General features: G+C 63.1%; 99 protein-coding genes and 2 tRNA genes (1 of these 101 only partly in view). 43 read left to right on the top strand and 58 right to left on the bottom strand.

All coding sequences use genetic code 11. The annotated features are described in order from the left end of the window. The 7 genes in view from AC1D1F_RS12980 to AC1D1F_RS12950 are tightly spaced (at most 56 nt apart) and all read right to left on the bottom strand, a layout consistent with a single transcriptional unit that may run on beyond the window. Positions 1-65, bottom strand: the 5' portion of a protein-coding gene (locus tag AC1D1F_RS12980; protein WP_477676294.1) for a FecCD family ABC transporter permease. It extends 994 nt beyond the left edge of the window; the window shows 65 of its 1,059 coding nt (coding positions 1-65); its start codon is at positions 63-65; its stop codon lies beyond the left edge, outside the window. Further along, a complete protein-coding gene (locus AC1D1F_RS12975) occupies positions 62-472 on the bottom strand; it encodes a VOC family protein (RefSeq protein WP_477676293.1) in 411 nt (136 codons plus the stop codon). The genes AC1D1F_RS12980 and AC1D1F_RS12975 overlap by 4 nt, the downstream gene beginning before the upstream one ends. Further along, positions 469-1,401 carry a heme/hemin ABC transporter substrate-binding protein gene (locus tag AC1D1F_RS12970; RefSeq protein WP_477697111.1) on the bottom strand — a complete coding sequence of 311 codons (933 nt, stop codon included), beginning with the start codon at positions 1,399-1,401 and terminating at the stop codon, positions 469-471. The genes AC1D1F_RS12975 and AC1D1F_RS12970 overlap by 4 nt, the downstream gene beginning before the upstream one ends. 39 nt (positions 1,402-1,440) lie before the next feature. Next, positions 1,441-1,821, bottom strand: a complete 381-nt coding sequence (locus AC1D1F_RS12965; protein ID WP_477676291.1) for a VOC family protein — start codon at positions 1,819-1,821, stop codon at positions 1,441-1,443. Beyond that, a complete protein-coding gene (locus tag AC1D1F_RS12960) occupies positions 1,818-2,933 on the bottom strand; it encodes a hemin-degrading factor (protein ID WP_477676303.1) in 1,116 nt (371 codons plus the stop codon). The genes AC1D1F_RS12965 and AC1D1F_RS12960 overlap by 4 nt, the downstream gene beginning before the upstream one ends. Positions 2,934-2,953: 20 nt before the next feature. After that, positions 2,954-3,313, bottom strand: a complete 360-nt coding sequence (locus AC1D1F_RS12955) for a hypothetical protein (RefSeq protein WP_477676290.1) — start codon at positions 3,311-3,313, stop codon at positions 2,954-2,956. Between the two features lie 56 nt (positions 3,314-3,369). Then, the gene (locus tag AC1D1F_RS12950; protein WP_477697112.1) at positions 3,370-5,634 is read right to left on the bottom strand and encodes a TonB-dependent hemoglobin/transferrin/lactoferrin family receptor; all 2,265 of its coding nucleotides are present in this window, start codon (positions 5,632-5,634) and stop codon (positions 3,370-3,372) included. Positions 5,635-5,969: 335 nt separating this feature from the next. Here AC1D1F_RS12950 and ahpC point away from each other — a divergent pair, with 335 nt between their 5' ends. The 14 genes from ahpC to AC1D1F_RS12880 all read left to right on the top strand — a co-directional run bounded on the left by ahpC (position 5,970) and on the right by AC1D1F_RS12880 (position 19,963). Continuing rightward, positions 5,970-6,533: an alkyl hydroperoxide reductase subunit C gene (ahpC, locus tag AC1D1F_RS12945; protein WP_007874200.1), complete on the top strand. Its 564-nt coding sequence runs from the start codon at positions 5,970-5,972 to the stop codon at positions 6,531-6,533. A gap of 118 nt (positions 6,534-6,651) precedes the next feature. Then, entirely contained in the window at positions 6,652-8,220 is a 1,569-nt protein-coding gene (gene ahpF / locus AC1D1F_RS12940; RefSeq protein WP_477676288.1) for an alkyl hydroperoxide reductase subunit F, read from the top strand. A gap of 296 nt (positions 8,221-8,516) precedes the next feature. Beyond that, positions 8,517-10,637 (top strand): TonB-dependent siderophore receptor, encoded by a 2,121-nt coding sequence (locus AC1D1F_RS12935; RefSeq protein ID WP_477676287.1) that lies wholly within the window; start codon positions 8,517-8,519, stop codon positions 10,635-10,637. A gap of 20 nt (positions 10,638-10,657) precedes the next feature. Continuing rightward, complete coding sequence (locus AC1D1F_RS12930; RefSeq protein WP_477676286.1) at positions 10,658-11,827, top strand: PepSY-associated TM helix domain-containing protein; 1,170 nt, start codon at positions 10,658-10,660, stop codon at positions 11,825-11,827. Continuing rightward, positions 11,824-12,021, top strand: coding sequence for a hypothetical protein (locus AC1D1F_RS12925; RefSeq protein ID WP_477676285.1), 198 nt, complete (start codon positions 11,824-11,826; stop codon positions 12,019-12,021). The genes AC1D1F_RS12930 and AC1D1F_RS12925 overlap by 4 nt, the downstream gene beginning before the upstream one ends. Positions 12,022-12,210: 189 nt before the next feature. Beyond that, positions 12,211-12,984 carry a ferredoxin--NADP reductase gene (locus AC1D1F_RS12920; RefSeq protein WP_477654093.1) on the top strand — a complete coding sequence of 258 codons (774 nt, stop codon included), beginning with the start codon at positions 12,211-12,213 and terminating at the stop codon, positions 12,982-12,984. Between the two features lie 132 nt (positions 12,985-13,116). Further along, positions 13,117-13,593 (top strand): bacterioferritin, encoded by a 477-nt coding sequence (gene bfr / locus AC1D1F_RS12915; RefSeq protein WP_477700741.1) that lies wholly within the window; start codon positions 13,117-13,119, stop codon positions 13,591-13,593. 387 nt (positions 13,594-13,980) lie between these two features. Next, entirely contained in the window at positions 13,981-16,269 is a 2,289-nt protein-coding gene (locus AC1D1F_RS12910; RefSeq protein ID WP_477676283.1) for a TonB-dependent receptor, read from the top strand. Between the two features lie 90 nt (positions 16,270-16,359). Next, positions 16,360-17,067 carry a Fe2+-dependent dioxygenase gene (locus AC1D1F_RS12905; RefSeq protein WP_477676282.1) on the top strand — a complete coding sequence of 236 codons (708 nt, stop codon included), beginning with the start codon at positions 16,360-16,362 and terminating at the stop codon, positions 17,065-17,067. Positions 17,068-17,306: 239 nt separating this feature from the next. Then, positions 17,307-17,552: a (2Fe-2S)-binding protein gene (locus AC1D1F_RS12900; protein ID WP_436155071.1), complete on the top strand. Its 246-nt coding sequence runs from the start codon at positions 17,307-17,309 to the stop codon at positions 17,550-17,552. A 132-nt stretch (positions 17,553-17,684) separates the two neighbouring features. Then, on the top strand, positions 17,685-18,383 hold the full coding sequence (locus tag AC1D1F_RS12895; RefSeq protein ID WP_477676281.1) for an energy transducer TonB: 699 nt from the start codon (positions 17,685-17,687) through the stop codon (positions 18,381-18,383). A 30-nt stretch (positions 18,384-18,413) separates the two neighbouring features. Next, positions 18,414-19,127 carry a MotA/TolQ/ExbB proton channel family protein gene (locus AC1D1F_RS12890; protein WP_477676280.1) on the top strand — a complete coding sequence of 238 codons (714 nt, stop codon included), beginning with the start codon at positions 18,414-18,416 and terminating at the stop codon, positions 19,125-19,127. Between the two features lie 69 nt (positions 19,128-19,196). Further along, positions 19,197-19,607 (top strand): ExbD/TolR family protein, encoded by a 411-nt coding sequence (locus AC1D1F_RS12885; RefSeq protein ID WP_477697371.1) that lies wholly within the window; start codon positions 19,197-19,199, stop codon positions 19,605-19,607. A 143-nt stretch (positions 19,608-19,750) separates the two neighbouring features. Next, on the top strand, positions 19,751-19,963 hold the full coding sequence (locus AC1D1F_RS12880; RefSeq protein ID WP_477679082.1) for a hemin uptake protein HemP: 213 nt from the start codon (positions 19,751-19,753) through the stop codon (positions 19,961-19,963). A 210-nt stretch (positions 19,964-20,173) separates the two neighbouring features. Here AC1D1F_RS12880 and AC1D1F_RS12875 read toward each other — a convergent pair whose 3' ends face one another. After that, complete coding sequence (locus tag AC1D1F_RS12875; protein WP_477654101.1) at positions 20,174-20,581, bottom strand: GlcG/HbpS family heme-binding protein; 408 nt, start codon at positions 20,579-20,581, stop codon at positions 20,174-20,176. Positions 20,582-20,772: 191 nt separating this feature from the next. Here AC1D1F_RS12875 and AC1D1F_RS12870 point away from each other — a divergent pair, with 191 nt between their 5' ends. Beyond that, positions 20,773-21,462 carry a Bax inhibitor-1/YccA family protein gene (locus AC1D1F_RS12870; RefSeq protein WP_477679083.1) on the top strand — a complete coding sequence of 230 codons (690 nt, stop codon included), beginning with the start codon at positions 20,773-20,775 and terminating at the stop codon, positions 21,460-21,462. A gap of 44 nt (positions 21,463-21,506) precedes the next feature. On the opposite strand, the gene rlmD is transcribed toward AC1D1F_RS12870, so the two are convergent. Next, a complete protein-coding gene (gene rlmD / locus AC1D1F_RS12865) occupies positions 21,507-22,967 on the bottom strand; it encodes a 23S rRNA (uracil(1939)-C(5))-methyltransferase RlmD (protein ID WP_477697373.1) in 1,461 nt (486 codons plus the stop codon). A gap of 56 nt (positions 22,968-23,023) precedes the next feature. Here rlmD and AC1D1F_RS12860 point away from each other — a divergent pair, with 56 nt between their 5' ends. Further along, positions 23,024-23,443: a VOC family protein gene (locus AC1D1F_RS12860; protein ID WP_477678629.1), complete on the top strand. Its 420-nt coding sequence runs from the start codon at positions 23,024-23,026 to the stop codon at positions 23,441-23,443. 73 nt (positions 23,444-23,516) lie between these two features. Here AC1D1F_RS12860 and AC1D1F_RS12855 read toward each other — a convergent pair whose 3' ends face one another. The 3 genes from AC1D1F_RS12855 to surE all read right to left on the bottom strand — a co-directional run bounded on the left by AC1D1F_RS12855 (position 23,517) and on the right by surE (position 26,168). After that, positions 23,517-24,344 carry a peptidoglycan DD-metalloendopeptidase family protein gene (locus AC1D1F_RS12855; RefSeq protein WP_477678628.1) on the bottom strand — a complete coding sequence of 276 codons (828 nt, stop codon included), beginning with the start codon at positions 24,342-24,344 and terminating at the stop codon, positions 23,517-23,519. A gap of 154 nt (positions 24,345-24,498) precedes the next feature. Continuing rightward, on the bottom strand, positions 24,499-25,371 hold the full coding sequence (locus tag AC1D1F_RS12850) for a protein-L-isoaspartate(D-aspartate) O-methyltransferase (RefSeq protein WP_477678627.1): 873 nt from the start codon (positions 25,369-25,371) through the stop codon (positions 24,499-24,501). A gap of 11 nt (positions 25,372-25,382) precedes the next feature. Further along, positions 25,383-26,168: a 5'/3'-nucleotidase SurE gene (gene surE / locus AC1D1F_RS12845; RefSeq protein WP_477697353.1), complete on the bottom strand. Its 786-nt coding sequence runs from the start codon at positions 26,166-26,168 to the stop codon at positions 25,383-25,385. A gap of 158 nt (positions 26,169-26,326) precedes the next feature. Between surE and AC1D1F_RS12840 the strand changes: the two genes are divergently transcribed. Continuing rightward, a complete protein-coding gene (locus AC1D1F_RS12840) occupies positions 26,327-27,301 on the top strand; it encodes an NADPH:quinone oxidoreductase family protein (protein WP_477697352.1) in 975 nt (324 codons plus the stop codon). A gap of 44 nt (positions 27,302-27,345) precedes the next feature. Here the strand turns inward: AC1D1F_RS12840 and AC1D1F_RS12835 are convergent, their stop codons facing one another. The 7 genes from AC1D1F_RS12835 to AC1D1F_RS12805 form a co-directional block, all read right to left on the bottom strand. Further along, on the bottom strand, positions 27,346-27,831 hold the full coding sequence (locus AC1D1F_RS12835; protein WP_477697351.1) for a surface-adhesin E family protein: 486 nt from the start codon (positions 27,829-27,831) through the stop codon (positions 27,346-27,348). 221 nt (positions 27,832-28,052) lie between these two features. Next, positions 28,053-28,128 (bottom strand) — tRNA-His (locus AC1D1F_RS12830). A 37-nt stretch (positions 28,129-28,165) separates the two neighbouring features. Then, positions 28,166-30,091, bottom strand: a complete 1,926-nt coding sequence (locus AC1D1F_RS12825) for a SurA N-terminal domain-containing protein (RefSeq protein WP_477678849.1) — start codon at positions 30,089-30,091, stop codon at positions 28,166-28,168. An 83-nt stretch (positions 30,092-30,174) separates the two neighbouring features. Then, positions 30,175-30,250: transfer RNA gene (locus tag AC1D1F_RS12820), tRNA-Val, on the bottom strand. 17 nt (positions 30,251-30,267) lie between these two features. Further along, a complete protein-coding gene (locus tag AC1D1F_RS12815; RefSeq protein WP_007874140.1) occupies positions 30,268-30,540 on the bottom strand; it encodes an HU family DNA-binding protein in 273 nt (90 codons plus the stop codon). Positions 30,541-30,807: 267 nt separating this feature from the next. Continuing rightward, positions 30,808-31,914 (bottom strand): tartrate dehydrogenase, encoded by a 1,107-nt coding sequence (locus AC1D1F_RS12810; protein ID WP_477697349.1) that lies wholly within the window; start codon positions 31,912-31,914, stop codon positions 30,808-30,810. Between the two features lie 22 nt (positions 31,915-31,936). Beyond that, the gene (locus AC1D1F_RS12805) at positions 31,937-32,815 is read right to left on the bottom strand and encodes an alpha/beta fold hydrolase (protein ID WP_477679293.1); all 879 of its coding nucleotides are present in this window, start codon (positions 32,813-32,815) and stop codon (positions 31,937-31,939) included. Between the two features lie 142 nt (positions 32,816-32,957). Here AC1D1F_RS12805 and AC1D1F_RS12800 point away from each other — a divergent pair, with 142 nt between their 5' ends. Beyond that, entirely contained in the window at positions 32,958-33,938 is a 981-nt protein-coding gene (locus AC1D1F_RS12800; protein WP_477700740.1) for a LysR family transcriptional regulator, read from the top strand. Here AC1D1F_RS12800 and AC1D1F_RS12795 read toward each other — a convergent pair. The 3 genes from AC1D1F_RS12795 to uvrC form a co-directional block, all read right to left on the bottom strand. Further along, the gene (locus AC1D1F_RS12795; protein ID WP_477697326.1) at positions 33,880-34,758 is read right to left on the bottom strand and encodes a DMT family transporter; all 879 of its coding nucleotides are present in this window, start codon (positions 34,756-34,758) and stop codon (positions 33,880-33,882) included. The genes AC1D1F_RS12800 and AC1D1F_RS12795 overlap by 59 nt on opposite strands. Positions 34,759-34,828: 70 nt before the next feature. Next, positions 34,829-35,395, bottom strand: coding sequence for a CDP-diacylglycerol--glycerol-3-phosphate 3-phosphatidyltransferase (gene pgsA / locus AC1D1F_RS12790; RefSeq protein WP_477676794.1), 567 nt, complete (start codon positions 35,393-35,395; stop codon positions 34,829-34,831). Between the two features lie 127 nt (positions 35,396-35,522). Beyond that, positions 35,523-37,514, bottom strand: coding sequence for an excinuclease ABC subunit UvrC (gene uvrC, locus AC1D1F_RS12785; RefSeq protein ID WP_477697325.1), 1,992 nt, complete (start codon positions 37,512-37,514; stop codon positions 35,523-35,525). A 44-nt stretch (positions 37,515-37,558) separates the two neighbouring features. Here uvrC and earP point away from each other — a divergent pair, with 44 nt between their 5' ends. The 3 genes from earP (at position 37,559) to AC1D1F_RS12770 (ending at position 40,309) form a co-directional block, all read left to right on the top strand. Continuing rightward, complete coding sequence (earP, locus tag AC1D1F_RS12780; RefSeq protein WP_477697324.1) at positions 37,559-38,665, top strand: elongation factor P maturation arginine rhamnosyltransferase EarP; 1,107 nt, start codon at positions 37,559-37,561, stop codon at positions 38,663-38,665. Positions 38,666-38,782: 117 nt separating this feature from the next. Further along, positions 38,783-39,337: an elongation factor P gene (efp, locus tag AC1D1F_RS12775; protein WP_411883615.1), complete on the top strand. Its 555-nt coding sequence runs from the start codon at positions 38,783-38,785 to the stop codon at positions 39,335-39,337. Between the two features lie 108 nt (positions 39,338-39,445). After that, positions 39,446-40,309 (top strand): LOG family protein, encoded by an 864-nt coding sequence (locus AC1D1F_RS12770; protein WP_477654117.1) that lies wholly within the window; start codon positions 39,446-39,448, stop codon positions 40,307-40,309. On the opposite strand, the gene AC1D1F_RS12765 is transcribed toward AC1D1F_RS12770, so the two are convergent. From AC1D1F_RS12765 to AC1D1F_RS12705, 13 genes are all read right to left on the bottom strand, one after another. Beyond that, positions 40,287-41,498, bottom strand: coding sequence for an MFS transporter (locus tag AC1D1F_RS12765; RefSeq protein WP_477676796.1), 1,212 nt, complete (start codon positions 41,496-41,498; stop codon positions 40,287-40,289). The two genes, AC1D1F_RS12770 and AC1D1F_RS12765, sit on opposite strands and share 23 nt — an antisense overlap. Before the next feature lie 24 nt (positions 41,499-41,522). Beyond that, the gene (gene rmuC / locus AC1D1F_RS12760; RefSeq protein ID WP_477676806.1) at positions 41,523-42,878 is read right to left on the bottom strand and encodes a DNA recombination protein RmuC; all 1,356 of its coding nucleotides are present in this window, start codon (positions 42,876-42,878) and stop codon (positions 41,523-41,525) included. A 36-nt stretch (positions 42,879-42,914) separates the two neighbouring features. After that, the gene (locus AC1D1F_RS12755) at positions 42,915-43,901 is read right to left on the bottom strand and encodes a 2-hydroxyacid dehydrogenase (protein WP_477676797.1); all 987 of its coding nucleotides are present in this window, start codon (positions 43,899-43,901) and stop codon (positions 42,915-42,917) included. After that, positions 43,898-45,199: a citrate transporter gene (locus AC1D1F_RS12750; RefSeq protein ID WP_477676798.1), complete on the bottom strand. Its 1,302-nt coding sequence runs from the start codon at positions 45,197-45,199 to the stop codon at positions 43,898-43,900. The genes AC1D1F_RS12755 and AC1D1F_RS12750 overlap by 4 nt, the downstream gene beginning before the upstream one ends. A 37-nt stretch (positions 45,200-45,236) precedes the next feature. Further along, positions 45,237-46,433 carry a nicotinate phosphoribosyltransferase gene (gene pncB, locus AC1D1F_RS12745; RefSeq protein WP_477676799.1) on the bottom strand — a complete coding sequence of 399 codons (1,197 nt, stop codon included), beginning with the start codon at positions 46,431-46,433 and terminating at the stop codon, positions 45,237-45,239. A gap of 99 nt (positions 46,434-46,532) precedes the next feature. Continuing rightward, entirely contained in the window at positions 46,533-46,889 is a 357-nt protein-coding gene (locus tag AC1D1F_RS12740; RefSeq protein ID WP_477654122.1) for an FKBP-type peptidyl-prolyl cis-trans isomerase, read from the bottom strand. Between the two features lie 82 nt (positions 46,890-46,971). After that, positions 46,972-47,628 (bottom strand): ABC transporter ATP-binding protein, encoded by a 657-nt coding sequence (locus tag AC1D1F_RS12735; RefSeq protein ID WP_477676800.1) that lies wholly within the window; start codon positions 47,626-47,628, stop codon positions 46,972-46,974. Then, positions 47,621-48,379, bottom strand: coding sequence for an ABC transporter ATP-binding protein (locus tag AC1D1F_RS12730; RefSeq protein WP_477676801.1), 759 nt, complete (start codon positions 48,377-48,379; stop codon positions 47,621-47,623). The genes AC1D1F_RS12735 and AC1D1F_RS12730 overlap by 8 nt, the downstream gene beginning before the upstream one ends. Then, positions 48,379-50,259 (bottom strand): ABC transporter permease, encoded by a 1,881-nt coding sequence (locus tag AC1D1F_RS12725; protein WP_477676802.1) that lies wholly within the window; start codon positions 50,257-50,259, stop codon positions 48,379-48,381. Before AC1D1F_RS12725 ends, AC1D1F_RS12730 begins: the two co-directional genes overlap by 1 nt. Before the next feature lie 4 nt (positions 50,260-50,263). Further along, positions 50,264-51,010, bottom strand: coding sequence for a nitroreductase (locus tag AC1D1F_RS12720; protein WP_477676803.1), 747 nt, complete (start codon positions 51,008-51,010; stop codon positions 50,264-50,266). Then, positions 51,007-51,450: an acyl-CoA thioesterase gene (locus AC1D1F_RS12715; protein WP_477676804.1), complete on the bottom strand. Its 444-nt coding sequence runs from the start codon at positions 51,448-51,450 to the stop codon at positions 51,007-51,009. The genes AC1D1F_RS12720 and AC1D1F_RS12715 overlap by 4 nt, the downstream gene beginning before the upstream one ends. Continuing rightward, positions 51,413-52,417, bottom strand: coding sequence for an NAD(P)H-binding protein (locus AC1D1F_RS12710; protein WP_477676805.1), 1,005 nt, complete (start codon positions 52,415-52,417; stop codon positions 51,413-51,415). The genes AC1D1F_RS12715 and AC1D1F_RS12710 overlap by 38 nt, the downstream gene beginning before the upstream one ends. A gap of 86 nt (positions 52,418-52,503) precedes the next feature. Continuing rightward, positions 52,504-53,451: a histone deacetylase family protein gene (locus AC1D1F_RS12705; RefSeq protein WP_477700739.1), complete on the bottom strand. Its 948-nt coding sequence runs from the start codon at positions 53,449-53,451 to the stop codon at positions 52,504-52,506. A 278-nt stretch (positions 53,452-53,729) separates the two neighbouring features. Between AC1D1F_RS12705 and AC1D1F_RS12700 the strand changes: the two genes are divergently transcribed. Next, complete coding sequence (locus AC1D1F_RS12700) at positions 53,730-54,278, top strand: phasin family protein (RefSeq protein ID WP_477654277.1); 549 nt, start codon at positions 53,730-53,732, stop codon at positions 54,276-54,278. Positions 54,279-54,458: 180 nt separating this feature from the next. On the opposite strand, the gene AC1D1F_RS12695 is transcribed toward AC1D1F_RS12700, so the two are convergent. Further along, entirely contained in the window at positions 54,459-55,331 is an 873-nt protein-coding gene (locus AC1D1F_RS12695) for a patatin-like phospholipase family protein (protein ID WP_477697115.1), read from the bottom strand. Between the two features lie 142 nt (positions 55,332-55,473). Between AC1D1F_RS12695 and AC1D1F_RS12690 the strand changes: the two genes are divergently transcribed. Both AC1D1F_RS12690 and AC1D1F_RS12685 read left to right on the top strand, forming a co-directional pair. Then, a complete protein-coding gene (locus AC1D1F_RS12690) occupies positions 55,474-56,517 on the top strand; it encodes an extracellular solute-binding protein (RefSeq protein WP_477676853.1) in 1,044 nt (347 codons plus the stop codon). 167 nt (positions 56,518-56,684) lie between these two features. Next, complete coding sequence (locus AC1D1F_RS12685; protein WP_477676854.1) at positions 56,685-57,452, top strand: 3-hydroxyacyl-CoA dehydrogenase; 768 nt, start codon at positions 56,685-56,687, stop codon at positions 57,450-57,452. 18 nt (positions 57,453-57,470) lie between these two features. Here AC1D1F_RS12685 and AC1D1F_RS12680 read toward each other — a convergent pair whose 3' ends face one another. Continuing rightward, complete coding sequence (locus AC1D1F_RS12680) at positions 57,471-58,403, bottom strand: LysR family transcriptional regulator (protein WP_477697116.1); 933 nt, start codon at positions 58,401-58,403, stop codon at positions 57,471-57,473. Between the two features lie 119 nt (positions 58,404-58,522). On the opposite strand from AC1D1F_RS12680, the gene AC1D1F_RS12675 reads away from it, so the two are divergent. Further along, the gene (locus AC1D1F_RS12675; RefSeq protein WP_477697117.1) at positions 58,523-60,391 is read left to right on the top strand and encodes a gamma-glutamyltransferase family protein; all 1,869 of its coding nucleotides are present in this window, start codon (positions 58,523-58,525) and stop codon (positions 60,389-60,391) included. Here AC1D1F_RS12675 and AC1D1F_RS12670 read toward each other — a convergent pair. Further along, positions 60,388-61,389 (bottom strand): YihY/virulence factor BrkB family protein, encoded by a 1,002-nt coding sequence (locus AC1D1F_RS12670; RefSeq protein WP_477700738.1) that lies wholly within the window; start codon positions 61,387-61,389, stop codon positions 60,388-60,390. The two genes, AC1D1F_RS12675 and AC1D1F_RS12670, sit on opposite strands and share 4 nt — an antisense overlap. Positions 61,390-61,462: 73 nt before the next feature. On the opposite strand from AC1D1F_RS12670, the gene dnaG reads away from it, so the two are divergent. Next, entirely contained in the window at positions 61,463-63,460 is a 1,998-nt protein-coding gene (gene dnaG, locus AC1D1F_RS12665) for a DNA primase (RefSeq protein WP_477676858.1), read from the top strand. Positions 63,461-63,852: 392 nt separating this feature from the next. Further along, positions 63,853-66,333 (top strand): RNA polymerase sigma factor RpoD, encoded by a 2,481-nt coding sequence (gene rpoD / locus AC1D1F_RS12660; protein WP_477697118.1) that lies wholly within the window; start codon positions 63,853-63,855, stop codon positions 66,331-66,333. A gap of 81 nt (positions 66,334-66,414) precedes the next feature. On the opposite strand, the gene AC1D1F_RS12655 is transcribed toward rpoD, so the two are convergent. The 14 genes from AC1D1F_RS12655 to AC1D1F_RS12590 form a co-directional block, all read right to left on the bottom strand. After that, entirely contained in the window at positions 66,415-67,311 is an 897-nt protein-coding gene (locus tag AC1D1F_RS12655; RefSeq protein WP_477700737.1) for a dienelactone hydrolase family protein, read from the bottom strand. A gap of 51 nt (positions 67,312-67,362) precedes the next feature. Further along, a complete protein-coding gene (locus AC1D1F_RS12650) occupies positions 67,363-68,454 on the bottom strand; it encodes an aldose epimerase family protein (RefSeq protein ID WP_477697120.1) in 1,092 nt (363 codons plus the stop codon). Beyond that, positions 68,451-69,359 (bottom strand): TRAP transporter substrate-binding protein, encoded by a 909-nt coding sequence (locus AC1D1F_RS12645; protein ID WP_477682391.1) that lies wholly within the window; start codon positions 69,357-69,359, stop codon positions 68,451-68,453. Before AC1D1F_RS12645 ends, AC1D1F_RS12650 begins: the two co-directional genes overlap by 4 nt. A 211-nt stretch (positions 69,360-69,570) precedes the next feature. Then, entirely contained in the window at positions 69,571-70,548 is a 978-nt protein-coding gene (locus AC1D1F_RS12640; RefSeq protein WP_477677704.1) for a Bug family tripartite tricarboxylate transporter substrate binding protein, read from the bottom strand. Positions 70,549-70,636: 88 nt separating this feature from the next. After that, on the bottom strand, positions 70,637-71,527 hold the full coding sequence (gene glxR / locus AC1D1F_RS12635) for a 2-hydroxy-3-oxopropionate reductase (protein ID WP_477677703.1): 891 nt from the start codon (positions 71,525-71,527) through the stop codon (positions 70,637-70,639). A gap of 46 nt (positions 71,528-71,573) precedes the next feature. After that, positions 71,574-72,356 (bottom strand): 2-dehydro-3-deoxyglucarate aldolase, encoded by a 783-nt coding sequence (gene garL, locus AC1D1F_RS12630; protein ID WP_477677702.1) that lies wholly within the window; start codon positions 72,354-72,356, stop codon positions 71,574-71,576. A gap of 50 nt (positions 72,357-72,406) precedes the next feature. Beyond that, positions 72,407-73,396 (bottom strand): Bug family tripartite tricarboxylate transporter substrate binding protein, encoded by a 990-nt coding sequence (locus tag AC1D1F_RS12625; protein ID WP_477700736.1) that lies wholly within the window; start codon positions 73,394-73,396, stop codon positions 72,407-72,409. Between the two features lie 67 nt (positions 73,397-73,463). Beyond that, positions 73,464-74,567, bottom strand: coding sequence for a lactonase family protein (locus tag AC1D1F_RS12620; protein WP_477677700.1), 1,104 nt, complete (start codon positions 74,565-74,567; stop codon positions 73,464-73,466). 31 nt (positions 74,568-74,598) lie between these two features. Next, the gene (gene garD / locus AC1D1F_RS12615; RefSeq protein ID WP_477677699.1) at positions 74,599-76,173 is read right to left on the bottom strand and encodes a galactarate dehydratase; all 1,575 of its coding nucleotides are present in this window, start codon (positions 76,171-76,173) and stop codon (positions 74,599-74,601) included. A gap of 14 nt (positions 76,174-76,187) precedes the next feature. Further along, complete coding sequence (locus AC1D1F_RS12610; protein WP_477654146.1) at positions 76,188-77,486, bottom strand: TRAP transporter large permease; 1,299 nt, start codon at positions 77,484-77,486, stop codon at positions 76,188-76,190. An 8-nt stretch (positions 77,487-77,494) separates the two neighbouring features. Continuing rightward, entirely contained in the window at positions 77,495-77,983 is a 489-nt protein-coding gene (locus tag AC1D1F_RS12605) for a TRAP transporter small permease (RefSeq protein WP_477697424.1), read from the bottom strand. Between the two features lie 112 nt (positions 77,984-78,095). Further along, the gene (locus AC1D1F_RS12600; protein ID WP_477654148.1) at positions 78,096-79,067 is read right to left on the bottom strand and encodes a TRAP transporter substrate-binding protein; all 972 of its coding nucleotides are present in this window, start codon (positions 79,065-79,067) and stop codon (positions 78,096-78,098) included. Positions 79,068-79,113: 46 nt separating this feature from the next. Next, positions 79,114-80,004, bottom strand: a complete 891-nt coding sequence (locus tag AC1D1F_RS12595) for an SMP-30/gluconolactonase/LRE family protein (protein ID WP_477677698.1) — start codon at positions 80,002-80,004, stop codon at positions 79,114-79,116. A gap of 16 nt (positions 80,005-80,020) precedes the next feature. Then, positions 80,021-80,830 carry an NAD-dependent epimerase/dehydratase family protein gene (locus AC1D1F_RS12590; protein ID WP_477677697.1) on the bottom strand — a complete coding sequence of 270 codons (810 nt, stop codon included), beginning with the start codon at positions 80,828-80,830 and terminating at the stop codon, positions 80,021-80,023. Between the two features lie 225 nt (positions 80,831-81,055). On the opposite strand from AC1D1F_RS12590, the gene AC1D1F_RS12585 reads away from it, so the two are divergent. The 5 genes from AC1D1F_RS12585 (at position 81,056) to AC1D1F_RS12565 (ending at position 86,071) form a co-directional block, all read left to right on the top strand. Further along, entirely contained in the window at positions 81,056-81,829 is a 774-nt protein-coding gene (locus tag AC1D1F_RS12585; protein WP_477676971.1) for a FadR/GntR family transcriptional regulator, read from the top strand. 64 nt (positions 81,830-81,893) lie between these two features. Further along, entirely contained in the window at positions 81,894-83,261 is a 1,368-nt protein-coding gene (gudD, locus tag AC1D1F_RS12580) for a glucarate dehydratase (RefSeq protein WP_477697422.1), read from the top strand. A 164-nt stretch (positions 83,262-83,425) separates the two neighbouring features. Then, the gene (locus AC1D1F_RS12575) at positions 83,426-84,415 is read left to right on the top strand and encodes a sialic acid TRAP transporter substrate-binding protein SiaP (RefSeq protein WP_477676969.1); all 990 of its coding nucleotides are present in this window, start codon (positions 83,426-83,428) and stop codon (positions 84,413-84,415) included. Between the two features lie 131 nt (positions 84,416-84,546). After that, a complete protein-coding gene (locus AC1D1F_RS12570) occupies positions 84,547-85,608 on the top strand; it encodes a Gfo/Idh/MocA family protein (RefSeq protein WP_477676968.1) in 1,062 nt (353 codons plus the stop codon). Positions 85,609-85,756: 148 nt separating this feature from the next. Next, complete coding sequence (locus AC1D1F_RS12565) at positions 85,757-86,071, top strand: winged helix-turn-helix transcriptional regulator (protein ID WP_436155132.1); 315 nt, start codon at positions 85,757-85,759, stop codon at positions 86,069-86,071. A gap of 80 nt (positions 86,072-86,151) precedes the next feature. On the opposite strand, the gene AC1D1F_RS12560 is transcribed toward AC1D1F_RS12565, so the two are convergent. Next, positions 86,152-87,162 carry a Bug family tripartite tricarboxylate transporter substrate binding protein gene (locus AC1D1F_RS12560; protein ID WP_477676966.1) on the bottom strand — a complete coding sequence of 337 codons (1,011 nt, stop codon included), beginning with the start codon at positions 87,160-87,162 and terminating at the stop codon, positions 86,152-86,154. 153 nt (positions 87,163-87,315) lie between these two features. On the opposite strand from AC1D1F_RS12560, the gene AC1D1F_RS12555 reads away from it, so the two are divergent. Further along, positions 87,316-88,017: a GntR family transcriptional regulator gene (locus tag AC1D1F_RS12555; RefSeq protein ID WP_477676965.1), complete on the top strand. Its 702-nt coding sequence runs from the start codon at positions 87,316-87,318 to the stop codon at positions 88,015-88,017. Positions 88,018-88,026: 9 nt separating this feature from the next. Here AC1D1F_RS12555 and AC1D1F_RS12550 read toward each other — a convergent pair whose 3' ends face one another. Continuing rightward, a complete protein-coding gene (locus tag AC1D1F_RS12550; RefSeq protein WP_477676964.1) occupies positions 88,027-88,611 on the bottom strand; it encodes a carboxymuconolactone decarboxylase family protein in 585 nt (194 codons plus the stop codon). Between the two features lie 132 nt (positions 88,612-88,743). Here AC1D1F_RS12550 and AC1D1F_RS12545 point away from each other — a divergent pair, with 132 nt between their 5' ends. The 10 genes from AC1D1F_RS12545 to AC1D1F_RS12500 all read left to right on the top strand — a co-directional run bounded on the left by AC1D1F_RS12545 (position 88,744) and on the right by AC1D1F_RS12500 (position 100,288). Beyond that, positions 88,744-89,079: a winged helix-turn-helix transcriptional regulator gene (locus tag AC1D1F_RS12545; RefSeq protein WP_477654157.1), complete on the top strand. Its 336-nt coding sequence runs from the start codon at positions 88,744-88,746 to the stop codon at positions 89,077-89,079. Between the two features lie 124 nt (positions 89,080-89,203). Next, the gene (gene grpE / locus AC1D1F_RS12540; protein ID WP_477676962.1) at positions 89,204-89,764 is read left to right on the top strand and encodes a nucleotide exchange factor GrpE; all 561 of its coding nucleotides are present in this window, start codon (positions 89,204-89,206) and stop codon (positions 89,762-89,764) included. Between the two features lie 157 nt (positions 89,765-89,921). Beyond that, entirely contained in the window at positions 89,922-91,865 is a 1,944-nt protein-coding gene (gene dnaK / locus AC1D1F_RS12535; RefSeq protein ID WP_477697369.1) for a molecular chaperone DnaK, read from the top strand. A gap of 188 nt (positions 91,866-92,053) precedes the next feature. After that, entirely contained in the window at positions 92,054-93,199 is a 1,146-nt protein-coding gene (gene dnaJ, locus AC1D1F_RS12530) for a molecular chaperone DnaJ (protein WP_477697368.1), read from the top strand. A 169-nt stretch (positions 93,200-93,368) separates the two neighbouring features. Then, positions 93,369-94,592: a glycerophosphodiester phosphodiesterase gene (locus AC1D1F_RS12525; RefSeq protein WP_477676959.1), complete on the top strand. Its 1,224-nt coding sequence runs from the start codon at positions 93,369-93,371 to the stop codon at positions 94,590-94,592. A 199-nt stretch (positions 94,593-94,791) separates the two neighbouring features. After that, positions 94,792-95,898 (top strand): S-(hydroxymethyl)glutathione dehydrogenase/class III alcohol dehydrogenase, encoded by a 1,107-nt coding sequence (locus tag AC1D1F_RS12520; RefSeq protein ID WP_477695463.1) that lies wholly within the window; start codon positions 94,792-94,794, stop codon positions 95,896-95,898. A gap of 112 nt (positions 95,899-96,010) precedes the next feature. Further along, entirely contained in the window at positions 96,011-96,883 is an 873-nt protein-coding gene (gene fghA, locus AC1D1F_RS12515; RefSeq protein WP_477678103.1) for an S-formylglutathione hydrolase, read from the top strand. Between the two features lie 44 nt (positions 96,884-96,927). After that, positions 96,928-98,607: a phosphoethanolamine transferase gene (locus AC1D1F_RS12510; RefSeq protein WP_477678104.1), complete on the top strand. Its 1,680-nt coding sequence runs from the start codon at positions 96,928-96,930 to the stop codon at positions 98,605-98,607. A gap of 130 nt (positions 98,608-98,737) precedes the next feature. Beyond that, the gene (locus AC1D1F_RS12505) at positions 98,738-99,520 is read left to right on the top strand and encodes a transporter substrate-binding domain-containing protein (protein WP_477700735.1); all 783 of its coding nucleotides are present in this window, start codon (positions 98,738-98,740) and stop codon (positions 99,518-99,520) included. A gap of 99 nt (positions 99,521-99,619) precedes the next feature. Continuing rightward, positions 99,620-100,288, top strand: coding sequence for an amino acid ABC transporter permease (locus AC1D1F_RS12500; RefSeq protein ID WP_477678106.1), 669 nt, complete (start codon positions 99,620-99,622; stop codon positions 100,286-100,288). Between the two features lie 127 nt (positions 100,289-100,415). Here the strand turns inward: AC1D1F_RS12500 and AC1D1F_RS12495 are convergent, their stop codons facing one another. The 4 genes from AC1D1F_RS12495 to AC1D1F_RS12480 all read right to left on the bottom strand — a co-directional run bounded on the left by AC1D1F_RS12495 (position 100,416) and on the right by AC1D1F_RS12480 (position 114,005). Further along, the gene (locus AC1D1F_RS12495; protein ID WP_477678107.1) at positions 100,416-100,847 is read right to left on the bottom strand and encodes a GNAT family N-acetyltransferase; all 432 of its coding nucleotides are present in this window, start codon (positions 100,845-100,847) and stop codon (positions 100,416-100,418) included. A gap of 37 nt (positions 100,848-100,884) precedes the next feature. Then, positions 100,885-101,973 carry a PA0069 family radical SAM protein gene (locus AC1D1F_RS12490; protein WP_477700734.1) on the bottom strand — a complete coding sequence of 363 codons (1,089 nt, stop codon included), beginning with the start codon at positions 101,971-101,973 and terminating at the stop codon, positions 100,885-100,887. Between the two features lie 314 nt (positions 101,974-102,287). Further along, entirely contained in the window at positions 102,288-113,438 is an 11,151-nt protein-coding gene (locus AC1D1F_RS12485; RefSeq protein WP_477700733.1) for a calcium-binding protein, read from the bottom strand. Between the two features lie 30 nt (positions 113,439-113,468). Next, on the bottom strand, positions 113,469-114,005 hold the full coding sequence (locus AC1D1F_RS12480) for a hypothetical protein (RefSeq protein ID WP_477678649.1): 537 nt from the start codon (positions 114,003-114,005) through the stop codon (positions 113,469-113,471). Between the last annotated feature and the right edge of the window lie 475 nt (positions 114,006-114,480).

The following is a 114,480-nucleotide window of genomic DNA, read 5'->3' as shown; positions in this document are numbered from 1 at the left end:
ACGCCCGCGCCCAGCACCAGCGCCGCCGGCCAGCGCCGGTGGTCACCGTGCAGCGCGGCCTTCATGCGCGGGCCCTGCGCCTGGCGGCATGCGGGGCCGACTGCACCAGCAGCAGCCGGTTCCCTTCGCGGTCGCTGATACCCCATTCCGTGCCCCACTCCTGCTCCACCAGCGCATGCGGCGCCTGGCCGGGCGCTGATTGCAGGGCCATGTGCCACTGTTCGATGTTGTCCACCAGCAGGCGGCAGGCAAAGTGTTGCGGCGCCATGTCGGCGCGGCGCTGCCAGAGCTGCACCGTCACCGATTCGCGTGTGAGCACGGCGATGACGCCGGGCACGCTGTGCCGGACGGCAAAACCCCAGCAATCGCAGTAAAACGCCAGCGCCCGGCGCAAGTCTGCGCAGTGCAGCACGGCCGGCGTGCGGGCGCAGAGGACTTCGGTCATGGCGGCTTTCATGGGCTGGTCGTTCATGCGGCGGCTTTCAGGCCGGCCTGGTGCAGCTCGGCCACGGCCTGCGGCAGGCGCGGGCCGAAGCCGATGAGGTACAGCGCATCCAGCGCCACCAGCGCGCGGCGCTTGTAGGCCGGTGTGAGCTCCAGGCCGGGGCGCTGCCAGAATTTTTCGAGCCCGCCGCTGGCCTCCACGCCCTGCGTGGTGGTGACGATCACGTCAGGCGCGGATGTCACCAGGGCTTCGGGCGTCATGGCGCGGTAGCCGCTGAAATTGGTGCTGCCGCCGATCGTGACCAGGGCGTTGTCCAGGCCCGCGAAGGTGAACATCGCATGCGCGGCGGTTTTCTCGCCGGCCACCTGCGGCGAACCCGAATGCGTGAGGATGAACACGGCACGGGGCTTGCGGCCGGTTTTGCGGGCCACTGCGGCCAGCACTTCCGCCCATTGGGCATCGAGTTTGGCCTGCAGCGCGGCAGCCTGCGCGACCCGCGAGGTTGCGCGTCCGACGGCGGCGACCTTGCGCTGAACCTCGGCCCAGCTGTGGTCGGCCTCGACCAGTTCGACCTTGACGCCGGCGCTGCGGATCTGGTCCATCACCACGCCAGGGCCGGCTTCCGTCGTGCCGATGACGGCATCGGGCTTGAGCGACAGCAGCCCTTCCGCCGAAAGCTGGCGCATGTAGCCGACCTTCGGCGTGTGCAACGCCGCGGCCGGAAAGAGGCTGGTGGTGTCGGTGCCGACCAGTTGCTTTTCAGCGCCCAGCGCGTAGACGATTTCCGTGGTCGCGCCGCTCACCGAGACGATACGCGGCATCTTCGCCGCTACCGTCGCCTGCGCCTGCGCAGCAGTCGCAGACAGGCCGCAGACGCTGGAGACGGCGGAAACCGCCGGCAGTGAAAAATACCGCAAGGCGTCGCGCCGGCGGATTGGAGTTGGGGCTGCTGTCATGGGAAGCCTTGTGGGGAAGTGTTTTGCTCAAGGAAGTCTTCATGCGATGTTCTGCGCGATGCGCCAGAGCACGCCGGACGGGTCGCAGAGCACGAGGTCGCGCTGGCGCCAGGGCTGGTCTTGCGGCGCAACGGTGCGCACGCCGTAGCGGCCGGCCACGTCCGCCTGCTGCAGTCGCGCCCACCAGCTTTCCACATCCTGCACGATCAGGTGCATCATGAAATTGCTGGCGTGCTCGGCCAGGTAAAAGTTCTGCAGGAAGAAGGCCGTGTCACCCAGGCGCATATAGGCCAGGGTGTCGTCCGACCATGGGATCTCAAACCCCAGCTCTTCATAAAAGCGTTTGGACAGCGCGAAGTCTTTCGCAGGCACAAAGGCCTTGATCTCAACCGCGCCGAAACCGCTTGCGCCACCGCTCATGCGGCTTCCTTGAGCCTGGGCAGCCGCGCCACGATTTCGCGCCAGGCCTGCAGTTCGGGAACGCCGGGTTTGCGGGCGCCGAAGAACATCGCCATCAGTTCGCCAGCGCCGTCGAAGACCTCGACCGAGGTGACCAGGCCTTCGGTGGTGGGCTTCTCGACAATCCAGGCGCTCTTGACCATGTCTTCGCGCAGGTGCAGGTTGAAGCCGGCATCGAGCACGTTGATCCACTGCGCGGTCGGGGTGACCATGGGTTCGACGCGCTTGACCGGCCCGGTGTGGATCTGGATGCAGCCCAGGCTGCCGACAAACACCATGATGGGCGTGCCGTCCATGGAGGCTTCGTCGAGCAGCTTGCGGACGATCGTCAGGTCGGCCTTCCGGGTGAAGCGGCCCTCGACCAGGCGGAAGGCTTGCTGGCGCTCGGCGCCGGCCTTGCCGATCAGGCCGAAAAATTCGTGCGTGTCCTTCATCTCGCTCCAGTCCTGGGCCAGTGCTGCGGCGTCGATGTCCGCATCAGGCTTGGGCGCGGGCTTGGGGATGGCGGGCGTGAAAGCGTAAGCCTTGTCTGCGTCGGTGAACTGGTTGGCCACGTCCCTGAAGGCTTCGCGATCGGTCTCGGGCCGCGCAAACACCTTGTGCACGGCCACACCATGCGCGTCAAAAAACTGCAGGCTTTCCGAAGCCGGGTTCTTGGGGTCGTTGGCCGGCTCAAAAACGTAGAAGCCGGCATGCCAGCGGCTGAAGAAGATGCGCAGGTCGATTTCTTCGCCGAGCGCCAGGCCCATATGGCCCTGCGCGCTGATGTTGCGGTAGACGCCGGTTTTTTCATGCACGGTGGATTCATTGCGCGTGAGCGCCATGACCGGCCCGCACAGCTCCAGCGCCTGCAGGATCTCGACCCACGGGCCTTTGAGCGGCGTGGCCTTGAGGGCAAGCTCGTGCGCACCCGCGTGGGCGGCGACGGCCTGGCCTTCGGTGATGCCTATGCTCTCGGCCGCATCCTTGGCGCGCTTGCCGCTGCTGCGCGCGGCGGCGAATCGCTCGCGCAAGGCGGCTGGGTTCAGGGATGCAGTGCCGGCATCTGCCTGGCTTGCGGCGTCGGGCCGCATCTGGGTTTGAAGGACTGCGCTCATTGAAGGGTCTCCGGGGTTGTGTGCCAAAGCACGCGGTGGGTATCAGAATGGTCCGCAGGCAAAAGCCCCTGCTGTGGCTGCTCGGGGCCCGGCTGCAGCACCCGCACCCACAAGGGGTGCAGGTTGGCGGCAATGGCCCTGAAGTTCGGTGGCGCTGCCGGGTGGCGCGACAGCATGAAGAGGTTGGCGATGATTTTTTGGGTCAGCAAGGCGCGCTGCCCGTCGCAGCAGGCCTGTGCGTGGCCGGTCATCAGGGCCAGCGTTCCGGCCAGCAGGGCTTCCGCCGGGGGCATGCCCTGCGCATCGGCCGCAGCGGTTTCGCCATCGTTGACGCCGTGGTCGGAGAACTGGCTCATATGTTTTTCGCTTTCCTCTGTTTGTCAAAAAAGGGTTCAGGACGAAATCGGAAAAATCAGAAATCAGCGACCAGCGAGACGTTGAAATAACGACCCGGCTGGCTGTAGGCGTCGCGGAAGGAGGAGTTGGCCGCCACACCGCGGACATCCGACCAGTTCCAGTACTTCTTGTTCGTCAGGTTGATAAGGCCGGCGTTCAGGCGCAAGGTTTTGCTGAAACGCCACTGGCCGGTCAGGTCCAGCGTGGTCGCGGACGGCACGGCGAATTGCGTGGTCGCCACAGGCACCGCCGGCGGCGAGGCGGCAATGGCCTGCGCGCTGATGTCGTCGAACTTCTTGGCGGAATGGTGGCTTGCATCCAGGCGTACGTCCCAGGTCGCGGTTTCGTACTTCAGGCCGACGCTGAGCTTGGCCGGGTCTATGGTGTCCAGCGGCTTGCCGGTGTTCTTCACCGTACCGCGGGTGTAGCCGTAGGAGAACGGCGTGCTGAGCTTGCCGTCGCCGACCTTGCCCCAGTTCATGTCGCCCTTGATTTCAAAACCGCTGATGGTCGCGTTGTCGATGTTGATCGACTGGATCACGGCGGGGTTGCCCGGGTTGCCGAAGGCGCCGCTCACGATGGCGCCGTCCTGGATCAGGTCTTTGAAGCGGCCGTAAAACACGGCGGTGTCGAAACTCAGCTGCTCCAGGCGTCCGCGCACGCCGAATTCGACGTTCCGGCTTTTCTCTGGCTTGAGGTTGGGGTTGGGCACGGTGCGGTAGCCGCCGGCAAGGTTCTGGAAGAAACCGTTGACCTGGCCGGCATTGGGCGCGCGGAAACCGCTTGCATAGTTGCCGAAGAAACTCCACTGCGGCGTGGCGCGGTAGATGACGCCGACCTTGGGCGACACGGCCGAGCCCGACAGCGAGACGGCGGGCACCGGGAAGCCGGCCTGCGCCGCGTCGATCTTGAAGCTGTCCGCGCGCACGCCCGGCGTCACGCTCCAGTCGCCCAGAATGAACTCGTCCTGCACGTAAAAAGCCGTGGCGGTTTCGGTGGTGTCGGGGAAGCGTTTGAGCGGGAAGGTTTCGCCGGCGGGTGGCACCAGGCCGGTCTGCAGGTTTTCGATTTTCGCGCTGGTGTGGTCCAGGCCGTAGGTGATCTTCTGCGCCGAGTTGGCGCCCATGCGGAGGGTCTTGTCGGCCTGGACGCTGGCCTGCAGCGTACGCTCGCTGTAGGTCGTGTCACGCACGCGCTCCTGCGGCAACGCCGTACGCCGCTCATAGGTGTAATCGTTGGACTTCGCATCCTGGTAGCTGAGCACCGTCTGGATGTTGTCGGTGACCGCGGTGTCTACCTTGTACTTGGCATCCCAGGTCAGCCGGTCGCGGTCCATCTTTCCGGTCGAATAGGAGTCCAGCACCGTGGCCGAACGCGCGGTCAGCAGGTTGTAGTCGCTCTTCTTGTCGACGTGCTCGAAGGTGATGACGTGTTTTTGCGAAGAGCTCGGGTTCAGCACGACCTTGGCCAGCAGCGAGTTGGCCTTGTCCTTTTGCGGGTTGGGCTGGGTGCGGGTAAAGCCGGTGCCGCCGACATCACCACGGTTTTCCAGCTCCTTGCCGCTACTGGTGGCCACGCTCAGCTGCCAGGCCAGCATCTCATTGACGCGGCCGGCGATGGTGCCGCTGGCGGCGGTTTCATTGTTGTCGCCGCTGTAGCCGATGGATGCACGGCCGCCCAGCGACTTGCCGTCTCTCAGGTAATCGTCCGGCTCATTGGTGATGAAGTTGACCAGGCCGGCAATGCCGTCGGAACCATACAGCACCGAGGCCGGGCCCTTGACGATTTCAATGCGCTTGATGAGGTCAATGGACAGGCTGTCGCGCCCAAAAGAGTTGGGGCTGAAGGCATAGCTGCGCGGAATGCGGATGCCGTCGACCATCATCAGCACGCGGTTTCCATCGAGGCCGCGGATGTTGAAGCCGGCGTTGCCTTCGCGGCCGGTATCGCCTTGCGCCAGGCCGAAACGCGCGGGCGCCCGGCGCACCGAAACGTTGGGGATGTTTTTGGCCGCGTCGCGGATGTCCCTGATCTGCCCCTGCTCGATGTCCTCGGCGTTGATCACGTCGATGGTTTGTGGAATGTCTTCCACCAACTGCTCGTTGCGCGAACCGCTGACGACGGTTTCTTTCAGGGCGGCGACTTGCACCGCGGCGGTCATGGCCGGTGCGGCCGATACGACCGTTTGCGCCTGCGCGGCAAAGCCGGCACCACAGGCCAGAGCGGTCAACAGGGAGATTTCGCGCAGCGCGAAACGCGAGGAAGGATGGATGGAAGTCATGCAAGCCCAAAGTAAGAGGTTTGGAGGGCTTGCTGCTGCAACGGAGGAAGCTGTCGGCTTCGCGTCGCTTGTGGCTGGCTCTGGAAAAATCGAAGTATATGCGAATTGTTCTCATTCGCAACATTTGGATGCAAAATAGCCCGAGGAGTAGCGTGGCTGGTGCGTCTCGGCCTCCGTCCGTCACGCCCGGGTCACAGCGGCTGACGAGGATGAACAGGCAAATCCGGCGCGACGCCTATTCGATAAATAGCCAATAACTATCGAACAATGATGTTTTTAATAGTTATACTATCGTTTCGCAAGCATTTTTAACCAGCCTATAGGAAGCTATCCAGATGTCCCTGATCAATACCCAAGTCCAGCCCTTCAAAACCCAAGCCTTTCTCAATGGCAAGTTCATCGACGTTTCAGACGAATCGCTGAAGGGCAAATGGTCGGTCCTGATCTTCATGCCGGCTGCATTCACGTTCAACTGCCCCACGGAAGTGGAAGATGCGGCCGACAACTACGCCGAATTCCAGAAGGCCGGCGCCGAGGTCTACATCGTGACCACCGACACCCATTTCTCGCACAAGGTCTGGCACGAAACCTCCCCCGCAGTCGGCAAGGCCAAGTTCCCGCTGGTGGGCGACCCGACCCACACGCTGACCAAAGCCTTTGACGTGTTCATCCCTGAAGAAGGCCTGGCACTGCGCGGCACCTTCGTGATCAACCCCGAAGGCGTCATCAAGACCGCTGAAGTGCACTCCAACGAGATCGCACGCGACGTGAAAGAAACCCTGCGCAAGCTGAAGGCAGCCCAGTACACCGCCGCACACCCCGGCCAGGTCTGCCCTGCCAAGTGGAACGAAGGCGCCAAGACGATCGCCCCGTCCATCGACCTGGTTGGCAAGATTTAAGAACCCTGCCGTCCTCCTGACAAAGGCCCGGGGGCCCGGCACATGTGTGCCGTCCCGGGCTTTTTTGTTCCCTTTTGTTCCCTTTTGATCCCGTTTTGCCATTGAAAGTGAGTCCGCCATGCTCGACGAAGCCACCAAAGCCCAACTGAAAAGTTACCTCGAACGCGCCACGCAGCCGATTGAAATCGTTGCCTCGCTCGACGACAGCGAAGGCTCTGGCGAAATGCTGTCGCTGCTGAAGGACGTTGCCGAGGCATCGCCACTGGTCAAGCTGACCGAAAGCCGCGACGACAAGCACCGCAAGCCTTCGTTCTCCATCAATCGCCCCAGCGAAAACCACGGCCCGCGTTTTGCCGGCCTGCCCATGGGCCATGAATTCACCTCGCTGATCCTCGCGCTGCTGCAGATCGGCGGTTACCCCCCCAAGGTCGAGCAGGCCGTGCTGGACCAGATCCGCGCGCTCGACGGCGATTTCGAGTTCGAAATCTATGTCTCGCTGACCTGCCACAACTGCCCCGACGTGGTCCAGGCGCTGAACCTGATGGCGGTGCAAAACCCGCGCATCCGCGCCACCATGATTGAAGGCGGCATGTTCCAGGAAGAAGTCAAAGAACGCCAGATCATGGCCGTGCCCACCGTGTTCCTGAACGGCACCGAGTTCGGCCAGGGCCGCATGAGCCTGGAGGAAATCCTCGCCAAGATAGACACCAGCGGTGTCGAACGCGAAGCCAAAAAGATTGACGGCAAGGAAGCCTTTGACGTGTTGATCGTCGGCGGCGGCCCGGCCGGCGCCGCGGCGGCTGTGTATGCCGCTCGTAAAGGTATACGCACAGGCGTGGCCTCGGAGCGTTTCGGCGGCCAGGTGCTGGACACCATGGGCATCGAGAACTTCATTTCCATCAAGGAAACCGAAGGACCGAAATTCGCCCATGCGCTGGAAGAACACGTGCGCAACTACGACGTGGACATCATGAACCTGCAGCGCGCCAAGGCCTTGATCCCGAACAGCGGCCCGGACAAAAACCTGATCGAAGTCCAGCTCGAAAGCGGCGCTTCGCTCAAGAGCAAATCCATCGTGATCTCGACCGGCGCGCGCTGGCGCAACATCAACGTGCCCGGCGAGCACGAGTTCAAGAACAAGGGCGTGGCTTATTGCCCGCACTGCGACGGGCCGCTGTTCAAGGGCAAGCGCGTGGCGGTCATAGGCGGCGGCAATTCGGGTGTCGAGGCGGCCATCGACCTGGCCGGCATCGTCGGCCATGTGACGCTGATCGAATACGACACCGCATTGCGCGCCGACGCCGTGCTGCAGCGCAAGCTGAACAGCCTGCAGAACGTGACGGTCATCACCAACGCGCAGACCACCGAAATCACGGGTGACCAGAAAGTCAACGGCCTGGTTTACAAGGACCGCGCCGGCGGTGAGCTGAAAACCGTGGCGCTCGAAGGCGTGTTCATCCAGATCGGACTGGTGCCCAACACCGACTGGCTCAAGGGGACGGTCGAGTTGTCAAAGCACGGCGAAATCATCGTCGACGCCAAGGGCCAGACCTCGGTTCCCGGCGTGTTCGCGGCCGGCGACGTGACGACGGTGCCCTTCAAGCAGATCATCATCGCGGCCGGTGAAGGTGCGAAGGCGGCCCTCAGCGCCTTTGATTACCTGATCCGCAGCCCTATCCCCGCGTGATGCGCTGAAGCTCCAATAGCCGCCCTGACCGGGCGGCTTTTTTTTGCCCGAAAACCCGCTAGTCCGACCCAAAACCGCAGCGCCGGAAAGGGTCTTCAAATGAGAATTACTCTCATCGGATGGTATAGTTCGCAGCGTCCTTTTCCGCTAGCCAAACACGCCAGAAGCAGCGCTCGCTGCGAGCGATAGCAAGCCAACAACCGCCCACGAGGCCCCTGGATTTTCGCCACCCACGGTGGCGCATCGGGCCGCCGTGAGCACGCCGGTTTCCTGGCGATCCTCCCCGGAGTTTTGACTTGCCCATCTCGCACCTGCCGCGCGCCGGACGCGCCACACACCGCCTGGCCCCGTTCACCGCCCTCTCCCTGGCCGCCGCGCTTCAAGGCGCCTACGCCCAGACCCCGACCCCTGCCGAAACCACCTTGCGCGAAGTGCAGGTCAGCGCCGACCAGGAAAAAGAAACCGCCACCGGCCCGGTGATCGGCTACCGCGCCAAAAGAGCCTCCACGGCCACCAAGACCGATACGCTGCTGTCCGAAACGCCGCAGGCCGTCACAGTGGTCACCAGCCAGCAGATCACCGACCAGGGCGCCGCCAACCTGCAGGATGCCCTGGGCTACGCCGCCGGCGTGCGCTCCGACGCTTATGGGCTGGACTCGCGGACCGATTCGGTGCGGGTGCGCGGCGCCAACCCCGACAACTACCTTGACGGCCTGCGCGAGGCCTACGGCTACTACACCAGCCGCACCCGCGCCGATCCCTACACGCTGGAACGCCTGGAGGTGCTGCGCGGCCCCTCGGGCATGCTGTTCGGCGCGGGCACGGCCGCCGGGGTGATCAACATGGTCAGCAAAAGGCCGCAGGCCGAAGCGCAGCGCGAAGTGGGCGTGCAGTACGGCAGCCATGGCCGCAAGCAGTTCCAGGTCGACCTGACCGGACCCTTGACGCAGGACGGCGAATGGCTGTACCGGCTGGTCGCGCTCAAGCGCTCATCGGACACCCAGGTGGACTATGTGCCGGACGACCGCAGCCTGGTCGCGCCTTCGCTGACATGGCGGCCCAGCGCCGCCACCTCGCTGACCTTGCAGGCGCTCTGGCAAAAAGACAAGAGCGGCTCGACCTCGCAGTTCTTTCCGTGGGAAGGCACGCTGCTGCCCAATCCCAACGGCCGCCTGCCCACGAACCGTTTCATCGGCGAACCCGGCGACTACTACAACTCCGAGCGCAAGACTCTGGGCTGGCTGTTCGAGCACAGGTTCAACGACAGCTGGACGGTGCGCCAGAACTTCCGCGTTTCGAGCAACGAGAACGACAACCGCTACCACTATGGTGACTTCTTCACCAGCCCGGGCAGTTGGGGCTCCGATCCGGTGACCAAGCGGCGGCTGGGCCGCATCAACGACAGCTCGCTGACGCGCAACCGCATCACCGCGCTGGACAACCATGCCGAGGGCCATTTCAGCACCGGCGCGCTGCAGCACACGCTGCTGTTCGGGGCGGACTTCGCGCGCCACCGCGAGAACGTCTGGTCGGGCGCGACCGTCAGCGAGATAGACGCCTATGCACCGGTCTACGGCAACCTGCTGGTGCCGGATCGCACCGCGCTGCCGCGCACCACGCAGCGCCAGACCGGCCTGTATGTGCAGGACCAGATGAAATGGGATCACTGGATCGTCACGGCGGGCCTGCGCCATGACAAAGCCGTCGCGGGCGCCGAAGGCAGCCCCGAAGAGAAAAGCACGGCCACGACCAAACGCCTGGGCCTGATGTACGCCTTTCCTTCGGGCTGGTCGCCGTATGTGAGTTACAGCGAATCCTTCACGCCGCAGGCCGCCATCAAGGGCCGGTTGTTCAAGCCGCTGCGTGGCGAGCAGTGGGAACTGGGCCTGAAGTACGAGCCGGCGGGCCGCGCGCTGGCCTACAGCGCCGCGCTTTATGACCTGCGCGAAAAAAACCAGATCGCCTCGCCGCTGCCCGACGTCTACACCCAGGTCGGCGCCACGCGCACCAAGGGGCTGGAGCTCGAAGTCAAGGGTCCCGTCACGCCCAACCTGGAACTGGTTGCGCATTACAACTACACCGAGCTGGACAAACAGCTCGAAGGCCTGCCCAAGCACCAGGCCAGCGTTTGGGCCAAGTACCGTTTCTCCATCGGCGGCGTGAACGGCTTCTCGGCCGGCGCCGGGGTGCGCTGGATGGGCGCCTTCAATGACCAGCAGGGCGGCGGCAACGGCCCGCAGATTCCCAGCGCCGCGCTGCTGGACCTGATGTTCGCCTATGACACCGCGAACTGGCGTTACGCCGTCAACATCAACAACGCGACCGACAAGACCTACTTCAGCACCTGCCTGGCACGCGGCGACTGCTGGTATGGCGCGCGGCGCAACGTGGTGGCCAGCGCCACCTACCGCTTCTAGGCCCCTCAAGGAGAACCACGATGAACAGCCGCAAAATCAAAACCTGGACCTGGATCCATAAATGGAGCAGCCTGGTCTGTACTGCTTTCATGCTGCTGCTGTGCCTGACCGGCCTGCCGCTGATCTTTCACCATGAGATCGGCCACCTGCTGGGCACGGAAGTGGAAGCGCCCGACTTGCCCAAGGGCACGCCGCGCGCCAGCCTCGACAGCGTGATGCAGGTGGCGCAGGCGCTGCACCCGGGCAAAGTGCCCATGTTCGCCTCGCACGAGATCGACGACGACCGCTTCTGGTACGTCACGCTGGGCGACACGCCGACCTCCGAGGTCGGGAACAAAACCGTGGCCGTCGATGCGCGCACCGCGGCGGTGCTGGCCCAGCCCAAGTTCGACGAAGGCTTTATGTACATCATGTTCAAGCTGCACGTGGACCTGTTCGCCGGGCTGGCCGGCAAGCTCTTCCTGGGCTTCATGGGCTTGCTGCTGCTGGTGGCGATTGTCTCGGGCGTGGTGCTGTACGCGCCCTTCATGCGCAAGCTTGACTTCGGCGCCGTGCGGCAAAGCCGGCCGCGCGCCAAATGGCTGGACCTGCACAACCTGCTGGGCGTCGTGACGCTGGTATGGGCCTTCACCGTGGGCGCAACCGGCATGATCAACACCTGGGCCGACCTGCTGATCAAGTACTGGCAGTACGACCAGCTCAGCGCGCTGCTGGCACCCTACCAGGGACAAAAACCGCCGGCACGCCTGGCCTCGGTGCAGCAGGCGGCATCGTCGGCCACCGCGCTCGCGCCCGACATGAAGATGGCCTTCATCGCCTTTCCGGGTACGACCTTTTCCAGCCCGCACCATTACACGGTGTTCCTGCGCGGCAACGAGCCCTTCAACTCGCGCCTGCTCAAGCCGGTGCTGGTGGACGCGGGCACCAACGCGCTCACCGCCAGCCCGCCGCTGCCCTGGTACCTCACGGCGCTGCTGGTGTCGCAGCCGCTGCATTTCGGCGACTACGGCGGCATGCCCATGCAGATCCTCTGGGCGCTGCTGGACGTCGCCACCATCATCGTGCTGGGTAGCGGCCTCTATCTCTGGGTCAAGCGCCGCAACCCGGCCGCGGCTGCGAAGCCTGCCACGTCCGTGGCCGCGCGGGAATCGCATGTTCTTTCCCACAAGGCGCCAGGCGGTACGGCATGAGCGCGCCACAAACGCCCTCTTTCTGGCGCATGTGGGGCTGGCCCCTGGTGCTGGGCCTTCTCAGTGCCAGCGGCCTGCTGACGGCATTGGTGTCCGACGGTTTGGGCGACTGGTGGGCCTGGCTCGGCCTGGGCGTGCCGGTGGCCGTGATGGCCTGGTTCGCATGGGTGCCGCGCAAGCCGGCCAGGCACTGAGCGCGACGGGCGAAACCTTGGCGCCGGCGTGGTGTCGAGGTGGTCGCGCACCATCGCTTCGCGCAGGCGATAAAATACGGCGCTGCTCACGCACGATCTGAAGGCCTGGACTGAAGGGGTGCGCGGCGGGCTTTATGCCCTCTTGCATCGTTCTAATTACTTTTCGTTCTTTCCTTCTTCTTTTTTCTCATGAGCGCCTTTAACACCGAACGCATTATTTCCGTCCACCACTGGACCGATACGCTCTTCAGCTTCACCGCCACGCGCGACCCGGGCTTTCGCTTCGTCAACGGCCAGTTCACCATGATCGGCCTGCCGGTGGACGGCAAACCGCTGATGCGCGCCTACAGCGTGGCCAGCGCCAACCATGAAGACCAGCTGGAGTTTTTCAGCATCAAGGTGGCCAACGGTCCGCTGACCTCGCGGCTGCAGCACTTGCAACCCGGCGACGACATCCTGGTGGGCCGCAAGCCCACCGGCACGCTGCTGTTGCAAAACCTGCTGCCCGGCAAAACCCTGTGGCTGCTGGCCACCGGTACCGGCCTGGCGCCCTTTCTCTCGCTGATCAAGGATCCCGACACCTACGAGCGCTTTGAGCGCGTGGTGCTGGTGCACGGCTGCCGCACCAGCGCCGAGCTGGCCTACCGCGGCTTGATCGAGCACGAGTTGCACGAGCACGAGTTCCTCGGTGAGCTGGTGCGCGGGCGCTTGCTCTATTACCCGACCGTGACGCGCGAACGCTTTCGCAACGAAGGCCGCATCACCGAGCTCATGCAGTCAGGCAAGCTCTACAGCGACCTCGGCCTGCCGGCGCTCTCGGCGGACAACGATCGCCTGATGCTGTGCGGCAGCCCCGACATGCTGCGCGACATCAAGGCCATGCTGGAAGCACAGGGCCTGGAAGAAGGCAATATGCAGCACGCCGGCCACTTCGTCGTGGAACGCGCCTTCGCTGAGCGCTAGGCGTCGGTTCGCTGCAATACGAACGGTTCTCACAATCAAACGCAAGCAGACCGCGACAGCAGGGGAATGCTTGAGTTGTCGCCTGCGGCCAGTGACAATGGGCGATCCGCACAACAACGATAAGGAATTCCCATGAAAGGCGACGCACAAGTCATCGCTCATTTGCAGGCGCAGCTCAAGAATGAGCTGACGGCCATCAACCAGTACTTTTTGCACTACCGCATGTACAAGCACTGGGGCCTGGACAAGCTGGCCAAGAAGGAATACGAGGAATCCATCGGCGAAATGAAGCATGCCGACAAGCTGATGGACCGTATCTTCATGCTTGACGGCCTGCCCAACCTGCAGGACCTGGGCAAGCTGATGATCGGCGAGGACGTGCTGGAGGCCCTGAACTGCGACCTCAAAGCCGAAACCGGTGCACAGGCAACGATCAAGGACGGCATCGCCCACTGCGAAAGCGTTCGCGATTACGTCTCACGCGACCTGCTCCAGGAAATCCTGGACGACACGGAAGAGCACATCGACTTCCTGGAAACCCAGATCGAACTGGTCGCCAAGGTGGGCATTCAGAACTACCTCCAAAGCCAGATGGGCGAAGTCAGCTAATCACGCTGCAGCGGGCAAATGCCCGTCGCGCGCAAAAATGGGGCCTGCGGGCCTCATTGTCGTTTTCAGGGATCTCTGAGCGCCAGCCTGCCAGCCTTCCAGTTTGCGTTGCAGCGCAGTCCCCATCTTTCTCAAAGCCCGTGCGGCCTTAAAACACCCGCGCATTCGTTTTGGCATTTCCGCCACAAAAGCAGCCCTTCCCGCACGCGTTCTTGATCGTTTCGAAACAAGATATTACGAATCATTATCATTTGATATACACTTCGAGCGAACTTTTCGCGCCAGCCAACTCGTCTCGCCAACCGGTGATTTCGAGCCAGCCAAGCTTTTTTTCCTGAACCCGGTCCGCCTGCCGAATGGCTGGCTGGACCCTGCTTGGAGGCCATCTTGGCACACCCGTCCGCTCGCGCCGCACGAACTGCGCGCAATAAAAAAAACCGCAATGCCGGTACTAACAACAACGTCTCCCCTCTCGCTGCACCAGCGTCCGACATAGCCCTGTTGCCGCTGGGCGCGCTGATGCTGGCGGTTTCGGTGTCCGGCTGGGCGCAAAGCGTCACACCCGCTCCCGCTGCCGCAGGCACCACCGCCTCCACGCCGGCCGAAGGCAAGAGCCTGGCTCCCGTCACGGTCACGGGCACCCGCGACCGCGCGAACCAGACCTACCAGAGCGGCGTCACCAGCGTCGGCAAGATGCCCGTGCCGGCCAAAGACATCCCACAGTCGCTGACGGTGGTCAACGAAAAGCTGATTCACGACCAGGGCAAGGACAGCTTCAAGAGCGCGCTCGAAAACGTCATCGGCATCACCTTTGAAGCCGGTGAAGGCGGCCGCGTCGGTGACAACGTCCGCTTGCGTGGCTTCAGCGCCGCCGGCGACATGTATTCCGACGGCATGCGCGACATCGCCCAATACAACCGCGACCTGTTCAACGTCGAGCGCGTGGAAGTGCTGCGCGGCGCGGCGTCCATGCTGTTCGGCCGCGGCTCCACCGGCGGCATCATCAACCAGGTCAGCAAGCAGGCACGCCTGATCACCGAACACGAGGTGAATGCCACCGTCGGCACCAAGGGCTACCAGCGCTACCAGGGCGACTTCAACTTCAAGCTCGGTGATGACGCGGCCTTGCGGATCAACGCCATGGCCACCGACAGCGACGGCCGCGGCGAAAACGCCAGCGCCTCCACCCACCGCCGCGGCCTGGCGCTGGACTACCGCTTCGGCATCGGCACGGCCAACGAATTTGAGGTCAGCTACTACCACCTGCACTACAACGACAAGCCCGACTGGGGTTTTGCGTGGTTCAACAGCCGCCCCGCTCCCCTGACCGAAAAATTCTGGTACGGCCTGAACACCGACTTCCAGAACGACAAGGCCGATGCCGTCACCTTGAGCCACACCCACCGCTGGGCCGACGGCAGCAGCCTGAAAACCACGGTGCGTGATGGCTACTATTCCCGCACGCTGCGCGCCACGCAAGCCAGCTTCGCCGCCGGCACCACGCTGGCCAACCTGAACGCCAATACCCTGGTCAGCCGCGGCAACACCAGCGCCGGCAATGCCAAGGCAGGCAACGAGCACCACACCTTCCTGCAAACCGACTACCTCACCACCACCCAGTGGTTCGGACGCAAGAACAGCCTGCTGATCGGCGCCGAATACGCGGTCGAGAATTCCGATCGCCTCAGCTATCCTCTCCTGACGGGTGCCAAACCGGGCACCACGGTGGGCAACCCGATCAGCACCGGCATCGGCGGCAACTACACGCAGAGGCTGGAAACGTCCTTCAAGGCCACCACGCTGGGCCTGTACATGCAGGACACGATTGACCTCACGCCTTACTGGAAGCTGGTCGCCGGCCTGCGCGTCGACAACTTCAAGGCCGACTACGATCGTCCCACCGGTGCGCCCCCCAACAATGGAAGGCTCTCCAGGTCCGACAGCCTGTTGAGCAAACGCCTGGGCGTGATGTACCAGCCGACCGACGAGGTCAGCTACTACGCCGCCTACGGCACGTCGTTCAACACTTCGGGCGACCTGTACCAGTTCGACCCGAACTCGGCCAATACGGCGCCTGAAAGCAGCCGCAACATGGAGATCGGCGCCAAGTGGGAACTCTACGGCGGCGACCTTTCGCTGCGCGCAGCACTTGCCCGCACCGAGAAGTACAACGAGCGCAACACCGACATCGATACCAACACTAACTCCTATCTGTTGTCCGGCAAGCGCCACACCGACGCACTCGAATTCGAGGTCGCCGGCCGCATCACGCCACAGTGGGATGTCTTTGCCGGCATTGGCTTCCTGAAGGCCAGGATCGACCAATCGGGTTCCAACGCAGCGGGCCAGGCCGAAGTCGGGCAGAACCCGGGCCTGAGCCCGAGCCGCCAGGCGACCTTGTTCACCACCTACCGCATCGGCGATAAATGGCGCATCGGCGGCGGCTTCACCGGCGTCAGCACGAACAAGCCGGCCAACAGTGTCACCAGCACCAACCGCGCGCCGGGCTACGTGAAGGCCGATGCACTGCTGGAATATCGCATCAACGAAGGCAACACCGTCAAGCTCAACATCGACAATGTGTTCAACAAGGTGTACTACAACACGCTGTACCGCGGCTTTGTGGCGCCCGGCGACGCGCGCAGCGTGCGCGTGACGCTGACCAGCAAGTTCTGATTTCAAACAGAACTTTTCCAAGGTTTCAGGCACCTGGGGGATACTCCGGGTGCCTTTTTTCATTTCAGCGCTCTTTCCGGAGATTCCTCCATGCTGCTCCGCATTCACCAAGCCCTCCAGCCAGCCGAACTCGCGCAGGTCCGCCAGCTGATCCTGGGCGCCGACTGGGCCGACGGCCGCATCACCGCCGGCAGCCAGAGCGGCACCGTTAAAAACAACCTGCAGCTGCCGGAAGACCTGCCGGCCGCCCAGCAAGCCCGCCACATCGTGTCAGTGGCGCTGGCCCGCAACCCGATGTTCGTCACCGGCGCACTGCCAAAGTCGGTTTACCCGCCGCTTTTCAACCGCTATGGCGGCGATGCCAACAGTTTCGGCAACCACATCGACAACGCCGTGCGCACGCATGCCGCCACCGCGCGCCACGTGCGCACCGACATCTCCTGCACGCTGTTCCTGAGCGATCCGGCCAGTTACGACGGCGGCGAGCTGGTGGTCCAGGACACCTACGGCGAGCAACGCATCAAATTCGAGGCCGGCGACCTGGTGATGTACCCGGGCACCTCCGTGCACCGCGTGGAGCCGGTCACGCGCGGTGAAAGGCTGGCCTGCTTTTTCTGGATCGAGAGCATGGTCCGCTCCGATGCCCAGCGCCGGCTCCTGTACGAAATGGACATGGCCATCACCTCGCTGCGCCAGAAGGACCTGCAACGCGCGGCCCAAGGCGCCGCCGAGAGCCCGGAAGTGGTGCGGCTGACCGGCTGTTATCACAACCTGTTGCGGATGTGGGCTGAGGTCTAGGGTCGTCCGGGCATCCCCCTGCCCCCAAAGGGGCGTTTGTCTCGGGGTAACTGCAAAATTCATAGCGCCACAATCAAGCCTGACGTGGAAAACTACCTGTTTCAGCCTGACAGATCGGCGGCTGATTGAGGACTTGGCGGCGGCCTGGTAAGGAAATAAACTTTCCTCGATTGCAAATGCGATAGATTCGCATTTATAATCAGCACACCGATTGAATCAATCCCCAGCCAAGCCCATCCATGATTGTTTGCGTCTGCCGCCGAATCTCCGACCGCGAAATCGCCCGTCATGCCCGCGCGGGCCTGGGCTTTGACGAGATCCAGTTCGAACTCGGCGTGGCCACCCAGTGCGGCCAATGCGAAGGCTGCGCCCGTGACGTGGTGGCGCAGTGCAGCACCAGTTGCCCGACCGCCAACATCAAGCTCGCCACCCATACACAGGAAGGCAGCCCATGGCACATCTTGCAACACTCAGCTCAAGCCTGATTGCGGCGCTTCCCGCCAGCCTGATCCTGGTGATAGTTTCCACGTGGTGGATCTTCCGCCGCTGATTCTGCTCAAACACTGATTGAACTGAGCCCGCGGCACGCACGCGGCCTTTTTCCCCACCTATTCCCGATGACCGCCACCGCCTTCTCCACCGCCTTCTCCACCGCCCCGCGCCCGCCCGCGCCGCGCCAACCCCTGAGCCGAAATGCCGTGATCGCCCTGGTGGTGGTCGGCCTGCATATAGGCTTCATCTGGGCACTGCAAAGCGGCCTGCTGATGCGCGCCGCCGAAATCGTGGTGCCCGCCGAAATCCTGACGCAATTCATCGATCCGCCCGCCCCCAAGGTAGAGCCCGTACCGCCCACCCCGCCCACGCCGACCGTGCAGAAAAAGGCCGTGGCCAAGGCGCCCGTAAAACCGGCGCCCCAACCCTTGGCCATCCAGGATCCCACGCCTTCGCCGAATGCCCCGACGGGCGTGGTCACACCGCCGCTGCCGCCTGCGCCCGTGGCCGTGGCCCCAGTCGCGCCGCCCGCACCTCCCGCCGTACAGCTGCCCTCCAGCGACGCCGACTATCTGCAGAACCCGAAGCCGCCTTATCCCCCCATCAGCAGACGCCTGGGCGAACAGGGCAAGGTGCTCTTGCGCGTGCTCATCGGTGTGGACGGCCAGCCAAAGAAAGCTGAAATTCGCAAGTCAAGCGGATTTGACCGGCTCGACCAGGCGGCCATGACCGCCGCCATGCGCTGGCGTTATGTGCCAGGCAAGCGAGGCGGCGTAGCCGAAGAGATGTGGTCGGAAGTGCCCATCAATTTCGTTCTAGAGTAATTTTTTCTGAAAACCGTGGAGTATTGATTCATGAATTCCCAATTCGGCCTTGCCAACGTCTGGAGTCAGGGCGATATCGTCACCAAATCCGTGGCTTTGCTGCTGCTGGTGATGTCCCTGGCCTCGTGGATGGTCATCATCATCAAAACGCTGGACCTCATCAAATACAAGCGCATCGCGCGCGCGGCCGAAGACTTCTGGCACAGCGAGGATTTCGCGGCCGGCCTGACCAAGCTGGGCGGCGACCCCACCAACCCGTTTCGCCAGCTGGCCCTGGAAGGCCGTGAAGCCACACTGCACCACCGCAATACCAAAGCGCACCTGCATGACGCTTTGGACGTGAGCGACTGGGTCACGCGCACGCTGCGCAACACCATCGACGAATTCACCGCCAAGCTGCAATCCGGCCTGGCCATTCTGGCTTCTGTCGGTTCGACCGCCCCCTTCGTCGGCCTGTTCGGCACCGTGTGGGGCATCTACCATGCGCTGCTCTCGATAGGCGCAGCCGGCCAGGCGACCATCGACAAGGTGGCCGGCCCCATCGGCGAATCGCTGATCATGACGGCCCTCGGCCTGGCCGTGGCGATTCCCGCGGTGCTGGGCTACAACGCGCTGGTGCGCGGCAACAAGGGTGTGCTGCAAAAGCTCAACCGTTTCGCGCACGACCTGCATGCCTACTTCGTGACCGGTGCCCGCGTGAGCGCCGGCGGCCAGGCTAATGTCGTTCCGATGAAAAAGGCCTGAACACCTCCCCCCTACCCGGCCTCGCCGCCAAAAGCAGCCAGGCCCCTAATTCAGTGACCGAGAAGCACCATGGCCTTTGGAACCCAAGACGACAGCGATGACGTGATGAACGAGATCAACATGACGCCCATGGTGGACATCATGCTGGTGCTGCTCATCATCTTCATCATCACGGTCCCCGTGATGAAGCATTCCGTCAACATCGACCTGCCGCGCGCCTCCAACGAAGCGCAAAACATCAAGCCGGAGACCGTTCGCCTCAGCGTGGACGCCGAAGGCAGCTATTTCCTCAACGAAACCAAGATCACCGATGAACAGCTGGGCACCCAGCTCAAGACTGCGGCGGCCCAGAACCCGCAGCCCGAACTGCACATCCGCGGCGACAAGTCGGTGCGTTACGAACGCGTGGCGCAGGCGATGGCGGCCGCGCAGCAAGCCGGGCTGCGCAAGATCGGTTTTATCACCGAGCCAAAAAACTGATCCAGTGAATCAAGGCCTGCCAGCAGAACCACTGGGCAGGTCTTTTTCATTGACATAAAAAAACACTTCGCAGCCCAAACTCGCTTGACTTTCAAATGAGAATGGTTATCATTAACTCAACGAAGCCCAAACAGGTTTAAACCATGTCCATCGCACTGCCCCCCTCCAACACCTTGAGCCTTCCTGCCCGCGCCCCCGTGCACACAGAGACCGCTTCGGGTGGCCAGGGCGGCTCTGCAGCCACGGTCAACAGCACGGAAATCCTGCGCGGACAAAAGGCCGTCGAGATCAACCACAACGGGTCAACTTACCGCCTGCAGGCCACGCGCCTGGGTAAATTGATCTTGACCAAATAAGCTCGCGCACCACAGCGACGGCACATTTCTTTTCATCGAGAGTTTCATCGTGGGGCGATCCGGGGCTATCAAGCTCCCAAGGTCGTTTTTAGCCAGCCACCGACTCCCCGGAGTTGTTTAGCCAGGCTTTTTTTCCTGATGCTTCCCTGCTCCCCGCCAACAAAAAAGCCGACCCTTGGTCGGCTTTTTTCATGCTGCTGGCAGCAGGATCTAGAGGCCGATAGCGGCCATGCCCGCACGGGCAATCTGCGCATCTTCACTCGATTTCACACCGCTCACGCCCACGGCGCCAATGCATTGCCCGTCTTTGATGATGGGAACGCCGCCCTCCAGCATGCCTTGGAGATACGGCGCCGACAGAAAGGACATGCGCCCGCCGTTGATGACATCTTCGTAGATCTTGCTGTCGCGGCGGCCCATGGCGGCGGTATTGGCCTTGGAAGGGGCGAGATGTGAGGAGATAGGCGGCGCGCCGTCCAGGCGCTGCAGGTGCAGCAGGTGGCCGCCGTCGTCGACGATGGCAATGGTCACGGCCCAGTTGTTCTTGAGGGCTTCCGCCTCGGCGGCGGCGGCGATGGTTTTGACGTCGGCGAATTCAAGCACTGCTTTTGATTTCATGGTCTTCAGGATTTCCGGGTTTATTGGCAAAGATACCGAGCATACGCAAATTCGAGGGCGTCTTTCACGCCCATTGCCGCCAAATTAGCTTATAGAACCCTTACAAAAAGTAGGGGGTGAGGGCTGGAAAAACCGCAATGCACCCTAAAATAATCTTGCCCGCATTTGCTGGCGCCCTGGAGACGACTCTCATGACTGACAATGTTCAAACCCTCGACTATGGCGTTGCCACAAGCGTCGAGCAACGCAACAAGGTCCTGCGCAACACTTACTGGTTGCTGGCCCTGAGCCTGTTGCCCACCGTGCTGGGCGCCTGGCTTGGCGTGGCGACCGGCATCACTCGCTCGCTATCCGGCGGCTTGGGCCTGATCGTGTTCCTGGGCGGTGCATTCGGCTTTATTTTCGCCATTGAGAAGACCAAGAACTCGGCCGCCGGCGTGCCTGTGCTACTGGGCTTTACCTTCTTCATGGGCCTGATGCTCTCGCGCATGATTGCCATGGTGCTCGGCTTCAGCAACGGCGCATCGCTGGTCATGACGGCCTTTGCCGGCACGGCAGGCGTGATGTTCGTGATGGCCAGCCTGGCCACCGTCATCAAGCGCGACCTGAGCGGCATGAGCAAATGGCTGTTTGCCGGCGCCCTGGTCATCATGGTGGCGGCCGTCATCAACGTGTTTGTCGGTTCGACCATGATGATGGCGGTGATCAGCACCCTGGCCATAGCCGTGTTCAGCGCCTACCTGCTGTATGACCTGAAACAGGTGATCGACGGCGGCGAAACCAACTACATCAGCGCCACCCTGGCCATTTACCTGGACCTGTTCAACATCTTCCAGAGCCTGCTGGCCCTGCTGGGGATCTTCGGCGGCGAGAGGGACTGAGCGTCCCCGCCACTCGCAAAAAAGGAGCCCTCGGGCTCCTTTTTTTATGCCCGCTCGAATACCGCGATGGACTCCACATGCGCCGTGTGCGGAAACATGTTGACCACACCCGCCGCGGTGCAGCGCCAGGCGCCGCTTTCCACCAGCACGCCCGCGTCCCGCGCCAGGGTGGCCGGATTGCAACTCACGTAGACGATGCGCCGGGGCGGCGTCCAGCCGTTCAGCGCCAGGCTTTGCTGGTGCCCGCCGTCGTCGCAGGGAACGCCGCTCACGATCTGTTGTTGTAGGGCCGCCAGCGACTTGAACAACTCAAACGCGCCTTCGCGTGGCGGGTCCACCAGCCATTTGTCGGCGGCGCCGTCCTTGACCAGCATGGCCGGCGTCATTTCAAACAGGTTGCGCGCCACAAACCGGGTCGGGGCCAATGCCCGGCGAGCGGGTGATGCGCTCCTGTTTCTCTCAAAATTCTCTCGGGAACGGGCCACCAGCACTTCACTGCCCTCGATGCCGAGCACTTCCCGGGCACGCGTGGCCAAAGGCAGCGTGAAATTTCCCAGCCCGCAAAACCAGTCGATCACTCGCTCATTCGGCTGCACGGCCAGCAGGCGCAAGGCGCGCGAAACCAGCACCTGGTTGATCTGCGGGTTGACCTGGGTGAAATCGGTCGGCTTGAAGGGCATGGTGATGCCGAACTCGGGCAGGCCGTAGCTCAGTTCCTCGGCGGCATCGTCGAGCAGTTTCACCGTGTCCAGCCCGCCCGGCTGCAGCCACCATTGCAGGCCCGGGTGGGCCGCGGCAAAGGCGCGCAATCGCGCCAGGTCACCCTCGCTGAGGGGCTCCATGTGACGCAACACCATGGCCGTCACGTCATCGCCGCAGGCCAGTTCGATCTGCGGCAGGGTCTCTTTCGCGTCCATGGCGCCAATCAACTCGCGCAACGGCACCAGCAAGTCGCTGACATGACGGGGCAGCACATGGCATTCACTCATGTCGGCGACGTAACTGCTTTTGCGCTCATGGAAACCCACCAGCACCGTGCCCTTTTTGCGCACATAGCGCACCGACAGCCGCGCGCGATAGCGGTAGCCCCAGGCCGGCCCCTCGATGGGCCGCAGCAGGCCGTCCGTCTTGAGCTTGCCGATGTGCAGGAGGTTGTCCTCCAGCACGCGCTGCTTCACGGCCACCTGTGCGCCCACATGCAGATGCTGCATCTTGCAGCCGCCGCAGGCACCGGTGTGCATGCCGAAATGCGGGCAGGCCGGACGCACACGCTGGGACGACTCGCGGTGGATCGCCATCACCACGGCTTTTTCAAAGCTGCTTTTCTTGCGGTAGACGTTGGCCGTCACCTGCTCGAAAGGCAACGCGCCCTCGATGAACACTACTTTGCCGTCGGGCCTGTGGGCAATGCCTTGGGCCTCGATGTCAAGCGATTCGACCTCGAGCACGTCCGGCGGGTAGTCCGCGGCGGCGGCTGGCTTCGATGTGGAGCTTTCTTCTGTCATAGGCCAATTGTCTCAGGCTGAGGTACCATTTTTCGAACACTCGCAAAGGAATGACGATGGAACTTCGCATCTGCATCGACGTTGACGACATGGAGCGCGCCATCGCGTTCTATACGCAGGGGCTGGGGCTGCGCGTGGGCCGCCGCTTCAAGAGCGACTTCGTGGAAATCCTGGGTGCCGGCAGCCCTATAGACCTGCTCTTCAACGCACCGGGCACCCGGCCCATCGCCGGTGGGCCCGGCAGCGAGACCGCCCGCCACTACAGCCGCCACTGGACGCCCGTACATCTGGATTTCGTCGTGGAAGACATCGATGCCGCAGTGACGCGGCTGCAGCGGCACGGCGCAGTGCTGGAAATGCCGGTGACCGAGCGAGTCTGGGGACGCATCGCCGGGCTGGCCGATCCTTTCGGCCACGGGCTGGATCTGCTGGAATTCAAGGGCCGCGGCTACGACGAAATCCTTCAACCGCATTGAGGCAGCAAAACGGCGCGGCAAAGAAAAAGGAGCCGGGCGCTAGCCGGGCTCCTTTTGTCGTCGCTTTGGGCGTTTACTTGGCAGGCAGGTATCTGGCCGGGTCCACCGGTTTGCCCTGGCGGCGAATTTCAAAATGCAGCTTCACGCGATCCGCGTCGCTGTTGCCCATTTCCGCGATCTTCTGGCCCTTCTTGACATTCTGGTCTTCCTTCACCAGCAGCGTCTGGTTATGCGCATAAGCCGTGAGGAAGGTGTTGTTGTGCTTGAGGATGACCAGGTTGCCGTAGCCGCGCAAGCCTGCCCCCGCATACACCACACGCCCGTCGGCGGAGGCCACCACCGCATCGCCCGCCTTGCCGGAGATATCCAGGCCCTTGTTCTTGGCTTCGTCAAAGCCCGCCACCATGGCGCCTTGCGCGGGCCAGATCCAGGCGATGTCTTCCTCACCCGTCGCGGCCGGTGCCGGTGCCGGGCCGGCGCTGGCGGGCGCCGATGCAGGCTTCGCCGCGCTGGCGGCTTGCGCGGGTGCCGTGCTGGACGCTGGCGCCGAGCCCGGCGACACCGGGCGAGTCACCACCAAGGGGTTTTCGCTGGTCGGCGGCACGACGCGCAGCACCTGCCCCACTTCGATGATATTGGGGTTCTCAAGGTTGTTCCAGCGCACGATGTCGCGCCAATTCTGGCCGTTCTCCAGGCCGACGCGGATCATGGTGTCACCGGGCTTGACCGTGTAGTAACCGGGTTTGCCGGCGTTCTCAAAGCCGGGAAGCTGCTTGACGTTGCCGGGGTCCACGGCACCCGGCGCCGGGCGCGACCCGAAGGTCCCGCGGTCTTCCACCGGTGCATTGGTAGGGGATCGCGAGGCGCAGCCCGCCGCAACGAGCAGCACGGCGGCAAGCATGCAGGACAAAGCCAGCCTGCCGGGCCTGGAGCAGGTGGCAGGCAGGGCGACTGCCCTGTTCGACCGTACGGTTTGATTCATTGCTTCTTTCGTCTTCAATCTTGACTGACTTGCCTGGATCACAAGGCCCATGGGGACTTCCGGAGCCAGGCCTTTAGCTTGTTCCCGATTTTAAAGGCACAAAGTGGACGGCCTCCAGCAAGGTCTGCCGGATACCCTGGGGAGTTTTGTCCACCACCACCAACGCTTGCGCGCCACCGGTGGTCTGCATGGGCGCCACCAGCCGTCCGCCCACGGCCAGTTGGTCTATCCAGGCCGGAGGGATGGCTTCACCGCCCGCCGCGGCGATGATGGCCGCATAGGGCGCACCCTTGGCGTAGCCCATCATGCCATCCCCAAAGAGTAGGTGCACATTGGGCAGCCGCAAAGTCCGCAGGTTCTCCCTGGCTTTGTCATGCAGGCCGCGAAGCCGCTCGATGCTGTAGACCTCGGTGGCGAGATGGCTGAGCACCGCGGCCTGGTAGCCGCAGCCGGTGCCGATCTCCAGCACCCGGCCCAATTTTCCGGCGTTGCCCACCGCGCCGTGGCGCAGCAGCTCGATCATGCGGGCCACCACATTGGGTTTGGAGATGGTCTGGCCCAAGCCTATCGGCAGGCTGGTGTCTTCGTAGGCCTGGTTGACCAGCGCGGAGTCGACAAACCGGTGGCGCTCCACCAGCCCCATGGCGGACAGCACCTGAGGGTCGCTGACACCCTGCGCCGCGAGCTTGGCCACCATGCGCGCGCGCACGGCGTGCGAGTCCAGTCCCACACCTCCGGACCTCATCGGGGCAGCAGGTACGGTTTTCTTCAGGCCATTGGGACCGGCACCCACCACAGGCCGAGCACTGGAAGCGGGTAACTTTGTCGCCGACGGAACACCCGCATCAGGCTTGAGGCGCACCGGAAAAGCCGGGCGTGGCGCCACGTCGGGCGTCTTCGGGGCCTTGGCCGAAGGATTAAAAGGCGGCTTGAGGCTGGGTTTCATGCGTCAGGCCTTCAGTGCGACCCAGTCAGCCTGGCGGCTGTCTGGGCCCAGTAAGGCAGGCGCTCGTGGTCGGTCAAATCCACCTGCAGCGGCGTGATGGAGACAAACTTCTGGCTGGTGGCGTAAAAATCGGTGCCGTCGCCGGCTTCCTTCGCGGGCCCCGCGCCGCCTATCCAGTACATGGTTTCGCCGCGCGGGCTGGTCTGCATGATGACGCGCTCGGCCGCATGGCGGCGCCCCAGGCGGGCTACTTTCACGCCGCGAATCTCGTCGTCGGGCAGGTTTGGAATATTCACGTTGAGCAGCCACGGCGGTACCGTAGGCTCCGCGCCCTCGGCCACGTTTTCCAGCGAAGGGATCAGCTGCTGCACCAGTTCGGCCGCGCGCCTGGCGGCGACGTCGATGTGGGCCCAGCCTTTTTCGGTCTGCGAAAACGCGATGGCCGGGATGCCGAACAGGTAACCTTCCATGGCCGCGCCCACCGTGCCGGAGTAAATCGTGTCGTCGCCCATATTGGCGCCATTGTTGATGCCTGACACCACCAGGTCGGGCCGGTAGCCCAGCAGGCCGGTCAGTGCGATGTGGACACAGTCGGCCGGCGTGCCGTTGATGTAGCGAAAGCCGTTGGCCGCCGTCTGCACGTACATCGGCGAGTGCAAGGTCAGCGCATTGGATTTTGCGCTGTTATTGTGCTCGGGCGCCACAACCTCGACATCCGCAACGGTTTTAAGCGCTTCGTAGAGGGCGATGATGCCGGAAGCCTGGTAACCGTCGTCGTTGCAGATGAGAATTTTCATGGGGTGATTTTACGGTCACGGCCGTGACAGCCCGGACGTATTTGGGACTGGCGAGGGCGCCTGCTTTGCCTATGATGCAGTCAAGGTACCGCCCTCCTCGTTTTCCGCCTCTCTGGCGTGTCGCCGCACTCCCACCCTCACCTCACCGGAGACCTCCCATGCAAGCCTGGCTTTGTGAAAATCCCACCGGCGTAGACGCCCTGGCCTGGAAAGAGCTGCCCACGCCGCAACCCAAGGCCGGCGAAGTCCTGATTGAAATCAAGGCTGCCAGCCTGAATTTTCCCGACCTGCTGATCGTGCAGAACAAATACCAGATCAAGCCGCCCCTGCCCTTTGTGCCGGGCTCCGAATATGCCGGTGTGGTTCAGGCCGTGGGGGAAGGCGTCAAGCACCTCCAGGTGGGGCAGAACGTTGCTTGCCTCTCGGGCACAGGCGGCTTCGGCACGCACACGATCGCGCCGGCAGCCCTGTGCATGCCGTTGCCGAAAGGCTTTTCTTATGTGGACGCCGCCGCGTTCATCATGATTTACGCCACGTCCTGGCATGCGCTGATGGACCGCGCACAACTGAAGGCAGGTGAGACCGTGCTGGTGCTGGGCGCCGCGGGCGGCGTGGGCACGGCAGCGATCCAGATCGCCAAGGCCGCCGGCGCCCGCGTGATCGCGGCCGCATCGACGGATGAGAAGTGCGCACTCTGCACTTCCATCGGTGCGGATGCCACGATCAACTACAGCACGAAAAACCTGCGCGACGAAATCAAGGCACTGACCGACGGCAAGGGGCCGGACGTGATCTATGACCCGGTGGGCGGCGACTTTGCCGAGCCCGCCTTCCGCTCCATCGCCTGGCGCGGCCGCTATTTGGTCGTTGGCTTCGCCTCGGGCCCCATCCCCGCCCTGCCGCTGAACCTGACGCTGCTCAAGGGCGCCTCCATCGTGGGCGTGTTCTGGGGCGACTTTGCCAGGCGCGAGCCCAAAGCCAATGCCGCCATGATGGCCGAGTTGGCGGACTGGTACGCACAAGGCAAGATCAAGCCGGTGATAGACCGCACCATGCCCATGAGCGAACTCAAGGCCGCCTACGCCCACATGGGCTCGCGCGGCGTCAAGGGCAAGCTGGTCATGGTCAACTGACTTTCCACAGCCGCCGGCGGTGTTGAAAAACGTCGCGTCCCAGGCTAATTGCTGGTCACATTCTTGACGCTGCACGCGGCTTTGATAATGCGCGCATTGGGGTCGTCGTCCGTGTCCTTGAAGATCATCGGACGTATGTCATCACCGGCATAAGTGGTGATCCGGAAAGGCTCGCCGCGAAAATCCGGCAAGGCATAAAAAGCCGCCTTCACATAACGGGCGATTTGCTGGGTGCAGTCGATCTGCACCTCAGTCGCCACTGAGCGGAACTGAAGGCCCTCGCCGGCGGGGGCCCATTGCGTCGCGCGGTTGATGCGTACTTGAATGCGCCGCTGGTCATCCTTGATGTCGATAGCGGCCACGTTGACCTGGACATAGTGACTCGCGGAATTGGCGGGATCGCCGGTAACGGTAAGCCAGGTATCCGCCGCACGCACGCCGGCCGCCACCAGCACCGCAGCCAGGGTCATGGCCGGCAGCCGGATGAGCGTCCATCCGGCCGAGGCGAAAAGACTCAATCTCTGAAACAAGGGGTTCCTGTCGTGAAGGGGCTTTCCTCCAGGAAATTAGCGAGGGAGCCCGTGTGGATGGCCAGCAAACAGCTTGAAACAGGTGCCGGTATCTGTATCTTGCAGCACATCGAGGGCCTGCACGTTTCGAATTGTGACCCGGGCGCTCATCGAAGCAGATGGTTCGCGTGTGGCCAAAGAAAAAATCCCGCGTACCAAATGGAACGCGGGATTTCAGATACTGGGGTGGCTGATGGGGCTCGAACCCACGACAACAGGAATCACAATCCTGGACTCTACCAACTGAGCTACAGCCACCGGAGCCCTGCATTATAGCGGCAAAGCCGCCGCTGTTTTATTGGGTAACGACTTCTTCCGCGTTTGCCTTGGCTTGCGCGGGCTTGGGGACCAGTATTTCCGCCTTGAAACGGTCTTTCAAGCTGTTGTAGTACGCCAAGCTTTCAGCCGACGTCCACCACTGGGCGTACTGGTCGCGCTGCTGTTTGGCCGCGGCTTCAACCGGCGCGTCGCGTGGAACCACCTTCTCGACCTTGACGATGGCGTAGCCCTGGCTGCCGAGGTCGACACCCGCAAAAGCCGGCAAGGCACTGGCATCGGCGCGCAGCGCTGCATCGATCACCGGGATCGGCAATTTCTGCGTCTGCTCCCGGGACACAGCGACCGGCGCGGTCAAACCCGTTGCCGACGCGGGAGCAGCCTTCCAGGCCGCCAGCTTGGCCACGCCTTCTTTACGGGCCTCTTCAGCGGCGCGCTGCGCGAGCCAGCGCTGGCGCACGGTGTCCTTGACTTCGGCTAAAGGACGGGTGTGTGCCGGGGTGTATTGCACGATACGGCCCGAAGCCAGCTGGCTGGGCCCCACCTCAACGGCTTCGGTGTTGCGTTTTTTCTCGATCGCGTCCGGCGCGAACAGGGCATTGAGAAATTTCGGGTTGGCCAGCGCGCCGGCCACGCCGACCTGGGGCAGGCGTGTCACATTGCCCGCGGACTTGATCTCCAGCTTCAGGCGGTCCGCGGCCGGCTTGAGGCTTTCGGCCTGCTCGTACACCGCATTGGTGAAGACGTCAGCGGATTCAGCGAATTTTTTCTGCGCTTCCTGCTTTTTCATGGCGGCCTCGAGTTCCGGGCGCAGTTCTTCAAAGCTGCGTTGCTTGACGTCCGTCAGCTTGATGATGTGGTAACCAAACTCAGACTCGACGACATCGCCGATCTCGCCTTTCTTCATGGCAAAAGCGGCATCCGCAAAAGGCTTGACCATGGAGCCACGTGCGAAGAAATCCAGGTCGCCTCCTTTGACCGCAGAACCAGGGTCTTGCGAATTCTTGCGCGCCACGTCGGCGAAGGTATCGGGGGACTTCTTGACCAGCGCCAGCAGTTCCTGCGCTTTCGCCTTGGCTTTTTCACGGTCGGCCGCGGGGGCGGACTGGGGAGAGGCGATCAGGATGTGGCTGGCTCGCCGCTCGCCCTCAAAGCGCTGGATATTCTGCTCGTAATAGGTTTTCAGGTCGGCCGGATTGACAGAGAGGCTCTTGCCCACGCTGTCCATGTCCAGCACGACATACTCGATGCTGGCCTGTTCGGGCGCCTGGAAGAGCTTTTCATTGGCCTTGTAGAACTGCTCCAGGTCGGCGTCCGTCGGGTTCAGCCTGGCGGCGAAATCGGCGGCGTTGAATCGGGCCACCTGGATCTCGCGTTTTTCGAAGTAGGCGTTCAGCGCGATGTCGGCTGCCGAATTGGAAGCAAAACCGCTGGCGCCGACACCCACCATCACCTGCCGGTTCGCCAGGTCGGTGCGCACATTGGCCTCGAACATCTCGGGACTCAAGCCCTGGGGCGCCAGCAACTGGCGATAGCGATCCATGTCGAGCTTGCCGTCCGGGCCGCGCAAGGAAGCGATCTCGGGGCTTTGCTGCAGTTCGCGCGCCAGGCGCTCGTTGCTCGTGGTGAGCTTGAACTTGTCGGCCGCGGCGGCGATGACACGCTCGCGCACCAGGCGCTCCAGAGAGGCATAGCGCGCCTCGGGCGAATCCAGCAGCTTGGGGTCCAGGTTGGGCATGGAGTTGCGGAGCTGGTCCATTTCGCGCTGGTGTGCGCGGTCCCAATCCGTCTGCGTGATGTCCCTGCCGTCCACCTTGGCGACCTTCGCGCTAGGGTCCTTGGATTTGTTATAGCCATCAAGGCCCAACAACACAAAGGACGGGAGAATCAGCAAAAACAACAGCACCATGACGATCTTGGTGTGCTTGCGAACGAAATCAAACATCTCGAATTTCCTGTACTGCTGCTAACGGACAAACCGGGCCACCAACAAAAAAGGCGAACCTCGTTCGCCTTTTTCCTCGTGGGTGGTGGGTGCTGACGGGCTCGAACCGCCGACCTACGCCGTGTAAGGGCGCTGCTCTACCAACTGAGCTAAGCACCCCACGTCAAACGTTCTTGTCAGTTCAAAGCATCCTTGAGCGCTTTGCCCGGACGGAACTTTGGAACCTTGGCTGCCTTGATTTTAATCGCATCGCCGGTCCGTGGGTTACGGCCGGTGCGCGCAGCGCGTTTGCCCACCGCGAAAGTGCCAAAACCCACCAGAGACACGGAGCCTCCTTTTTTCAGGGTGGTTTTCACAGCGCCAATCGTGGATTCCAGTGCGCGCGTGGCGGCAGCTTTGGAAATGTCAGCATGTTTGGCAATGTGCTCGATCAGTTCAGTCTTGTTCACAAGGAGCCCCTCGTTGATAAAAAGTTAATCTGGTTGTCTCTAAAAAATATCTCCCGGGACACTGTGGTGATGGTGTCAGCGGGAGCGGCATGTGCAGGTTTTCTGCTGCTTCCAATTAGAGCCATGGACTTCTAACCTGTCAATACAGCAGCAAGTTTTTACAACGTGCGGAGGCGGATTCTAGACGCTTTTTCAACGCTTTCACGACTTAATCGTAAGCATGATGTGTAATTTTCATGCTTGACAAAACGCGGCTTTCCAACAGGTTTACACCCCCGCCAGAGCCTCGGCAACGGCTTTGCCGACATCGGCCGTACCGGCCTTTCCGCCCAGGTCCGGCGTGCGGGGCGCACCACTTGCGGGACTCAATACTTTTTCGATCGCGGCGAGGATGCCGTCGTGCGCATCCTTGTGTCCCAGAAACTCGAGCATCATTGCACCGCACCAAATCTGGCCTATGGGATTGGCGATGTTGCGTCCCGCGATGTCGGGGGCCGAACCGTGAACCGGCTCGAACAGCGAGGGAAATTTTCGCTCCGGGTTGAGGTTGGCGCTGGGTGCGATACCAATGGTTCCGGTGCAGGCTGGCCCGAGGTCGCTGAGGATGTCACCGAACAGGTTGCTGGCCACCACCACGTCGAAGAAATCCGGGCGCTGCACAAAATGCGCGGTGAGGATGTCGATGTGAAATTTATCCAGTTGGATGCCTGGATAGTTTTTCGCCATCTCGGCCACGCGCTCGTCCCAGTAAGGCATGGAAATCGAGATGCCGTTGGACTTGGTTGCACTGGTCAGGTGTTTCTTGGGCCGGGACTGCGCCAGCTCGAACGCGAATTTCAGCACGCGGTCGACACCGATGCGGGTGAACACGGATTCCTGCAATACGAACTCACGGTCGGTTCCGGGAAAAGCCTTTCCGCCTATGCTCGAATACTCGCCCTCTGTGTTTTCGCGGACGATATAGAAATCAATTTCGCCGGGCTGGCGCGGGCTGCCGTCGCGCCGCACCACGGGCGCGATGATGCCGGGCATCAGCCGCGCCGGCCGCAGGTTGATGTACTGGTCGAACTCGCGCCTGAACAGCAGCAGGGATCCCCAGAGCGACACATGGTCGGGGATCTTGTCGGGCCAGCCCACCGCGCCGAAGTAGATCGCGTCGTGCCCGCCGATCTGGTCCTTCCAGTTGTCGGGGAGCATCTTGCCGTGCTTTTCAAAGTAGTCCCAGCTCGAAAAATCGAAATGGTCGAACTGCAGGTCAATGCTGTACTTGACAGCGGCGGCCTCCAGAACGCGTATGCCCTCGGGCATGACCTCCTTGCCGATGCCGTCGCCCGCGATGACTGCGATTTTCTTTTTTCCGGTGAGCTTGTTCATGAGGGTCCTTTGGGTATGTTGATCAGGGTTTGAAAAAATCGAGTGCCTGCGCCAACAGCAATGCCGGCGCTTCTTCGGCAATGTAGTGCCCGCATGGCAGGCTCATGCCCGACACATCCTGCGCGCGCTCGCGCCAGAGATCGAGCACCTTGAAGCATTGGCCCACCGTGCCGTGCTCGCCCCACAGCACGTGCAGCGGCTGCACCAACCGCAGGCCTGCTGCGACGTCGGCGCGGTCATGGACCAGATCGATCGTGGCGGAGGCCCGGTAGTCTTCGCAAATGCTCGCAGCAGTGCCGGGGATCTGCGCGCAACGCTCGTACTCGGCCAGTGCGGCGGGCGCAAATGCGGCAAGGCCGGCATGGCGCTTGCCCATCACGCCGCGCACGTAGCGCACAGGGTCGGACTCTATCAATGCTTCCGGCAAGGGCGGAGGCTGGATCAGGAAGAACCAGTGCCAGTAAGCGCGCGCAAAGGCATCCGAGGCGGCCTCGTACATGGCAAGGGTGGGCGCGATGTCCAGCAGCATCAGGCGCTGCACCGCATCCGGATGGTCGGCCGCCAGCCGGTGTGCTACCCGCGCGCCGCGGTCATGGGCCAGCACCTGGAAGCGCGAAAATCCGCAGGCGCTCATGACGGCCATGGCGTCCTGCGCCATGGCGCGTTTTGAATAGGCCTGGTGATCCGCGTCACTCGCAACCCGGGCCGAATCCCCGTAGCCGCGCAGGTCCATCATGACCACAGTGAACACCTTGGCCAGTTCACCGGCCACCGCATGCCACATCGCATGGGTTTGCGGATGGCCGTGCAGCAGCAGCAAGGGCGCGCCGCTGCCGCCTTGTACGACGCGCAGCCTGCCGGCGGGCCCTTGTACGTCGCGTGAGGAAAATCCTTCGAACATCGATCAGCCTTGATTCTGGTGGGTGCAGTTGCGGCCTGCCCGTCTGCCCACCCCTGTGTATTTACCTGGGACTGATTTTGTAGAAGATGCCGCCATGATTCAAGCAATAATCAAGCAATCAATTATTTCCTTTAAGGCATGAATGGATCGCAGCGATCTTGAACTGGTGCTGGCCGTACGCGACGGCGGCAGCCTCACCGCAGCCGCGCTCAGCCTGGACGTGGCGCCGCCGGTGGTGACCAAACGCCTCGCCGCGCTGGAGGCCCAGCTGGGGCAACGCCTGTTCCAGCGCACCACACGGCGTGTCAGCCCCACGGCCGAAGGGGAAACCGTGTGCGAGCGCGCGCAGGTCCTGCTACAGGGTTTTATGGCGCTTGAATCGGAACTGCAGGAACGCAAGGCCGAACCCACCGGGTTGATCCGCCTGGCCGCTACCTTCGGTTTTGGGCGACTCTGGCTAGGGCCAGCGCTGGCCGCCTTCCAGGAACGTTATCCGCGCATCGAAATCCAGCTGCAACTGACCGAGCAGTTGCCCGACCTGGCACTCGAAGGTTTTGACGGCGCCATCTGGCTGTGGTCGGTGCAGGGCCGGCAGGCCGCGCAGTGGGTGTCGCGCCGGCTGGCGCGCAACCAGCGCGTGCTGGTGGCCTCGCCCCGCTATATCAAGCACCATGGCGAGCCTGCGGACCTGGAGGCGCTGCAGCATCACGCCTGCCTGATCGTGCGCGAGAACGGTAACGCCGCCGGCCAACGCTTTGACGTCTGGCAATTGCACCGGGAGCGCGACAAGACACCGGCGCGCGTGCGTGTTCACGGCCCGCTGGCCAGCAACTCGGGTGAGCTGGTGCGTGACTGGTGCCTGGAAGGCCGCGGCATCATGCTGCGCAGCCTGTGGGACATCGCGCCGCAGCTGGCTTCGGGGCAACTGGTGCGTGTGCTGCCTGCATATTCCATGCCGGACGCCGACATCCACTGGCTGGCGCCCTACCGCGCTGACCAGCCCCGGCGCATACGCCTGCTGATAGACCACCTTGTGGCGCAATTCCAGGACACGCCCTGGAAAACTACGCGGCCGCCGGCGGCTTCGCGGACCGCACCACGAGGCTCACGCCCAGCGCCGTGAGCACCGTTCCCACAATGGTGGCCGTGGTGATGGATTCACCAAACAGCGCCCAGGCCATCAGCGCCGTGGTGGGCGGCACGAGGTACAACAGGCTGGTCACCGCGGTCGCCGCACCGCGCTGGATCAGCAGGTAAAGCAGCGAACTGCCGCCCAGCGTGAGCACCAGCACCGACCAGGCCATGGCCCCCAGGAAATGGGGGGTCCAGTTGATCACCTCGGTTTCGAACAGGGCCAGCGGCAAGGTCACCACAAAGGCGGCCGCCAGCTGGATGACGTTGGCGGTGCGCACGTCAGTCGGTTTAACGAAGCGCTTCTGGTAGAGCGTACCGGCCGTGATGCTGAACAGGGAAAAGATGGTACAGGCCAGCGTCAGCGCGGTAACCTCGTGGCCCGTGCCGAATTTGCGTGACACCACCAGCAGCAGGCCACCCAGGCCAAGCACCAGGCCTGCCCATTGCCGCGCGGTGACCTTGCTTGCCGCCTGGTCGTCGCCTGATGACACCCAGGACACCCACAGCGCCGTGAGCACCGGCTGAAGGCCAACGATGAGGGCCGTCAGGCCCGAACCCATACCGGCCTTCACCGCGATCCAGACACCGCCCAGATAGGCCGCATGCATCAGCACACCCGTCACGGCCAGGTGGCCCCATTGCGCGCGGCTCCTGGGCCAGGCGGCGCGGGCCAGGACTATCCAGACCAGGAAACAGACGATGGACAGGAAAAAGCGTATCGCCAGGAAGGTCAGCGGCGGCGCGTAAGGCATGCCGTATTTGGCGACGATGAAGCCGGTGCTCCAGATCACGACGAACACAGCGGGCATGACCCGGATCAAGGCACCCGGGGAGGAAGAAGGAGAACTCAAGGACGGCAACTTCAGGAAGGCGTGGAAATTATTTGGCGCGTGCGCGGATTTCCGGGATGGCTTTTTGCAGGTAATAAATCATGGACCAGACCGTGAGAATGGCGGAGATCCAGATCAGCCAGGTGCCCCACACGTGCGTGTTGATCACGCCGAACAGCACGCCGTCGAACAACAAAAAGGGGATGGCAATCATCTGCACCGTGGTCTTGACCTTGCCGAGCATGTGCACGGCCACGCTTTTTGTCGCCCCGATCAGGGCCATCCATTCGCGCAGCGCTGAGATGGCGATTTCGCGGCCGATGATGATGAGGGCCACGAACACGTCGGCGCGCTGCAGGTGCACCAGCACCAGCAGGGAGGCGCAGACCAGGAATTTATCGGCCACCGGGTCGAGGAAGGCGCCGAAGGAGGACGTCTGGTTCAGCTTGCGTGCCAGAAAGCCGTCCAGCCAGTCGGTCGCGGCGAAGACCACGAACATCACGGTGGCGATCAGGTTGCGCTCTATGGGCGCCAGGTTCAGGTAGAACACCCCCACGATCAGCGGAATCGCAACAATGCGGGTCCAGGTCATCAGCGTGGGGATGGTCAGAAACATGACCCGATTTTGGCATGAGCTGCACCAAGCCTGCCGGGCACCGGCTTAAAGCGCACCAAAACGGTGGTTTCCGTTGCTCAAATACGTCTGGGCCGCGCCAATGCCGACCATCGGCCCAAAGAACGCCTCAATGCAAGGCGCGGTAGATTTCCTCAGCCAGGTCCTTCGAAATGCCGTCGACCGTGGCGATGTCTTCCGCACTGGCCGAGGCGATGCCGCGTATGCCGCCGAAGCGCTGCAGCAAGCTCGCGCGCCGCTTGGGGCCTATGCCCGCGATGTCTTCCAGCTTGCTGCCGCCTACCCTCACCTTGGCGCGCTTGGCCCGCATGCCGGTGATGGCAAAGCGGTGGGCCTCATCGCGAATCTGCGCAATCAGCATCAGCGCGGCCGAATCCCGCCCTAAATAGACCTTGTCGCGCCCGTCGGCGAACACCAGCTCTTCCAGGCCGACCTTGCGGCCCTCGCCTTTTTCGACGCCGGCGATCAGCCCCAGGTCCAGGCCCAGTTCCTCGAACACTTCGCGCGCCATCGATACCTGTCCCTTGCCGCCGTCGACCAGGACGAGGTCGGGCAGCTTGGCCTCGCCATTGCGCGCGGCTTCGGCCACGCGGGTGTAGCGGCGCGTCAGCACCTGGCGCATGGCGGCGTAGTCGTCACCGGGCGTGATGCCTTCGATGTTGTAGCGGCGGTATTCGCTGTTGACCATCTTGTGCTCCTGGAACACCACGCAGGAAGCCTGCGTCGATTCGCCGGCCGTGTGCGAAATGTCGAAGCACTCTATGCGCAGTGTGTCCAGGTTGTCGAGCGGCAGGTCCAGCGCCTCGGCCAGTGCGCGCGTGCGCGCCTGCTGCGAGCCCTGCTCGGCCAGCAGCCTGGCCAGTTGCAGGCCGGCGTTTTTCTGCGCCATCTCCAGCCAGATCCGGCGCTGCTCGCGCGGCTGGTGAATCGCCGTGACTTTGGTGCCGGTCTGCGCGCTCAGCGCCTCCATCAATTCCTTGTCCACCGGCTCGCTGCACACCAGGGTGGGCGGGACCGGTACGTCGATATAGTGCTGGGCGATAAAGGCCTCCAGCACCAGGGCCTCCAGCGATTTGCCGGCCAGCGAAGGCGGCGCGGGCGCGGCGCCTTCGCCGGAAGCTTCCGCCTGCGCGGCCTGCCGGGTGTCCGCATCGATCTCGGCATCGAGCGCCGCGACGTCCGTCGCGTTCTCCACATGGCTGGGGAAGTAGGCCCTGTCGCCCAGATGGCGGCCGCCGCGCACCATGGCGAGGTTGACGCAGGCCTTGCCGCCCTGCACTTTCACCGCCAGGATGTCGACGTCCTTGTCGCCGCCGATTTCCATGGACTGCTGGTGCAGCACCTTGGACAGTGCCGACATCTGGTTGCGTAGTTCGGCTGCTTGCTCGAACTCCAGCCGGTCGGCATGCACCAGCATCTTCTTTTCAAGCTCGGTCAGGATGTCCTGCGCCTGGCCCTGCAGGAAGCGCTCGGCGTTGGCGGTGTCCAGCGCGTATTGCTCGGGCGACACATGGCCCACGCAGGGTGCCGAGCAGCGCTTGATCTGGTACAGCAGGCAGGGCCGGGTGCGGTTGTTGAACACCGTGTCTTCGCAAGTGCGCAGGCGGAACACTTTTTGCAGCAGCAGGATGGTGTCTTTGACGGCCCAGGCGCTGGGGTAAGGCCCGAAGTAGCGGTGCTTTTTCTCGACCGCGCCGCGGTAGTAGGCGATGCGCGGGAACACGGCGGCCGCCGGCCCCTCGCCCTCCACGGGCGCACGCGCGCCTGTCAGCTTGAGGTAGGGATAGCTCTTGTCGTCCCGAAACAGGATGTTGAATTTCGGGTTGAGCGTTTTGATCAGGTTGTTTTCCAGCAGCAGCGCTTCCGCTTCGGAGCGCACCACCGTGGTTTCCATGCGGGCGATTTTGGTCACCATGTGGCCGATGCGCGTGCCGCCGTGGTTCTTCTGGAAGTAGTTGGAAACCCGCTTCTTCAGGTTGCGCGCCTTGCCGACGTAAAGCACGCCGCCCTCGGCATCGAAGTAGCGATACACGCCGGGCAACGCGGGCAGCGCGGTCACTTCGCTGAGCAGTTGGGGATCGAATTCGTGGGCTTTGGTCATGGGCTGAAATGGGGGCAACTGCCCGTATTGTGGACAATCCTTTCATGAATCGCCTGCAGTGGGACATTTTTTGCAAAGTCATCGACAACTTCGGGGACATCGGCGTGTGCTGGCGCCTGGCTGCCGACCTGGCTTCGCGCGGCCACACAGTGCGGCTCTGGGTCGATGACGCCTCGGCCCTGGGCTGGATGGCGCCGGCCGGGTGCGAAGGGATACGTGTGCTGCCCTGGCCGCAGGACGGCACGCCGCTGGACCTGGAAGCCGCCGGCTTTGCGCAACAGGCACCCGAGGTCCTTGTCGAAGCCTTCGGCTGTGAGATCGCACCTGAATTCGTGGCGGCAAGTGCCCGGGTGGCGGCTGAGACCGGCCGTCCACCCGTCTGGATCAACCTCGAATACCTGTCCGCCGAGGACTACGTCGAGCGCTCCCATGCCCTGCCGTCGCCGGTGCAAAACGGCCCGGCGGCGGACTGGACCAAATGGTTTTTTTACCCCGGCTTCACCGAAAATACCGGTGGGCTGCTGCGTGAACCCGGCCTGCTGGAGCGACAGGCCCGTTTTGACCGTGCCGGCTGGCTCAAAGCCCGGGGAATCGGCTGGAACGGCGAAGCGCTGGTGTCCCTGTTTTGCTACGAACCCCCGGCGCTGCAAAGCCTGCTGGCCCAACTGTCGCAACAAGGCTTGCAGGGCCGGCCCGTGCGCCTGCTCGTGGCCGCCGGGCGCGCCGCCGGCGCGGTGCGCGCCCTCGCCTTCGAGGAGAACGAGCAGCTCTCGATCTCCTACCTGCCCCTGCTGTCGCAAGCGGAGTTTGACCACCTGCTCTGGGCCTGCGACCTGAATTTTGTGCGCGGCGAAGACTCCCTGGTACGGGCGATCTGGGCTGGGAAGCCTTTCGTCTGGCAGATCTACCCCCAGCAAGACGACGTCCACCAGGCCAAGCTGCAGGCCTTTCTGCACATGCTGCAGGCGCAGCCCTCCCTGCGCGCTTTTCATGTCGCCTGGAACAGCCAGGCAGAGCCAGTGGCAGCCCCGGCGCCATTGCCTGCCGACCTGTCCGCCTGGCAGGCCACGGCGCTGGCGGGCCGCGCCCGGCTGGCGGCCCAGGACGACCTGGTGACCCAATTGCTCGGCTTTGTGGCAAAAAAACGCTAAAATCATAGGCTTTGCGGATCAATCTGAAGATCGACCCAACCTGGGCGACCCGCACAACCCGCCGCGTAACCTGCACACCGGTGCAAGCGTTTAGCGGCCTACCTCAGTGAAACTGCTATGAAAATCGCTCAAGAAATACGCGCTGGCAACGTCATCATGAACGGCAAAGACCCGATGGTGGTGCTCAAGACCGAATACAGCCGCGGTGGGCGCAATTCCGCCACCGTGCGCATGAAGCTCAAAAGCCTGGTCGCCAACTTCAACACCGAAGTCGTGTTCAAGGCCGACGACAAGATCGACCAGATCGTCCTGGACAAGAAGGACTGCACCTACTCCTACTTCGCCGACCCGCTGTACGTCTGCATGGACTCCGAGTACAACCAGTACGAAGTCGAAGCCGAAAACATGGGCGACTCGCTGAACTACCTGCAGGACGGCATGGAGCTCGAAGTCGTGTTCTACGACGGCAAGGCCATCTCGGTCGAACTGCCCACCAGCGTGCAGCGCGAAATCACCTGGACCGAACCCGCCGTCAAGGGCGATACCTCCGGCAAGGTCCTCAAGCCCGCCAAGATCGCCACCGGTTTTGAAATCGGCGTGCCCATCTTCGTGGCGCAGGGCGACGTGGTCGAAATCGACACCCGCACCGGCGAATACCGCAAGCGCGTGTAAACCGCTTCGGCACCCCGCAAAAAGGCTCCTCACGGGGCCTTTTTGCTTTTCGGGCCTGCTCACTTGCCCCGGAGAAGACACCCCTGCCCTGATCGTTGACAATGGCGCATGGAACAAAAACAAGACTTATCCGTCGGCCGCCTGGCCAACGCCTGGGCTGAACTTCAGGCTTATGCCAGCGAGGGCAACCCCCTCGAAGCGGACGCCTCTCGCCTGGCCTTTGCCGACCCGGAGTTCTTGCTGCGGCGTGAAACCCGCGGCATACGCTTTCAGCTGGAACTGCTCAAGCCGGACCTGGAGCAGCAGGCCCACGGCATTGAAAACACCGTAGTGGTTTTCGGCAGCGCCCGGTTCCGCAGCGAAGAAGACTCCGCCCTGATGGTGGCCGAGGCCGAAGCCGGCGGCGATCCCGAGGTGATAGACCGCGCGAAGAAGCTGGCGCGCAACGCCCACTACTACGAGAGCGCCCGCGCCTTCGGCAAGCTGGTGGCCCAGTACAGCGATGACAAGCCGCCGGAAACCAAGCTCTTCATCTGCACCGGCGGCGGCCCCGGCATCATGCAGGCGGCCAACCGGGGCGCGCACGAGGCCGGCGGCCTCAGCGTCGGCCTGGCCATCGTGCTGCCTATGGAAGAAGCACCCAATCCCTACGTGCCGCCCGAGCTCTCCTTCAAGTTCCACTACTTCGCGCTGCGCAAGATGCACTTCATGATGCGCGCCAAGGCGCTGGTGGTGTTTCCTGGCGGCTTCGGCACGCTGGACGAGCTGTTTGAGGTCATCACGCTGGTGCAGACGCGCAAGGCCAAGCCGGTGCCCATCATTCTTTTCGGCAGCAGCTACTGGAAGCGCCTGCTCAATACCGAGATGCTGGTGGAGGAAGGCGTGATCTCGCCGAACGACCTCAAACTGCTTCAGTACGTGGACGACCCGCAGGTCGCCTGGGGCCTGATCAAGGACTTTTACCGTCTTTGAGTTCGCCGTGCCCGCCATGGGCCGGCATGCAGTCCTTGAGCAGCCAGGCCGCGCGCGAGCCGGCGCCCACCATCATGCCGGTGGTCCAGAACACGCCGGCGATCCCGACCAGCGCCCCGGCCGTGCCGAACAGCATGGGCATCACCACGCTGGACGCATTGATCGCCATCAGCCGCAATCCCAGCGCCTCGCCGTGGCGCGCCTCCGGCGTGATCTGGTGCAGCATACTCATGACCATGGGCTGCACCATGCCCAGCGCCAGGCCCAGCAGGATGGAGCACAGGCCCATGCCGATCGCCGAATGCATCAGCGGGTAGATGCCGAACAGCACCGCCGTCGTCAGCATGGACACCGCCAGCACCTTCCACTCGCGCAAATGCGCCGCCACCAGCGGCATCACCATGCGGATCAGCGCCGCCGCCACCGCGAAGGAACCCAGGATGGTGCCAATCACCGATGCGCTGATGCCGCGCTCAAAACCCAGCACCGGCACCACAAAGGTATGGACGTCCCAGCAGGACGATAAAAACCAGTTCACCAGCATCAGGCGGCGGAAGGTGGCCTGGCGCAGCAAATCCCAGGCCCTGGGTTGCGGCCCGCCGCTGGCGGCGATCACAGGCGGCAGTTCCCGCGTCTTGCGCACCAGGAACCAGCTGGCCATCGGCAATATGGCCATCAGCAAAAACGCCGCGCGATAACCTGAGGTGCTGCCGGGCATGGCGCCTACGTGGTCGATCAGCAGGCCAGCCGAAAAGGGGCCGATGAAATTGGACACCGCCGGGCCTATGGCCAGCCAGCTGAACACCTGGCGCAACTCCAGCGCGCCGACCGCCGCGCGGCCCACGTGGCGCTGCAGAGAAATCACCGCCGCGCCGGTCGCGCCGCCCGTCAGAAGCGCCGCCAGGCACAGCACCGGGAACACCGGGAAGGCCACCGCCGCCCCGGCCCCCAGCACGGCGGCGAACACGCTGTAGCTGATGGGCTTGCGCAAGCCGTGCCGGTCGGCAAAACGGCCCGCCGGCAGCGCCAGGAAGACCTGCGTCAGGGCAAACAGCGCGAGCAGAACGCCCACAGCCGCCGGGCTGTAGCCTTCGCGCAGCGCCAGCAGGGGCGCCGCCATGCGCGTGCCAGCCATGCAGGCATGCAGGCAGATCTGCGCCAGGATCAGGCGAGCGAGTTCACGCGTCATGAGGCGGAGCTCATGCGATATGCATCAGGAATTGTCCAGGTCTTTGTCAAGAGGGTCCAATGGAAGCAGGCGGGCGGAATCGACTTCGGGCAGGGCTTCAACGTTGCGCAAGGCCTTGCCCATGACGCGGCTGCGCTGCTCGGCGCTGCTCAGCGTGTTGAGCACGGTTTCGGTTTGCGATTTGACCTTGGCCAGCACGTCGCCGAACTTGCCGAACTCGGTCTTGACCGCACCCAGCACCTGCCACACCTCGCTGGAGCGCTTTTCCAGCGCAAGCGTGCGGAAGCCCATCTGCAGCGAGTTGAGCATGGCCAGCAGCGTCGTCGGGCCGGCCAGCGTGACACGGTGGTCGCGCTGCAGGAACTCCATCAGGCCGGGGCGCCGCAGCACTTCGGCATACAAGCCTTCGGTCGGCAGGAACAGGATGGCGAAATCGGTGGTGTACGGCGGGTCTATGTATTTCTCGGCGATCGACTTGGCCTCATTGCGGATGCGCACCTCGAGCGCCTTGCCGGCGATTTCCGCGCCCAGCACATCGGCGCGCTGCTGCGCGTCCAGCAGGCGCTCATAGTCTTCATTCGGGAATTTCGCGTCTATGGGCAGCCACAGCGGTTCGCCCGAATCCGACCGGCCCGGCAGCTTGATCGCGAAGTCGACCGGGTTCTTGCCGCCGCGCCGCGTGACGACCTGGGCCGCGTACTGGTCGACGGTGAACACCTGCTCCAGCAGCGCCGACAGCTGCGCTTCGCCGAAAATTCCGCGGGTTTTCACATTGGTCAATAGGTGCTTGAGGTCGCCCACGCCCTGCGCCAAAGTCTGCATCTCGCCCAGGCCCTTGTGCACCTGCTCCAGCCGGTCGGCCACCTGCTTGAAGCTTTCGCCCAGGCGTGTTTCCAGCGTGGTCTGCAGCTTTTCGTCGACCGTCTTGCGCATCTCGTCAAGCTTGGCCGAGTTGGTCTGCTGCAATTGCGCGAGTTGTTTTTCCAGCGTCTCGCGTACTTCAACCATGCGCCTGGCGTTTGATTCGCTGACGGACTGCAGCTGCGTGGTCAGGGTGTCCGACAGCGTTTTCTGCAACAAGGTCAGCTGCTGCGCGAATGCGTCGATCTGCGTGTTCTGGGTGCGGATGGCCTCCGCGCTTTGCTGCACCAGGGTTTGCTGGAAAGTCGCGAAGGTGGTCGCCAATTCCTGGCGGCTGCTGCGTGAGTTGTCACCGATCTCGCGGCGCAGCTCGCGCTCCAGCTTGTCGTGGCCTGCCGCCATATTCGCCAGCAACTCGACGCGGCCGGTATCCGATGGTTCGGCGGGCTTGCGTAGCAGCAGCCAGACCAACAGGAGCAGGTTGGCCACTCCCAGGGCGATCATCAGCCAGGTTTCCATCATGGGTTCATTGTCCGCTTGCCGCCTTCTTCGTGCTTATTGACCGGCCAGTACCGCAGGGTTGAGCGGGGTCGGAGGCTTCTTGCCGCTGAAAAACGCGATCAGGTTGTCGGCGGCCAGGCTGGCCATGGCCAGGCGTGTGGGGATGGTGGCGCTGGCGATGTGCGGCGTCAACACCACGTTGGGCACCGTCAGCAGGTCGGGATGCACCTTGGGCTCGCCCTCAAACACGTCCAGCCCGGCGGCCGCGATGCGTTTGTCACGCAAGGCCGCGGCCAATGCGGCATCGTCCACAATGCCGCCGCGCGCAATGTTGATCAGCGTCGCGGTCGGCTTCATCATGGCCAGCTCGGCTGCCGCAATGCTGTGGTGGGAGGCCGGCGAATACGGCAGCACCAGCACCAGGTGGTCGGCCGTCTTGAGCAGTTCGTCCTTGCCGACATAACTGGCCTTGCACTCGGCCTCCAGCGCGGCATCCAGGCGCGAACGGTTGTGGTAAATCACCTTCATGCCAAAGCCATGGGCGCCGCGTTTGGCGATGCCCTGCCCTATGCGGCCCATGCCCAGGATGCCCAGGGTGGCGCCGTGGATGTCGGAACCGGCGAACATGTCGTAGCTCCATTTGGTCCATTTGCCGGCGCGCAGATAGTGTTCGCTCTCGGTGACGCGGCGGGCCGTGGCCATCAGCAGCGCGAAGCCGAAGTCGGCCGTGGTTTCGGTCAGCACGTCGGGCGCATTGGTGGCCAGCACGCCGGCCGCCGTCATCGCGTCGATGTCGAAATTGTTGTAGCCCACGGCCATGTTGGCGCAGATCTTCAGGCCCGGGCAGGCGGCCAGCACTTCCGCATCAATCTTGTCGCCGCCGGTGGTGAAGGCGCCGGCCTTGCCTTTGAGGCGCTCGGTCAGCTGGGCCTTGGACCAGGTCTCGTCACCCTGGTTGGATTCGACCTCGAAATGTTGCTCCAGGCGGGCGATGACTTCGGGGAACACGGCGCGTGCGACGAGGATTTTGGGTTTGCTCATGGTGGTTCAGGTTTGGTGGAAGACGATGCTACAGATTCAGCGGAAGAATCAACAGCCGATATAGAAGGTGAAGTGGCCGCAGCTTGCCGCACCCGGGGTGCGTCGGGATGCCAGCCCAGCACGGCCAGCAGCACGAAGAATCCGATCACGTAGCCCAGCGCCACATGCCAGCCGCCCTTGAGCCAGGCGCCGACCGACTTGGCCTCGGGGTACATATTGGACAGTGCCACGCCTGCGGAGGAGCCGAACCACAGCATGCTGCCGCCGAAGCCGACGGCATAGGCCAGGAAGCCCCAGTCGTAGCCGCCCTGGCGCAGGGCCAGCGCCGTGAGTGGAATGTTGTCGAACACCGCGCTCACAAAACCCAGGCCGAAAGCGGTTTGCCAGCTGGCGGCCGGCAAGTGCTGCACCGGCATCATGGAGGCGCACAAGACCAGCGACAACAGGAACACGCTGCCACGCGCGGCATCGGGCAGCAGGCTCCAACTGGGGCGGCGCCAGGGAGTGGTCAGCACGATCGCGGCCCACACGGCGATGCCGATCACCGGAAGCTGTTCAAGCACCACGGGATTGCGCAGGTTGAAATACACATTGGCGGCCACCGCCGACAGCAGGATGATCGCGACGATGCCCAGGCGCGCCCAATGCAGCTGCGCGCCCGGCACGGCGTCTTTCATGATGGGCTGAAAGGCGTGCTGCTGGCGCGCGGCGATCACGCCGAAGATGGCCAGCGCCACCACGGCGCCCACATAAGACTCGAACACCTGGCCCGGCGAGACGCCGCCTATCCACATCATGGTGGTGGTGGTGTCGCCCACCACGCTGCCCGAGCCCCCCGCATTGCTGGCGGCCACGATGGCGGCCAGGAAACCGATGTGGACGCGTTTGCGGTAGAGCACGGCCGCCATGGTGCCGCCTATCATGGCCGCCGCGATGTTGTCGAGAAAGCTGGAAAGCACGAAGACCAGCACCAGCATTACAAAGCCGCCCTTCCAGTCGTCGGGCAGGTAGCGCGGCAGCAGCGCTGGAATGCCGCTTTTTTCAAAGTGGTCGGACAGCAGCGCGAAGCCCAGCAGCAGCCCCAGTAGGTTGGCCAGCGTCACCCACTCGTGCGCCAGCAATTGCAGCAGGCCGCCCAGGCCGGGCACCCCGGAAAAATCGCCCAGCACAAGCTTGTAGAGCGTGATCACCGCCAGGCCCACCAGCGCCACCCTGAGCGTGTGGTGGTGCAACACCGCCACACCGAGCAGCGTCAGGCCAAACAATACGAAATCAAGGGGGACGCCTGCTATAGCCACGCGCTGGTTTTCAAATAGAAGATAAGTAAGCTATCGATTATGCAGGCGAGGTGATTTCAAAAACCTGGCGCAGATAGGCCAGATATTTTTCGTCGTCGCACATGTTCTTGGAAGGGGTGTCGGACAGCTTGGCCACCGGCTGGCCGTTGCAGCGGATCATCTTGATGACGATCTGCAGCGGCTCGTAGCCGAGGTCGTTGGTCAGGTTGGTGCCTATGCCGAAAGCCAACTGGCAGCGGCCCTTGAACTGCTGGTAGAGCTCTATGGTGCGCGGCACCGTGAGTCCGTCGCTGAAGATCAGCGTCTTGGTCTTGGGGTCGACGCGATTTTTTGTGTAATGCGCGAGCATGCGCTCGCCCCACTGGAACGGGTCCCCGCTGTCGTGGCGCGCGCCGTCGAACAGCTTGCAGAAGTACATGTCAAAGTCGCGCAGGAAAGCGCTCATGCCGTAGACATCGGACAGCGCGATGCCCAGGTCGCCCCGGTACTCCTTCGCCCAGGACTCGAACCCGAAGACCTGGCTGTCGCGCAGCCGCGGCCCCAGCGCCTGGCAGGCCTGCAGGTACTCATGCGCCATGGTGCCCAGGGGCGTCAGGCCCAGCTTCATCGCGAACAGCACGTTACTGGTGCCGGCGAGCTGGCCGTGCACTCCCGTGCCGAGGCGGGTGACCAGCGTGCGCAGCACTTCCTCGTGCCAGGCTTTGCCGAAGCGGCGGCGCGTGCCGTAGTCGGCGATCTTGAGCGCGCCCAGGCCCTCGGCCTGCAACTGGCCTATCTTGGTGTCCAGCCGCCGGCGGCCTTCGCTGACGTCGGCCTTCTTCTGCGTGTTGCGAAAGTAGACCTCGTTGATGATGGCGAGCACCGGGATCTCGAACAGGATGGTGTGCAGCCAGGGGCCCTTGATCGACACCTCGATTTCACCCGAAGGCAGCGCCGTGACGTCCACATACTTCTCATTGAGCCGGAAGATGCCGAGGAAATCAATGAAGTCGCTTTTGATGAAACGCATGGCCTTGAGGTAGGCCAGCTCGGCATCCTGGAACCGCAGGCTGCACAGGCCGCGGATTTCCTCGCGTATCTCGGTGACATAGGGCGCCAGGTCGCCTATGCCGGGTGCGCCTGCGTTGCGGCACTTGAAACGGTACTCCACCTCGGCACCCGGAAACTGGTGCAAGACCACCTGCATCATGGTGAACTTGTACAGATCCGTATCGAGCAAGCTGGTAATAATCATGGAGAACGCTTGAGGCCGCGGCGCCAAGGCGCCTTGGTGGTTAATCAGGTGAACAGGCCCGCCGCAAACCATGCATGCGGGCCTTCAATTCGCGCTAACTCAGGTGCCCAGGAAATCCACTTCAAACAGCAAGGTGGCGTTCGGCGGAATCACGCCGCCGGCGCCGCGCGCGCCGTAGCCCAGCTCGGCCGGGATGATCAGGCGGCGCGTGCCGCCCACCGACATGCCCTGCACGCCTTCGTCCCAGCCCCGTATGACCTGGCCCGCGCCCAGCGAGAACTCAAAAGGCTGGCCGCGGTCCTTGCTGGAATCGAACTTGGCGCCTTGCACGCCGTTGTTGTAGAGCCAGCCGGTGTAGTGGACCTTGACGTTCTGGCCCGCCTTGGCGATGGCGCCGGTGCCCAGCACGGTGTCTTCATACTGCAGGCCGGAGGGGGTGGTCGTGATGTTGCTCATGGGGTGGTCCTTTTGGAGGAAATGGGAGAGTTAAAAAGAGAAGAGAGAAAACAGCAAAAACGGGAAAGAAACGGGTCATTCTTCACGAACCCCTGACTTTACCCGCAACCAGCAAAACCAGCCTGTCAGCGCGGGCAGCGAGTAGCTGGTTCTGCTCGGCCACCAGCAGGCCCAGGCCCTGCTGCCGCAGCGCCAGCAGCGCATCGCGAATCGCTTCCACCAGCACGGGGGCAATGCCCTCGCAGGGTTCATCGAGCAGCAGGATGCGGGGACCGGTCATCAAGGTGCGGGCAATCGCGAGCATCTGCTGCTCCCCGCCGCTCATCTGCGCGGCGCGGCGTCCCAGCATGGACTTGAGCGCGGGGAACAGGTCCAGCGCCCTGGCCTCCTGCGCCGCCACGTCGCGGCCCGCCGCGACGCGCAGGTTCTCGCGCACCGTGAGTTCGGTGAAGAGCCGCCGGTCTTCGGCGACATACCCCAGGCCGGCCTGCGCGCGGCGGTGGGTGTCCCAGCGTTCAATGGGGGCCAGGTCCGTGCCCTGGGCACCCGCCGGGTCGCGGTAGCGGATGTGGCCTTCGGTGCGCACCTCCAGGCCCATCACGGATTTGAGCAAGGTGGATTTCCCGGCGCCGTTGAGGCCCTGCAGCACCACCAGTTCACCGGGCGCCACTTGCAGCGACACACCAAACAGCGCCTGGGCCGGACCGTAAAAAGCATTGAGCTTGTCAACCTCAAGCATGGCCCGCCCCTTCGCTGCCCGCATCGCCCAGGTAGCGGCTGCGCACCACGGCGTCGCGCGAGATTTCTTCGAAGGAGCCCTGTGCGGCCAGCCGGCCTTCAATCAGCACCAGCACGCGGTCGGCCACACCGGCAACGGCGTCCATATTGTGTTCGGTATAGAGCACCGCCATACCCTGCCCCGCCAGCCGCTTCACGAGTTTCATCAGGTCGGCGCGCTCAGGCCCGGCGAGACCAGCGGCGGGTTCGTCCAGCAACAGGAGCTGCGGCCGGGCCGCCAGCGCCAGGGCCAGTTCGAGCCGCTTCTTTGCGCCGTAGGGCAGGCTCAGCGCATCCTGCGCCGCCAGCGCTTCAAGCCCGATCTGCGCCAGCAAGGCCAGGGCCGGCTCGCGCGCCTGGCCATCCAGTTGCCTGAAAGCGGAAACGGCCCGCGAGCCCAGCCGCGCTTGCACGGCGAGCTGCACGTTCTGCAGCACCGTGAGCGCTTCAAACACCTGGGCCACCTGGAAGGTGCGCGCCACGCCCTGCCGCAGGCGCGCCTGCGGGCTGAGCCCCTGCAGCGCCTGGCCGTTCCAGGCGATGTCGCCGCCCGTGAGCGGGTACTGGCCGGCGATGCAGGCAAAGGTGGTGGACTTGCCGGCGCCGTTGGGGCCTATCAGGGCCACGCACTGGCCCGCCGGCACTTCAAAGCTCACGCCGTCCACGGCACGCAGGCCGTCAAAGTGTTTGACGAGTTGCCGGACCTGCAGCATCAGGCGACCTTTCGAGGCTTACGCCGCCAGATGCCGGCAAGCCGCGGGAGCAAACCCAGCAGCCCCGAGGGCGAGGCCACCATGATCAGCATGATGAAGACGCCCAGCAGGCCGCGCCAGTAAGTCACTTCCCGACCCAGCTCGGCGCTGGCATAGCTCAGCACGATGCTGCCCGCAACCGCGCCCCAGAGCTGGTGCACGCCGCCCAGCAAGACCACCAGCAAGGCGTCGACCGAAGTGGAGACCGACGCGAGCGAGGGGAACACCGCGCCCTTGTGCGCGGCGAACAGGCCGCCGGCCAGGCCGGCCAGCACGGCACTTTCCACAAAAATTCGGTACTTGAGCCAGCCCACCGCCAGCCCCGAGGCCGAGGCGCGCAAAGGCGCGTCGCGCAGGGCCTGCAGCGCAGCCCCCATGACGGATCGGCCCAGAAAGCGCAGCGCGGCCACGGCCACCAATGCCAGCGCCACCAGCAGCGCGTAAAACACCGGCCGGCCCTCGTCGCTCACCAGCGTGAGCCCGATCAGGCCGTTGTCGCCGCCGGTGAAGTCGACCCACTGCGTGGCGCCGGCCCAGATCACCTGCGCGAGCGCCAGTGACAGCATGGCCAGGTAAACACCACTGCTGCGCACCACCGCCGCGCCGAACACCGCGGCCACCGCCAGGGCCGCGCCGCAGCCGGCCGCCAGTGCCAGCGGCAGCGACGCGCCCCAGAGGCTGTGCGACAGTGCCGCGCCATAGGCGCCCAACGCAAAGAATGCGGCATGCCCGAAGCTGACCAGGCCGCCCAGCGCCATCATGGACTGCAGGCTGATGCCGAAGATCATGAGGATCAGCGCGTCGGCCGCAAGTGCCTGCCAGTAAGGCCCGCCCGCCCATGCCAGGCCGGCCAGCAGCACAAAGGCGGCGGTGATCGCCGAAGACCCGGCCGCGCCTGTTGCCAGGCCGCGAAATTTCTGGGCCGCCTCGCGCACGCCGCCGCCGGCCTCCTGCGCGGAGATCGCCTTGCCGTTGAGCCCCTGGGGCCGGAACACCAGCACCACGGCCATGGTCAGGAACACAACGACCAGCGTGGCCTGCGGAAACACGCTGATGCCGAAGGCATGGACCAGCCCAATCAGCAACGCAGCCACAAAAGCGCCGCCTATGCTGCCCAGCCCGCCGGTGACCACCACCACAAAGGTTTCCACGATGACGTTCATGTCCATCTGCAGATGAGCCGGCTCGCGCGGAAGCTGCAGTGCCCCGGCCAGGCCCGCGAGCGCGCATCCCAGTACCACGGCGCCCAGCATCAGCGGGCGCGGGTTGATGCCGAGGGCGGCAAGCATCGAGCGATCTTGCGTGGCGGCGCGCAGGCGCTGGCCGAAGCGCGAGCGGCGCAGCAGCAGGTGCAGGCCCAGCCAGACCAGCGGACCCAGCGCGATCATCGCGAGCTGGTAGACAGGGAAGAACTCATCGCCGATCTGCACCGAGCCCTTGAGGCCCGGAAAGCGCGGCGCGAACACCTCGTCGGGGCCGAAACCCCACTGCATCGCATCGTGCATCGCCAGCGTGAGGCCGAAGGTGGCGACCAGCTGGTAAAGCTCGGGCGCGCCGCTCATGCGCCTGAGCAGCAGGAATTCAGCCGCGGCGCCCGCCAGCCCCGCGCAGGCCGCGCCCATCAGAATCGCAAGAAGGTATAGCGGAGCGCTCTCACCCCAGGCCGGGAACCAGTGCGTGACCCAATGCGCCGTGAACAGCGCGCCCAGCATGAAAAAACTGCCGTGCGCGAAGTTGACGATGCGCGTCACGCCGAAGATCAGCGTGAGGCCTGCCGCCATCAGGAACAGCGTGGTGGCGTAAGACAGTCCACCGAGCAGCTGGACCACGGAAAAAGTCACGCCTTCAGTCCAGCCAGGTGGTGAACTCGGAAGCGGGGACTCTTGGCGTACGGAAGGTATTGACCAGCGCCGCCTCATCTGCATAGCCCAGCGCCATGCCGCACACCAGCATCTCGTCCTCACCCGCGCCTATGTGCGGCAGGATGATTTTGGCGTAGCCGTTCCAGGCGGCCTGCGGGCAGGTGTGCAGGCCCAGGCCGCGCGCGGCCACCATAAGGTTCTGCATGAACATGCCGTAGTCCACCAGCGATCCCCGGCCCATCACGCGGTCCAGCGTGAACATCAGGCCCACGGGCGCGTCGAAAAACTGGAAGTTGCGGTGGTGCTGCGCATGCATCCTGTCCTTGTCACCCTTGGTGATGCCCAGCAGGCCATAGAGGCCCCAGCCGTTTGCGCGCCGGCGGTCGATATAGGGCGAGACCCACTGTTCGGGGTAGTAGTCGTATTCCTCTTTGTACTCGGCCGCCAGGGCCGGATTGGCGTGCAACGCGTCATGGGCCTGGCAGACCTTTTCGACCAGCGTGTCGCGGGTGGCGCCCTGCAACACATAAGCCTTCCAGGGCTGGGTGTTGGTGCCCGACGGCGCGCGGCTCGCAACTTCAAGCAGGTGGGCGATGGTTTCACGCGGCACCGGTTTCGGCAGAAACTGGCGTATCGACTGGCGGCTCACGATGGCTTCTTCCACCGCGTTGCGCGCATCACCCGCGTGGCGGGGAGTGATATAGGGAAGCACGGGCGGTGCCTGGGTCATCGGAGGGTCTCCAGTACGGAAAGCAGTTCAGGCGGAAGCGGCGCCGGCCGGCGCGTGGCGCGGTCTACATAGACGTGGATGAAATGGCCTTTGGCGGCGCACAGCTGGCGTTCATCGCCGGGGAACAAGGCCACCTCGTAGCGCACGCTGGACGAGCCGACATGCGCCACACGAATCCCGGCCACCACGGGCTCGGGAAAGGCCAGCGGCGCGAAGTAGTTGCATTGGGTCTCTATCACCAGGCCGATCACGCCGCCGGTGTGAATGTCGATGGCGCCGCGTTCAATCAGCAGGCCGTTGACGGCGGTGTCGAACCAGCTGTAGTAGACGACGTTGTTGACGTGGCCGTAGATGTCGTTGTCGGACCAGCGGGTGCCGATGTCGCGGAAAGCTTTGTAGGCGCTACGGGCTTCGGCTTGCGGTCGTGTCGGGGAGGTCATGAGGCCCTATTTTGCCAGCGCGGGCCATGGCGGGCTCGGGGGCCATGTTTGACCCGATGGCGTGAGGTTCACGCCCCAGCAATTCCGGCAGCCGGTTCGGCCGGGGAACGTTGTCCCGCTGTAGCAGGATCCAGTGCCCATAGGAGAAAGGAGAGAAATGCAGCACGTCGCAAACATGCGAGCCCACCCGCGCCATCCAGTTGGGCAGCGGCAATTGCAAGGCGCCAGTGCCGGTGTAGTCGGCGCGCAGCGCACGCAGGTACTCGGCGTAGCCGTAGCGGCGCGTGCCGCCCAGTTCAACTTCGCGATGCGCGGCCAGGGAGGACAAAGCCGCCAGGACGGCAAAGGCCAGGCCGAGATCGGCGGCCGTCATCGCCGCGATGCCGCCGCGCGCGGCGCGCGGGATGGCGTGCAAGGGCGAGCGCGACAGGCCGCGCAGCCAGCGCGCGCCAAAGCCGCCTTCGCCGTCCAGCAGCGAGGGGCGCACGATGGCGTAGTCGCCGCCCGAGGCTGCGATGGCACGTTCGCCGAGCAGCTTGCTCGACAGGAAGCGGCTTTTGGCACCTTCATGCAGACCCAGGGCCGAGGTGTGGATGAAGCGAATGCCCGCCGTGGCACAGGCCAGGGCCAGCGCCGCCGGTGCGCGGTGGTGCACGTGGTCGTAAGACTCATTCGGCCGCTGGCGCAGGATGCCCACGCAGTTGACGACCACGTCCACGTCTTTGAGCAAGGCGTCCCAGGCATCCGGGTTCAGCAGCTGCTCAAAGCGCGCAAGGCGCATGGCGGCAAAGGGATAGGCGGCTTCGTGGCGCTCCGGATGGCGGCTGCCTATCGCAAGCTGCGCACCAGCGGCATGCAGCGCCGCGACGGCATGGCGTCCGATAAAGCCAGTGCCGCCGAGGACCAGTACACGCAGCGGGGAAGGTTTTTCAGAGTCGTCGTGAATATCGGGAGTGGTCGGCGGCATGTTTTGCTCTTCTATGTCCAGGGGTCGCCGAGGCGAATCCCTGGCAATGTAGCAGCAATGCCGGGCATGCCCCTGTCGTACGCGCCTCAGGAATTCCAGCGCGCCCAATATTCGAGGGCCAGCGTGTAGGTGTTCATCTGCACCTGCACAGTCTCGTCGATGTTGACGCCGTAGCCGCCCGCCATGGCAAACGCCAGCGGGACGCGGCGCTGCCAGGCCCAGTCGAAGACGCGTCGGTCGCGCGCCTCCAGGCCGTCGAAGCTCAAAGCCAGGCGGCCCAGCCGGTCGCCTTCGTATGGGTCGGCGCCGGCCAGGAAGAGGATCAGGCCGGGCTCGAAGCGCCGCTCCAGTTCGTCCAGCGCTTGCTCCAGCGCCTGCAGGTAGGCCGCGTCGCCGCAGCCGTCGGGCAGGTCCACGTCGAGGTCGCTGGCCTCCTTGCGGAACGGGAAGTTTTTTTGCCCATGCAGCGACAGCGTGAAGACGCTGGCGTCGCCGGCGAAGATGCTGGCCGTGCCGTTGCCCTGGTGCACGTCGAGGTCGATGATGGCGACCTGCAGCGGCTTGCGCGGGTGGCGGTGCTGCCGCGCCCACTCCGCCTGCATCAGCCTGGCGGCTACGGCCGCATCGTTGAACACACAAAAGCCTCCGCCCTTGTGCGCATAGGAATGGTGCGTGCCGCCGGCAAGGTTGGCGGCGATACCCTCCCCCGGCCGGCCGGGCGAACCGATGGCCACGCGAGCCGCCGCGACGGTGGCACCGGCCGAACGGCGCGCGCGTTCGGCCATGCCCGGGCTCCAGGGAAAACCGATCTCGCGCTGGGCAGCAGCAGGCAGGGTTCCATGGCTGATATCGGCGATGTAGTCCGGCGTGTGGACCAATGCCAGTTCACCATCCGTCGCGGCCGGCGCCTGTGCCATGCGCACCTGAGGACGTTCATTCACCAGGCGATCGCGCAGCAAACGGTATTTCGCCATCGGGAAACGGTGGCCGGGCGGCAGCGGCAAAACGAAGTTGTCGGCGTAGAAGGCTTGCAAGGTGAGGAGCGCGTGGCGATCTGGATTGGAGCCATTGTGGCCCGAGCGCGGTACTCAGCAAAATGGATGCATACGGGTGGGAAAAGTAATTCTTTTAAGGTACTTTCTGGTGCTGTTTCAGACCGTTACCTAGGGGGTGACCTCTAAATTGGTGCACTGCAACATAAAATACTTGCAATGGTGCAGCCATTCCCTATACTTGGGCTTATGTTGCAGTGCAGCAATTCAGCGCAAAGCAACTACTGTCCTCACCTAAACCTAAACCTATTTGGAGATTCATTATGTTGACCGCTGAACAAGTCCTCGCTTCCCACAAAGCCAACATCGAAACCCTGTTTGGCCTGACCCACAAAGCCTTCGAAGGCGTTGAAAAGCTGGTCGAGCTGAACGTGCAAGCCACCAAGGCTGCCCTGGCTGAAACCGCCAACCACACGCAAGCCGTGATGGGTGTGAAAGACGCGCAAGAACTGATGGCCCTGCAAGCCGGCCTGGTCCAGCCCCTGGCTGAAAAGACCGCCGCCTACAGCCGCCACCTCTATGACATCGCTTCGGCCGCCGGCGCTGAACTGGGCAAGACCTTCGAAGGCCAGGCCGCTGATGCACAGAAGAAATTCGTCGGCCTGGTCGACAACGCCGCCAAGAACGCACCGGCCGGTTCCGAAACCGCCGTGGCTGTCCTGAAGAGCGCCGTCGCCGCAGCCAACAACGCTTTCGAGTCGGTCCAGAAAGCCGTCAAGCAAGCCAGCGACATCGCTGAAGCCAACTTCAACACGGTGGCTGCCTCGGCCGTGAACGCCACCAAGACGACCACCGCCAAAAAACGTTGATCATGGCGCTTTACGCGCTCACATTCATGGAGCCTGTTTCGCAGATCCCGTTTGACTGAACAGGATTTCAAGCCAGTTGTCTCCTCGGGTCCCTTCCGAAATTCATTTTCACGGACCCCTTAAAGCCCGATCGCAAGATTGGGCTTTTTTTTGCGCGCAATTAGCTTGCGGCGGCGGCCGCTACTTGTGCGCAACGAGCGCCGCAGCCTCGAGCTTAGCCTTGAGCTGCGGCAACGCCGCCAGCATGGCAGCCCGGCCCGCATCAATGGCACGCTGCCGCGCGGAGAAGTCCGCGCTTTTGAGGCCGGTGAGCGAGGGGCGCACGACGACGTCGGCATCCTTGAGTTCGTACTGGTTGATGCTTTTGCCCATGATGGCAAAGGTCTGCAGCAGGATTTGCAGCGTGTCGCCGGCCGGATTGTTTTCCGGCGGGCTGGAGATGTCGACCGCGACCACGATGTCGGCGCCCATCTGCCGCGCAAATCGCACCGGCACCGGCGAGACCAGCCCGCCATCCACATACTCGCGCCCGCTGATCTTCACCGGCAGGAACACCGCCGGCACCGCGCTGGATGCCCGCACCGCCGTGCCGGTATCGCCGCGCTGGAACAGCACGGCCTGGCCACTGTTGAGGTCGGTGGCGACGATGCCCAGTGGAATCGCCATGTGTTCCATCGTGCGGTTGGCCACCAGGTCGTTGACATAACGGGCCAGTGCGTCGCCACGGAACATGCCACGCCCGAAGATGGGCAGCATCCAGTCGGTGATGGCAACCTCTTCCATGTTGAGCGCGGTCTGCTGCAGCTGCGCGCTGGTCTTGCCGCTGGCATAGAGCGCCGCCACCAGGCTTCCGGCCGAAGTGCCGACCACCAGTTGCGGCTTGAGCCCGGCTTCTTCCAGCACCGCGATCACACCCACATGGGCAAAGCCGCGCGCCGCGCCCCCACCCAGCGCCAGCCCTATGCGCACCGGCTTTCTGGCGGCCTCGGCCGGCGGCGGCAACACAGGGGCACCGGGGCCGGTCGGCAGCGTGCCGCAACCGGCCAGCAGCATCACCGTCAGGGCAAGACAGGCGCCCGGCCCCCATCCCGGCGCGCGCGAAAGCTTGTGTGACGTAGGGACTCTGGCAAGAATGATTCTTATTTGCTTTATCATGGCCGGGCTTTAAAAATTAGCTGTCAGAAAGTGGAAAGTTATGTACAAGAAGGTAGTTCTCTCGTCGCTGCTGTTGCTGGCAGGTTTTGCATCAGCGCAAGAGCAGGTGGTCAACTTGTATTCTGCCCGCCATTACCAGACCGATGAAAAGCTCTACAGCGACTTCACCAAGGCCACCGGCATCAAGGTCAACCGCGTGGACGCCGACGACGCCGGCATCCTGGCACGCCTGAAGGCTGAAGGCGCCGCCTCCCCCGCCGACGTGATCCTGCTGGTCGACGCGGCCCGCCTCTGGAAAGGCGACGCGGACGGCCTGTTCAAACCCATCAAATCGCCGGCCCTCGAAGCCGCCATTCCCGCCAAGCTGCGCGCCAAGGAAAGCGCCGAAGGCACGACCTGGTTCGGCTTCTCCACCCGTGCCCGCGTCGTGGTGTTCGACAAACTGAAGGTCAAAAAGGCCGACGTGGACACCTACGAAAAGCTGGCCGACCCGAAAAACAAGGGCCTGCTGTGCACCCGTTCGGGCGCCCACCCCTACAACCTCTCGCTCTTCGGCGCCGTGACCGAGCACATCGGCGAAGCCAAGGCCGAACAATGGCTCAAAGGCCTGGTGGCCAACATGGCGCGCGACCCCAAGGGCGGCGACAGCGACCAGATCAAGGCCGTGGCCAGCGGCGAATGCGGCATCGCACTGACCAACACCTACTATCTGGCGCGCATCATGCGCTCCAACGCGCCGGATGACAAAGTGGTGGCCGACCGCGTCGGCGTGGTCTTCCCCAACCAGGACAGCTGGGGCACGCATGTGAACATCGCCGGCGCGGCCGTCGCCAAGAACGCCAAGAACACGGCCAACGCCGTCAAGTTCATGGAATACCTGGCCAGCCCGAGCGCGCAGGAGTACTTCGCCAACGGCAACAACGAGTGGGCCGCGGTGCCGGGCCTGGGCGTCAGCAACCCGGCGCTCAAGGCCATGAGCCCTTCGGGCAACGGCAGCTTCAAGTCCGAAACCATCCCGATCAGCGCCGTGGGAAACAACCAGCTCAAGGTGCAGCAGATGCTGGACCGCGTCGGCTACAAGTAAGCCAGCGCCTTTCTTTTTGCGAAAGCCCGGCCGCCGACAGGCGCCGGGCTTTTTTCATGCGCCATAATTGACGTTTACGTTAACGTCATGTCGCCCGGACTTGTGCGCGGGCCCCGGCGTTCGCACAAACCCCCGTTAAATCTCCCACTCTTTCATCAAGGAACACCATGGATATCGCAGGCAAAGTATTTATCGTCACCGGCGGCGCATCGGGCCTGGGTGAAGGCACGGCACGCATGCTGGTGGCCAACGGCGCCAAGGTCGTCATCGCCGACATGCAGGCCGACAAGGGCGAAGCCATCGCCAAAGAGCTGGGCGCCGACAAGGCCGCCTTCGTCAAATGCGACGTGAGCCAGGAAGCCGACGGCCAGGCCGTGGTGGCCAAGGCGGTCGCCATGGGCAAGCTGATGGGCCTGGTGAACTGCGCCGGCATCGCGCCCGCCGAAAAAACCGTGGGCAAGAACGGCGCGCACAGCCTGGCCGTGTTCAGCAAGGCCATCACCGTCAACCTGGTCGGCAGCTTCAACATGATCCGCCTGGCGGCCGATGCCATGTGCAAGAACGAGCCCGAAGCCACCGGCGAGCGCGGCGTGCTGATTTCCACCGCCTCCGTGGCGGCCTACGACGGTCAGATCGGCCAGGCCGCGTACAGCGCCTCCAAGGGCGGCATCGTCGGCATGACCCTGCCGATTGCCCGCGACCTGGCGCGCAACGGCATCCGCAACATGACGATTGCGCCCGGCATCTTCGGCACGCCCATGCTCTTCGGCATGCCGCAGGAAGTGCAGGATTCGCTGGCCGCCGGCGTTCCCTTCCCGTCCCGCCTGGGCACGCCGCAGGATTACGCGCGGCTGGCCAAACACATCATCGAAAACGACATGCTCAACGGCGAAGTGATTCGCCTGGACGGGGCCATCCGCCTCGCGCCACGCTGAGTTTCGCGACTGGCCGATTCAGGGTGACGCCGGGTGCAGCTCGGCCAGCCTGTCGGTCAGCAGCGCCGACAGCCGGTCTATCACCTCGTTGACGCGGGCCGGCACATAGCGCCGGCTCGGCACCACGGCGTAGAGCGGCGCCGGCTCTCCCAGGTGGCCCGCGAACAGGCGCACCAGCTTGCCGCCGGCCAGCGAGGCCATCAGGTCGATCTCGGACTGGTAGACGATGCCCCGCCCTTCCAGCGCCCACTGCAGCGCGATCGAGGCGTCGTTGCAGGCCAGCGGCCCGGCCACGCGAACCTGGAAAGGCGCGCTGGCCTCCCCTTGCAATTCGAACTGCCACTGGTCCTGCCGGCGCTCGCGCACATGGCAGACCAGGCAGTCGTGCTGCGCGAGCTCGCAGGGCTGCTGCGGTGTCCCGCGGCGCGCGAGGTACTCGGGGCTGGCGCAGGCCACGCGCCGCGCCGGCGCCAGCAGGCGCGCCGAATGGGTCGAATCCATCAGCGGCCCGTTGCGCAGGGCCACGTCTATGCCTTCGCGCACCAGGTCCACGCGCACATCGCTGATCTGCAGGTCGATCTCGATGCCAGGATGGAGGGTGGCGAATTCCGCCAGCCAGTAGGCGAGCATCTCGCGCGCCAGCATGGCCGTGGCGGTAATGCGTATGCTGCCCGTGAGGCCGAAAGTGCCGGCGCGCACCTTGGCCTGGCCTTCGGACACCAGTTCGAGCGCGCGGCGCGCATGGTCGACCATGACCGCGCCTTCGGCCGTGGGCCGCACGGCACGCGTGGTGCGTTCGAACAGCCGCACACCCAATGAGGTTTCCAGCCGCTTGATCGCCGCGCTGACAGCGGCCGTAGAAAGCCGGCAGCGCTTGCCCGCACCCGTGAGGCTGCCGGTCTCCGCGGTGGCCAGCAGCACACGCAGGGCATCGAGATTGTCAAATTCCATGGAAGACTGATTTCTCCGAAACGCCATTGTGGGGCGCGGGGCCGCTCGATATATTTGCCAGCGGGCAGGAGATGTTCCCAGGCCCCGCGACAAGCAACAACTACATTCAAGGATATCCCATGAGACACGCCTTCCCGGCGCTGGCGGCGACCGCGCTGCTGGCCGCCTGCGCCAGCAGCCCCTCCTCCTTCACCTACCAGGTCCCGGCCGACGAAGCCGCGCGCGGCGCCAAGTACATGCAGCCCGAAGGTTCTTCGGGCTTCACGCCCAAGCCGGGCTGGGCCACGAAGAAGTTCGCCGTGGCCGCCGCCAACCCGCTGGCCACCGATGCCGGCTACCAGGTGCTCAAGGCCGGCGGCTCGGCGGTGGACGCGGCGATTGCCGTGCAGATGGTGCTCACACTGGTGGAGCCGCAGTCCAGCGGCATAGGCGGCGGTGCGTTCCTGCTGCACGCCAGCGGCGGCAAGGTCGAGGCCTTCGACGGCCGCGAAACCGCGCCCGCCGCCGCCGATGAGAAACTCTTTATCGGCGCCGACGGCAAGCCCATGGCTTTCTACGACGGCGTGGTCGGCGGCCGCTCCGTCGGCACCCCCGGCACGGTGCGCATGCTGGAGATGGCGCACAAGCAGTACGGCCGGCTTCCTTGGGCCCAGCTGTTCGCGCCGGCCATCCAGCTGGCCGAAGGCGGCTTCAAGGTCAGCCCGCGCCTGAACACCCTGCTCAAGGGCGAAGTGCACCTGAAAAAAGACGCGACGGCCGCCGCCTACTTCTACAAGCCTGACGGCAGCCCTGTGGACGTGGGCGCGACCCTGCGCAACCCGGCCTTGGCCGAGGTGCTGCGCCGGATCGCGGCCGGCGGATCGAGCGCGCTGCTCGAAGGCCAGGTCGCGCAGGCCATCGTCGCCAAGGTGCAAGGCCACGCCACCAACCCCGGCAAGCTGGCCCTGGCCGACCTGGCCGGCTACCAGCCCAAAAAGCGCGATCCGATCTGCAGCGATTACAGCGCCGCCGGCAAGGCCTACCGCCTGTGCGGCATGCCGCCGCCCAGCTCGGGCGCGATTGCCGTCGGGCAGATCCTCGGCATCCTGAACAACACGCCGGCCAGCACCCTGGGCCTGGTCACCGGCACCGGCGGCCTTCCCGGCACGGTCTCGCCCACTCCCTCGGCCGACTGGCTGCACCTGTACACCGAGGCCTCACGCCTGGCCTTCGCCGACCGCGGCCAGTACCTGGGCGACCCCGACTTCGTGCAGCCGCCCGGCGGCAGCTGGATGAGCCTGCTGGCCCCGGCCTACCTGAGCGAGCGCGCCAAACTGATACAGCCCACCGGCCCCAGCATGAAGACCGCCAAACCCGGTGCGCCGGGCGCCGTCAAGACGGCTTACGCGCCCATGCCCGACCAGCCCGAGTACGGCACCTCGCACATCAGCATCGTCGACGGCTACGGCAACGCGATCGCCATGACGACCACGATTGAGGACCAGTTCGGTTCGCGCCTGATGACCGACGGCGGCACCGGCAAGGCCGGCGGCTTTTTGCTCAACAACGAGCTCACCGACTTCAGCTTCGCGCCGGCGGACGCCGAAGGCAAGCCCGTGGCCAACCGCGTGCAGCCCGGCAAGCGCCCGCGCTCGTCCATGGCGCCCACACTGGTGTTCGACAAGAACTCGGGCCAGCTCGTCATGAGCGGCGGCAGCCCCGGCGGCGCGCTCATCATCCACTTCACGGCCAAGACGCTTTACGGCACGCTGAACTGGGGCCTGAACGCCCAGCAGGCCATCGACCTGCCCAACTTCGGCTCGCTCAACGGCCCCAGCATCCTGGAAGAAAAACGTTTCTCGCCGGCCACCGTCGAGGCGCTGCGCAGCCGCGGCGCCGAGGTGCGCGAGCAGACCATGACCAGCGGCCTGCAGGCCATCCAGAAAACGCCCGAGGGCTTCTTCGGCGGCGCCGATCCGCGGCGCGAGGGACTTGTGCTGGGCGATTAATCCAGGCGCATCGGCCTGGCAGGCTGGTCCTGCCGGGCCGTGCCCAGGCGCTCGTACTCCGAGATCACCTGCGCGCCCAGCAGCAGCAAGGCGGCCGCGACCTCCAGGCTCAGCAGCACCACGATGGCGGTGGTCAGCGAGCCGTACACCAGGCCGACCTGCGACAGCGTGGAGAAGTACCACACCAGAAGGCGGCGCGTCAGTTCCCACAGCAGCGCGGCGGTGGCCCCGCCCAGCAGCGCGTGCCGCCATTGCAGCCGGCCCACCGGCATCACCATGTACAGCGACGTGAGCAGCAGCACCTCACCCATCAGGCCCAGCAAATACAGCAGCACGCCGGAAAAACCGCTGAGCGACCATTCCCAGCCCAGGAAGTCCAGGCTTTTTTCGCCCAGCGCCTGCAGGCTTCCCGACACCAGCGTCACCAGCAGCAAGCCCAGGCCCACAAACAGGATGTAGCAATAAGGCAGGATGGCCGACACCAGCAGATGGCGGCGGCGGATCGCCACGCGGTGCAGGAAGATCACCGACATCGCGTTCTCCAGCACCGTGAAGGCCAGCGAACTGAAAAACAGCATGGTGGCCAGCAAGACCCAGCCCAGCACCTCCCGGTGCGCCAGGAAGTAGGCCAGTTCGGCCGTGATGTAGCCGCCCTGGCCTGGGGCGAGCCAGCCGATGTAGCGGCCCAGCGCCTGCAGCAAGGTCTGCTGGTCCACCACATGCGACAGCGCGATCGCCACCAGGATCAGCAGCGGAACGACGGACAGCAGCGCGTAATAGGCCACGGCCCCCGCCAGCAGCAAGCCCTGGTTGGCGCGAAAACCCTTGAGCACCCGCAGCGCGAAGGCACCGGGATGGCCGGCAACATAGGCAAGGTTGGGGGAAAGCGTCTGGAATGGCCCCGCTCCCGGGGCGGCAGGGAAAAGTCCATTGTGGGAGGCGCCGGGGCGCTCCCGCTGCCGCCGGATGCCGCCAATGCGTGTCAGCCCAGCGCCCATTCCCCTCAAGGACGTAGGGACCGCCCTTCCCGGGGGCCGGGACGCGTGTGCTAAATTGACCCCCCTCTCCCCCATGGCCATCCCACAAACATTCATCCAGGAACTGCTCGCGCGCGCCGACGTGGTGGACATCGTGGGCCGCTACGTGCAGCTCAAAAAGGGCGGCGCCAACTTCATGGGCCTGTGCCCTTTCCACGGCGAAAAATCGCCCTCCTTCAGTGTCAGCCCCTCCAAGCAGTTCTACCACTGCTTCGGCTGCGGCAAGAACGGCAACGCCATCAGCTTCCTGATGGAGCACGGCGGCATGAACTTCGTCGAGGCCGTGAAAGACCTGGCCCAGCAATACGGCCTGCAGGTCCCCGAAGACGACGTCTCGCCGCAGGACCGCGCCCGGGCCGCGCAGATGCGCGAACAGCAGGCCACCCTCACCAGCGTGCTCGAAAAAGCCGGCGTCGCCTACATCAAGGCCCTGCGCAACTCCGAGCGCGCCATCGACTACTTCAAGGGTCGCGGCGTCTCGGGCGAAGTCGCCAAGACCTTCGGCCTGGGCTACGCGCCCGAGGGCTGGCGCAGCCTGGCCAGCGTGTTTCCAGACTACAACGACCCGCTGCTGGTCGAAAGCGGGCTGGTCATCACCGGCGAACCCGGCGAGGAAAACCAGGCCGGTGAGGCGAAGCGCTATGACCGTTTTCGCGACCGGGTCATGTTCCCCATCCGCAACGTCAAGGGCGAATGCATAGGCTTTGGCGGCCGCGTGCTGGGCGACGACAAGCCCAAATACCTCAATTCGCCGGAAACCCCGGTCTTCAGCAAGGGGCGCGAGCTCTACGGCCTGTTCGAGGCCCGCAGCGCCCTGCGCGAGCACGGCTATGCGCTGGTCACCGAGGGCTATATGGACGTGGTAGCCCTGGCCCAGCTGGGTTTTGCCAACGCGGTGGCCACGCTGGGCACCGCCTGCACCGCCGACCATGTGCAAAAGCTGTTCCGCTTCACCGATTCGGTGGTCTTCAGCTTTGACGGCGACGGCGCAGGCCGCCGCGCCGCCCGCAAGGCGCTGGATGCCGCCCTGCCCTTTGCCACCGACGTGCGCACCGTCAAGTTCCTGTTCCTGCCGGCCGAGCACGACCCCGACAGCTACATCCGCGAGCACGGCAAGGAAGGCTTTGCCGCCTATGTCAGCAAGGCCGTGCCGCTGAGCCGCTTCCTGCTCGAAGCCGCCGCCGAGGGCTGCGACCTGGACACCGCCGAGGGCCGCGCCCACATGGCCAGCAATGCCCGCCCGCTGTGGAACCTCATGCCCGACGGCGCCCTCAAGCGCCAGTTGCTGGCCGAGATCGCCGACAAGGTGCTGATCGACAGCCGCGAGCTGCTGCAGCTGTGGCAGCCGGCCGCCACGGGCTACAAGTCGGGCAACAAAAGCAGCGGCGGGCCGCGCGGATCCGGCAAGGGCCACAGGCCCGACGCCGCGCCCGCCCCCGTACACCACGCGGACATGCCCGACCCGGGGGGCTACCCGCCCGATTACCCCGAAGAGCGCGACTACAGCGCCTCCGAGCCCTCCGGTTATTACCCGCCCCCGTCAGCCCCGGGGCGCAGCTTCGGCGAGCGCAGCGGCAGCGCCCGGGCGCCGCGCCGCGTGGCCGGGCGCATCCTGCCGGCCAGCCGCGAAGACCGCGTGCTCAGGCTGCTGCTGACCGAAGCCCAGACCTGGGACCGGCTCAGCACCGAAGAACACCATCTGCTGGTCGAGCTGCCTGAGCCCCACGGCCCGCTGTTCGTCTGGCTGGAGAGCCAGCTTCACGAACACGGGCCCCAGCCCTGGGCGGCCCTGCGCGAGGGCCTGCGCGGCCATGCCCACGAAAGGCATGCCACGACGCAGATCGCGCAAATCCCTGAAGGCATAGAAAGCGACTGGACCGAGGTCCGCAGCATCCTGGACCAGCTGCTGCGCCTGCGCCGCCAGCAGGAAATGAGCGAGCTGGCCGCCCGGGCCGCCACCGACCCGGACGCCCGCCAACGCTACATGGAACTGGCCGCCAGCCTCAAAGCCCCGGCCGACACCGCCCGCTAGGCTCCCGCAAGCACCGGGAAAATACCTGTTTTTGGGGGCAAAAAACCGCCCAAAAAACAGGCAACAGGGTATAATCCGATTTTCGACGGCAAGCGCGACAGCAGCACCTCCGGCCCGGCCACCCCGAAACTTCGGGGAACTCACAGATGAGACGGCCACTTCCCCCAGGGAATTCCGCAAGGACTGCACACCAAATGTTCGCCCAAACAGCTTGCCCGGAAAAATAAACCGCAACGTGCCTCTGGCGCTGCCCGGCCTGTTTTTCCGCTCTCCCGTTCCTGACCCTGAATCCTTGTCACCGTGCCTGTGCTTTGCATAGGCGCCAAGGCGCATTTTTGTTTACTGGTAGCTGATAGATATTTAGAACAATTTTCCCGATTACTGGAGGTCCCATGCCTACTGCCAAGCCGAAAAAGCCGAGCACGTCCAAAAAGCCGCAAGGCGCGCAGCCCAAAGCCGCCGCCAAGCCCAAAGCCAAGACAGCGCCCAAAGCCGCTGCCCGGCCCGCAGGCAAGCCTCCAGTCAAAGCAGCAGCCAAAGCCGCCGCCAAACCTGCCGCCAAAAGCGCCAAGGTTGAAAAACCGGGAAAAACCGCCATCTCTGTCAAACCCAGCAAACCCAATGCCCTGGTGAGCAAAGCCCCCCTGAAAACCGTGAAATCCGTGGTTTCCGATTTGCCCCTGAAGAAAGCTCCTGCCGTGCCGACCAAGTCCAGCCCTGAATCCAAGCCCCTAGCCGCCGCCCCTGCCGACGTGCCCGTGAAAAAGAAGCCCGGCCGCCCGCCCAAGAACCCCGCAGCCGACGGCAGCGCGCCTGCCGCCACCACCGGCGCCAAGCGCGGCCGCAAGCCCAAGAACGCCACCGCCGCGCCCAAGGACGGCGAAGACCTCGACCTGTCCGACATTGAGGACGACCTGGTCGGCGAACCCGTGGCGGAAACGACCGAGAAGGTCAAGCCGCTGCGCATGAAGATCAGCAAGGCGAAGGAACGCGCCCTGATGAAGGAATTCGGCCTGGACGAGACCGTCCTCTCCGAAGAAGACATGCTCAAGCGCCGCCTGCGCCTGAAGACCCTGATCAAGCTCGGCAAGACGCGCGGCTACCTCACGCACGGCGAAATCTCCGACCACCTTCCCGACAAGCTGGTCGACGCTGAAACGCTGGAAGTCGTGGTCAACATGCTCAACGACATGGGCGTGGCCGTGTACGAGCAGGCGCCCGACGCCGAAACCCTGCTGCTGAACAACACCGGCCCGACCGTCGCGACCGAAGAGGAAGCCGAAGAAGAAGCCGAAGCCGCGCTGTCCACCGTCGACAGCGAATTCGGCCGCACCACCGACCCGGTCCGCATGTACATGCGTGAAATGGGCACGGTCGAGCTGCTCACGCGCGAAGGCGAAATCGAAATCGCCAAGCGCATCGAGGGCGGCCTCATGAAGATGATGGAAGCCATCTCGGAAAGCCCGGCCACCATCGCTGAAATCATGCGCCTGGGCGAGGAAATCCGCGAAGGCAAGATCGTCATCTCCACCGTGGTCGACGGCTTCTCCAACCCCAACGAGGCCGACGACTACGTGGCCGAGGAAGACTTCGACGAATTCGACGAGGAAGACGACGACGACGGCAAGGGCGGCTCCAAGGCCCTGACCAAAAAGCTCGAGGAACTCAAGAAGGAAGCGCTCAGCCGCTTCGACAAGATCGCCACCCTGTTCGAGAAGGTCCACAAGACCTACGACAAGGAAGGCTACGGCACGCCCACTTACGTGAAGTCGCAAAAAGCCCTGAGCGACGAGCTGATGACGGTGCGCTTCACCGCCAAGACCATTGAAAAGCTCTGCGACATGCTGCGCGGCCAGGTGCTGGACGTGCGCAAGAAAGAGCGCGAGCTGCGCCGCATCATCGTCGAGAAATGCGGCATGCCCCAGGAAATCTTCATCAAGGATTTCCCGCCCAACCTGCTGAACCTGAAATGGGTTGAAAAACAGGTCGCATCCGGCAAGCCCTGGTCGGTGGTGATGGCCCGCAACGTGCCGCCCATCCAGGAACTGCAGACCAAGCTGGGCGAATTGCAGGCCCGCGTGGTGGTGCCGCTGGCCCAGCTCAAGGACATCAACAAGCGCATGAACGAAGGCGAGTCCAACTCGCGCGACGCCAAGAAAGAGATGATCGAGGCCAACCTGCGCCTGGTGATCTCGATCGCCAAGAAGTACACCAACCGCGGCCTGCAGTTCCTCGACCTGATCCAGGAAGGCAACATCGGCCTGATGAAGGCCGTCGACAAATTCGAATACCGCCGCGGCTACAAGTTCTCGACCTACGCCACCTGGTGGATTCGCCAGGCGATCACGCGCTCCATCGCCGACCAGGCGCGGACCATCCGCATTCCGGTGCACATGATCGAGACCATCAACAAGATGAACCGCCTGTCGCGCCAGCACTTGCAGGAGTTCGGTTTCGAGCCGGACGCCAGCATCCTGGCCGCCAAGATGGAGATTCCGGAAGACAAGATCCGCAAGATCATGAAGATCGCCAAAGAGCCGATCTCCATGGAAACGCCGATCGGCGACGACGACGATTCGCACCTCGGCGACTTCATCGAGGACAGCGCCAACACCGCGCCGCTGGAAGCCGCGATGCAGGCCGGCCTGCGCGACGTGGTCAAGGACATCCTCGACAGCCTGACGCCGCGCGAAGCCAAGGTGCTGCGCATGCGCTTCGGCATCGAAATGTCCACCGACCACACGCTGGAAGAAGTCGGCAAGCAGTTCGACGTGACGCGAGAGCGCATCCGCCAGATCGAAGCCAAGGCGCTGCGCAAGCTCAAGCACCCTTCGCGCTCGGACAAGCTGCGCAGCTTTATCGATACGTTGTAAACGCGCTACCCGCCTCAAAAAAGCCCGGCCCGCAAGGCGCCGGGCTTTTTTATGCCTGGCGAAAATTCAGGGCGTGGTCAGTCAGGGCGCCGTCAGCCCGACCTTGCGCACAAAGGCGTCCAGCGGCACCGACCACATCTTGCCGCCGTAGGTCAGCAGCGAATGCCCGTCATGCCCCTGCACCGGCCCGGTCTGGACAAGCTGCGTGTCGCTGCCGCCGGCCTTGAAGGCCTCGTGCCACTGGCGGGGTGCTTCGGGCCCCCAGTACTGGTCATTCTCGGCATACAGCCACAGGTTGGGCACCTTGACCAGCTTGCCCAGCTCGCCATAGGTCTTGCGCAGGGTTTCCGGTCCGCAGCTTTTGGTCGGCGATGACTCGGGGTTGCCGCCCGAGCCGCCGGCGAAATTGACGGCGCCAATAACGCCCGGCAGGTTAAGCGCGGCGACCGACACCGTGGTCATGCCGCCCACCGACTGCCCTTCGAGCAGCAGCCTGTCCTTGCGCACCCAGGGCTGCTGCAGCGCCCACTGGTGCAGCGCGACCACCGTCTGGCCGGCCCGGCTGGCCACGCGCGTGAAGTCGGGCTCGCCACTGCAGACATTGCCGTTCCAGCGCGCACCCGAGTCTTCCCGGTCCATCCCGCCGGTATCGCCATAACCCGGCCGCACCGGGGCAATCACCGCAACGCCCTTGTGAAGCCAGTAGTTGGCATGCCCGACCAGCACCGGGTATTCAAGCTTGGCCCTGTCGACGCGCGACGGGGCCCGCCCATGGGAAAAGATCACCAGCGGAAACGGGCCTTCGCCGGGGGGTTTGTAGACATGGGTGACGACCTCAAACTGCTTGCCGTCGACCAGCAGGGGCAGTTTGACGACCTGCGGCGGCACACGCTCGGGCTGCTGCGCCCAGGCAGGCCCGCCCGCGATCTGCGCCACCCACATCACCCCAAGCCAACATCCCAGTTTCCACCCTTGCATGCCCGGCTCCTTGTTGTGTGTTGCCGGTGCATTCTGACATGCGCAAGCTTTTTATGAGGTGCTGAAGCGGTACAGCGTGCGGCCCTGGCGGCCCTGCCCCGGCGCATGGACGGCCGAAGAGAAGGAGGGTATGTTGGGCGCGTTCGGGTAGCCCTGTGGCTCAAAGCACAGGCTTTGCTGCTGCACGTAGCGCCTGCCGCCCTTGCCCGGCCCACCGGCCAGCGCTTCACCGGCCACCATGCCGGTGTAGAACTGCATCGTGGGTTCGGTCGACCAGACCTCCATTACGCGGCCGCCGGCCGGCGCGCGCACGCGCGCGCAAAGCGCCAGCTCACCCGCTGTGTCGCGGTCTATCGCGAAGCAGTCGTCGTAGCCCGCGACACCGCCCGCGGCCTGCAGACCGTGCACCCGCGTATCCAGCACCGCCGGTTGCCGGAAATCAAACGGCGTCCCGTCCACCGGCAACAGCTCGCCCGTGGCAATCAGTTCGGGCGTCATCCCGAAATAACGGCTCGCGCAAATCATGACTTCATGCCCCAGAGCGCTGCCGCTCCGCGTGCTGTTCATGCCTTCGAGGTTGAAGAAGGCATGCGTGGTGAAGTTGGCCACGGTGGGCGCATCGAGCGCCACCGCTTCGTAATCGAGCACCAGCTCATTCTCATCCGTCACGCTGTACGTCAGGTTCAAGGCCAGTGTTCCGGGAAAACCTTCCTCGCCGTCGGAAAACACATAGCGCATCTCCACGCTGGAATCGTTGTGCTGCACCGCATCGAACACCTGGAAGCGTGAGCCGCGCAGGCCGCCGTGCAGACAGTGCGGGCCGTTGTTGGCGGCCAGCTGGTGTTCCACACCGCCCAGTTTGAAACGCGCATTTTCTATACGCCCGGCATAGCGCCCGACAAAGGCGCCCACGGAGGGCGAGCCGCCCACCACGCCTTCGATGCTGTCGTAACCCAGCACCACGTCGTCAAGGCGGCCCTCGCGGTCGGGCACCAGCACCTGTTCGATCTTGGCGCCGTAGTTGGTCACGCACACCACCATGCCGCTGCGGTTGCGCAGCGTGAACAGCCTGACCGGCTTGCCATCGATCTCGCGCGCGAAGCGCGCGGCATCGAGCAACAGGGGAGAATCCGCGCCGCTCACTTGGCAATGATGGTCAGCAGTTCTTCACGCGTGGTGGGGTCGGCCATGTACTTGCCGTACAGCGGCCCCATGCGCCTGACCATGGGCGAGGCATCCCGGACCTTGACGAACTGCGAGCCCTGCTTGGTGGTGGTCTCCAGGGCCGCGGCGACACGCTTGTTCCAGAGCTCGCGCATCAGGATGGCGGATTTGGCGCCGGCTTCGCTAAACGCAGCCTTGTCTTCCTTGCTGAGCTTGTCCCAGAGCTTGGTCGACACCACCAGCGCCTCGGGCGAGATCACGTGGTTGGTCATGTAGACGTTTTTGGCGACCTTGTAGTGCCCGGTGGATTCATACGAAGGCAGGTTGTTCTCGGCGCAATCAACCTTGCCCTGCTCCAGCGCGCCCAGCACTTCCTTGAAAGGCAAGGCCACCGGTTTGGCTTCCATGAGTTTCACCATTTCGATGTAGACCTCGGACTGCTGCACCCGGATGTTCATGCCGGCCAGGTCCCGGATGTTGTTCACGGGCTTGACGCAGTAAAACGAACGGCCGCCGCCGTCATACCAGCCCAGCACCACGAAGCCGGCGGTTTTCAGGTTGGCGGAAAACCGCTCGCCCAGCTTGCCGTCCAGGTGGCGGAACATATGGGCTGAATCGGTGAACAGGAAAGGCAGGTTCAGCACCTTGATGCCCGGCACGGCGTCCGACAAGGGACCGGAGCTGAATTCGGCTACGTCGATCTCGCCGCTCTTGAGCATCTGCACCGCCTTGGGCTGGTCACCCAGCGAGCCGTTGTTGAAGAGCTCGATGTTGTAGCGGCCGCCGGTGCTTTTGGCGACCTGTTCCACAAAGCTCTTCAGGGCTTCCGAGACCGGGTAGCCGTCGGGGTGGATGTTCCAGGCCCGCAGCTTGGTCTGGGCCATCGCGGTGCTCGCGCATAGCGCGAAAGAGAGGCATAAGAGCCCCTTGAAAGAAATACGCAATTTTGTCTCCTGGATAGGTCGTAACGGCCGCCTCTGACGGGCTGGCTCGTATTTTGTCAGTGTTTGAATCCCTTCACGGATGTTCACACGGATGACTCGCCGCCGTCCAAAGACAAGCGGCGATATCACCACTAATTCACGCAAACACTCTTCAGTCTAACTTGATGTTGGCGTCCGAGACGACCTTGGCCCAGCGGCTGCGTTCCTGGTTGAAGAAGCCGTCCTGCTGCGCCGGCGTCATGGTCACGACCTCGGCGCCCTGCCCCGCCAGCTTGGCGCGTATGTCCGGGCTGCGGATGATCTTGATGAGCTCGTTGTTGAGGCGGTTGATGATGGCCGCGGGCGTGCCGTTGGCCACCAGCAGGCCCTGCCAGGTGCCGGACTCGAAGTTCGCCAGGCCTTGTTCCGCCAGCGTCGGCACATTGCCGATCAGCGGCATGCGCGTGCTCTTGGAGACGCCCAGGATTTTCAGCTTGCCGCTTTGCACATGCGGCAAAGTGGCCAGCATGCCGTTCATGAGGATCTGGGTTTGCCCGGCGATGGTGTCGCTGACGGCTTGTGAGCCGCCCTTGTAGGGGATGTACTGCCATTTGGCCTTGCTGGCCCGTTCGACGGCCACGCCGGCCAGGTGCGGCGCGCTGCCCATGGCCGTCACCGCGAAATTCAACTCGGTCTTCTGCGACAACGCCACCAGTTCCTTGAGGTTGCTGACGGGCACCGAAGGATGGACCACCAGCAGGTGCGGTGAATACGCCAGCATGGTGACGCCGCGCAAATCCTTGGACGGGTCGAAACTCAGCTTGGGGTAGACCGAAGGGCTGATGGCCAGCGCGCCGGTGTCGCACAGCAGCAGCGTGTAGCCGTCGGGCGCGGACTTGGCCACGATGTCGGCGCCCAGGTTACCGTTGGCGCCGGCTTTGTTGTCCACGATGACCGACTGCTTGAGCGCTTCGGACAAAGGCTGCGCGATGGCGCGGGCGATGATGTCCGAAGAGCCGCCCGGTGGGTAAGGAACCACCAGGCGTATCGGTTTGGACGGCCATCCGGCCTGGGCGTTGGCGGCGCCGGTTGCAGCGCCCACACCCATGGCCACTGAAGCCGCAATAAGTTCTCGTCGATTGATAGCCATGTTTGTCTCCTGAAGGTCTAAAAAGCGGTTACCCCTCCGCCGCGTCGGGAACCTCTCTCGGGCTCCTCGTGCGCGCCTGTCTTTCTGCTCAGGCCGATTTCGCGACTTCGTGGTTGCCCAGGAGCTCCAGCGCCCGCACCAATGCGGAGTGGTCCAGGTCCTGCATGCCGTTGGCGGCGCAGGCCTGCATCAGCTGGGCGGCGCCCGCCGTCTGCGGCAGGGCCAGGCCCAGGGTGCGCGCGCCGCTGAGCGCCAGATTCAAGTCCTTCTGGTGCAGGCCGATACGGAAACCGGGTGCGAAGGTGCGCTTGATCATGCGCTCGCCGTGCACTTCCAGGATGCGCGAGGAGGCAAAGCCGCCCATCAGCGCCTGGCGCACCTTGGCCGGGTCGGCGCCGGCCTTGCTGGCGAACAGCAGGGCTTCGCCGACGGCCGCGATGTTCAGCGCCACGATGATCTGGTTGGCCACCTTGCAGGTCTGGCCGTCGCCGTTGCCGCCCACCAGCGTGATGTTCTTGCCCATCAGCTCGAACAGCGGCTTGACGAGGTCGAAGGCCGCTTGCGGGCCGCCCACCATGATGGTGAGGCTGGCCGCCTTGGCGCCGACTTCGCCGCCCGACACCGGGGCGTCAAGGTAGTCGCAGCCCAGGGCATTGATTTTTTTGGCGAACTCTTTCGTGTCCATCGGCGAGATGGAGCTCATGTCGACGACCGTCTTGCCCTTGGTCAGCGCGCCCACCACGCCGCCTTCGCCGAACAGCACCTTGGCTACGTCGGGGGTATCAGGCAGCATCAGGAAGATGATGTCCGCCTGTTTCACCACGTCGGTGATGGAATCGCAGGCCTTGCCCTTGCCGGTCAACAGTTCCGCGGGCACCTTGCCCAAGGTGGTCATGAAAACTTCGTGCCCTGCCGCGATGAGGTGCGCCGCCATGGGGTTGCCCATGATGCCCAGGCCGATAAATCCAAGCTTGCTCATTTCAAAATACTCCAGTCAAAAATTCAGTCGGAAACGATGGCGCCGATCAGGCGCGGTAACGGTCGTGCAAGGCTTGCGTCGCGGAGCGGAACACACCGAGGTCGCTGCCCACGGCCACAAAGGTGGCGCCCATTTCCATGTAGCGGCGCGCGTCGGCTTCCACCGGGGCCAGAATGCCCGTGGGCTTGCCGCAGGCCTTGGCGTTCGCAAACACGGCGGCAATGGCTTTTTGTACATCGGGATGGCTCGCGTTGCCCAGGTGGCCCAGGCCGGCCGCCAGGTCGGAAGGGCCGACAAAAATGCAGTCCACGCCTTCGACCTCGGCAATCGCGCGCGAAGCCGCGACACCGGCGCTGCTTTCGATCTGCAACGCGACGCAGATCTGGTCGTTGATGCCCTTGAAATACTCGGGCACCGTGCCGTAGCGGTTGCTGCGCTGCGATACCGACACGCCGCGCACGCCTTGCGGCGGGTAGCGCGTGGCGGCCACCGCGCGCCGCGCCTCGTCCGCGCTTTCGACGAAGGGGACCAGGAAGTTGTAGAAACCGGCGTCCAGCAGGCGCTTGATCTCGACCTCGTTGTTGCTGGTGGGCCGCACAAAAGGCGCGCTGGGGCTGTCCTTGAGCGCCATCAGTTGGGGAATGAAGGTGCCCACATCGTTGGGCGAATGCTCGCCGTCAAGCAGGATCCAGTCGAAGCCGGCCACGCCCAGCACCTCGGTGGTGATGGCATTGGCCAGCGACGACCAGCAGCCGATCAGCTTTTTTCCAGCCAACAGGTCGCGCTTGAAGCTGTTGGGAAACGGTTGGTAGGGAGTTGCTTGTGTCATGGTGATGTGCTTTTACGTTTCTGTTGGAATCAGCGTGCGGGCATGCCGCGTTATTCGGCCTTGATGTTCGCCGCCTTGATCACCTGCGCCCACTTGGCGACTTCGGCGCGCTGGAAAGCGGCAATCTGCGCCGTCGTCATATTGGCCGGCTCCATGCCGAAGCCCTTGAGCTTTCCCTGCATTTCAGGTTCCGCCAGGATGCGGGCGATCTCGGTGTGCAGGCGGTCGACCACAGGCGCGGGCGTTCCCGCCGGCGCAAAGATGGCCTGCCAGGACAGCACTTCGAAGTTGGCCAGGCCCTGCAAGCCGGACTCGGCCACCGTCGGTACGTCCGGCATGGAGGCCAGCCGGCTGGCGGAGGTCACCGCGATCGCGCGCAGCTTGCCGCTCTGGATGTGCGGTGCCGCCACGACGCTGGTGTCGAACATCATGTCCACCTGCCCGCCGATCACGTCCTGGATGGCCGGGCCGCTGCCCTTGTAGGGGATGTGCGTGAACTTCACGCCGGAGCGGAAAGCCAGCAACTCCAGCGAAAGGTGTTGCGAGGTGCCGGTGCCGGCCGAGGCGGACGACAGGCCGCCGCTTTTGCCCTTGCTGGCTTCGAGCACGTCCTTCAGGGTCTTGTAGGGGCTGGCCTGGTTGACCACCAGGACCAGTGGGTTGGTGCCTATGAGCGTGACGGGCGCAAATGACTTGATCGGGTCATAGCCGATTTTCGGATAGAGGCTGACGTTGATCGCATGCGAGCTGACTGTGCCGCCCACCAGTGTGAAGCCGTCCGGCGCGGCGCGTGAGCCCACTTCCGAACCGACGCTGCCGCCCGCCCCGGGCTTGTTGTCGACGATGATGGTGGTGCCCAGCGCCGTACCGAGCTTCTGCCCGATCAGGCGGCCCAGCACGTCGGTGGTGCCGCCCGCGGCGAAGGGCACCAGGTAGGTGATGGGCTTGCCGGTAGGCCAGTTGCCCTGGGCGAATGCGGTCAGCGTTGAAAGGCCGGCCACGGCGGCCAGCGCGGTAGTGAGCAGGATACGGCGTTGCATGAGGGTGTCTCCTTCAGGTGTGTTGTGTTGTGTTGTGTCGGGGTGAGTGGATGGACTGTTCGGCCTCTCAGGGCATCTCGACGATTTCAATCCAGTTCGGGTTCTTGCCGACGGGCAGCCGCTTCGGTGCGCCCAGCGCGCCCGTCGCGGCGTCGATGGCGTGCACGGACACGCTGTGCGAGTCCTGGCCCGCCGCGATCAGGTAACGTCCCGCGGCGTCGATGGCGAAGCCGCGCGGGGTCTTCTCGGTGAGCGTCTGGCCCAGGGACTCCAGCAAACCGGTGGCGGCATCGACACGGAAGGCTGAAAGCGTGCTGGACGTGCGCTCCGAGGCGTAGAGGTAACGGCCGTCGGGTGTGAGGTGCAGGTCGGCGGCCCAGGGTTTGCCGGCAAAACCCGCCGGCAGCGTGGTCCGGGTCTGCAGCAGCTTGAGCGTGCCGCGGCTGCCGTCCCAGGCGAACACCTGGAGCTGCGCGTCCAGCTCATTGAGCAGGTAGGCAAAGCGCTGCGCCTTGTCCCAGACAAAATGGCGCGGGCCGGATTTTGCGGCGGAGGCGGTCAGCGCCGGATCATTGGGCGAGAGCACACCGGTGGCGGCGTCAAAGCGCCAGCTGGTCACGTTGTCGTTGCCCAGGCTGGTGGCCAGCACGAAACGGTTGGCCGAATCCGCATGGATGGCGTGCGCATTCGCGATCCCGGGAATCAGCTGCTGGATGGCGCCGGCCTTGCCCTCCTTGTCGATGGCGTTGACGGTGATCTTGTGGCCGGGATAGGACGCCGCGAAAAGCCAGCGCCCCGTCAGGTCGGTGTCGATATTGGCCATGCTGTCGGCCAGCGACGCTTCGCCGAGCTTGCGCAACTTGCCGCTGGCGCCGTCAATAGCGAAGCTCACGACACGGAAAGGCTGGGAACGCAGCGCGGCATACAGGAAGCGCTTGTCCGGGCTCACGGCCATGGGCATCACGGCTCCGCCCACGTTCACGGTCTCCACCGGCTTGAGCGTGCCCTGGGCACGGTCCAGCTCGAGCACCGAGATTTCCTGGCTGTCGGCATTCGACACGTACACCCAGGTGGCGGCGGAAGCCGCACCGGCGGAGGCCGCGAGGCCGGCTGCCGCCAGCAGCCGAAAAGCCAGGCGCAGTGCGCGGGAATTTGAGGGAACGATGTTCATGGTCTGTCTCCTTTTGTTGTTGATGGACGGCTCAGGTCACGGGCGCCGGGTTGAACAGCACCAGCGCGTTGTGCAGCTTCCAGTGCTCGGCCCAGGTTTTCTTGCGGCCGCTGGCCACATCCAGCATGAACTGGAACAACTCCCAGCCGACGTCTTCGATCGTGGCGTCGCCGTCGGCGATGCGGCCGGCGTTGATGTCCATCAGGTCATGCCAGCGCCGCGCCAGGTCGGTACGCGTGGCCACCTTGATCACCGGTACTTCCGCCAGCCCGTAAGGCGTGCCGCGGCCGGTGGTGAACACGTGGATGTTGATGCCCGCGGCCAGCTGCAGCGTGCCGCAGATAAAGTCGCTGGCGGGCGTCGCGGCGTAGATCAGGCCCTTTTGTTTGACCTTTTCACCCGGCGAGAGCACGCCGCTGATGGGCGCGCTGCCGGACTTGACGATGGAGCCCATGGCCTTTTCGACGATGTTGGACAAGCCGCCTTTTTTGTTGCCGGGCGTGGTGTTGGCGCTGCGGTCCACGCGCCCCTTTTGCAGGTAGGCGTCGTACCAGGCCATCTCGCGGATCATGGCCTCGGCCACTTCCGGCGTGCTGGCCCGTGAGGTCAGCTGGTCTATGCCGTCGCGCACCTCGGTGGTTTCGGAGAACATCACCGTCGCGCCGGCGCGCACCAGCAGGTCGGTGGCAAAACCCACCGCCGGGTTCGCCGTCACGCCGGAAAACGCGTCGCTGCCGCCGCACTGCACGCCCACCACCAGTTCGCTGGCGGGCACCGTCTCGCGCCTGCGCGCGTTGAGCCGCTCCAGGTGCAACAAGGCGGTCTCCATGATCGAGTCGATCATGGACATGAAACCGACGTGGTTCTCGGACTGCAGGCAGACCACGTCCAGTGCGGCTTCGGCCGTCGTGCCCACGTCGGCCACGTTGCGCTCGTCGATGATCTGTATGCTGCCGGGGGGCAGCAGGCGCTCGGGCTGCAGCTTCTCGCAGCCCAGGCTGACCACCATGACCTCGCCGCCGAAGTTGGGGTTCAGGCTGATGTTGCGCAGCGTGCGTATCGGGATGATGGCGTCGGGCGCGTCGATCGCCACGCCGCAGCCATAGGTGTGCTCCAGCCCCACCACGTCGTCGACATTGGGAAAACGCGGCAGCAGTTCGGCCTTGATACGCTGGACGGCAAAGTCCACAACACCGGCCACGCACTGCACCGTGGTGGTGATGGCCAGGATGTTGCGGCTGCCGACCGAGCCGTCCGGGTTGCGGTAGCCCTCGAAGGTATAGCCTTCCAGCGCCGGCAGCGGCTCGGGCCGCACCGTCGCCTTGGGCAGGTTGTCCAGCGAACGCGCGTCGGGCATTTGCAGCAGGCGCTCATGCACCCAGCTGCCAGCGGGAATGTCTTTCAGCGCATAGCCGATGGGCACGTTGTAGCGCAGCACCGCCGCGCCCTGCGGCAAATCCACCAGCGCCACCTTGTGGCCCTGGGGCACACGCTCCACCAGCCGCAGGCCGTCCGCGAAGGCGGTGCCCTCGGGCAGGCCGCCGTCGTTGGCGACGATCGCGACGTTGTCGCGAGGGTGCATGCGGATGTGAAGCGGTGCGGCCATGGCGTGCGATTCCTTTATTTACCGACCACCATGTACAGGCTCGGGAGCCACATGGAGAACGCGGGAATAAACGTGACCAGTGCCAGCGCGAAAATCAGCGCGCCGTAGAAAGGCCAGATGGTGCGCATCACGGTGCCCACGGACACCCCGCCTATGGCGCAGCCCACGAACTGGGTGGTACCCACCGGCGGCGTGTTCAGGCCCAGCGCGCAGTTGATCAGCAGCACGATGCCGAACTGCACCGAGCTCATGCCGTAGTGCTGGGCGATCGGCAGGAAAATCGGGGTGCACAGCAGGATGGTGGCTGCCATGTCCAGGAAGGTTCCCAGCACGAACAGGATGATGTTGATCAGCAGGAAGATCACCCACGGGGTGGTGGTGACCTGCGACAGCATCTGCCCCGTCAGTTCCGCGACGCCGTAAAGGCTGATGAGGTAGCCGAAGGTGCTGGAAATGCCGATCAGCAGCAGGATGACGCCGGTCGTCTTGACGGCTTTGGAGGCGGCCTTGATGAAATGTTCCCACTTCAGGGTGCGGTAAACAAAGATGGTCAGGGCCAGCGCATACAGGACAGCCACGGCGGCGGATTCGGTGGCGGTGAAGATGCCCGACAGAATGCCGCCGAGAATCAGCACGACAATCATCAGGCCCGGCAGCGCCGCGGCGAGCGAGCGCGCAACAATTGCCCATCCCGGAAAACTGCCGGCTGGATAACCGCGTTTCACGGCGACCAGGTAGGCCGCCGCCAGGTTGCAGATGGTCAGGATCGCCGCGGGCACCAGTGCCGCCAGGATCAGCGCCGCAATCGACACCTTGCCGCCGGCGGCCAGCGAATAGATGATCAGGTTGTGGCTGGTCGGCATCAACGCGCCCACCAGGGCCGCATGCGTCGTCACGTTGACGGCGTAGTCGGCGTGGTAGCCCTCTTTCTTCATCATCGGGATCATGACGGCGCCCATGGCGGACACATCGGCCACCGGAGAACCCGAAACGCCGCCGAACAAGGTGCAAGCCACCACGTTGGACATGCCCAGGCCACCGCGTACATGGCCGACCAGGTTGCGCGCCAGGTTCACGATGCGGTCGGCAATCCCGCCGTAAAGCATCAGTTCACCAGCGAAGATGAAAAACGGAATCGCAAGAAAGGAAAAGATCCCCATGCCGGAGGTCATCTGCTGGAAGCCGACCGCCAGCGGCAGGCCTTCATACAGCAGCGTGGCCAGCGCGGACAGGCCGATGGAAAACGCCACCGGCACGCCGAGCAGCAGGAACAGCGTGAAGGAAATACAGAGAATGAGTAATGGAATTGTCATGATGTTGCTTAGCCCCAGGCCGGTTCGACTTCTTGGCCCTTGGCGAGCGCGATGATGTGTTCAATGGAGAACATCACGATGAGAACGCCCGCAATCGTTGCGGGAACATAGCGCCATCCCTCGGAAATCCACAGGGTGGGCAAGCGGTAGCTCCACACGGACTCCGCCAGCGAGGCGCAGTTGTAAGCCATGGCGGCGCCGAACAGCATGACCAGCGCGTGAATCAGGTACTCCATCTTCAGGCGAAGGCTTTCCGGCGCGAGAACCAGAAAGGATTCCAGCCCGATATGGCCGGCGTCGCGAACGCCCACCGCCGTGCCGAACATCGTGACATACAGCACCAGCAGCAAGGCCAGGCTCTCCGCCCAGGTTGGGGTGTTATTCAGGACATAACGGCCGAAGACCTGCCAGCTGACGGCACAAATCACCGTCACAAGGCCGAGAATTCCCAGCCACATGCAAGTCCGGGCGAGCCCGCGACAAATTTTTGTGTACATAAATAAAGTGCGGACGTGAGAGCCGCCCCAGAAAAAACCAGAAAAATTTTGCAAGCGGCAAGAACCGCCGTAAAACGCGCCGGCCGCAAACAGGCCGGCGCGGGATCAAGACTTACTTGGTGTCCTGGATCCGTTTGACGAGGCTCTTCAGCGCAGCGTCGGTGATGAACTTGTCATAAACAGGCTTCATGGCATTCTGGAAAGACACCTTGTCGACCTGGATGATCTCGGCACCACCGGCTTTGACGGTCGCCAGCGATTTTTCCTCGCGCTCGTCCCACAGCTTGCGCATGTAAGGCACCGACTCCTTGGCCGCCTGGCGAATGGCCTTCTGGTCATCGGCGCTCAGGCCGTCCCAGGTGCGCTTGGAGAACAGCAGCATCTCAGGCGCCATCGAATGCTCGGTGATGGAGTAAAACTTCGCCACTTCAAAATGGCGCGAGCTTTCATACGACGGGTAGTTGTTTTCGGCGGCGTCAACCAGGCCGGTCTTCAGCGCGGTGTACACCTCGCCAAACGGCATGGGCGTCGCGTTCGCGCCCATGGCTTCCAGCAACGAGACCCACAGGTCCGACTGCTGAACACGCACTTTCAGGCCTTTCGCGTCGGCAAGCGAACGAACGGGTTTTTTGACCGTGTACAGGTTGCGCGCACCGCTGTCGTAATACGCCAGGCCGATAAAGCCTTGAGGCGCGCACGAAGCCAGGATCTGCTCGCCGATGGGGCCGTCCAGCACATGGCGCATGTGATCCTTGGAGCGGAACAGGAAAGGCATGGTCGGAACCTGCGTTTCGGGGCAGATGTTGTTCATCGGCGCGATGTTCACGCGCGTCATCGCCAGGGCGCCGATCTTGGTCTGCTCGATCGTGTCTTTTTCGCTGCCGAGTGCGCTGTTGTTGAACACCTTGATGCTGTGCTTGCCGTTGGTCAGCACCTTGAGGCGCTCACCCATGAACTTGACGGCCTCGACGGTGGGGTAACCGTCGGGGTGGATGTCCGACGAGCGGAACTCGGTGGCAAAGCTTGCCATCGGCATCAGCGCCAGGGCGGCGGCTACGGCAAACAATGTTTTTTTAATCTTCATGTCTCATCCTCTAAGGTTGGTGGTGGAAAGCGGGTAGCGGGAACTTTTAATACAGGCACGCGGTTTCGGGCAGCCCGCGAACGCCGGGGCGCAACGCGAACACACCGCCGGCCAGCGGCTGGTCAGATAGATCGACACCTTCAGGGCGTATCGATGTCACGAACAGGGTGTCAAGCCCGGCGCCGCCGAAGGCGCACATGGCGGGCTTCTTCACGGGCACGGCCAGCGAACGGTCCAGCTTGCCGGCGGGCGTGAAGCGGTGAACCAGGCCGGCGTCGTTGCCGCAGATCCAGTAGCAGCCGTCGGCGTCGACAGCCGCGCCGTCAGGCCGGCCGGGCAGCGGGTTCATGTCGATGAAGAGGCGCCGGTTCGACGGGATGCCGGTTTTGGTGTCGTAATCAAACGCCCACACCGACTGCACCGAAGGGTGCGAGTCCGACAAATACATGGTGCGGCCGTCCGGGCTGAAGGCCATGCCGTTGGGGGTGATGAAACCCTCGAGCAGCAGTTTGAGGCCGTTGCCCTGGTAGCTGTAGATGTTGCCGACGCGCGCGCCCGCGGCCATGTTCATCTGCATGGTGCCGGCCAGGAAACGTCCCTGCCGGTCGCAGCGGCCGTCGTTAAAGCGCATGCCGGCCTGGGCGTGGGTCACGCTTGTGAGCCGGTCAAAGCCAAGCTCGCCGCCGGCCTTCGGACTGATGCGGAACACGCCGCTTTCGGCGCCGGCAATCCAGTCCTTCGCACCCAGGCGGCCAATGCAGGCGGGCATTTCAGGCGCCAGCCATTCGGTCAGAGCGGCGTCGGCCACACTCCAGCGGCAAAGCCTGCGCGCGGGAATGTCGACCCAATAAAGCGCCTGTTCAGCCGCATCCCAGACGGGGCTTTCGCCCACGCCGTTGCGCGCATCCAGGACCAGTTCAGCTTGAGCTTCACTCATATATATAGAGAGATGCTCAGTCGCCGAAGGGGCCGGCCACGACAAAACCGCCGCCCTGGTACTGGGCCACCGGGTCCTTCAAGTCGGGCGCGGGGGTGCGGGCATAGACTGCCTCGCGGAAGATGTCGGAGCTGTCCTTGGGCACGTAGCCGATATGGCGGGCGCGGCTGTTGTCCCACCAGGTCACGGCGTTGTCGGACATGCCGAAGACGATGCTATGGCCCAGCACCGGCGTCGTCAGGCAGGCGGTGATCAGGCGGTGCAGGTCGTCAAAGCTCAGCCAGGTGGCCAGCATGCGGCGGTCCTTGGGCTCGGCGAAGGAGGAGCCTATGCGCACGCAGGCGGTTTCAATGCCGTAGCGGTCGAAATAAAGGCGCGACAGGTCTTCGCCGAAAGCCTTGCTCAGGCCGTACAGGCCGTCGGGGCGCGGCGGGTGGTCGGCGTTGATGGTCTGGTCCTGGCGGTAAAAGCCGGTGACGTGGTTGGAACTGGCGAAGACGATGCGCTTGACGCCGTTCTTGCGCGCCGCTTCATACAGGTTATAGGCGCCCAGGATGTTGGCCTGCAGGATGGGGCCGAAAGGCCCTTCCACCGAGACACCGCCCAGGTGGACGATGGCATCCACGCCCTGGACCATGGTGTGCACCGCGGCGGAGTCGGCCAGGTCGGCCAGCACCACTTCTTCGCCGGCCGCGGCGGCGCCGAAAGGCTGGACGTCGGACAAGCGAAGCACCGAACAATTGGCCTTCAGGCGCTCGCGCAAGGCCTTGCCCAAACCGCCGGCAGCACCGGTCAGCAACAGTTTTTCATGAACTTTGATGGTCATTTTTTACGTCTGGGCCCGGTGTCGCCATAAATCCGACAAACACTGGACTTTTTTTTGGAGTTTGTTAAAGTCAACCTACAAATGCATCAGTCATAGGTTGTCTGATGACTCGGAATTCTCGGTTTCGCCCCCTAGCTTGTCAATGGTTTTTTAATGGACTCAAGGAAAACCCCTAGTCGCCCGGAAGCAGGCCTTACGCCTGCCTTTCACGAAGAGCTGCCGCGCATGCGCCGGCCGCGCGGGCTGGTGGGCGAGATCGTCGAAAGCCTGGCCACCAGCATCCGCGAAGGCCGTCTCCAGCCGGGCGAAAAACTGCCCACCGAGGCCGAAATCATGGCCCGCTTCGACGTCAGCCGCACCGTGGTGCGCGAGTCGCTGTCCAAGCTGCAGGCCTCGGGCCTGGTCGAAACCCGGCACGGCATCGGCACTTTTGTGCTGCAGCCGCAGAGCGCCGGCAACTTCAAGATCACGGCCGAGGACTTTGCCACCGTGGCCGACGTGATCTCGGTGCTGGAGCTGCGCATCAGCCTGGAAACCGAGGCCGCGGGCCTGGCCGCCCAGAGGCGGACGCCGGAAAACCTCATCGCCATGGAAAACGCCCTGCGCGCCTTTCACGACTCCATCAGCCTCGATTCGGACGCGGTGCCGCCGGACTTCCAGTTCCACATGGAAGTGGCCCGCTCCACCGGCAACCGCCACTTCGCCGACCTGATGACCTACCTGGGCACCATGATCATCCCGCGCACCCGCGTGAACACGGCGCACTCCGCGCCCGAGGGTCGTTTCAACTACCTGCAGCGGGTCAACAGCGAGCACGAAAGCATTTACAACGCCATCCGCAACCAGGACGCCGAGGCCGCGCGCGCCGCCATGCGCACGCATCTGTCCAACAGCCGCGAACGGCTGCGCCGGGGCAATAACGCGCACACCATGCAACCGCCGGGAGAGCCTGCGGAGATGCAGCCTCCCCTGCCCCTGGGTACAAACCTGGTTGCATAAAGAATCGGCGAGTTGTACGATAACTGATAAATCAACTTTATCAACCCTCCACAACACGCCCGGTATGCCAGCCTCCCAAGCCTCCCCTGTTTCCCCACCCGCCGCTTCGCAAACTCCCCGCATCACCCGCGTCCAGGTGATCCCGGTGGCCGGCCAGGACAGCATGCTGCTGAACCTGAGCGGTGCGCACGGCCCCTTCTTCACCCGCAACATCCTGATCCTGACCGACAGCTCCGGCCGCACGGGCGTGGGCGAGGTGCCGGGCGGCGAGAAGATCCGCAACACCCTGCAGGACGCGGCGCCGCTGATTGAAGGCCAGTCGATAGGCGCGTGGAACCAGATCCTCAACACCCTGCGCACCGCCTTCGCCGACCGCGACAGCGGCGGCCGCGGCAACCAGACCTTTGACCTGCGCGTGGCGATCCACGCCGTGACCGCCGTGGAAAGCGCCCTGCTCGACCTGCTGGGCCAGTTCCTGGGCGTGCCCGTCGCAGCCTTGCTGGGCGACGGCCAGCAGCGCGATTCGGTGGCCATGCTCGGTTACCTGTTTTACGTCGCCGACCGCAAGCAAACCGGCCTGGCCTATGCGTCGGCGCCTGACGAGAAAGACGACTGGCTGCGCCTGCGCCATGAGGCCGCGATGGACGCCGACGGCATCGTCGCGCTGGCCGAAGCGGCCTACAAGCGCTACGGGTTCAAGGACTTCAAGCTCAAGGGCGGTGTGCTGCGCGGCGAAGAAGAGATGGAAGCCATCACCGCGCTGGCTGAGCGTTTTCCCGAGGCGCGCATCACGCTGGACCCGAACGGCGGCTGGCTGCTCAAGGACGCCATCCGCATCTGCCAGGGCCGCGGCGACGTGCTGGCTTATGCCGAAGACCCCTGCGGTGCTGAAGGCGTGTTCTCGGGCCGCGAGGTGATGGCGGAGTTCCGCCGCGCCACGGGCCTGCCGACCGCCACCAACATGATCGCCACCGACTGGCGCGAACTGTCGCACACCATCCACCTGCAGTCGGTGGACATCCCGCTGGCCGACCCGCACTTCTGGACCATGCAGGGCTCGGTGCGCGTGGCGCAGATCTGCCAGACCTGGGGCCTGACCTGGGGTTCGCATTCGAACAACCACTTCGACATTTCTCTGGCCATGTTCACGCACGTGGCCGCCGCCGCGCCGGGCAAAGTCACCGCGATCGACACGCACTGGATCTGGCAGGACGGCCAGCGCCTGACGAAGGCGCCGCTGCAGATCGTCGGCGGTGAAGTCGCCGTGCCCAAGCAGCCCGGCCTGGGTGTGGAGCTGGATATGGCCGAGGTGGAAAAAGCCCACCAGCTCTACCTCAAGCACGGCCTGGGCGCGCGCGATGACGCCGTGGCCATGCAGTACCTGATCCCCGGCTGGACCTTCAACAACAAGATGCCCTGCATGGTCCGGTAAAGCCGGCAGCTCCCCGGGATTTAGAGGATTCCGGAGGCCTTTTGTTTTGTTTTTTGTCATTGGGCGCGCCAGCGGCCCAGCAGGCGACTAGGGGCGGTATACCCCGGTGCCTTTTTCACCAGCGATACCCGTTCACCACTAATACAAACACCTGGAGACAAGACATGAAACGCAGAACCCTTTGCAGCCTTGCGGGCGCAACGCTATTGGCGCTGGCCGGCACGCTGGGCGCGGGCGGCGCCGCCGCGCAAACCAAACTCAAATGGGCGCACGTCTACGAGACGTCCGAGTCCTTTCACAAGCAGGCCGTCTGGGCCGCCGATGAAATCAAGAAGAAGACCAACGGACGCTACGTCGTCGAAGTCTTCCCGGCTTCGTCGCTGGGCAAGGAAACCGAAATCAACCAGGGCCTGACGCTGGGTACCGTGGACATCATCTACACCGGCGCCGCCTTTGCCGGCCGTGCCTATCCGCCGCTGTCCATCGCCGCCGCGCCTTTTGTGTTCCGCGACTACAACCACTTCCAGGCCTTCCGCAACGGCCCGATCTTCCAGGAACTGGCCCAGGGTTATGCAAGCAAGACCGGCGGCCAGCACATCGCGGGCTACACCTATTACGGTCTGCGCCACATGACCTCGAACAAGGCCATCTTCAAGCCCGAGGACATGAAGGGCCTCAAGCTGCGCGTGCCCGACGCGCCGCTGTTCGTGATGTTCCCCAAGGCGGTGGGCGCCAACCCGACGCCCATCGCGTTTGCCGAGGTCTACCTGGCGCTGCAGAACGGCACGGTCGACGCGCAGGAAAACCCGCTGCCCACCATCGAGGCCAAGAAGTTCTATGAAGTGCAGAAGTACATCACGCTGACGGGCCACATCACCGAATCGCTGGTCACCGCCGTGTCGGGCTCGGTCTGGTCCAAGCTCAGCGACGCCGACAAGAAAATCTTCGACCAGGTTCTGTGGGAAGCCTCCAGCCGCGCCAGCCAGGACATCGTCGATGCGGAAAACCGCCTGGTCGCCGAATTCGAGAAAAAGGGCAAGACGGTCAACAAGGTCGACCGCGCGCCTTTCGCCGCGGCCGTGCTGCCCTCGCTGACCGCCGCCGACGCGCCCTGGCCCAAGAGCCTCTACGAACGCATCCAGGCCATCAAGTAAAAGCCAGCGAACAAGCGGGAGGACGGCGCGGGCTGCCCTGCCCTCCCCCATCCATCCGCCTTTATTTCCGCATCGCGTTCAGAAACTAGCGGCCGCCCACTTGCGGCCGGCACCCACATCTCGAACAAGACATGCTTCCACTTCAATCCCAGCGGCTGCGCATCGCCGTCATAGGCGCGGGCCTCGGGTCCGCACCCCATTTCAACAGCCTGCGGGACCTGGCCGGCGAAGCCGAGCTTGTGTGTGTCTACGGCCGCAGCGCCGAGCGGCTGGCGGGTGTGGACGTGCCCGCCGGCGCGCGCAAGACCACGCGACTGGAGGACATCCTGGAAGATGCGAGCATCCAGGCCGTGCTGGTGCTGACGCCGCCCAACACGCATCTCGAGCTTGTGCAGCGCGTTGCGCGCGCGGGCAAACACGTGCTGGTCGAAAAGCCGCTGGAGACAGACCTGAACCGCGCCAACGCGCTGGTGGAGGCTTGCGAACAAGCCGGCGTCACGCTGGCCGTCATGCTGCAGCATCGCCTGCGCGAAGCGGCGGTGGCGCTGCGCGGCTTGATGGTGTCAGGCGAACTGGGGCAGCTGGTAAGCGCCACCGCCGCCGTGCGCTGGTGGCGGCCGCAGAGTTATTACGACGAGCCCGGGCGCGGCACCCTGGCACGGGACGGCGGCGGCGTGCTGATCACGCAGGCCATCCACACCCTGGACCTGTTGCTGAGCCTCATCGGCATGCCGGCGCGCGTGACGGGCATCGCCGGCACCAGCGCGGTGCACCGCATGGAAGGTGAAGACACCGCGGCCGCGTTGCTGCACTATGACAGCGGCGCGGTGGCCGTGGTGCAGGCCACGACGGCAGCTTACCCGGGATTTCCAGAGCGCATCGAACTCAACTTCACGCGCGGCACGGCGACACTGGAAGGCGGCGAGATGCGGGCTGCTTTCCAGGACGGCCGGACCGTGAGTGCCGGTGCGCGCCAGGTCTCGGGCGGCGGCGCCGACCCCATGGCCTTCGACCACGCCGCCCACAGGACAGTGCTGCAGGATTTCATACGCGCGGTGAAGAACGGCACGGCGCCAGCTGTCACAGGGCGCTCGGCGCTGGGCGTGCAGCAGTTCATAGAAGCCGTCATGGCATCGTCACAGTCGGGCGGCACGGTTCCCCTGCATCCGGCCGCCCTGATTCCCGTGATCTAAGACGGGTAGGCCCTCATCCAGATGTGGCGGGCATGTTCAGCTATAAAACTCGTAGCAGCCAGGGAATTGCGTTATATTTGGTTCCCGCCGATAGAAGCTTTTTGCTTAATAACACCTGTGACCGAATTGTGACCGAGGAGACGAGCTGATGAGTGCCAAAGAAAATGCAGCGGTAGGTCAACTACTTGAACTGCTGGAAGCACGCTATGCATTGCGCGTGCTGTGGGCTCTGAAGGACGGCCACCCCCAGACCTTTCGCCTCCTGCAAGACAGCGTCGGCAACATCACGCCCAACACCCTCAACACCCGCATCAAGGAATTGCGCGCCGCCGGCCTGATCGGCCATGGCAGCGACGGCTACATCGTCACCACCTTGGGCGCCGACCTGCTCAAGCGCCTGAACGACCTGCAGGCCTTCGCCGGCAAATGGGTGATCAGCCAGACGAAAAAACCCAAGCCCTGAGAAGCGGCTTGGCCGGCTCATCGGCACGAAAAAAAAAGCGACCACTTCGGTCGCTTTTTTTGTTATCCGACCAGACGCCCCTAGTCCACCGCGGCGCCCGAACGTTTCACCGCATCACCCCACAGCGTCATGTTGCTCGCGATGTGCCTGGCGAGTTCTTCCGGCGTGCCGGGCGCGGCCTCCGCGCCGCGCGACTGCAGTTGCGCGCGCAACTCGGGATCGGCCAGCGCCTTGTGGATTGCTTCGTTAAGCCGGTTGACGATGGGACGCGGCGTACCGGCGGGCACAAAAATCGCGTCCCACGCGCTGACGTCAAACCCGGCCAGGCCGGACTCCGCGATGGTGGGCAAGTCGGGCCAGCCCGCGACGCGCGTGGCCGTCGTCACCGCCAGCGGCTTGACGCGGCCGCCCTTGGCCTGCGGCGCGGCATTGGGCATCACCTCGATCATCATGTCGATCTGCCCACCCATCAGGTCGGTCATGGCCTGCGCGCCGCCACGGTAGGGAATGTGCACCACCGCCAGGCCGGCGCGCGATTTGTAGATCTCACCGGCCAGGTGCGAGGTCGTGCCGTTGCCGGCCGAGCCGAAGGTGTACTTGCCCGGATTCGCCTTGAGCAGTTTGGTGAGCTCCGCCATGGAGTTGACCTGCAGCGTGGGCCGTACCACCACCATGGCCGCGATGCGCGTGAGCTGGCTCACCGGCTCGAAGTCGCGCACGCTGAAACCCGGGGATTTGTAGATCGCATGGTTGATGGCATGCGTGCCGTTGGTGCCATAGAGCAAGGTGTAGCCGTCGGCCGGCGACTTGGCCGCCGCCGCGCTGCCCACATTGCCGCCGGCGCCGCCCAGGTTTTCCACCACGATGGGCTGGCCAAGTTCTTTGGCCGCGCGCAGCATGACCAGGCGCGCCAGCGTGTCGCCGCCGCCGCCGGCTGGAAACGGCACGATCAGCTTGATGGGCTTGTTGGGATAGGCCGCGGCCGGCTGGCCGTGGGCGGCAGGGGCGATCAGGGCTAAAGCAGCCGTCGCAGCAAGCAACATGCGGCGGGCTACGGCAATCGGCCGCAGGTGGGGAAAAGGCGAATTCATCGTGTCTCCTGGGGAAATAGGGCATGCTCGACGGCATTTAAAATTCTTAGTGATCTTATTTTATTGCACGCAATACTGGTAGTAATCACCTAGTTAACCCTTAGATACATAAGTATTGCATGCAATAATCCGTCAACTTTACCTCCACAGCCCATGTCTTCCCAGATCGACTACACCACCAACGAATTGAGGCGACGAATCCTCAGCGGCCAGGCGGCGCCCGGCGAACGCATGGTGGAACTGGAGCTTTCCGCCCAACTGGCCGTATCGCGAACGCCCATACGCATCGCGCTCGGCGAGCTTGAAAAAGAAGGCCTGCTGGAACGCTTGCCGACGCGCGGCTTTCGCGTGCGCCAGTTCAGCGTTGACGAAATCACCAATGCGGTCGACGTGCGCGGCGTGCTGGAAGGCATGGCGGCACGGCAGGCGGCCGAGCGCGGCCTCGGCCCCGACACCCGGGCCGAACTGCAGGCCTGCATTGATGAAGGCCGTTTGCTGCTAAAGAAGGCCGAGGCCGCCGGCCACGTGATCGACGCGGCCCGCTGGGTGCCCATGAATGCGCGTTTTCACGCCGCGCTGGTGGAAGCCGCCGGCAACAGCACGCTGGCCTCGGCGCTGGCGCATGTCAGCAAGACCCCGATGGCCGGCGCCGGTGCGCTGAGCCTGAACGGCGCCTTGCCGCTGCTGGAGTTCGGCTACATCCAGCGCGCCCAGAGCGACCATGAAGACGTGCTGGCCGCGCTGCTGGCCGGCGAAGGCACGCGCGCCGAAGCGCTGATGCGCGAACACGCCCACCGCAGCCGCGACAACAAGCGCGAGCTGATGGCGCGCATGCAAAAACTCCCCGCGGCCTGAGCCTTTTTATCAACGCGCCCAGCGCGCCGCCCAGGGCTCCAGCGGCACGCGGGCCGCGTTGCATACATAGCTGATCGCGTGGTACCAGCCGGCCAGCATCAGCAGCTCAACCAGTTGCGGCGCCGACCAGAGCCCGGCCAGTTCATGCCACAGCGCATCGCTCACCGTGCTGCTGTCGTGCAGCTCATCGACCAGCCGCAGCAACAGGCCGTCGCGCTGCGCCAGGCCCTGCCCGCCCGAGGCCGGGTCGGCAATCGCGGCGTTGTCGGCGTCGCTGAAACCTGCCGCCCGGCCGAAGGCGGTGACGTGCACGCCCCATTCATACTCCGCGCCGCAGCGCGCGCAGACGCGGTTGATCACCACCTCGCGGTCACGCAAGGACAGGCTGGCGCTGGAGCCGAGCAGGTAGCCGCCCCATGAGGGCATGCGCTCCAGCAGCCTGGGGTTGACGGCCAGCACGCGGAAAAGCGCCAGCACATTCGGCGCGGCCGGCGGCGTGATCTTTTTGAGGAGCGCGTCCTGCTCGGGGGTGTAAGGCGGCTCCACTGGCGCGATGCGAGGCAGGGGTGCAGTAGTTGTCGTGGTGTTTGTCATGGCGGGAAGGCTTCCGGTTGGGTTGAGGGACTTTCAATCGCTACGGATTTCGTAGCGATTACCCACTATATCGCTACGTATTCCGTAGCAATCGTCGCAGACACGACAGGCGCAGCCCCTACAATCCAGGGCATGACGTCCACCCTCCCCCTTCCCGGCAAACCGGTTCGCGGCTCCGCCACGGGCCGGCCCGTGATGGCCTTGCTGGACCTGCTGGGCCGGCGCGGCACGCTGCGCCTGCTGTGGGAACTGCGTGATGGGCAGGCGCAAAGCTTCCGGCAATTGGCAGCAAATGCCGGAAACATGTCGCCTTCGGTCATGAACGACCGGCTGAAGGAGTTGCGCGAGGCGCGGCTTGTGGAACTCGCAAGCGGCGGCTACGTCCTCACCGCCACGGGCAGCGGACTGCTGCACAAGCTCAAACCGCTCCACCAGTGGGCAGAAGAATGGGCCGCCCAGGACGCATAAGCCAATCCGGCCGCCGCTCCTCGCGCGGCCAAAAATTTCGTAATCCAAATCGAAGCCCTTGTCTTGAAAAGGGCTTTGCCATCCCCAGTTGGGAACCTTACCAACACCAACCCTGTTGCTTCGCATGTCTGAAAACAAACAACCCGAACAAAATCAACCCCTTAGCGGCGAACCCAGCCCCGAGGAACTCGAAGCGGCGCAAGCCGCCAATGAGTTTGACGCGCTGACCGTGGCGCAGGCCGAAGTCGCCACCCTGCAGGCCAAAAACACCGAGCTGTCCGACAGCTACCTGCGCGCCAAGGCCGAGACCGAAAACGCCCGCCGGCGTGCCGACGAAGACGTGGCCAAGGCCCGCAAGTTCGCGCTCGAAAGCTTCGCCGAAAGCCTGCTGCCGGTGGCCGATAGCCTGGAAGCCGGCCTGGCCATCCAGGAAGCCTCGCCCGAGCAGATCCGCGAAGGCGCCGAAGCCACGCTCAAGCAGCTCAAGAGCGCGCTCGAGCGCAACCGGGTCGTGGCCATAGACCCCGCCGCCGGCACCAAATTCGATCCCGCCCAGCACCAGGCCATCAGCATGGTGCCGGCCGACCAGGAAGCCAACACCGTGGTCAGCGTGCTGCAAAAAGGCTACCTGATCGCCGAGCGCGTGCTGCGCCCTGCCCTGGTAACGGTGGCAGCCTCCAAATAACAGACCACAAACGAATGCAAAAACATGTTGAGGCCCTTGAAGCCCACCAACTTACCCACAAGTTATCAACATAGTCGTTCACAGCGGCCAGGGGGCTTAAACCCCGGCCACCCCACTTTCAATCTTTCACGAATCAAAAAAGCAGGAGTAAATCATCATGGGAAGAATCATCGGCATTGACCTGGGCACCACCAACAGCTGCGTATCCGTCATGGAGGGGAATACCCCCCGCGTGATCGAAAACTCGGAAGGCGTGCGCACCACCCCTTCCATCGTCGCTTACCAGGAAGACGGCGAAGTGCTGGTCGGCGCATCCGCCAAGCGCCAGGCCGTGACCAACCCCAAGAACACGCTCTACGCCGTCAAGCGCCTGATCGGCCGCAAGTTCACTGAAAAAGAAGTCCAGAAGGACATCGCGATGATGCCCTACGCCATCGTCGCGGCCGACAACGGCGACGCCTGGGTTGAAGTGCGCGGCAAGAAGATCTCGGCCCAGCAAGTCAGCGCCGACATCCTGCGCAAGATGAAGAAAACCGCCGAAGACTACCTCGGCGAGCCCGTCACCGAAGCCGTGATCACCGTGCCCGCCTACTTCAACGACGCACAGCGCCAGGCCACCAAAGACGCCGGCCGCATCGCCGGCCTCGAAGTCAAGCGCATCATCAACGAACCCACCGCGGCAGCCCTGGCCTTCGGCCTGGACAAGCAGGAAAAGGGCGACCGCAAGATCGCCGTGTATGACCTGGGCGGCGGCACCTTCGACATCTCCATCATCGAGATCGCCGATGTCGACGGCGAAAAGCAGTTTGAAGTGCTGTCGACCAACGGCGACACCTTCCTGGGCGGCGAAGACTTCGACCAGCGCGTCATCGACTACATCGTGGCCGAGTTCAAGAAAGACAGCGGCATCGACCTGTCCAAGGACGTGGTCGCCCTGCAGCGCCTGAAAGACTCCGCGGAGAAGGCCAAGATCGAGCTGTCCAACAGCCCGCAGACCGAAGTCAACATTCCCTACATCGCGCACGACCCCGCGACCGGCCCCAAGCACCTGCTGGTCAAGCTGACCCGCGCCAAGCTTGAAAGCCTGGTCGACGAACTGATCGAGCGCACGATTGCGCCTTGCCGCATCGCCATGAAAGACGCCGGCGTCAGCGCGGCCGACATCCATGACGTGATCCTGGTCGGCGGCCAGACCCGCATGCCCAAGGTGCAGGAAAAGGTCAAGGAGCTGTTCGGCAAGGAACCGCGCAAGGACGTGAACCCCGACGAAGCCGTCGCCGTGGGCGCCGCGATCCAGGGCCAGGTCCTGTCCGGCGACCGCACCGACGTGCTGCTGCTCGACGTCACCCCGCTGTCCCTGGGTATCGAAACCATGGGCGGTGTGATGACCAAGATGATCAAGAAGAACACGACCATCCCGACCAAGTTCGCGCAGACCTTCTCCACCGCCGAAGACAACCAGCCGGCCGTGACCATCAAGGTGTTCCAGGGCGAACGCGAAATCGCCTCGGGCAACAAGGCGCTGGGCGAGTTCAACCTCGAGGGCATTCCGCCGGCATCGCGCGGCACGCCGCAGATCGAAGTGTCCTTCGACATCGACGCCAACGGCATCCTGCACGTGGGCGCCAAGGATAAGGGCACCGGCAAGGAAAACAAGATCACCATCAAGGCCAACTCTGGCCTGTCCGAAGCTGAAATCCAGCAAATGGTGAAAGACGCCGAGCTGAACGCCGAAGAAGACAAGAAGAAGGTCGAGTTCGTGACCGCCAAGAACAACGCCGAAGCCATGGTGCACAGCGTGAAGAAATCGCTGGGCGAATACGGCGACAAGCTCGAAGCCGGCGAGAAGGAAAAGATCGAGACCGCCATCAAGGACATGGAAGAGGCGCTCAAGGGCGACGACAAGGCCGCCATCGACGCCAAGAACACGGCCCTGATGGAAGCCAGCCAGAAGCTCGGCGAAAAAATGTACGCCGACATGCAGGCCTCGCAAGCGGCAGCCGGCGGTGACGCGGGCGCCGCGGGTGCCGCGCAAGCCGAGGCCAAGCCGGCAGACGACAATGTCGTGGACGCTGAGGTCAAGGAAGTCAAGAAGGGTTAAGACCCGGTGGCAACAAGCCCTGCATTGGCGCGATAACTGCATGCACGCGCAGACGGCACAATCAGGTGCACAAGGCGGAAACCGGGAGCTATCCCGGCTTTCCGCTTTTGTACATCTGCCGATACCGCCAATGCCAGCGCCTGCCGGCTGACCGCCGACCCGATCAACGACCAAGACCCTGAGCTGCCATGGCAACAAAAAAAGACTATTACGACACACTGGGCGTCCCCAAGAACGCCAGTGACGAGGACATCAAAAAAGCGTATCGCAAGCTCGCGATGAAGCACCACCCCGACCGCAACCAGGGGGATGCGTCCAAGGTCGCCGAGGAAAAATTCAAGGAGGCCAAAGAGGCCTACGAGATGCTCTCCGACGAGAACAAGCGCGCGGCCTACGACCAGTACGGCCACGCGGGCGTCGACCCCAACATGCGCGGAGGGCCGGGCGCGGAAGGCTTCGGCGGGTTTGCCGAGGCCTTCGGCGACATCTTCGGCGACGTGTTCGGCGGCCAGCGCGGCGGTGGCCAGCAGCGCGGCGGCCGCCAGGTCTACCGCGGCGGCGACCTCAGCTACGCCATGGAGATCACGCTCGAGGAAGCGGCCCACGGCAAAGAGGCACAGATCCGCATCCCGAGTTGGGACGACTGCAACACCTGCCACGGCAGCGGCGCCAAGCCCGGCACCAAGGTGGTGACCTGCACCACCTGCCACGGCCACGGCGTGGTGCAGATGCGCCAGGGCTTTTTCAGCGTGCAGCAGACCTGCCCGCAGTGCAAAGGCACCGGCAAGCTGATCCCCGAACCCTGCGTGACCTGCCACGGCCTGGGCAAGACCAAAAACAACAAGACGCTGGAAGTCAAGATCCCCGCGGGCATCGACGACGGCATGCGCATACGTTCCACCGGCAACGGCGAGCCCGGCACCAACGGCGGCCCGCCCGGCGACCTCTACATCGAGATCCGCCTGAAGAAGCACGACATCTTCGAGCGCGACGGCGACGACCTGCACTGCGCTGTGCCCATCAGCTTCACCACAGCGGCGCTGGGCGGCGAGATCGAGGTGCCGACACTCGCCGGCAAGGCCGCCATCGACATCCCCGAAGGAACCCAGGCCGCCAAGCAGTTCCGCCTGCGCGGCAAGGGCATCAAGGGCGTGCGGTCCAGCTATCCCGGCGACCTGTACTGCCACATCACGGTGGAAACGCCGGTCAAGCTCACCGAGCACCAGCGCAAGCTGCTCAAGGAGCTTGACGAGTCGCTGAAAAAAGGCGGTGCCAAGCATTCGCCGAGCGAAGAGGGCTGGGCCGACAAACTGAAGAGCTTCTTCAGCGCCTGATGGCCTGACCTTTCAAACCAAAAATGCCGGACTTGCTCCGGCATTTTTTATGCGCGGCCCGAAAATTTGCGAATGTTGTTTTGCGAACAAGGCGGCACACACTGTCACAGGCCTGTCGTCATCCCACGTCTACGATCAGCCTTTTAACTTTTAACTCAGGGAAGCACCCATGACCGTATCGACCCGCAAGGCCTTCAACTTCAGGCAAGGCGCCTTGCTCGCCCTCGTTTGCAGCGGCGTGCTGCTGGCCGCCTGCACCTCCTCGGGCACGCCCTCGCAAGCCGGCCTCTCCACACTCGACGGCAAGGCGCCCCTGGTTATCGCCCACCGCGGTGCTTCCGGCTACGTGCCCGAAGAAACACTGGAAGCCTATGCGCGCGCCATCGAGCTCGGCGCCGACGTGATCGAGATGGACTTGATCGTCTCCAAGGACGGCGTGCTGATGACCCGCCACGACCCCAACCTGGCCTTCAGCACCGACGTGGCCAAACACCCGGAATTCGCCTCGCGCAAAAAGACCATCAAGGTTGACGGCGAGACACAGACCGGCTGGTTCAGCGATGACTTCACGCTGGCCGAGATTCGCACCCTGGGCGCCATCTCGACCGATGCCGAGCGCCCCCAGCAGTTCAACGGCCAGTACAAGGTGCCGACCTTCCAGGAAGTCGTGGACCTGGCCAAGGCCCAGTCCATCAAGACAGGCCGCAGCATCGCGATCTACCCTGAGACCAAGAACCCGACCTACTTCCGCGAACGCGGCCTGCCGATGGAAGACAAGCTGATCGCCATCATCAACGCCGCCGGCTGGAACAGCAAGACCGCGCCCATCTACGTGCAGTCCTTCGAACCCGGCAGCCTCAAGTACATGAAAAGCAAGGGCCTGAACACGCGCCTGATCCAGCTGATCGACGGTGACGGCATAGACCCCAAAACCGGCCGCGTCACCTTTGCGCTGCCCAGCGACCGTCCCTATGACTGGACCCAGGCCGGCGACAAGCGTTTCTTCGACGCCATGGTGACACCTGAAGGCCTGGCTGAAATCAAGACCTATGCCGACGGCATAGGCCCGTGGAAACGCTACATCATCAGCACCAAGGGCACCATAGGCACCGACGGCAAGCAGGTCGACATCAACCGCGACGGCAAGCTCAACGATGCGGACTCCAACTCGCAGCCCGCCACCAGCCTGGTGGCCGACGCGCACAAGGCCGGCCTCTTCGTCCACCCCTTCACCTTCCGCAACGAATCGCGCCGCCTGGCCGCCGACTACCAGGGCGACCCCAAGGCCGAGTACCTGGCCTTCTACCGCGCCGGCGTGGACGGTGTGTTCACCGACTTCACCGATACCGCCATTGCCGCGCGCACGCAGTACCTGAAAGAAGCCGGCCGCTAAAAGCCTGTCGCGCTTTTTTTCAAGCAGCGCCGGCCGCCTGCGCTCCTTTCAGGGAGCCAGGCGGCTTTTTCATTCGGGCCGGCGCCCCGGTGTTTTCTCAAAATGAAACATCTTGCGGGCCAGGGGCGAAGGGACTGGCTTATAGTGCCTTACGCAGCGCAATGCCCTTTCGCCCACCCCTAACGCAAGCACCCGCACCATGAAAACCAAAGCCGCCGTCGCCTGGAAATCAGGCCAGCCCCTGACCATCGAAACCGTGGACCTGCAAGGCCCGAAATTCGGCGAGGTGCTCGTCGAGATCAAGGCCACCGGCATCTGCCACACCGACTACTACACACTCTCGGGCGCCGACCCGGAAGGCATCTTCCCGGCCATCCTGGGCCACGAAGGCGCGGGCATCGTGGTCGATGTCGGCCCCGGCGTGACGACGCTCAAGAAGGGCGACCACGTCATCCCGCTCTACACGCCAGAATGCCGCCAGTGCAAGTTTTGCCTCTCACGCAAGACCAATTTATGCCAGCTGATACGCGGCACACAAGGCAAGGGCCTGATGCCTGACGCCACCAGCCGCTTCAGCCTGGACGGCAAGCCCATCTTCCATTACATGGGCACCTCCACCTTCAGCAACTACACCGTCGCGCCCGAAATCTCGCTGGCGAAAATCCGTGAAGACGCGCCCTTCGACAAGGTCTGCTACATCGGCTGCGGCGTGACCACCGGCATAGGCGCGGTACTCTTCACCGCCAAGGTCGAAGCCGGCGCCAACGTCGTGGTCTTCGGCCTGGGCGGCATCGGCCTCAACGTCATCCAGGGCGCGAAGATGGTGGGCGCCGACAAGATCATCGGCGTGGACATCAACCCCGCGCGCCAGGAGATGGCACGCAAGTTCGGCATGACGCATTTCATCAACCCGAAAGAGACCGAGAACGTGGTCGATGCCATCGTGCAGCTGACCGACGGCGGCGCCGACTACAGCTTTGAATGCATAGGCAACACCAAGGTGATGCGCCAGGCGCTGGAATGCACGCACAAGGGCTGGGGCCGCAGCATCATCATCGGCGTGGCCGAAGCCGGCGCCGAGATCAGCACCCGGCCCTTCCAGCTTGTCACCGGCCGAAAATGGGAAGGCTCGGCCTTCGGCGGCGCGCGCGGCCGCACCGACGTGCCCAAGATCGTCGACTGGTACATGGAAGGCAAGATCAACATCGACGACCTGATCACGCACACCATGCCGCTTGAGGACATCAACAAGGGTTTCGATCTCATGAAAAGCGGAGAGTCCATCCGCGGTGTCGTCTTGTATTAACGTGGGCCCCCACGCTTTTCACTTCGTGTAATGCGCTGCCCCCCGAGGGGGCGCTGCGCCTGCGGCCCGGCAAAGCCGGTTCCGCGGCCCCTGCTTGAACAGAAAGATATCCATGACCACAGCCCCGGAAGTTCTCAGCGAACACGGCTGCTTCGGCGGCCTGCAACGCTTTTACCAGCACGACTCGCGCGAGATCGGCCTGCCCATGCGCTTTTCGGTGTACCTTCCGCCGCAGGCCACGGCCGGCAACGAGGTGCCTGCGCTGATCTACCTTGCGGGCCTGACCTGCAACGAAGAGACTTTCATGACCAAGGCCGGCGCACAGCGGCTGGCCGCCGAACTCGGTCTGGCACTGGTTGCGCCCGACACCAGCCCGCGCGGCGCCAAGGTTCCGGGTGAAACCGACAGCTGGGACTTCGGCGTGGGCGCCGGTTTCTACCTCGATGCCACACAAGCCCCATGGTCACGGCACTACCGCATGGAAACCTACCTCACTGGGGAGTTGCTGCCGCTGCTGGCGGACGCGCTGCCGATCGATACAAGCCGCATCGGCATCTTCGGCCATTCGATGGGCGGCCATGGCGCGCTGACACTCGCGCTCAGGCATCCGGATCTTTTCAAGTCTGTCTCGGCCTTCGCGCCCATCTGCGCGCCCAGCCGGTGCCCCTGGGGACACAAGGCGTTCAGCGGCTACCTGGGAAGCGATGAGTCGCAGTGGCTTGAGCACGACGCCACCGCCCTGATGGCCCTCATGCCCGCGGCGCCCTACCCTGGCGGCATACGCATAGACCAGGGCCTGGCCGACAAATTCCTCGCCGAACAGCTGCACCCCGAGCTGTTTGAGGCCGCATGCGCCAAGGCCGGCCAGCCGCTGGCGCTGCACCGCCATGCGGGCTACGACCACGGCTACTACTTCATCGAGAGCTTCATGGCCGAACACCTGCGCCACCATGCGCGGCAAATGGGCCTCGCCGCCGCAGCTTGAGGCCATAAGCCCACCCTAAGGCACGGCAAATACAATGCAGCGCTATGCCGCTGCAACCCGCGCCCACCTCCCAGCCTCTCACCTCCCCCAGCCAAAACAGCCACGGCATGCGGCCGTTGTGGCTGGTGGTGCTGGCAAGCGTCTGGATCGCCACGGTGTGCAATGTGGCGCTGTGGCGCGAACTGGCCCGCCTGCCCGGCCTGAGCGCCGGCCAGGTCGCCGTCATCAGCGTCGCCCTGGTGCTGGTGATCGCGCTGGCTACCACCGCGTTGCTAAGCCTGCTGGCCTGGCGCTGGACACTCAAGCCGGCCATCACCCTCTTCCTGCTCTCGGCCGCTTTCGGCGCCTATTTCATGATGGCCTACGGCGTAGTCATCGACAAGACCATGATGGTCAACACCCTGCAGACCGACGTGCGCGAGACCCGCGACCTGCTGAACTGGCGCCTGCTGGCCACAGTGCTGGTGCTGGCGGTGCTGCCGCTGGTGCTGCTGTGGCGGCAGAAGATCAGGCGCGCCAGCGCCGCGCGGCAACTACTCGGCAACTTCGCCACGCTGGCCGGCGCGTGCGTGCTGCTGGTGCTGGTGATGTTTTTGTTCTTCCAGAGCATCGCCTCGGTCATGCGCAACTACACCCATGTGCGCTACCTGATCAATCCGCTCAACTCTTTTTACGCGCTGGGTTCCATCGCGGCAAAGCCCTTCCAGCGCGATGAATCCGTGGTGCTGCCGCTGGGGGAGGACGCGAAGCTGGGCGCCAGCTACACGGCGCAAAACAAACCGCCGCTGCTGCTGCTGGTGCTGGGCGAGACGGCGCGCAGCGGCAACTTCTCGCTCAACGGCTACGGCCGGCCCACCAACCCGCTGCTGGCCAAAGAAAACGTCGCGAGCCAGCGCAACGCCTGGTCTTGCGGCACCAGCACGGCGGCCTCGGTGCCCTGCATGTTCTCCAACTTCGGCCGCGAAGCCTACGACTCACGGCCCGCCAATTACGAAGGCCTGCTCGACGTGCTGCAACGCGCCGGCCTGGCCGTGCTCTGGATAGACAACCAGTCGGGCTGCAAGGGCGTGTGCGACCGCGTGCCCAGCGTCAACACGGTGCAGCTCCAGGTGCCGGGCCTGTGCGACAGCGGTGACTGTTTTGATGAAGTGATGCTGCACGGCATCAACGAGCGCATTGCCGCGCTGCCGGCCGAGCGGCGCGCCAAAGGCGTGGTGGTGGTGATGCACCAGATGGGCGGCCACGGCCCGGCCTATTTCAAACGCTCACCGCAGGCCTCCAAAAAATTCCTGCCCGAGTGCACCGACAACGCGCTGCAAAGCTGCAGCCGTGAAGGCCTGCTCAATGCCTACGACAACAGCATCGTCTACACCGACCAGCTGCTGGCCTCGTCCATCCAGTGGCTCAAGGCGCAGGAAGCGCACAGCGCGCCCGCCCTGCTTTACCTGGCGGACCACGGCGAATCACTGGGCGAGAACAACCTCTACCTGCACGGCATGCCCTACGGCATCGCGCCCGACGTGCAAAAACGCGTGCCCTGGATCACCTGGCTGTCGCCCGGCTTCGAGCAACGCGGCAAGCTGACGACAGCCTGCCTCAAGCAGCAGCTCGATGTGCCCGTGAGCCACGACAACTACTTCCACTCGGTGCTGGGCCTGATGAATGTGCAGACCGGCGTCTACAAGCCCGCGCTCGACATCTACGCCCACTGCGCCAAGCCCTGAGCTCTGAAGCCCGGCCGGGAGCACCCGGATGCGACGTAGGGCTTTTTTGGGGCGGCATGCACCAGCATGGCGAACGGATTTAATATTCAACCCGCATCTCAATAACAACTCTCTTATGCAAGGGCTGAATATGAATATCCGCAAGGCTCTGGCCTCCACGCTCCTTCTCACACTCGCTTTCAGCGCCGGCGCAGCCGACCTGCTGGACACCGTCAAGCAGCGCGGCACGCTCAAGGTGGCGCTTGAAGGCACCTATCCTCCGTTCAATTACAAGGAAGGCGGCCAGCTCGCCGGCTTTGAAGTGGAACTGGCCAATGCCCTGGCGCAAAAGCTCGGTGTGAAGGCCGAGTTCTCGACCAGCGAGTGGAGCGCCATCCTGGCCGGCCTGCAAGCTGGCAAATACGACGTGGTCATCAACCAGGTCGGCATCACCGACAAGCGCAAGGAGACCTTTGATTTCTCCGAGCCTTACACCATCTCCGCCCCGCAGCTGATCATCCGCAAGGATGAAAAACGCGAGTTCAAGTCGCTGGCCGACCTCAAGGGCAAGAAGCTGGGCCTTGGCCAGGGCACCAACTACGCCGATATCGCCAAAAAAGTGGGCGGCATCGACGTCAAGACCTACCCCGGCGCGCAAGAGTACCTGCAGGACCTGGCCCTGGGCCGCATCGACGCGGCGCTCAATGACAGCCTGCTGATTCCCTACATCGTCAAGCAGACCAAGCTGCCGCTCAAGCCCGGCGCGCCTGTCGGCGAGCTCGAAAAATCCGGCATCCCCTTCGTCAAGAACAACCCCAAGTTCAAGGCCGCCATCGACAAGGCGCTGGCCGACCTGCAGGCCGACGGCAGCTTCGCCAAAATCTCCAACAAGTGGTTTGACCGCGACGTGAGCAAGCCGCCTGTCGCAAAGTAACTCAGGCAATCGAAGTAACATTCGACCAGCCGCGCGCCATCCTTCGGCGCCTGAAACAACCCCGGCTCTCTGCCGGGGTTTTTATTTGTGGAGACCCTTATGGACTTGTCCGGCTTGACCTCCCTGTTGCGCGATGCCTTGCCCCTCATGCTCAAAGGCGCGGCATGGACGCTGCTGCTGGCGGTGGCGTCTGTTTTCTTCGGCGCCGTCATCGGCACGATTGTGGCCGTCACCCGGCTGGCCAAGGTGCCCGGACTCTCGCAGTTCGCGACCCTGTATGTCAGCTGCATGCGCGGCACGCCGCTGCTGGTGCAGCTCTTCGTCATCTACTTCGGCTTGCCCAGCATAGGCATACAGTTCGACCCGATCAGCGCCGGCATCCTGGGCCTGAGCCTCAACGTCGGTGCCTACCTGTCTGAAACGATACGCGGCGCCATCAACGGCGTGGAACACGGCCAGTGGAACGCGGCCCGCAGCCTGGGCCTCACGCAAGCGCAAACGCTGCGCTATGTGATCGGCCCGCAGGCCCTGAGGCTGGCCGTGCCCAGCCTCTCCAACAGCCTGATCAGCCTGATCAAGGACACCTCGCTGGTCTCGGTGATCGCCGTGGGTGAGTTGATGCTGGCGACCAAGGAAGTGATCGCCACCACCTTCCAGCCCTTTCCGCTCTACCTCGCGGCCGCGGGGATTTATTGGGCCATGAGTGCATCGTTTGAGACGCTGCAGAAGAAGCTTGAGATACGCTTGAACCGCAGTTATTTGCGTTAGGAGCCGCTCAAAAAACCCTCCTGGCGTTGTTGCGCCGCCTTGCCGTGCTGTAGCACTGTCTGCGGCGACGCGCCTAGCCAGGACCGCTTCGCTGGGTTTTATGAACGGCTCAGGGACGGTCACCGTTTCAGTTGTCGCCGATCAAACCGTTTTTCATCGCCTGCTCCTGGTTCGCAAAAATCGCCATCGCGGTCAACATGCGCCGAAAGCCCAGCTTGCGGTAAAACGGCTCCTTGCCGGCTACCGCATACAGGATGATTTTCTTGTGCCCCCTGGACAGGCTGACCAGCTTGGCCACAATGTCCTTGCCCAGGCCTACGCCCTGGTGATCAGGATGCACCGCGATATCGCAGATGTAAGAGCAGTCCATGCCGTCGGCCAGTGCACGGCCGGCGCCAATGAGTTTGCCACCCTCATACACAAAACATTTGAACAGGCTGTTGGAGAACACGACTTTGAGGTCCGCCGGTTTCTTCTCGCCCAGCGGCGCGATCCGGTACAGATGAGACAAAGCATCCCAGTCCATGTCGTCCGATGAATGTTTCCAGTCGAATGCCACACTGAACTCCTTGTAGAACACGGCTTGCACTATACGTTTAGAACAGGCTGCCCTGCCCCGCGGCACCCGGCGGCCTGAAGCGGCTCAAATCCAGCTCGACTCGCTGGCGGTTAAAGCCCAGCCGGTTGCAGCATTTTTCAAAGCGCTGCTTGATCAGGTCGGACCACAGGCCATAGCCCTTCATTCGCGAGGCAAAGTCGCTGTCGTAATCCTTGCCACCGCGCATCTCGTGAATGCGCGCCATGATGCGCGCGGCACGCTGCGGGTAATGCAATTCCAGCCATTCCTTGAAGATGGGTGCCACCTCCCAGGGCAAGCGGATCACCGTGTAAAACGCTGAACGCGCGCCGGCCTCCCAGGCCGCCTCCAGCACCTGCTCCATATCCTCGGTCACAAAAGGAATCTGCGGCGCCACGCTCACGCCCACAGGCACGCCGTGCTCGGCCATGGCGCGGATGGTGCGCAGCCGCCGGTGCGGCGCGGCGGCGCGGGGCTCCAGCTTACGCGCGAGCTCGCCGTCCAGCGTGGTGATGGTCACGTAGACCGCCGCCAGCTTGTCTGCCGCCAGCGGCGCGATCAGGTCCAGGTCGCGCTCCACGCCGCTGGACTTGGTGATCAGCGAAAACGGATGGCTGACGTCGCGCATCACCTCGATCACGCCGCGCGTCAGGCGCAGTTCGCGTTCTGCGGGCTGATAACAATCTGTCGCCGAGCCGATATTGAGCAGCTGCGGTACATAGCTGCGCTTGCGCAAGTCGGCGCGCAGCACCTCGGCGACATTGCGCTTGGCGATGATCTTCGTTTCAAAGTCCAGCCCGGGCGAAAGATTCAGGTAGCTGTGCGTGGGCCGCGCATAGCAGTACACGCAGCCATGCTCACAGCCCCGATAGGGATTGATGCTGTAGTCGAAAAAAATGTCGGGCGAGTCATTACGCACGATGGCGCTGCGGGCATCCTCCATCGTGACGGTGGTTTCGATCCGGGGCACTTCGCCCGCCGCGCCTTCCTCCAGCGTGCCCCAGCCGTCGTCCCACGCGCTGCGCACGTCTTTTTCAAACCGGTGGGCCATGCGCGTGGCCGTGCCGCGGCCTTTGATGGCATGGATGGGAATGATGGCGTCGGACATGAGGGGGAGCCGGTGGTATTGGCGAAGAGCCCGTGAGATACTGTATATACATCCAGTATAAACACGCAATCCACCGGGATCAACACCCAAAATCAACACCCCAAAGGCCCGCCTCGCCGGGAGGCTGTTGCAAGGGTTTTCAGTGAAAATTTTTATGTGTCAAATCGGCCTCTAGCCAAATATACATATAGACTAGAAGCTACCAATTTGATAGCAAACGGAAAATCTTCCCGTGCGCTTCGGCTTCAACGCAATTCAGCGCAGCCAGCATAGGCCAGCCAAGCCGCCGGGGGCATTGACGCCCCCGTACCCACTCAACCCAAGCGGAGCAGCCCCTCCTGCAGGCTGGCCGTCGAATGCAGCGCTTGCGCCTGCGCGCCAAACTGCGCGTTTGTCAGCACCTCCTGTGCCTTGCCCAGCCCGATGCCGGCCAAGGTGCCGTTGGCGCCGTACTGGTAGGCCAGGTCCCCGCCCAGCGCTTCGCTGTCGCTGCCAGCCAGGTGGAACTGCGTCAGGCTGTTGCTCAGCGACCAGCTGCTCAGGCCCGGCGTAGCGCTGCGCGCCGCATCAAACGCACCGACCAGGCCCTGGAAGTCGAAGGTCTGCACCTTCTTGTTGAGCAGCGGGTCGCTGGAGTTGGCATCGAAGTCCGCCATGGCTTCGGCAACTACTTGCAGGTTCAGCACGCTCTGGTAAGAGGCTCCTTCGTACCAGTTGCTGAAAGTCAACTGGTCGGTGCCACCGACCTTCAGCACCAAGTCGTTGCCGTTCTTTTGCAAGGTCAGGTCTGCGTAGTCCAGGCCGGCGCCGCCCAGGCTGACGGTGTCGTCCTCGCTCTGCAAGGTTCCGTTCCACACCACTACGTCCTCGCCGTCGCCGGTGTTGAAGGCGATGACGTCCGCTCCTGCTCCATTGATGAGGTAGTCGTTGCCGGCGCCGCCCATCAGGAAGTCGCCCCCATCGAAGCTCTGCAGAGCGTCGTTACCAGCTCCACCGTTGAAGAGGTTGTTGTCTCCAAAGTCGTAGAGGTTGTCGTCACCCTCGCCGCCTTCGAGCACGTCCGCGCCGCCTCCGCCGTAGAGGTTGTCATCGCCGCCGAAGCCTCGCATCAGGTCATTGCCTTCGCTGTCGTAGACGCCTTCGTCGCCTTGTGTACCGGAGTATGTAGTCAAGCTGTCGATCATTGCAGCGTCCCACACCGTGCCGTCATGGAACTCGACACGCTCAATTTTGTAGGCATCGTCGTAGAACCAGTTGATGATTTGCGCCCGATCGTCCGTACCCTTGATGCTCAACGACAGGAAGCCGTTCAGATCCCGCGAGACGATGATGTCTTCAACGGCCACGGTGCTGTCAAAGCGGATGGTGTCGAGGCTGCCAATGGTCGCGTCGTTATCTTCAATGAAGTCCTGGCCAGAGCCTCGGCCCAGCAGATACACGTCGTTGCCGGTGCCGCCATTCAGATAATCTCTTCCCGCGCCGCCATCCAGCGTATCGTTGCCGCCGGCACCACACAACTGGTCATACGCTCCGCCCAGGCCATTGAGCGCATCGTCACCCTCGGTGCCGTAGATATCATCATCGCCTTCCGTTGCCTCAGCCATGACGATCAGGCTCTGGAGAATGGCGGGTGTCCACACCGTGCCGTCATCGAACTCAATCCGTTCAATCCTGCCATCGTCATAAAGTGGATCACTTCCCATAAACCAGTCGCCGATGCTGATCCTGTCGCTGGTGGCGTTGATGTACAGGTACAGATTGCTGTAACCCCGCATGACCGTGATGTCGCTTACTTCGACCGTGCTGTCAAAGCGGATAGTGTCGAGGTTGCCAATGGTCGCGTCGTTATCTTCAATGAAGTCCCGGCCGAAGCCCCGGCCCAGCAGGTACACGTCGTTGCCGGTTCCGCCATTCAGATAATCGTTGCCGGCCCCACCATTCAAGACGTCATCGCCGCTGCTGCCATAAACCTCGTCGTCACCACCCAAGGCGTTGAGCGTGTCGGCTCCACTGGTGCCATACAAAACATCACTCTCTTCAGACGCCGGCACAGCCGCAATCAGGCTTTCCAGCATGGCTGGATTCCATACGGTGCCATCGGCAAACTCAACCCGCTCAATCCTGCTTGCGTCGTCCCCAAACCAGTTGCTTAACGTAATCTGGTCACCGGTTCCCTCAATACTCAGATAGAGATTGGAGGAGTCACGCGTCACCTGAATGTCGCTGGCCAAGACCGTCGCACCGAAGCGGATGGTGTCGGTATTGCCTGCAGCTGCGTCGCTGTCGATGATCAGGTCCTGACCATCTCCGCGCGTGAACAGGTACACATCGTCGCCCTCACCGCCAAAGAGCATGTCGTTGCCCCCCAGTCCTTGCAACACATCACGGCCGCTGGTCCCTTCCAGATACTCGTCGTACTCACTGCCCACCAGAATAAACACAGCCGCCGCCTCCAGGGCTTCGGCGAGCCAAGCCGTGCCATCGGCAAACTCAACCCTTTCGATCCTGCTTGCGTCGTCCACAAACCAGTTGGCCACGGTGATCCGGTCACTGGTTCCCTCAATACCCAGATAGAGATTGAAGTAATCACGCGTCACCCGAATATCGCCGGCCAAGACCGTCGCACCGAAACGGATGATGTCGGTATTGCCTGCAGCCGCGTCGCTGTCATAAATCACGTCCTGACCATCGCCCCGCGTGAACAGGTACACATCGTCGCCTTCACGGCCAAGGAGCGTGTCGTTGCCACCCAGGCCTTGCAAGGTATCACTGCCGCTGGTCCCCTCCAGATAATCGTCGTACTCACTTCCCATCAGAAAAAACTCAGCCGCCGCCTCCAGGGCTTCGGCGAGCCAGACCGTGCCATCGGCGAACTCAACCCGCTCGATCCTGCTCGCGATATCTCCAAACCAGTTGCTTAACGTAATTCGGTCGCTGGTTCCGTCAATGCTCAGATAAAGACTGAAATCGTCGCGGGTGACCCTGATGTCGCCGGCCAAGACCGTCGCATCGAAACGGATGGCGTCGGTGTTGCCTGCAGCCGCGTCGCTGTCATAAATCACGTCCTGACCATCGCCTCGCGCGAACAGGTACACATCGTTGCCAGTGCCACCGTTCAGCGTGTCATCGCCACCCAAACCAATCAAGACATCTTCGCCGCCCAAGCCTAGCAGCCAGTCGTCGCCTTCGCCGCCTACCAGCTCTTCGCCGCCCTCCGTGCCAATCAGAGCTACGGGCAACCTAGCCTCCACGTCGGCCCGGCTCCAGAACGTGCCGTCATAAAACTGAACCTGCTCAATGGTGTTGGCGCCGGGGACAAACCAGTTGGTGATCTCGATGCGGTTTGTGGTGCCGTCTATGCTGAGATAGAGGTTAAATTCATCGCGGCTTACTTTGACGTCCTCGACCGCAACGGTCCAGTCAAAATTCACAATATCTTTGTCTTCAGCACTCGTGCCGGTGTCATTGATCGTGTCGATGCCACCACCTCGCCTGAATGTATAGATATCACCTCCTGACCCGCCATCAAGCGTGTCATTGCCGGCGCCGCCGTGCAGATAATCGACCCCCTCCATTCCATAGAGTGTGTCGTTGCCGTTGCCTCCATCAAGGTAGTCGACTCCCGCTCCGCCGTCGAGGGTGTCGTTACCGCCGTTGCCGTAGATGTAGTCGTTACCACCCAGCCCGCTTAGCACTTCGGCGCCTTCTGTGCCGTACAGAACATCGTAGTCTTCAGTACCGAGCGCTACGGTGATTAGGCTTTCCAGCATGGCCGCATCCCATACCGTGCCGTCAGAAAATTCAAGCTGTTTCGCTTTGAATTCATCGCCGTTGAACCAGTTGTTCAAGCTGATGCGATCGGTCGTGCCATCGATGGCCAGGTACAGGTTGTAGTCATCGCGGGTGACCCGGATGTCTTCGGTAGCAACGGTGGCGTCAAGGCGAATGGTGTCGAGATCGCCCTCTTCATGGTTGTAGTCGTCAATCTCATCATGCCTCGCGCCACGGCCGAACAGATACACATCACTGCCCGCACCGCCATTCAGATAGTCGTTGCCGGCCCCACCATTCAAGACGTCATCGCCACCGCTTCCATAAAGCTCGTCGTCGCCCTCCATGCCTTGCAAGATGTCATTGCCGCTGGCCCCCTGCAGGTAGTCGTCTTCTTCACTGCCAATGAGTGCGAGCCCGGCCATGGCCTCCAGGTCTGCGGTATTCCACACCGTGCCGTCGGCGAATTCAACGCGCTCAAGCTTATACGCGTCGCCATCAAACCAGTTGGCCAGGGTGATCCGGTCGCTGGTTCCGTCTATCGCCAGGTAGAGACTGGAACCGTCACGTATGACCGCTATGTCGCCGGCCGAAACCGTGGGGCCAAAACGAAGGGTGTCAGTGTTGCCCGAGGTTTCGTCGTAATCAGAGACATAGTCGCTCCCGCCACCGCGGCTGAAGAGGAAGACGTCGTTACCCAGACCGCCGCCCAGGTAATCGTTGCCCGCACCACCGGCCAATGTGTCGTCGCCAGCGTCTCCGAACAGGAAGTCATTGCCCGCTTCGCCATACACCCAATCGGCGCCGTCGCCGCCATGCAAGCTGTCATTGCCGCCTTCGCCATGCAAGATGTCCGCGCCGGCATCACCGCTGATGACATCGCGACCCGATGTACCCTGCAGGGTGTCGGCGCCCGAAGTTCCATTCATGATGTTATCTTTGTTCGTGAGTTCGATGTCCAATGAATTTATGGCGATGTCGTAGTTTTGGATGACCAGACTGAGCTGGCCGTCCAGGCTGATACTCAGGGATTGATCGCTCTGATTGAAGTCGTAGATGAAACGCCCTGAAGCATCGTGGTATGCCTGCTCGGATCCAGAACGCGTGCCGCCGGCCAATATGTACTCGACCCCCTGGCTATCGCGATAAACGATATGACCGAGGTGATCCACATCATGGATGGTGTCGATACCATCCCCAAAGTTGTAGACGTAGACGTCGTTGCCGGCCACGTCGTCAAGGTAATCATCTCCGGCGCCGCCGATCAGGGTATCGTTTCCAGCCCCACCAATCAAAAGATCACGATCTGAAGAGCCTAGAAGAACCTCGTCGTCATCGGTGCCATCGACAACATTGATCTCAGTTGCAATGGCCAGGAACTCGCTCAAGTTCAAGATTTGGCCATCACTAAAACGAAACTGTTCCACACCTACTGAAGAAATGGAGTTCGGAACGGGCTCCGCCCAATAATTAATTTCCAGGAATTTTCTCCCATTGGAGAACAACTCCAGTTCTGTCCAAGGGCCGTAGACCCAGCGATAACTCAAGTTGGCCAGGGCGATGCTTGCATCAAACTCCAGCGTGTCGACGACAGAAAAATTCAGATCACCATGCGCCTGGTAGTACTCTCCAAAAATTTCCCAATCGAATGAAGCCGTATCAGCGATATGGTCAACATCTTCGCCATTCAGACCGACGTAGTAGGTATCGGCGCCTCCTCCGCCATTCATCCAGTCGTTTCCCGTTCCGCCTATGATGAAGTCATCCCCATCCGAGCCAATGATGTGATCGTCATCGGCTCCAGCGTCGATCCATGCGCCCAGTCCTCTATCTAAACTATTTACCCAAAGATAACGCCCCAGATCGTCACCTTTCGGGGGAATATCCGCCGTGTTAATTCGCCCCCAATCCAAATAGGGGTCAAGCGTGAGTTCAATCGAATCGCTACCGGCACCGGATTCAACCGCGCCAGCGAAGCGGCCCAAGGTAAAGAAATACTCCGCCTCCTGATACCCAACGCTCAGGCTGTCGTCCCCGCCCGTGCCCTGAATCAACTGTTGCGCTTTAGCCCGAACCTCGTCCCACACAGTTTCAGTACGGGTTACATCCCTGTAGCCCATCAGTTTTGAAACCACGACAGTTTTCTCAGCTTGACCGGGGATGTACATATATCCGGTGGGTTCACCGTTGAAGTCGAGTACCCACGTCGTACCCGGCGGCACCTGCACCCCAATAACGGAACCGGTCAGACCAAATTCTGCTGCAAACGCTTTATCTGAAATTATCCTTCCTGGGGTGCCAGGGGTTGTGATCGAAGTCGATTGCCGGATCTCCTCGCGAATGGTCCTGGTGACTTCTCCGCGGAATACTGACGTCCAGTCCCATCCGGCATTAAGGACTGTTTTGCCATCTGCAGAGGCCGGTAACTGCAAAGAGTCCTGATTAACCAACTCAGCCTTAATCTCTCCTTGCGATACATCCCGGACCAATGTCATCGTGCGCAATTGCCACAGTTGGTCCTGAATGAACTTCAGCTTCCGTTGTTCAAGGGTATCTACCGCTGGAATCAACGCTTCGAGAAAGCTACCCAGGGTCATAGCCTCGTGGTTATCTGACTTTATTTTCCAGCTGTCGGCCATCGATGCATCACTGGCGTAACCCTTCAGTTTTACTGACGAGAATTGACCGCTCGACAGCCAAAGATCACCATCGATGACCCGGGCGTCAACCTGCCCGCTAAAAATCAGGGTGCCGTGCTCACCAGCCGTGTATTCAATAACATCGTTACCACTGGTTTCGTCAAACCGGTAAGTGTTGGCTCCGGCTCCTCCGCGCAGGACATCGTCCCCTGCATTACCTTCGATAAGATCGTCGCCATCCCCGCCGTAGAAAATGTCGTTACTGGTGGTACCCGACCAGTCATCGTCACCGGTGGTCCCTCGTGTTATTCCGTCTAGAGAGGTGCCATCCCCGGTATCGGCCTCCAGCAGAGTGCCCAGCAAAACACTCGTTCCATCTGCAAATTGAATCTCTTTGATGCCTTTCTCCGTCCCCGGAGTCAATTTGATACTGTCACTACTGCTGTAACGGATGAGCACATAGGCACCTCCGGCAGTATCCGCTTGGAAGATATTGCTGATACTTATGTCTGCCAGTTCAATTCCCTGGCCAAATCGAATGACGTCCAATGGTTCGCTTTGACCATCTGCCTTGGCATCAATCGCATCGTTTCCATCACCAAGGCGAAACAGATAGGTATCCGCCGCACGGTCATCTTGACCATCTGCCCTGCCAAAACTGCCACTGCTGCCGCCAGAAAGGAGGTCATTTCCTTCTCCGCCAATGATCAGGTCTGCGCCATTGCCACCAAACAAGCTGTCGCTATTTGTACCACCGTCAATCACGTCATTGCCATCACCCCCGCCGATGATGTCAGTGCCGCTACTGCCGCTTAAATAATCAGCAGCCGCGCTTCCTGTCAATTTCTGATTCAGTGCGATATCGCTGGTCCAGGTCAAGCCCGTTGATGAGTTCCAATTGCCGGACCTGAGTTTGCCGTCTTGCGCCTGGGCCTCGAATATCGATTGCAATGAAACCGTCTCTCCGGCCGCGCTCTGGATATGGGTTGCCGAGATATCAAGGCCTTCACCCAACGCCACGAGACCCGACAGGCCAAAGGAAATGTAAGTGCTGCCGTTTTGCACAAACATTCTGGTTTGCTGCAGATCCACATCCACATCCGAGATGATGAGCGTATTGATGCCTGAGCTGTCGACAACGGTTGAAACATAGACGTTATTCCCATCTATTGGTTTCAGGGTGATGCTGTACGTGTCGTCGCCTATTCCTCCATCGAGATAATCGTCACCGTCCGAGACCAGCGTGTCATTTCCATCGTCGCCATAAATGGTGTCCCGGTCTTCTCCACCTTCAAGGTAATCGTCACCACCTCCCCCAACTAGGAAATCGAGCCCTGACCCGCCTAGCACTACGTCGTTACCGTGCCCACCCCACAACACATCACTACCGTCCCCTCCGTCCAGGTAGTCGTTGCCATGCCAGTTCTCGGCAAGCTGGTTGTCGTCCCCAAACAAGATGTCATTGCCTGCTCCGCCATAGAGCGTGTCGTCACCTCCCGCACCCCACAGCCTGTCGTCGCCGCCCTCTCCGTTCAAGTAGTCGTCGCCATGGTATTGACCAGCCAGCTCAGGCTCATAGGCATCCCCGAGCAGCCCATCATTCCCGGCACCGCCGTACAGAATGTCATTGCCACCGCCGCCGATGAGTTCGTCTTCACCGTCCTCTCCGTCCAGGTAGTCGTCTCCGTGATATTCGCCCGAGAGATTTGACTCCAATGCATCGCCCTGCAACTGGTCGTTACCGTCTCCGCCATAGAGCGTGTCGTTGCCGCCGTGTCCGATGAGAAGGTCGTCGCCACCTTCACCATCGAGGTAATCGTCGCCGTGGAACTCGCCGGAAAGTTGTGACGCGTTGGCGTCACCGCCAAGCACGTCACTACCATCCCCGCCATACAAGGTGTCATCCTTGCCGCCGCCAATCATCGTGTCGTTGCCTTCCCCGCCGTCGAGGTAGTCATTGCCGTTGTACTCACCTTCCATGGCATAGTTTGGCGCGTCGCCCACTAGCCAATCGTCGCCGGATCCACCAAACAACACGTCGCCGCCGCCCCATCCGACCATCATGTCATTGCCCGCCCCGCCATCGAGATAGTCGTTACCGTGTTCCGTCGATAAGGTGTACTCAGGCTGCAACACGCCTGTCGTATAGCCGTCGCCGTCCATGTGGTCGTCGCCTTCGTCGCCTACCAGCGAGTCCGCCCCGCCGCCACCAAACATGTAGTCATTGCCCGTGCCTCCATCAAGGTAGTCCTCACCGCCCCCGGCCACCATGTAATCGCTGCCCCCACCTCCAAACATCAGGTCCGCGCTTTGTGCTGTGGGCAGCCGGGTTGTAATGCCTGTAAACGCAAACACTGAACCCGGCAAGTAGCCATTGGGATATGACTGCTGCAGCGTGACGCTCCAACCCGGCTGCACAGTGACGGTCTCCAGGTCGCCAAACATAGCGTCGTCACCCGCGCCGCCCACCATCAGGTCTTTGCCTTCGCCGCCGTACAGCACATCACTGCCGGCGTCGCCATACAGCGCATCGTCGCCTTTGCCACCATCCATGATGTCGGCTTGGTCGTTAGGCGCCGCAATGACTTGCGCCAGCACTTCGTTCATGGTGTGCTGCACATCGGCAAAGATCCTGTCGTCGCCGTCGCCGCCCACGGCATAGTCACGATCGGTGCCCAACTCGATCAGGTCTTTGCCCGCGCCACCAAACACTTTGTCGTTGCCGCTGCCGGCCTTGATCCAGTTTGTGCCGCCGCGCGTGGCGTTGACCATGTCAGCGCCACCGCCCGCAGTGATTTCGTCGTCACCCGCGCTGTCAAACAGCGAATCGGCGCGGCCTGCCTCGGGCTGGTTTTCGTCCACCATCACATTGCCCAGAGCGTCGTACTGAACCTGCACGCCTTCGGCCACCACATCCGTATCCAGAGGGGCAAAGTCGCCCAGGATAAGGCCGCCGCCGGTCGGCGTCGGCTGGGTATCCACTGAGCCCGGTAATGTGATGCCGAGGTTGCCTGAAGTGAAATTTTTGACGACGGCGCTGACGCCTGCGCCGCTGATGCTGAGGGTGGTGCTGCCGTCGGTTTCTGTTCGGGTGGTGTAGGTGAAGCGTTTGTCTTCGCTTTGCCAAGTGCCTGTATTGGCGGTGCTGCCGTTGGCCATCTTCTTGATGGCACCTATACTCAGGTCTTTTTCGCTACCGGCGGCATCGATCACTTTGATTGCGCCCTGGCCATCGGTATCGATGATGGTGTCTACCCCACCATCACTGGCGCGTAGATAGTAGGTATCGTTGCCTACGCCACCTAGCAAAGTGTCATTGTCTTTGCCCCCCTCCAGAATATCGTCGCCGGCATTACCTTCCAGGTAGTCATCTCCGGCCTTGCCTTTCAAAGTGTCATCGCCACCTCCACCGTAGAGGTGATCCTCCAGTTTGTTGTCTGTGCCAGTCAGCATGTCGTTGCCGGTGTCACCAAACGCGAACCTCTGCATGGGAATTGGCCTAAGTACCCCGCCCTGGCGAGCGGTGTTCTCGGCGAGAAGAATTTTCTCTGCCCCGCTACCATCGAACCAGTGCAAGTCGTACGCCCGATCCTTCGAAATTCCATCGACATATGCCACACCAGTTCCATCTTTTGTGTTGCGGGCCGCGATGGCGACAAGCAGTGTCGCGCGATCACTCCGCCAATTCTTGGTAAAGGTACCAAGCCCCTGAGCCCGCTGCTGCGCCGTGAGCTGCGCATCAGCGTCCCATTGCCCGGCTAATACTTCGTTAGCTTGTTTGAGTTTGTCAAGCGCTGTGGTGTCGCTTGTATTAATAACTACAGGGCTTAGCGCATAAAGGCTTAGAAAGGCAGCAAAGTTTGTCTCAGCTTGGGTGGCAAGACCTGCATCGGCAAGCGTCAGCGTGGCTTTACCAACGAGCCCCTTGAAAGCATCGCTCTTGGTGAGAACGTCGATGTTGGTTTGGTAATTTATCCGGCTAAGTTCATGACCGGATACGTCTCCAAGTTGAGTAGGCGTGGTGCCATTGCCTTGAAAAATACGCCTTAGACCGTCAAGTACGCCTTCGTATGAATTGGCCATGACGTTGCTACCCGCTTTGACGAAATCATTCAACTTGGCAAAGGTCATTGTGCGGTCGAGCTTCTCCAGGGTTGCCCCAAGAGCAAGCAGATCGGTTTGCTTGTACATGAAGTGATTGGACATGCCGAGCTCAGTGAGCTTGACACCGTCTTCCTGGTACAAACCGATACGTTGCCCGTACTGATTGAAGCCCACAGGATCCCAATCATTGGTGGTGACGTTTATGCCGTTCTCCGCGTAATAGTTATTTTGGAGACTCGCGACGGCACCAAAACTACCTAGGCCAAGACCTGAACCAATCAATTGGCTGATTGAACTGAACGAAGTTGCAATGTTGTAATTTTCTTGTAGGCGGCTAAATCCAGCGCTGTTGAAGGTATTCACACCTTGCACCCCCCACTGTTTGCCAAACAAGCGCGCAAAAGCCGTTGCCAAGTAGCCACCCAGGCTGTGGGCGTTGACGGATTCGATGGTGCTAATGGCGTTAACACCGGTGAAAGTTCCAGCGCCGTCCACTGGCGACGCGGCCACAAAGTTGTTGTTTGCATCCGTTCTGATTTGCGGGGCTTGCTGTCCAGTCGCAGTAGTGGCTTTAAGCCACCAGTTGACCATGCTAACGATTTGACGGTATGGCACCCCCGCACTTGCCAAATCACCATCGTCGAGAAAATCTTGCCCTTCCTGCGTGCCACGCACGGAGACATACACTTTGTCGGCATAGTCGGTTCCCGCTTTTCCACGCCATACCGTTGCGTCAAAACCGCCTGTCGCTGATAGCTCCTGGTTCAGCACTTCAAAGTTGGTAGTGATGAAGTCCGCCTGCGGCTGAGTCATGCGGTCGGCAATGACTTGATTGAGGGCGGTTCCGGTAAGTAATTCAGCCTGCACTTGACCGGCTATGACGTTATGCATCCCCTTATAGGAAGCGTCCGCCAGAAGAGCATTCAGGTAAGCCTCGTTGATTGTGTTCATTTCATTCGCTCCTTGGATAGGATTAGGGAATCAAGGGGTCGGAACTACCGTCCAATTTAAATGCCTCATGGCTTGCAAAACACCCCCAGGATGTCGGGCGATGTCATCCTTCGGTACTTCGCACGCGCGCAGCAACAAAGTCATTTTGGTTCCGCTGCTACCAGCAGGTATGCCCAGGAAGCCGCGAGCAGGCCTAATCCAAGACGACACGAGTACTGGCTCTTTGGTTGTGGCGTCCAGGTAACCTGATTGGTGACGCACGATAACTACGCTTGGTGGCCAAAGTGCCCCCACTTCGCTACTCTGCGTGTAGTAGACGGTTCGCCCATAAGCCGACTTTTCATTCATCGTTAAATGAGTATTCTCGCGGGCACTACAAAGCGCCATCATCTGGGGGTAGGCAATGATTTCATCCGCAACTGGAGCAAAAAAGATCAACGGAGCAAGCACCACACCAAGTGCTTTTCGGTACCGCATTGCCCCCAGCCACCGGGGAATCTTGATGCCCAAGGTAATGGCAATCACGGCCCAAAGACCCGTGACGAAGAGAAAGAAAAATCCGGTCAAGCTGTAGTTCTCCAATTTTTTTGTTCACTACCTGCGCTAGCACCTCATTAACCTGTTTGCATAAAAATGGTTTCTGCGAATCGCCTTCTCAATAAATTCTTCGCGGCTGTGATATCGCCTCTTCGAACAGCAAAAATCGATTCGAGCAGACACGAAACGCCGGCTGCGATGCGCTTAAGAACAGTTACCCAGCCAATCTCCTGTGACCAATAGCTGATCTCATTTCGAACGCCACTTGTTAAACGCTGCTCTCAATGTGATCCGGTCATTGTCAAAGTGATCGATAGAAATGCTCACCTCTCCCTCTCCGACTCCTGCACCGCCTTCTGCACAGGCGACAACAAATACTCGAGCACCGTCCGCTTGCCCTGGTTGACCCTGGCCACGACTTGCATGTCCCGGTAGCCAAGAGCTTCCCGGGGTTTCTATGTCGTCCCCATTAGCCGAGGCGAACCAGCCCTTCCTGCAAGCTGCT

The organism is Polaromonas sp. P1_H6 (assembly GCF_056405195.1).
This window is presented reverse-complemented; position numbering and strand designations above follow the sequence as displayed.

Excerpts from the sequence above, each read along its gene's own strand:
- AC1D1F_RS12900 (WP_436155071.1), top strand. The coding sequence starts at position 17,307 with ATGATTGTTTGCGTCTGCCGCCGAATCTCCGACCGCGAAATCGCCCGT.
- surE (WP_477697353.1), bottom strand. The coding sequence starts at position 26,168 with ATGAAAATTCTCATCTGCAACGACGACGGTTACCAGGCTTCCGGCATC.
- AC1D1F_RS12490 (WP_477700734.1), bottom strand. The coding sequence starts at position 101,973 with ATGTCCGACGCCATCATTCCCATCCATGCCATCAAAGGCCGCGGCACG.
- AC1D1F_RS12860 (WP_477678629.1), top strand. The coding sequence starts at position 23,024 with ATGGAACTTCGCATCTGCATCGACGTTGACGACATGGAGCGCGCCATC.
- AC1D1F_RS12680 (WP_477697116.1), bottom strand. The coding sequence starts at position 58,403 with ATGGAATTTGACAATCTCGATGCCCTGCGTGTGCTGCTGGCCACCGCG.
- AC1D1F_RS12960 (WP_477676303.1), bottom strand. The coding sequence starts at position 2,933 with ATGCGGCCCGACGCCGCAAGCCAGGCAGATGCCGGCACTGCATCCCTG.
- AC1D1F_RS12800 (WP_477700740.1), top strand. The coding sequence starts at position 32,958 with ATGGATCGCAGCGATCTTGAACTGGTGCTGGCCGTACGCGACGGCGGC.
- AC1D1F_RS12875 (WP_477654101.1), bottom strand. The coding sequence starts at position 20,581 with ATGAAATCAAAAGCAGTGCTTGAATTCGCCGACGTCAAAACCATCGCC.
- AC1D1F_RS12870 (WP_477679083.1), top strand. The coding sequence starts at position 20,773 with ATGACTGACAATGTTCAAACCCTCGACTATGGCGTTGCCACAAGCGTC.
- AC1D1F_RS12890 (WP_477676280.1), top strand. The coding sequence starts at position 18,414 with ATGAATTCCCAATTCGGCCTTGCCAACGTCTGGAGTCAGGGCGATATC.
- dnaG (WP_477676858.1), top strand. The coding sequence starts at position 61,463 with ATGGCCATCCCACAAACATTCATCCAGGAACTGCTCGCGCGCGCCGAC.
- AC1D1F_RS12550 (WP_477676964.1), bottom strand. The coding sequence starts at position 88,611 with ATGACAAACACCACGACAACTACTGCACCCCTGCCTCGCATCGCGCCA.
- rmuC (WP_477676806.1), bottom strand. The coding sequence starts at position 42,878 with ATGGAAACCTGGCTGATGATCGCCCTGGGAGTGGCCAACCTGCTCCTG.
- AC1D1F_RS12735 (WP_477676800.1), bottom strand. The coding sequence starts at position 47,628 with ATGCTTGAGGTTGACAAGCTCAATGCTTTTTACGGTCCGGCCCAGGCG.
- AC1D1F_RS12505 (WP_477700735.1), top strand. The coding sequence starts at position 98,738 with ATGAATATCCGCAAGGCTCTGGCCTCCACGCTCCTTCTCACACTCGCT.
- AC1D1F_RS12850 (WP_477678627.1), bottom strand. The coding sequence starts at position 25,371 with ATGAAACCCAGCCTCAAGCCGCCTTTTAATCCTTCGGCCAAGGCCCCG.
- ahpC (WP_007874200.1), top strand. The coding sequence starts at position 5,970 with ATGTCCCTGATCAATACCCAAGTCCAGCCCTTCAAAACCCAAGCCTTT.
- AC1D1F_RS12895 (WP_477676281.1), top strand. The coding sequence starts at position 17,685 with ATGACCGCCACCGCCTTCTCCACCGCCTTCTCCACCGCCCCGCGCCCG.
- AC1D1F_RS12590 (WP_477677697.1), bottom strand. The coding sequence starts at position 80,830 with ATGACCATCAAAGTTCATGAAAAACTGTTGCTGACCGGTGCTGCCGGC.
- dnaK (WP_477697369.1), top strand. The coding sequence starts at position 89,922 with ATGGGAAGAATCATCGGCATTGACCTGGGCACCACCAACAGCTGCGTA.
- AC1D1F_RS12905 (WP_477676282.1), top strand. The coding sequence starts at position 16,360 with ATGCTGCTCCGCATTCACCAAGCCCTCCAGCCAGCCGAACTCGCGCAG.
- AC1D1F_RS12975 (WP_477676293.1), bottom strand. The coding sequence starts at position 472 with ATGAACGACCAGCCCATGAAAGCCGCCATGACCGAAGTCCTCTGCGCC.
- AC1D1F_RS12930 (WP_477676286.1), top strand. The coding sequence starts at position 10,658 with ATGAACAGCCGCAAAATCAAAACCTGGACCTGGATCCATAAATGGAGC.
- AC1D1F_RS12485 (WP_477700733.1), bottom strand. The coding sequence starts at position 113,438 with ATGAACACAATCAACGAGGCTTACCTGAATGCTCTTCTGGCGGACGCT.
- AC1D1F_RS12825 (WP_477678849.1), bottom strand. The coding sequence starts at position 30,091 with ATGTTTGATTTCGTTCGCAAGCACACCAAGATCGTCATGGTGCTGTTG.
- AC1D1F_RS12610 (WP_477654146.1), bottom strand. The coding sequence starts at position 77,486 with ATGACAATTCCATTACTCATTCTCTGTATTTCCTTCACGCTGTTCCTG.
- earP (WP_477697324.1), top strand. The coding sequence starts at position 37,559 with ATGAATCGCCTGCAGTGGGACATTTTTTGCAAAGTCATCGACAACTTC.
- rlmD (WP_477697373.1), bottom strand. The coding sequence starts at position 22,967 with ATGACAGAAGAAAGCTCCACATCGAAGCCAGCCGCCGCCGCGGACTAC.
- AC1D1F_RS12840 (WP_477697352.1), top strand. The coding sequence starts at position 26,327 with ATGCAAGCCTGGCTTTGTGAAAATCCCACCGGCGTAGACGCCCTGGCC.
- AC1D1F_RS12605 (WP_477697424.1), bottom strand. The coding sequence starts at position 77,983 with ATGTACACAAAAATTTGTCGCGGGCTCGCCCGGACTTGCATGTGGCTG.
- AC1D1F_RS12810 (WP_477697349.1), bottom strand. The coding sequence starts at position 31,914 with ATGAACAAGCTCACCGGAAAAAAGAAAATCGCAGTCATCGCGGGCGAC.
- AC1D1F_RS12525 (WP_477676959.1), top strand. The coding sequence starts at position 93,369 with ATGACCGTATCGACCCGCAAGGCCTTCAACTTCAGGCAAGGCGCCTTG.
- AC1D1F_RS12720 (WP_477676803.1), bottom strand. The coding sequence starts at position 51,010 with ATGACCCAGGCACCGCCCGTGCTTCCCTATATCACTCCCCGCCACGCG.
- AC1D1F_RS12625 (WP_477700736.1), bottom strand. The coding sequence starts at position 73,396 with ATGCAACGCCGTATCCTGCTCACTACCGCGCTGGCCGCCGTGGCCGGC.
- AC1D1F_RS12770 (WP_477654117.1), top strand. The coding sequence starts at position 39,446 with ATGGAACAAAAACAAGACTTATCCGTCGGCCGCCTGGCCAACGCCTGG.
- rpoD (WP_477697118.1), top strand. The coding sequence starts at position 63,853 with ATGCCTACTGCCAAGCCGAAAAAGCCGAGCACGTCCAAAAAGCCGCAA.
- AC1D1F_RS12920 (WP_477654093.1), top strand. The coding sequence starts at position 12,211 with ATGAGCGCCTTTAACACCGAACGCATTATTTCCGTCCACCACTGGACC.
- AC1D1F_RS12715 (WP_477676804.1), bottom strand. The coding sequence starts at position 51,450 with ATGACCTCCCCGACACGACCGCAAGCCGAAGCCCGTAGCGCCTACAAA.
- AC1D1F_RS12695 (WP_477697115.1), bottom strand. The coding sequence starts at position 55,331 with ATGCTGCTGGCCGGTTGCGGCACGCTGCCGACCGGCCCCGGTGCCCCT.
- uvrC (WP_477697325.1), bottom strand. The coding sequence starts at position 37,514 with ATGACCAAAGCCCACGAATTCGATCCCCAACTGCTCAGCGAAGTGACC.
- AC1D1F_RS12970 (WP_477697111.1), bottom strand. The coding sequence starts at position 1,401 with ATGACAGCAGCCCCAACTCCAATCCGCCGGCGCGACGCCTTGCGGTAT.
- AC1D1F_RS12755 (WP_477676797.1), bottom strand. The coding sequence starts at position 43,901 with ATGAGCAAACCCAAAATCCTCGTCGCACGCGCCGTGTTCCCCGAAGTC.
- AC1D1F_RS12690 (WP_477676853.1), top strand. The coding sequence starts at position 55,474 with ATGTACAAGAAGGTAGTTCTCTCGTCGCTGCTGTTGCTGGCAGGTTTT.
- AC1D1F_RS12670 (WP_477700738.1), bottom strand. The coding sequence starts at position 61,389 with ATGGGCGCTGGGCTGACACGCATTGGCGGCATCCGGCGGCAGCGGGAG.
- AC1D1F_RS12955 (WP_477676290.1), bottom strand. The coding sequence starts at position 3,313 with ATGAGCCAGTTCTCCGACCACGGCGTCAACGATGGCGAAACCGCTGCG.
- pgsA (WP_477676794.1), bottom strand. The coding sequence starts at position 35,395 with ATGTTTCTGACCATCCCCACGCTGATGACCTGGACCCGCATTGTTGCG.
- AC1D1F_RS12885 (WP_477697371.1), top strand. The coding sequence starts at position 19,197 with ATGGCCTTTGGAACCCAAGACGACAGCGATGACGTGATGAACGAGATC.
- AC1D1F_RS12740 (WP_477654122.1), bottom strand. The coding sequence starts at position 46,889 with ATGAGCAACATCACGACCACCCCCTCCGGCCTGCAGTATGAAGACACC.
- garD (WP_477677699.1), bottom strand. The coding sequence starts at position 76,173 with ATGGCCGCACCGCTTCACATCCGCATGCACCCTCGCGACAACGTCGCG.
- AC1D1F_RS12675 (WP_477697117.1), top strand. The coding sequence starts at position 58,523 with ATGAGACACGCCTTCCCGGCGCTGGCGGCGACCGCGCTGCTGGCCGCC.
- AC1D1F_RS12565 (WP_436155132.1), top strand. The coding sequence starts at position 85,757 with ATGAGTGCCAAAGAAAATGCAGCGGTAGGTCAACTACTTGAACTGCTG.
- AC1D1F_RS12965 (WP_477676291.1), bottom strand. The coding sequence starts at position 1,821 with ATGAGCGGTGGCGCAAGCGGTTTCGGCGCGGTTGAGATCAAGGCCTTT.
- AC1D1F_RS12655 (WP_477700737.1), bottom strand. The coding sequence starts at position 67,311 with ATGCAAGGGTGGAAACTGGGATGTTGGCTTGGGGTGATGTGGGTGGCG.
- ahpF (WP_477676288.1), top strand. The coding sequence starts at position 6,652 with ATGCTCGACGAAGCCACCAAAGCCCAACTGAAAAGTTACCTCGAACGC.
- AC1D1F_RS12645 (WP_477682391.1), bottom strand. The coding sequence starts at position 69,359 with ATGGCCCAGACCAAGCTGCGGGCCTGGAACATCCACCCCGACGGCTAC.
- pncB (WP_477676799.1), bottom strand. The coding sequence starts at position 46,433 with ATGATTATTACCAGCTTGCTCGATACGGATCTGTACAAGTTCACCATG.
- dnaJ (WP_477697368.1), top strand. The coding sequence starts at position 92,054 with ATGGCAACAAAAAAAGACTATTACGACACACTGGGCGTCCCCAAGAAC.
- AC1D1F_RS12805 (WP_477679293.1), bottom strand. The coding sequence starts at position 32,815 with ATGTTCGAAGGATTTTCCTCACGCGACGTACAAGGGCCCGCCGGCAGG.
- glxR (WP_477677703.1), bottom strand. The coding sequence starts at position 71,527 with ATGAGCAAGCTTGGATTTATCGGCCTGGGCATCATGGGCAACCCCATG.
- AC1D1F_RS12880 (WP_477679082.1), top strand. The coding sequence starts at position 19,751 with ATGTCCATCGCACTGCCCCCCTCCAACACCTTGAGCCTTCCTGCCCGC.
- AC1D1F_RS12595 (WP_477677698.1), bottom strand. The coding sequence starts at position 80,004 with ATGAGTGAAGCTCAAGCTGAACTGGTCCTGGATGCGCGCAACGGCGTG.
- AC1D1F_RS12545 (WP_477654157.1), top strand. The coding sequence starts at position 88,744 with ATGACGTCCACCCTCCCCCTTCCCGGCAAACCGGTTCGCGGCTCCGCC.
- AC1D1F_RS12730 (WP_477676801.1), bottom strand. The coding sequence starts at position 48,379 with ATGCTGCAGGTCCGGCAACTCGTCAAACACTTTGACGGCCTGCGTGCC.
- AC1D1F_RS12765 (WP_477676796.1), bottom strand. The coding sequence starts at position 41,498 with ATGACGCGTGAACTCGCTCGCCTGATCCTGGCGCAGATCTGCCTGCAT.
- fghA (WP_477678103.1), top strand. The coding sequence starts at position 96,011 with ATGACCACAGCCCCGGAAGTTCTCAGCGAACACGGCTGCTTCGGCGGC.
- AC1D1F_RS12855 (WP_477678628.1), bottom strand. The coding sequence starts at position 24,344 with ATGCTTGCCGCCGTGCTGCTCGTTGCGGCGGGCTGCGCCTCGCGATCC.
- AC1D1F_RS12600 (WP_477654148.1), bottom strand. The coding sequence starts at position 79,067 with ATGAAGATTAAAAAAACATTGTTTGCCGTAGCCGCCGCCCTGGCGCTG.
- AC1D1F_RS12620 (WP_477677700.1), bottom strand. The coding sequence starts at position 74,567 with ATGAACATCGTTCCCTCAAATTCCCGCGCACTGCGCCTGGCTTTTCGG.
- AC1D1F_RS12710 (WP_477676805.1), bottom strand. The coding sequence starts at position 52,417 with ATGCCGCCGACCACTCCCGATATTCACGACGACTCTGAAAAACCTTCC.
- AC1D1F_RS12685 (WP_477676854.1), top strand. The coding sequence starts at position 56,685 with ATGGATATCGCAGGCAAAGTATTTATCGTCACCGGCGGCGCATCGGGC.
- AC1D1F_RS12570 (WP_477676968.1), top strand. The coding sequence starts at position 84,547 with ATGCTTCCACTTCAATCCCAGCGGCTGCGCATCGCCGTCATAGGCGCG.
- AC1D1F_RS12925 (WP_477676285.1), top strand. The coding sequence starts at position 11,824 with ATGAGCGCGCCACAAACGCCCTCTTTCTGGCGCATGTGGGGCTGGCCC.
- AC1D1F_RS12560 (WP_477676966.1), bottom strand. The coding sequence starts at position 87,162 with ATGAATTCGCCTTTTCCCCACCTGCGGCCGATTGCCGTAGCCCGCCGC.
- AC1D1F_RS12500 (WP_477678106.1), top strand. The coding sequence starts at position 99,620 with ATGGACTTGTCCGGCTTGACCTCCCTGTTGCGCGATGCCTTGCCCCTC.
- garL (WP_477677702.1), bottom strand. The coding sequence starts at position 72,356 with ATGACACAAGCAACTCCCTACCAACCGTTTCCCAACAGCTTCAAGCGC.
- bfr (WP_477700741.1), top strand. The coding sequence starts at position 13,117 with ATGAAAGGCGACGCACAAGTCATCGCTCATTTGCAGGCGCAGCTCAAG.
- AC1D1F_RS12575 (WP_477676969.1), top strand. The coding sequence starts at position 83,426 with ATGAAACGCAGAACCCTTTGCAGCCTTGCGGGCGCAACGCTATTGGCG.
- AC1D1F_RS12520 (WP_477695463.1), top strand. The coding sequence starts at position 94,792 with ATGAAAACCAAAGCCGCCGTCGCCTGGAAATCAGGCCAGCCCCTGACC.
- AC1D1F_RS12585 (WP_477676971.1), top strand. The coding sequence starts at position 81,056 with ATGCGCCGGCCGCGCGGGCTGGTGGGCGAGATCGTCGAAAGCCTGGCC.
- AC1D1F_RS12510 (WP_477678104.1), top strand. The coding sequence starts at position 96,928 with ATGCCGCTGCAACCCGCGCCCACCTCCCAGCCTCTCACCTCCCCCAGC.
- AC1D1F_RS12640 (WP_477677704.1), bottom strand. The coding sequence starts at position 70,548 with ATGGCTATCAATCGACGAGAACTTATTGCGGCTTCAGTGGCCATGGGT.
- AC1D1F_RS12795 (WP_477697326.1), bottom strand. The coding sequence starts at position 34,758 with ATGCCCGCTGTGTTCGTCGTGATCTGGAGCACCGGCTTCATCGTCGCC.
- grpE (WP_477676962.1), top strand. The coding sequence starts at position 89,204 with ATGTCTGAAAACAAACAACCCGAACAAAATCAACCCCTTAGCGGCGAA.
- efp (WP_411883615.1), top strand. The coding sequence starts at position 38,783 with ATGAAAATCGCTCAAGAAATACGCGCTGGCAACGTCATCATGAACGGC.
- AC1D1F_RS12950 (WP_477697112.1), bottom strand. The coding sequence starts at position 5,634 with ATGACTTCCATCCATCCTTCCTCGCGTTTCGCGCTGCGCGAAATCTCC.
- gudD (WP_477697422.1), top strand. The coding sequence starts at position 81,894 with ATGCCAGCCTCCCAAGCCTCCCCTGTTTCCCCACCCGCCGCTTCGCAA.
- AC1D1F_RS12555 (WP_477676965.1), top strand. The coding sequence starts at position 87,316 with ATGTCTTCCCAGATCGACTACACCACCAACGAATTGAGGCGACGAATC.